We start from the raw sequence: 110447 nt of genomic DNA, 5'->3' as shown, positions 1-110447 counted from the left end.
CATCGTGCACTGGCCTATGCCGACATCGCCCTGCCCCTGGCCCACGGCGAATCGATGATGAAGCCTGTGGTCGAAGGCCGCGCGCTGCAGGCGCTGGCGCTGGAAGGTTCCGAGGACGTGCTCGAGATCGGCACTGGCAGCGGCTTCATGGCCGCGTGCTTGGGCCGGCTTGCACGCGCAGTGACCACGATCGAACGCCACGCCGACCTTGCCCGGGGCGCGCAGGCCGCGCTGCTGGCGCAGGGCGCCAGCAACGTCTCGGTGGTCCATGCCGACGCGTTCGCCTGGGAGCCGGGCCGCCAGTTCGACGCGATCTGCGTCAGCGCCGCGGCCGACATCGTGCCGGAGCGCTTCATCGGCTGGCTGCGCCCCGGCGGCCGCATGTTCATCGTGCGTGGCCGCGCGCCGGCCATGGAGGCGGTGCTCGTGCACCCCGACGTCAACGGCAACCGCATTGAATCGTTGTTTGAAACCGAAATCGCCTATCTCGCCGGCGCCGCGCCGGTGCCTGCATTCACGTTCTGACCGCCGGCCTGACGGCCGGCCCGACCAAGGACTTCCCCTGATGATCCGTCGCCCCCTCGCCCTTGCGCTCCTCCTCGCCATGCTGCCCGCCGCGGCATCGGCCGAAGACCTGCTGCAGACCTACGAGCTGGCGCGCGGCAGCGATCCGCAGCTGGCGATTTCCGAAGCCAACCGCGACATCAGCCGCGAGGGCCGCGTCCAGGCCCGCGCCAGCCTGCTGCCGCAGATCAACGGCAGCGCATCGATCAACCGCAGCTACGCCGCCGGCGTCGACGGCGATGCGCGTCGTCGCAGCGTCGGCGTGGACCTCAGCCAGACGGTGTTCGACCTCGGCGCGATCTCCAACCTGCGCGCGCAGCGCGACCTGGACGCAGCCGCCGGGCTTGACCTCGAGGCCGCCAACGACGAGTTGATCACGCGCACCTCGGCCAACTATTTCAACGTGCTGGTGGCGATCGAGACCCTGGCCGCCGCCGAGGCCGCGGAAGAAGCGCTGCAGAAGCAGTTCGACTTCGCCGACAAGCGCCTTGAAGTGGGCCTGGCACCGATCACCGACGTGCACGAAGCGCGCGCCCAGTACGACGCCGCGCGCGCCAACACCATCCTCGCGCGCAATGCCCTCGAGGACGCATACCAGGCACTGGCCGAGATCACCGGCCGGCCGGTGCGCACCCTGCGCGCGCTGCCCGAGGACTTCCAGCCCCAAGCGCCGGAAGGCAACGGCCTCGACCGCTGGCTCGCAAGCGCGCTGGAGAACAACCCCTCGCTGCGCGCCGCCGAGTACAACGTCAGCGCCGCCGAGCACAACGTCAACACCGCCCGTTCGGGCCACCTGCCGCGGCTCACCCTTGGCGCCGGCTATGACAACGGCGCGGCCTGGGGCGATCTCGGCACCGGCGGCGGCACCGGCACGTCCACTGGCGAAGGACACAGCATCGGCCTGACCCTGAGCGTGCCGATCTTCAGCGGTGGTGCCACCCAGTCGCAGGTCCGCCAGGCGCTGTCGCGCCGCGATATCTCCGGGCAGCAGCTCGAACAGGCCCGCCGCGCGCTCGACCGCAACACCCGCAACGCGTACCAGACGGTGGTCGCCGGCGTCAGCGAGATCGAGGCCCGCCGCCAGGCGCTGATCTCGGCGCGCAGTGCGTACGAGGCCTCCCAGGTTGGCCTGGAAGTGGGCACCCGCACCGTGGTCGACGTGCTGATCAACCAGCAGAACCTGTTCAACGCCGAACAGCAGTACGCGCTGGCGCGCTACAACTACCTGCAGAACCGGCTGCTCCTGGCCCAGGCCGCGGGCACGCTGGATATCGGCAACGTGCAGGAAATCAACCGCCTGCTCACGGTCGACGCGGCCACCCCGGACACCAGCGCCGGGGGCTGAGCAACGCCACGATGATCACGCCGGGGGCAGCTCAGGCGTGATCATCGCGATCGTCCGCGCCAGCGCGCCGCGGCCCTCCATCACCAGCCGCAGCCCCTGCGCCGACATCGCCGCGCGCGCATCGGCGTCGGCCAGCAGCGCTTCCACCGCATCACCCACGGCCTCGGCGTCCGCGCCGATGCGCACGGCGCCGGCAGCGTCCATCTGCCGCGCGATGTCGGCGAAATTGTGCAGGTGCGGCCCGGTGACCACGGCCACGCCAAGCGCCGCAGGCTCCAGCAGGTTGTGCCCGCCCACCGGCTGCAGGCTGCCGCCGACGAAGGCCACCTTCGCGCAGGCATAGAAATTCACCAGCTCGCCCAGGGTATCGATCACGAAGACATCGTCGTCGTGATCGGGCCATTGCGTGAGCTTGCGCGTGGCCACCCGCCAGCCGGCCTCGACGCAGGCCTGGGCCACCGGGCGGAAGCGTTCGGGATGGCGCGGCGCCCACAGCAGAACCAGGTCCGGCCAGCGCTCGCGCAGCCGACGGTGGATGGCGATCACCGCGGCCTCTTCGTCCGGGTGCGTGCTGGCGGCGATCCACGCCGCGCGGCCACCGCTGTGTCCGTCGAACGCGGCCGCGACCCGGCGCGCGGCGTCGTCCACCTTGACGTCGAACTTCAGGTTGCCGAGCACCGAGACCGCCGCCGGCTCCGCGCCCAGGCGCACGAAGCGCGCGCCGTCGGCGTCGGACTGCGCGGCCACGCAGGCCAGGGTGCGCAGCGCGCGGCCGATCAGTGGACGCAGCGCGCGGTAGCCGCGCAGCGAGCGCTCGGACAGGCGCGCGTTGACCAGGTAGGCGGGAATGCCGTGGTCGCGGCAGCAGAACAGCAGGTTCGGCCAGAGTTCGGTTTCCAGCACCAGCGCCAGCCGCGGGCGGAAATGCCCGAGGAAGCGGCGCACCGCGCCGGACAGGTCGTAGGGCAGGTAGACATGCTCGACGCGATCGCCCCACAGCGCGCGCACGCGCGCCGAACCGGTCGGGGTGATGGTGGTGACCAGCAGGCGCAGGTCGGGACGGCGCTCGAGCAGGGCGTTGACCAGCGGCGCGGCGGCGGTGACCTCGCCCACCGAGACCGCGTGCACCCACACGCAGCCCTCCAGCGGCGGCGTGCGGTAGGCAGCGTAGCGTTCGCCCCAGCGCTCCAGGTACTCGGGCTGGCGGAAACCGCGCCAGATCAGGTGGTAGACCGTGACCGGCACGAGCAGGTACAGCGCGGCCGAATACAGGCCGCGCAGCAGGCGTTCGACAGCGCGATCACGGGGGGCGGCCTCCATGCGCCAAGGATAGCGAAGCCGCGGCGTGCGCGGGCGCATGCCGCGGCGCAGCCCTTAGAATCAACGCATGGCCACACACCGGGACAGACCGCCGCTGGGACCACGCCACTGGCCCACATGGATGGGAATCGGCGCGATGGCGCTGCTGGCGCGTCTGCCGTGGCCGTTGCAGCGCGCACTCGGCCGCGCCATTGGCGGGCTGCTGCGGCGCGCGCTGCCCGCGCGCCGCCGCGTAGCCGCGCGCAACCTCGAACTGTGCCTCCCGGAGCTCGACGCCGTCGCCCGCGAGGCACTGCTGCGCCGGCACTTCGCCGCCATCGGCATCGGCCTGTTCGAATTCGCCCGTGCCTGGTGGGGCTCGGTGGAGCCGCTGCGCCGCGGGCTCGTGGTCGAGGGCCTGGAGCACATGGAGGCGGCGCGCGCCGGTGGCCGCGGGGTGATCGTGGTCAGCGGCCACTTCACCACGCTGGAGGTCTGCGGCCGGCTGATGTGCGACTACGTGCCGTTGGCCGGCATGTACCGCCCGCACGCGCAGCCGGCGATGGAATGGGCGGTGCGCCGGGGCCGCTTGCGCTACGCCGCGGCGATGTTCCCCAAGCAGGACCTGCGCGGCACCGTGCGCCACCTCAAGCGCGGCGGCCTGCTCTGGTACGCGCCCGACCAGGACCCGAGCCGCGGCGACAGCGTGTACGTGCCCTTCTTCGGCCAGCCGGCGCACAGCCTGACCTCGACCCACCAGCTGGCGCGCATGTCCGGCGCGGCGGTGCTGTTCTACCAGCACGCCCGGCGCGATGACGGCGGCTATACCCTGCGCCTGTTCCCGGCCAGCGAAGGCTATCCCTCGCGCGATGCGACCGCGGACACCGCCGAGGTGATGGCCGCGATCGAAACCATGGCGCGCGCGGCGCCGGAGCAGTACCTGTGGATCCACCGCCGCTTCAAGCGGCAGCCTGACGGCAGCTCGGCCTACTGAGACGCGGGTGCGGCGGCTGGAGGCGGGAGCGTCGCGTTCGTACCCTTCGCGCCCGCGTTGGCGCGGGCCAGCAGACTGCCGGCATACAGCGCGGCCAGCATCAGGGTCAGCGCGCCCCAGAAGGTCGAATAGAACGCCAGGTGGGTGTTGAGCGGGAACACCGTCACCAGCAGCGCAAGCATCGCCGGCCGTGCGCGTTCGCGCGCCGCCGTGCCCGCATAGCGCCAGGCGCGCACCGCCAGCGCCACGCCCGACAGCCACAGCAGCAGTCCGATGAGGCCGGTTTCGCTGAGTATCTCGAGCACGATCTGGTGCGCATGCAGGGCCGGTCCCTCACCCCAGGCGGCCACCGTCCCTGCGTCCGGATCGCAGTCCGGGAACGCTTCGCGGAAGCCGCGGGCACCGACGCCGTTGAACGGGTGTTCGCGCACCATGCACAGCGCGGCGCCCCAGATCCGGGTGCGGCCCGAAAGCGCGGTATCGACGCCATGCTCGCCGGCCTGGAAGGCGTGCGAGGTCCGCTCCAGGCGCAGGCGCACCTCCGGCGATGCCAGGCCCACGGCGACCGTCACCACGGCGCCGGCGGCGAACACCAGCAGCAGTTGCTTCCAGCCCAGCAGGCGCCAGCCGGAGAGCAGCAGCACCAGGCCGTAGGTCAGCCAGGAGGCGCGCGAACCTGCGAACACGATGGCGATGCCCACTGCCGCCGCCGCAAGCACCCAGCCCGCGGTCTTCCAGCGCCGTCCCGCGGCGTAGAGCAGGAATGGCGACAGGCTGGCCAGCACCAGGCCGAGCTTGAGGTTGCATGGACCCAGCACGCCGCCCAGGCGATCGGCGCGCGCGATTTGCTCGAGGTCGCACATCGGCCCACCGCTGATCAGCTGCTTGGCGATATCGATGCCCCAGAACAACGGGCTGGTGTCGAACGCCACCTCCACCAGCGCGTCCATGGTCCACACCGCGATGATCACGGCCAGGCCGCCGAACGTCAGCCGCCTGCCGCGGTCGTCGGCAACCGCGATCGCCACCAGCCACAGGAAGGGCAGGTAGCGCAGGTCGACCGCCGCCTCGCGCAGCGCACGCGCCGGGTCGACCGAGCCGACCGCCGACAGCAGCTCGGGCAGCCAGTAGGCGAAGAACAGCACGCTGGTCAGGGCCCAGGCCGGGCCGCTGAGCAGCGTCGCGCCACCGCGGAAGCGCGTGGCCGCGAGCTTGATGATGACCACCAGCGTACCCAGGGCCACGATGGCTTCGGCATAACCGGGCGCGGGCCACAGCGCGACGAAGACCAACACCCAGTGCGGCGCCCAGCGCCACCCGGCGGCGGTCGCATGCGGCGTTGCGGGGATGGTGTCAGCGGAGTTCGTCATAAACCGAGAGGGTGGCGTCCTGCATGGACCGGAGCGAATACCTGGCTGGAGCCGGTGGAATCGTAGCTGGAAGCCGCGTGTCGCGCGCAAGCATCCCGCGTGCGCCCTCGCCCAGCGCAGCTGAGTCGAAAACCGGTACCGCGCCATCCGGCTGCAGTTCGCGCAGCAGTTCACCGACGCCGCCGTGGTCCCAGCCAAGCACGGGCCGGCCCACGGACAGGGCTTCGATCACGGTGCGGCCAAAGGCTTCGGGCTTGCGCGAAAGTTGCAGCACCAGGTCGCAGGCGGCATAGGCTTCGGCGATCGCCGCGGTCGGTGGCGTGATCGCCACGGCAGCGGCGACGCCAAGGGCCTGCGCTTGCGCTTCAAGTTCGGAGACGTAGGCCGCGCGCGCGGGATCGCGTGCGCCGGGCATCCACAGCTTGGCGTCGAGGCCACCGGCGCGCAGGCCGGCAAGCAGTTCGAGCGCGTCGACATGGCCCTTCAGCCGGGTGCCGCGACCCGGCATCAACAGCAGCGGGCCGTCGCCATCCAGCTGCGGGTGCTCCGTGGCCGCCGCGGCCCGCGCTGCCGGATCCGGCAGCGCTGCGCGCGGGAAGGCCGCAGGATCGATGCCGCGGGGGATCACGCGCAGCCGACCGGGATCGGTCCCCGGATAGTGCCGCAGCACGTGTTCGCGCACGGTGGCCGAGACGCAGATGATGCGTTGGCCGCGGGCCATCACCTGGCTGTAGCGCGACGGCGAATTGAGGCCGTGGACCGTGGTGGCGAAGCGCGGCCGCGCCTCCGCGGACAGCCCTGCCAGCGCGCGCCAGCCGATCCAGGCCGGCAGCCGCGAACGCGCGTGCACGATATCCACGCCCTGCTCGACCATCAGCTGCCGCAGCGGACGCACCAGGCGCAGGGTGGCAAGCGATTTGCGGCCGATATCGAGGGCGACGTGCTCCGCTCCGCACGCGAGCAGCGCTGGCAGCAGCCGGCCACCGGCCGATGCCACGAGCGCGCGATGTCCCGCGGCAACCAGGGCCGCCGACACTTCGAGGGTGGAACGCTCGACGCCCCCCGCCTCCAGGGCCGGAAGCAGCTGCAGGACGGTCAGCGGCCGGGGCATGCGCCGGCGGCGCCGCGTGCCGGACTCAGTCGACCAGGACGAAGTGGGCGCCGCAGTAGGGGCAGTCGGACTGCCCGCCTTCGGTCTCGATCGGCAGGTACACGCGCGGGTGCGAGTTCCACAGCGCCATGGACGGCAGCGGGCAGCTCAGCGGAAGGTCGGCGCGACGCACCTCGTACTGCTTTTCGGCGTTGGCCTGGACGGGCTGCGACGTGGCGGTGGACATCGTGACGTGACCGGGGGCTGCGGGGACCCGCACAGTTTACCGCGCCGGCGCCCGCGTGGCCCGGATCAGGCGGGAAGCACGAACAGCAGCAGCCAGGCCGGACCCGTTCCGGTGGCGGTCAGCGCGGACGGCGCACAGGTGGTGCCGCCGGTCCAGCCGATGCCGTCGCCGGAAGCGAGCCGCGTGCAGGTGCCGCCAGCGTCGGCAGCCATCACGCCGCCGTCGAGCACCTCGAGCCAGCACCTGCCGCCGTCGCAGGCGGGCAGGTCGACGGCTTTGCCCGCGGCGACGCGCACCGCCATCAAACGCGCCCGCTGCCGCAGTGGCAACGGCGGCTCATGCTCCCGGGCACCGGTATGGCCATCACTGCCGTGGCCACGATCATCGGCCGCGAGCGTGACCCAGCACCCGTCCGCACCGGCACCGGCACCGGCACCCTGGCCGGCATCGCCGTGATCCGCAGCGCGCCGGGCGACCGCCGGGTCAGCGTTGACGCGACCGGGCTGCAGCCAGCACTCGACCAGGCGCAGCGGCGCGGTGGCCGATCCATTCCCGAGTCGTGACTGCAGGCCGTGCCCGGTGCCCATCCACAGCAGGTCGCCGGCCTCCAGCCGATGCTGGCCAAGGCTGCCGCAGTCGACCTCCAGGGCGCCCTCGATCACCAGCAGCAGCCGCTCCATGTTGGCTACGCGGCCATTGTCGCGCGAGGCGCCAGGACTCCAGTCCTGCCGGGAGAGCACGCGGAGCGCGCCCCATCCCATCCAGTCGCGGTCTATCGCATCGCCGCGGGAGAAGGCCTCGGTCGCGACGCTGCCGCAGCGTGGCTGCCAGCCGCGCTCATTCGATGCGCGCGGCCTCTTCGAAGGGCAGCCGCGGCGAGCGCGGGAAGAGCTGCGCCGGGTCGCCCTTGCCCAGGTTGACCAGGATGTTGGAGCGGACCGCGGTGCCCTTGAAGAATGCTTCGTCGACCATGGCGTTGTCGAAACCGCTCATCGGCCCGCAGTCCAGGCCGAGCGCGCGCGCGGCCATGATCAGGTAGGCGCCCTGCATGCTCGAGCCGCGCAGGCCCACCCGCTCCAGCCGCGCCTCGTCGGAGCCGGCGAACCACGAGCGCGCATCCGTGTGCGGGAACAGCACCGGCAGCTTGTCGTAGAAGGCCATGTCGTGGCCGACGATCACCGTCACCGGCGCCGCCAGGGTCTTGTCGCGGTTGCCGTCGCTCAGCGCCGGCGCCAGCCTGGCCTTGGCCTCGGGGGAACGCACGAACACGAAGCGCGCCGGACAGGAGTTGGCCTCGGTGGGTCCGAATTTCACCAGGTCGTAGAGCGTACGCAGGGTGGCGTCATCGACTTCGCCGCCGATGGCGTTGTGGGTGCGGCCCTCGCGGAACAGGCGGGCAAGCGTGGCATCGGGCAGCACATCGGACATCGGGTTCCCTCGTGGTCGGCAGGTGGAGGTCGCAGTGTAGAGTTTCGGCGATGACTCCACCGTCCCACGGCCGCAACGCATGGTCATGAGCACGATCGACGCACGCCCTACCGGCGTGGTCGCGCTGAGCGACGGGCGCGCGGGCAATGCGCGCCAGGCGCAGGCCCTTGCCTCGGCGCTTGCAGCACCGGCCGCGCCGCGGGAACTGGTGCTCGACCCGCGCGCACCCTGGCGCTGGCTGGCGCCGCGCCGGCTGCCGGCCGATGCGCGCGCGCTCGGGGATGCGTTCGCACGGGCGCTGGCGGCACCGCCTCCCTTGGCCGTCGGCTGCGGGCGCCAGGCGGCGCTGGCCACGCGCATCCTCCGCGCCCGCGGCACGCGCGTGGTCCAGGTCCTCGACCCACGCCTGCCGCCACGGCATTGGGACGTGGTGGTCGCGCCGCTGCACGACGGGCTGCGCGGCGACAACGTCGTGACCCTGCTTGGCAGCCTGCATGCGGTGGACGATGCCTGGTTGGCCCACGGCCGCGACGCCTTCGCCGCTTTCGCGGCGCTCCCCGCACCGCGGATCGCGGTGCTGGTCGGCGGGCCCAGCGCCCACGCCGGCTTCGACCCCGGCGATCTCGATGCCCTGATGGCCGCGGCCGAAGCCATGGCCGATCGCGCCGGCGGCAGCCTGCTGGTCACCGCGTCACGGCGCACGCCACCGGATGTGCGCGCCGCCCTGCGCGCCCGCCCAGGACGGGTGCCGACCGTGGCCTGGGTCGATGCCGCGGACGGCGCCAACCCCTACGCCGGCATGCTGGCCTGGGCCGACCGCATCGCCTGCAGCGCGGATTCGGTGAACATGCTGTCGGAAGCCTGTGCCACCGCGGCCCCGGTGTTCGTGCACCGGCCGGCGGCCGTGCGCGGCCGACCGCGGCGCTTCGTCGACGAACTGCTGGCGCGCGGCCGGGTGCGTCCGCTCGACGCCATGGCGATGCCGTTCGATGCCGACCCGCTGCGCGAGACCCCGCGGGTGGCCGCCGAAGTGCGCGCCCGCCTCGGCCTGCCCTGAGCGTCGATCGCGCGGCCGATCCCCGGCCGATTGCCCTATCCTCGGCGGACACGCGTCCAGGGGGTTCCACCATGGCAGGCAGCAGCCAAGCAGACCGTCCGATCGACCGCTGGTTCGCCAGTTACTCCGGCGACCATCGCAACGACACCAACCAGGCCATCCATTACTTCGCGGTGCCGGCGATCCTGTGGAGCGTGATCGCGCTGCTGTGGTGCATCCCGGCGCCAGGCACGCTGTTCAAGCCGGGGATCTGGGCGGCGCTGCCGATGTTCGCGGCCTGGCTGTTCTACCAGCGCAGCTCGCGGCCGCTGGGCGCCGGCATGGCGCTGGTGCTGCTGGCGATGGCGTCGCTGACCTGGTGGCTGCACGGGGCGCTGGGGACCCGCGGGCTGCTCACGCTCGCGATCGCGGTGTTCGTGGTGGCCTGGATCGCGCAGTTCGTCGGCCACCGGATCGAGGGTCGCAAGCCGAGCTTCCTCACCGACCTGGTCTACCTGCTGATCGGCCCGGCCTGGGTGCTGTCCAAGGCCTATCGCCGCCTCGGCTGGCACTGGTAGCAGCCGGCGCAACGCTGCGTGCCGTGAAGGCGGCGCGCGCGGCACCCCGCGGCCCCCGCCGGCGGGAGACAATGGCGCATGTCTCCCCGTGACCTCCTGCTGATCCTCACCATCTGCGCGGCCTGGGCGGGCAATTTCCTGTTCTCGGCCTATGCGCTGCTCGAGATGCCCGCCTTCCTGTACACCGCGCTGCGGATGGGAATCGTGGCCCTGGTGCTGCTGCCGTTCCTGAAGCCCGTGCGGCGCGAGCAGTGGCCGCGCTTCCTCGCCGTGGCGCTGTGCATGAACGTGTTCCACTTCGGGCTGAGCTTCTGGGCGCTGCGCCTGGCCGGCGAGCTTTCGGCGGTGGCGATCGTGATGCAGAGCTACGTGCCGATGTCGGCGCTGCTGGCCTGGGTGGTGCTGGGCGAGCGCTTCGCCTGGCGCACCGGCACCGCGATCGCGGCCAGCTTCATCGGCGTGCTGGTGATCGGCTTCGATCCCTCGATCGTGGAGAAGCCGGCGGCGATCGCGGCGATGCTGGTTTCGGCCGGCTTCCTGGCGCTGGGCACGGTGCTGATGCGCCGCCTGGGCGGCATCGGCATGCTCACCCAGCAGGGCTGGAGCGCGCTGATCGCGGTGCTGCCGCTCATGGCGCTCAGCCTGGTGTTCGAACCCGAGGGCATCGCGGCCCTGGCGACCGCCAGCCCGCGGGCGTGGATCGGCGTGTCCTACTCGGCGCTGGTGGCCTCGCTGCTCGGCCACGGCGTCTATTTCCTGCTGCTGCAGCGCCATCCGGTGGCGCAGCTCACGCCGTGGCTGATGCTGACCCCGCTGCTGGCGGTGCTGCTCGGCATCCTGGTCTGGGGCGACCGGCCCGGGCCACAGCTGTGGATCGGCGGTGCGCTGGTGCTGGGCGGGGTGGTGGCGATCGCGCTGCGCGCGCTGGCCAAGGCGCGGCCGCTGCCGCCCGCGCGCGAGATCTGAATCGACGCGCCTGAACCGACGCGACGCCAGGATCACTCCGCGCCGAGCATCGCCGCATCCGGCCGGAACGGCCGCGGCGCATGGCTCAGGGCGGCCGCGGCCGGGGCGATGTCGAACACCAGGTCTTCGCGCAGGCGGGCCTGTGCCTGCGCGCCGAAGCCCTGCAGCCCCCCGCCCGCGCGCAGCGCCGCGGCCAGCAACGCGAACAGCGGCGCAGGCAGCTCCACCAGCCGCGCCGGCGGCCGCAGCGCGGCCAGCACGCGCGCCACCATCTCGCGATAGGCCAGGGTTTCGCCACCGGGCAGCTCATAACCGCGCCCGCCCGCTCCGCGCGCATCCAGCGCGGCCATCGCGGTCGCGGCAAGGTCGTCGACGTGCACCGGCTGGCGCAGGCCCGTGGCCCCGCGCGGCAGCACGAACAGTCCGCGCCGCCTGGCCATCGTGGCGATGCGGCTCAGCGTCTGGTCGCGCCCGGCGCCGTAGACCAGGGTCGGGCGCAGCACGATGGCATCGCCATCGCGCGTGGCGGCCGCCGCGAACAGCACGTCCTCGGCGCCGGCAAGGCGCGCGGCAAGGTCGCGTTCGGCGGCGTCGAGCGACGCGCGCTTCACCGCCAGGCTGGTCGAGCCGAACGCGACCACCCGCGGCGACGCCGGGCCGCCCGCCGCGTACCAGCGCGCGAACCGGTCCAGCGGCCCGCAGCTCAGGATCGCGTCGTAGCCGGGTTCCAGCGCCGGCATGGCCTCGAAGCCGCCGCGCAGCCAGCGCAGCCCCGGCATCGGTTCGCGCGGGGCGCGCGAGAGCGCATCGACCGTCCACCCCGCATGCAGCAGTCGCGCGAGCACCGCGGCGCCGACCTGGCCGCTGCCACCGAGCAGCAGCGCACGCCCGTTCCCGGTGCTCATGCGCGTGGAATCCATGGCGGCGTGGCCGCGGCTGGGTGATGGAAAGTGCATCGGCTCAGGATAGGCGACGCATGGCAGGGAGCAATATCCGGCGCTGTTAGAATCCCCGGATGACCGTGCGGAGCGCGGTCTCCCCCATGCAAGACCAAGGACACCGATGCTCGAACTCATGCTGGCCCTGCCCTTCGTGCTGGCGCTGGTGCTCGCGATCCTGCGCGATGCACCGGCGCGCGCGGTCGCGTGGCTGGCAGGCCTGGCTCCGCTGCTCGCGCTGGCGGTGCTGGCCTGGCTGACCCCGGGGGTGATGGCCGGCGACATCCCGCGCGCCATGCACGAGTGGCTGCCGCAGGCCGGCCTCGCCTTCAGCCTGCGCCTGGACGGCCTGGGCTGGATGTTCTCGGCCATGGTGCTGGGCATCGGCGCGCTGGTGGTGCTGTACGCGCACTACTATCTCGGCCCGCAGGAAAAGACCCGGCGCTTCTTCTGCTTCCTGCTGCTGTTCATGGGCTCCATGCTCGGCATGGTGCTGTCGGGCAACCTGCTGCTGACCGTGGTGTTCTGGGAACTCACCTCGATCAGCTCCTTCCTGCTGATCGGCTTCTGGTTCCACCGCGACGACGCCCGCGAGGGCGCGCGCATGGCGCTGACCATCACCGCCGCCGGCGGCTTGGCGCTGCTCGGCGGCGTGGTGCTGATCGGCCGCGTGGTCGGCAGCTACGAACTCGACGCCGTGCTGGCCGCCGGCGACGCGATCCGGGCCCACGAGCTGTACCCGTGGATCCTGGGCCTGGTGCTGGCCGGCGTGTTCACCAAGAGCGCGCAGTTCCCGTTCCATTTCTGGCTGCCGCACGCGATGGCGGCGCCGACCCCGGTCTCGGCCTACCTGCACTCGGCGACCATGGTGAAGGCCGGCGTGTTCCTGCTGGCGCGGCTGCATCCGTCGCTGGCGGGCACCGACCTGTTCTTCTACACGGTCAGCATCGTCGGCGGGCTGACGCTGCTCATCGGCGCCTGGAACGCGATCTTCCAGCACGACATGAAGGGCGTGCTGGCGTACTCCACGATCTCCCACCTCGGCCTGATCACCCTGCTACTCGGGCTGTCGACGCCGATGGCGGTGGTGGCGGCGATGTTCCATATCCTCAATCACGCCACCTTCAAGGCCTCGCTGTTCATGGCCGCGGGCATCATCGACCACGAGACCGGGACCCGCGACATGCGCCGCCTGGGCGGGCTGCGCCGGCTGATGCCCTATACCAGCGCCTTGGCGATCATCGCCTCGCTGGCGATGGCCGGCATCCCGCTGCTCAACGGCTTCCTGTCCAAGGAAATGTTCTTCGCCCAGGCGCTGGAGATCGAGGGCCACGAGGAGATGCGGATCTTCATCACCGTGGCCGCCTTCCTGTTCGCGACCTTCGGCGTCGCCTACAGCCTGCGCTTCGTCTATGACATTTTCCTCGGACGCGGTCCGCGCGCGGTCGAGAACGAAGTCCACGAGCCGCCGCGCTTCATGCAGGTGCCGGTGGCGATCCTGGTGGTGGCCTGCGTCGCGGTGGGCATCGCCCCGCAGTGGACGATCGGGCCCTTCCTGCAGACCGCCGCGCGCGGCGTGCTCGGTGACGCACTGCCCGAATACAGCCTGGCCGTCTGGCATGGCATCAACACGCCGCTGCTGATGAGCCTGGGCGGCGTGGTCTGCGGCGTGCTGCTGTACCTGGGCCTGCGCCGGCTGCTGGACCTGCACGCGATCGTGCGCCAGTCGCAGGGGCGCAAGCTGTTCCACCTCAACATCGAGGCGCTGTTCCGGCTCGGGCGCCGCTTCACCCACACCATCGCCAACGGCAGCATGCAGCGCAGCCTGCTGTGGCTGGTGCTGGTGGCCATCGCCGCGGGCGCGGCGCCGTTCGTTGCCGCCTGGGGCGAGCCCGGCGTACCCACGGTGTTCGTCGGCCAGCCGATGGTGCGCCTGGCCTGGGTACTGTGGCTTCTGCTGGTGTGCTGCGCGTTCGGCACCCTGGCGCTGTATCGCCACCGCCTGCTGGCGGTGCTGGTGATGGGCGGCTGCGGCCTGGCGGTGAGCATGACCTTCGTGGCGCTGTCGGCGCCGGACCTCGCGCTCACCCAACTGCTGGTGGAGCTGGTGACGGTGGCGCTGATGCTGCTGGGCCTGCACTACCTGCCCAAGGATTCACCACCCCTGCGCTCACTGCCGCGCCGCCTGCGCGATGGCGCGGTGGCCCTGGTCGCGGGCGTCGGCACCGGCGGCCTGGCCTGGGCGATGATGACCCGCCCGCCGTCGAACGGCGTCGCCGCGGAGATCACCGCCCGCTCGCTCCCCGAAGCCTGGGGCAGCAACATCGTCAACGTGATCCTGGTCGACTTCCGCGGCTTCGACACCCTGGGCGAGATCACCGTGTTCGGCATCGCCGGCCTGGTGGTGCACGCCATGCTGCGCCGCGCACGCATGGCGCCGGAAAAGGTGATGCCGGGGCCACCGGTCAAGCTGCCGGTACCCGCCGACCTTGCGCAGATGATGTTCCCGCTGACGCTCGTGGTGTCGATCTTCCTGTTCCTGCGCGGCCACAACTCGCCTGGCGGCGGCTTCATCGCCGGCCTGACCTTGGCGGTGCCCTTGCTGATCCAGTACGTGATCCAGGGCGCGGCGTCGGTGGAATCGCGCTTCGGCTTCGACTACATCCGCGCCATCGGCCTCGGCCTGCTGATCGCACTCTTCGGCGGCGCCGCTTCGATGGTGCTCGACCTGCCCTTCCTGTCCAGCGGCCACTACGACCTCGAGCTGCCGCTGCTGGGCACGATCCCGCTGGCCAGCGCCGCCGTCTTCGACCTCGGCGTCTACCTGGTCGTATTCGGAAGCACCATGCTGATCCTGTCGATGATGGGCACCGTCGAGTCCTCCAAGAAAATGATCGCCCACCGCGGCACGATTGATCCGGCCACACGCTCCGCCACCACCGGGGAGGCCGTCTGATGGAACTGGCCATTGCCAGCGGTATCGCCGTGCTGGTGTTCGCCGGCGTGTACCTGGTCTTGCGCGCGCGCAGCTTCGACGTGATCCTGGGCCTCACCCTGCTGTCCTACGGCACCAACCTGCTGATCTTCTCCAGCGGCCGGCTCACCATCGGCAAGCCGCCGGTGCTGCGGGAGGGGCTGGAGGCGACGCTCGCCAACCACACCGACCCGCTGCCGCAGGCGCTGGTGCTGACCGCGATCGTGATCTCGTTCGCGATGACGGCGGTCCTCATCGTGCTGGCCATGCGCAGCCGCGCCGACAACGACAGCGACCATGTCGACGCGGGCGACGTGCGCGACGACCGGGACAACCGCGGATGAGCCAGCTTCCCATCCTCCCGATCCTGCTGCCGCTGCTGGGCGGCGCGCTGTCGCTGTTCGTCGAGCACCGGCGCGTGGGCACGATCGTGCAGCGCTCGGTGGCATGGACCTTCATGCTGGCCACGGTGCTGGTCTCGGTCCTGCTCGTGGCCCGGGCCCACGAGGGCACGGTGGTGGTGTACCTGCTGGGCGACTGGCCGGCGCGCATCGGCATCGCGCTGATGGTCGACCGGCTCTCGGCACTGATGGTGCTCACCACGTCGCTGCTGGGCGTGGCCTGCCTGCTGCACGCCTGCTCGGGCTGGGACCGGCGCGCGCCGCACTTCCACGCCCTGTTCCAGCTGCAGCTGATGGGCATCAACGGCGCCTTCCTGACCGGCGACATCTTCAACCTGTTCGTGTTCTTCGAGGTCATGCTGATCGCGTCCTACGGCCTGCTGCTGTCCGGCGGCCGCGGCGTGCGCATGAGCGCGGGCCTGCACTACGTGGCCTTCAACATCGCCGCCTCGACCCTGTTCCTGGTGGCGCTGGGCCTGGTCTACGGCGTGTTCGGCACGCTCAACATGGCCGAACTCGCCGCGCGCGTAGCCACGGTCCCGCCCGGCGACCTGAAGCTGGCCAAGGCCACCATCGGCCTGCTGCTGGTCGTGTTCTGCTCCAAGGCCGCGCTGATGCCGCTGTACCTGTGGCTGCCCGAGGCCTATACCCGCGCCCCGGCCGCGGTCGCGGCGCTGTTTGCGATCATGACCAAGGTCGGCATCTACGCCGTGCTGCGCGTGGGCTCGCTGATGCTGGGCGAAGGCGCCGGGCCGATGGCCGGCTACGGCTGGGACTGGATGCTTCCCGCCGCGGTCGGCGGGCTCGCGCTGGCCACGCTCGGCGTGCTCGCGGCCTCGCGCCTGCGCGTGCTGGTGGCCTACGTGGTCCTGGTTTCGGCGACCACGCTGTTCATCGCCTTCGGCCTGCGCACCGCCGGCACCATCGGCGCCGGCCTCTACTACCTGGTGCACAGCACCTTCGTCGCCGCAGCGCTGTTCCTGGTGGCCGACCTGGTCCGCCGCGGGCGCGGTGACGCCGGCGACGCGCTGCGCGCCTTCGCCCCCGCGCCCGGCGTGCGGATCATGGCGGGCGCCATGTTCATGGTCGGCGCGATTTCCGTCGCGGGCCTGCCGCCGCTGTCCGGCTTCATCGGCAAGACCCTGCTGCTGCAGGCGGTGCCGGATGCCGACGTCCGCTGGGCGTGGCCGGCGATCCTCGGCAGCAGCATGCTGGTGATCGTGGGGCTGACCCGCGCCGGCACGCGCATCTTCTGGAAGCCGGCGGCGATCCAGGCATCGCCGCCCGGCGACGCGCCCCGCAACGCGCGCGGGCGGCTGCGCCTGCCGGAGACCATGGCCACCATGCTGCTGCTGTCCTACGGCGTGGCGATGGCCGTCGCCCCGGGGCCGGTGACGGCGTACACGCGCGCGGCCGCCGAGCAGCTGCTGGCACCGGCGACCTACGTCGACCAGGTGCGCGCCGCCCTGCCGCAGAGGAGGCTGCCATGAACCGCCGCCGCTGGCTGCCCTCGCTGCCGCTGACCCTGTCCATCACCGCGTTCTGGCTGCTGATGGTGTCCGAGGTCAACGCCGCGCAGTTCACCCTGGCGCTGGTGCTGGGCCTGGTGATCCCGCTGTACGCCACCCGCATCGACCGCGAGTTCGCGAATTTCGGCAGCCTGCGCCCGCTGCCCAAGCTGGTGGTGGTGCTGCTCTGGGACATCCTGATGTGCAACCTGCGCGTGGCGCGGCAGGTGCTGGGCCGGGAGTCGCGGATCCATTCCGGCTTCATCTGGTACCCGCTGGACATCGGCAACATCCACGGCATCACCGCGCTGGCGTGCTGCATCACCCTGACCCCGGGCACGGTCACCGCCGCACTGTCGGACGACCGCCGCTACCTGCTGGTGCACGTGCTCGACCTCGCCGACGAGGCCACGCTGGTGGCCGACATCAAGCGCCGCTACGAGTGCCCGTTGATGGAGATCTTCCCGTGAATCCCCCCGAGCTCGCCGGCATCCAGGTCTACGGCCACGGCCTGATCGACGTCGCCATCGGCGTGTCGATGTACGTGGTCGGCGCCGCCATGCTGCTCGCCCTGTGGCGGCTGCTGCGCGGCCCCACCGTGCCCGACCGCATCCTTGCCCTGGACACCCTCAACGTCACCGCCATCGCCGAGCTGATGCTACTGGGCATGCACCTGAAGACCGCGGTCTACTTCGAGGCGGCGCTGATCATCGCCATGCTCGGCTTCGTCAGCACGGTGGTGCTGAGCAAGTACGTGATGCGGAGGGACATCGTCGAATGAACGTGTTCTGGGAGCTGCTGCTGGTGGTGCTGCTGCTCGTGGGCAGCTTCTTCATCCTGATGGGCGGCATCGGCCTGGTGAAGCTGTCCGAATTCTTCCGCCGCCTGCACGCGCCGACCAAGGCCAGCACCCTGGGCGTCGGCTGCGTGCTGAGCGCCTCGGTCGGCTACCACATGTTCGTGGGCAGCGACCCGCAGCCGCGCGAACTGCTGATCATCGCCTTCCTGCTGATCACCGCGCCGATCAGCGCGCACCTGATGTCCAAGGCCGCGCTCTCCCTGCGCATGGACGAATGGCCGCAGCTGCCCGGCAAGTCCGACGAGGACACCCACGTGCCGCCGCGCCCGGACGGCAGCGACGACGAAGGCTTCTGAGTCCCGTCCCGGCGGAGCGACGCCGGCCGGGTCGACTCAGCCGAGCAGCGCTGCCTCCAATACGAGCCAGGCGGCCAGCGCGGCCAGCAGCAGCCCGCCTTCGCCCCGGCTGACCGTGGTGTTGCCGCGCAGCAGCGGCACCAGCAGCAGCGCGAACAGGAAGGCCACCGGCAGCTCGAGGCGCACGAACGAGGCCGGCACCGGGACGCTGCCGCCGATCGCCGCCATGCCGCCCAGCACCACCAGCAGGTTGAACAGGCTGGAGCCGATCACGTGGCCGGCGACGATGTCGCCCTGGCCCCGACGCGCCGCGGCGATCGCCGCGGCCGCCTCGGGCAGGGCGGTGCCGACCGCGACCAGGACCAGGCCGGCCACCAACGAATCCATGCCCAGCGCGTGGCCGATCACCGGCACGTGGGCCACGATCCAGCCCGCGCCGAACCACAGCAGCACGACGGCCAGCACGATCCGCACCAGGTGCAGGCCCAGGCCGCCGCGGGTGGCGGCGAACGCATCGATCTGCGCGCGCACGTCGGGCGACTCGTCATCGCCGCGCATCGCCACGAACGCCACCACGCCCACGAACACCAGCAGCAGGGCCACGCCCTCGAGGCGCGAAATCCCGCCGTCCAGGCCCAACCCGGCGACCACCAGCGTGGACAGCAGCAGCACCGCAAGGAGCGGTGAAAGCGCGCGCCAGCGCAGCACCAGCGGCGCCGCCAGCGCGGCCGCGCCCAGGGTCAGGCCGATGTTGGCGATGTTGCTGCCAACCGCGTTGCCCAGGGCCAGTGCACTGTCGCCCGCGGCCACCGCGCGGGCGTTGACCGCCAGCTCCGGCAGCGAGGTCGCCACAGCCACCAGCCCCAGCCCGACCGCGAAGCGGGGGATGCCCAGGCGCTCGCCCAGACCCGCCGCACCCTTGACCAGCGAGTCGCCACCCAGGGCCAGGAGCACCAGGCCCAGGACCGTGAAGCCTATTGCCTCGAACATCGCCTTGTCTCCGAGCCGCTCATTCCCGTTGGGGGGGCGGCCATGGCCGCGACTTCACAGCAGGTCGCGGCCGTTGGCCGCTCCCGTGTCCAGCGTCAGCTGCAGCCTTCGACGTAGCCGACCTGCGGCACCATGCCGACGCGCCAGCTGGTCACGACGCCGTCGGCACCGAGCTCGAAGAACAGCCGCGACGGCAGCGCGCCGCCGTCCTCGGGGCTCATCAGCACCCTGCCACCTTCGACGTACTTGTGCGGGGCCGATTGCAGCCGCTCGCCGTAGAGGCCCTGCAGGGTGGCCTCGTCCATGCCGACGCGGCCGCCGCCGGGTGCGGTGACCTCGGCCGACTCGACGCTGTAGCGCACGAACAGGTCGTTCTCGAACATGAAGGCCAGGTCGGACGGCGTCGCCTGGCCTGCCGGGACCAGGTGGTGGCAGGTGGAGCCGTCGGCCGGCTCGCCAAGGGATTCGAGCGGGTTGCCGCTCCAGCCCGTGCGCGCCTCGTCCGCGGTCATGCCGAACTCCAGGTCCGCGTAACCGTCCATGCGCGAATCGCCCGCGGCCGGGATCGCCGCGGCTGCCGCGGCAGGTTCGGTCACGGGTTCGATCGCCTCGATGGCGTTGGCGGCCGCGTCCACGCCGTTCTCGGCGCTGCGCTCGGCGTTGCAGGCGGCGAGCGCCAGGGTCAGGGACAGGGACAGGGACAGGGACAGCAGGACAACGTTGGGGGCACGACGCATGCGCTTGCTCCGGATGGCGGAAGTCCAAGGCTACGACAAAACCGTGCGCGGACGGCGTGGAGACTCCGCGACGCGGCGGCAGCGCGGCTGAGCGGCGCGCCGCCCGTCGCTCAGCCGCCGGCCTGGAAGTGCCTGCGCAGCCCCGCCCAGCAGGCCTGGTAGCCGCGCTGGCGGTGCGCGGCATCGAGCGCCTGCCGGGTCGGCCGGATCACCGCGCGGGTTTCGAACATGAAGGCCATGGTGTCGGTGATCACGTCGGGCTGCGACAGGTCGGCGGCCGAGGCCTTCTCGAAGGTCGCGGCGTCGGGTCCGTGGCCGGTCATGCAGTTGTGCAGGCTGCAGCCGCCGGGCGCGAAGCCTTCGGCCTTGGCGTCGTAGGCGCCGTGCACCAGGCCCATGAACTCGCTGGCGATGTTGCGGTGGAACCATGGCGGACGGAACGTGTCCTGCTGCACCAGCCAGCGCGGCGGGAAGATCGCGAAGTCCATGTTGCTGGTGCCGGGCGTGTCGCTGGGCGAATGCAGCACCAGGAAGATCGACGGGTCCGGATGGTCGAAGCTGATCGAGCCGATGGCGTTGAAGCGGCGCAGGTCGTACTTGTACGGCGCGTAGTTGCCGTGCCAGGCGACCACGTCCAGCGGCGAATGGCCGATGTCGGCGCGCCACAGGTGGCCCTGGAACTTCGCGATGAGCTCGAACGCGCCCTCCCCGTCCTCGTAGGCCGCGACCGGCGCGAGGAAGTCCCGCGGGTTGGCCAGGCCGTTGGAGCCGATCGGCCCGAGGTCGGGCAGCTGCAGCAGCGCGCCGTAGTTCTCGCAGACGTAGCCGCGCACCGTGCCGCCATCGCGGTCGGCGTCCGGAAGTTCGACCCGGAAGCGCACGCCGCGCGGGATGACCGCGATCTCCTGCGGCTCGACTTCAAGCACGCCGAGCTCGGTGGCGATGCGCAGGCGCCCCTGCTGGGGGACGACCAGCAGCTCGCCGTCGGCGCTGTAGAAGAAGCGGTCGCGCATCGAGGCGTTGGCGGCGTACATGTGGATGCCGACGCCGGTGCCGGCACGCGATCCGCCGTTGCCGGCCATGGTGAACAGGCCATCGACGAAGTCGACGCGGGTCCCGTCCGCCGGCATCGGCAGCGGATCCCAGCGCAGCTGGTCCGGCGTCACCGGCCCATCGCCGAAATCCTCGTGCAGCCGCGGCTGCGCGTACGGCTCGAAGCTGCCGTGCATCGCCGCCGGACGGATCCGGTACAGCCAGCTGCGGCGGTTGGCATGGCGCGGCGCGGTGAACGCCGTGCCGGTTAGCTGCTCGGCGTATAGCCCGTGCGCCACCCTCTGCGGCGAGTTCCGCCCCACCGGCAGCGCCCCGGCCACCGCCTCGGTGGCGAACTCGTTGCCAAACCCGGACATGTATCCGACCACGGTTGTCTCCCGGAAGATCAAGAACTTTTTGCCACGGATTTACGCTGAGAAGGCGCGGATTTACACGGATAGAGCAGAAAGCCCTTTCAGCCACGGATTTACGCGGATTACGCGGATCTGGCCGGAGGCAAGATTGTTGCCGAAGGCCCATCGGAAGAAAAAGCTGGTACGGGCGTGATGTTTACGCTGGCCTCGCCCTGATCCGCGTAATCCGCGCAAATCCGTGGCCAAACGCTCTTCGCTCTTTACGCCCTTCCCGCTCTATCCGTGTAAATCCGCGCCTTCTCAGCGTCGATCCGTAGCAAGGTTTTCTAGAGGACGCCGCGCTCCATCTGGTCGCGCTCGATCGACTCGAACAGGGCCTGGAAATTGCCCTCGCCAAAACCCTCGTTGCCCTTGCGCTGGATGATCTCGAAGAAGATCGGCCCGAACGCGTTCTTGCCGAAGATCTGCAGCAGCTTGCGCTGCTTGGTCTCCGGATCGGCATCGATGAGGATCGCGTTGCGACGCAGCCGCTCGACGTCCTCGCCATGATCCGGCACGCGCTGGTCGATGACGTCGAAATACGCCGCCGGCGTGTCGAGGAAGGCGATCCCCGCCTCGCGCATCTTCTCCACCGACTCGTAGATGTCATCGGTGAACAGCGCGATGTGCTGGATGCCCTCGCCCTTGTAGTCGCGCAGGTATTCGTTGATCTGGCTCTTCTCGTCGGAGGACTCGTTGAGCGGGATGCGCACCACGCCGTCGGGCGCGGTCATCGCCTTCGACAGCAGGCCGGTCTTCGAGCCCTTGATGTCGAAGTAGCGGATCTCGCGGAAGTTGAACAGCTTCTCGTAGTAGTCCGACCACTTCTGCATGTTGCCCAGGAACAGGTTGTGCGTCAGGTGGTCGATGAAGGTCAGGCCGAAGCCCTTGGGGTGCTGGTCGACGCCCGGCAGCGGCTCGTAGTCGGCGTAGACGTCGGCGCCGTCGTCGACGAGGTACAGCATGCAGTCGCCGATGCCCTTGATCGCCGGGAAGTCGACGGCGCCGGTGGCGGCCTTGTGGTCGGCCTTCTCGCCGCCGTTGGCGAGCACGTGCTCGAGCACCTCGCCCGCCGGACGCTTGAAGCGGATCGCGAAGCCGCAGGCCGAGGGGCCGTGGCTGGCGGCGAAGTCCGATGCGAAGGAGTCCGGCTCCTCGTTGAGCAGGAAGTTGATCGTGCCCTGGCGGAACAGCGTGATCGCGCGGCTGCGGTGCTTCGCGACCGCGGTGAAGCCGAGCTGCTGCAGGTAGGTGCGCATCGCGTCCGCGCGGCCGGCGGGGGCTGCGAATTCGACGAACTCGAAGCCGTTGATGCCCATCGGGTTTTCAAAGGTGGTGACCTGCATGCCGAGGTTCGGCCGGGTCTGGGTCTGGGCGCTCATGGCGGCTCCTGCAGTGGACGGGAGGGATGCGGTGTTATAGTTTCATATGAAACCAGTTGCAAGGCGCAGCGCAGCAATGTCCCAGCCTCCAGACAGGAAAGTCCACACCGGCGCCGCAATCGACGCCGCCCACGACGCGGTCCTCGACCTCGAGCGCTTCGTGCCCTACCAGCTCAGCCTGCTGTCCAACGTGGTCAGCCAGGAAATCGCCCAGGCCTACGGCGAACGCTTCGGCCTGGCGGTCACCGAGTGGCGGATCATCGCCGTGCTCGGCAGGTTCCCCGGGCTGTCAGCCGCGGGCGTGGCCGAACGCAGCGCCATGGACAAGGTGGCGGTGAGCCGCGCCGTGGCCCGCTTGCTCGAACGCGGCCTGCTGCACCGGGAAATGCACGACGACGACCGCCGGCGCTCGGTGCTGGAACTCAGCGAGGGCGGGCGCGAGGTGTATTCGCAGGTCGCACCGCTGGCGCTGGCCTACGAGCGCGAGCTGCTGGCGCCGCTGAGCGGGGACGAGCGCGTGCAGTTTTCGCGCATGCTGGACAGACTCGGCGAACGCTACGGGCTCTAGTAGATTGACCACGATGCAAGCAGACACCCGTCCGGACGCTGCCAGCCTGCCAGACGCCCGGGCCTGGCTGGAAGCCAACGCCCTCGCCGCGGCCTGCGACTGGGCCGGCGCCGCCGCTGCCTATGCGCGACTGGCCGAAGCGGCACCCGGCGATGCGGCGCCATGGCTCGGCCTGGCCAAGGCCCAGGCGCGCGCCGGCCACTACCGCGACATGCACGCGGCCACGATGCGGGCGCACGCTGCGGGTCCGCGCTCCTGGCCGCACGCGCTGGCGCTCGCGCGACTGCTGCGCGACCTGCACGAGCCGCACGCGCTGACCGAGCTGTCGCTTGCGCTGGCCGAACGGGCCGGCCAGGCCAGCGTCGACGACATGGTCGCGCTGGCGGACCTGCTCGGCGCCGAGGACCTGCACGACGCCGGACTGGCCTGGCTGGACCGCGCGGTGGACCGCGACCCCGGCCACGCTCCCGCGCGCTACGTGCGCGGCAGCACGCGCCTGTTCCTGGGCGACATGGCCGGCGCCCGCGAGGACCTGGACCGGGCGATCGCGGTGACGCCGCACTTCGCCCATGCCCACCGCCGGCTGTCGCAGCTGCGCGCGCACGACGTGGCCGGCACCCGGGCGCGCATCGCCCGCCTGCGCGACGAGCGCGCACGCGTCACGCCCGGCAGCGAGCACGACATCCATTTCAGCCACTCCCTGTTCGACGAGCTGCACGACCTCGGCGAACACGAGGCCGCCTGGCCCGAACTCGAGCGCGGCATGCGCGCCAAGCGCGCCGCCATGCGCTACGACGTCGCCGACGACCTGCGCCTGCTCGAGGCTATCCGCGACCGCTGCGACGCGGGATTCCTGGCCGGTCCGGGCCATGACCCGGGCACTGGCGCGCAGCAGCCCGTGTTCATCGTCGGCCTGTTCCGCTCGGGTTCCACCGTGCTCGAACGCATGCTCGGCGGCCATCCCGCGGTGGCCGAGGGCGGCGAAAGCATGGGCTTTGCCGCGGCGCTGCGGCTGGCCGCGGACCATCGCGGACAGGGCCTGGTCGACGCCGGCCTGCTCGAGCGCCTGGAAACGATCGACTGGCCGGCGCTGGGCCGGGCCTTCCTCGAGGCCAACGCATGGCGCGCGCGCGGCCGCGGCCTGTGGACGGAGAAGCTGCCCACCAACTCCCTGCTGCTGGGCTGCATCGCACGCGCACTGCCGCGGGCGCGGTTCATCCATACCGAGCGCGCGCCGATGGACGTGTGCTTCTCCAACCTGCGCATGCTCTATGGCGGCTCGGCGCGCTGGTCCTACGACCAGCGCGAGCTTGCCGCGTGGCACCAAGCGCACGCGGCATTGATGTCGCACTGGCGCGGGGTACTGGGCCCGAGGCTGCTCGATGTCCGCCACGACGACCTGCTGCGCGACCCCGACGCCACGATGCGTCGCGTACTCGGCCATCTCGGCTTGGCCTTCGATCCCTCGGTGCTGAAGCCCGAACGCAGCGGTGGCGCCGTGGCGACCGCCAGCGCAGCGCAGGTGCGCTCAGGCCTGCGGGCGCCGCGCGCGCCCGACTGGCTGCCCTACCGCGAGCACCTCGGCCCGCTAGCGGCGGGCCTCGGGGTCACGCTGGACTGAACTCCGCGCAAAAAAAAGCCGCGCCCCGGAGGGCGCGGCGTGTCACTCATGCCGGGAGTACGCGTGGGCGTCGCTCAGCGGCGCTCTTCGGTGACGTCGATCCCGGCAGCGGCCGGCTCGGCCAGCTCGTCCTGGCCAGCGAGGTCGTCGTCGCGCAGGGTGTCGAGGTGCATCAGCTTCTTCACCAGCGGTGCGATCACCAGCATCACCACGCCCACGCCCACCGCCAGCCAGCCGACGTTGGAGTAGACCTCCAGCACCTTCTCCGGGCCCGCGCCCTCGCCGCCGGTGGCGGCCGAGATCAGGCCCGCGGCGAAGTTGCCGGTGGCCGAGGCGAAGAACCAGGTGCCCATGATCAGGCTGGCCATGTGCGCCGGCGTCAGCCGGTTCATCGCCGACAGCCCGACCGGCGACAGGCACAGCTCGCCGAGGGTGTGGATCAGGTAGATCACGAAGATGAAGATCACCGGGGTCGCGCCCACGGTCGACGCGTTGGCGCCGGCGACCAGGGCCAGGAAGCCCGCGCCCACCAGCACCACGCCGATGGCGAACTTGGCCGGGGTCGAAGGCTCCCAGCCGCGCTTGGCCAGCCACAGCCACAGCATCGCGAACAGCGGCGCGAGGCAGACGATGTAGATCGAGTTCAGCGACTGGAACATCGACGCCGGCACTTCCCAGCCGAGGATGTTGCGGTCGACCGAGCGGTCGGTGAACAGGTTCAGCGACGCGCCGGCCTGCTCGAACAGCGCCCAGAACAGGATCGAGCCGATGATCAGGTACATCGCGGCGAAGATCCGGTTGCGCTCTTCGCGCTGCATCGAGAACACCGCCTTGTAGAGCACGTAGCCGACCAGGATCAGGCCCGCGCCACCCAGCAGGAAGCCGACCAGCTTCTGGTGCTGGATCATCCACCACACCAGGCCCACGGTCAGGAAGCTGAGGACGTACAGCAGCCACTCGAAGCGGATGCCGAACAGCGGCGCCGCAAGCCGCTGCGGATCACGCGGCTCGCCGCGCCCCATCAGCATCGGCTTGCCGATGATGAACACCACCAGGCCCAGCAGCATGCCGACGCCGGCGGCGCCGAAGCCGTACTTCCAGCCGTAGGTCTGGCCCAGGTAGCCGGCGATCAGCGAACCGAGCATCGCGCCCAGGTTGATGCCCATGTAGAAGATCGTGTACGCCGGGTCGCGCCGGATGTCGGTGCGCGGGTACAGCTGGCCGACCATCACCGAGATGTTGGCCTTGAGGAAGCCCGAGCCGACGATGATGAACGACAGCGCCAGCCAGAAGATGTTGATCTCGGCCGCGCCCTGGCCACCGGTGCCTTCGAACGCCATCAGGAAATGGCCGAAGGTCAGCAGCACCGCACCGAACAGCACCGCCTTGCGTTGCCCCAGGTAGCGGTCGGCGAGATAACCGCCCACCACCGGCGCGATGTACACCAGCGCGGTATAGGCACCGTAGATCACCGAGGCCTCGCCGTCGGAGAACATCCAGTGCTGGACGAGGTAGAAGATCAGCAGCGCGCGCATGCCGTAGTAGGAGAAGCGCTCCCACATCTCGGCGAAGAACAGCACGAACAGGCCGCGCGGATGGCCGAGGATGGTCTTCTTTTCCTCGGCTGCGTAGGGATTCGGGGTCACTCGCTACTCCTGGCTGGTTGGGTCCGGCCGCGCTGGCCGACCGGTTAACTTAGCGTGATGGCGCCGCCAAGGGGAAGTGCGGGGCCCGGCGCCGGCCTCCATCACCCGCTCAGTAGGTGCTGTCCGGCGCGCCGCCGATGCGCGTGCGCACCTCGAACAGCTCCGGGAAGAAGGTCAGGTCCAGCGCCTGCTTCAGGAAGCCCACGCCGCTGGAGCCGCCGGTGCCGCGCTTGAAGCCGATGATCCGCATCACCGTGCGCATGTGGCGGAAGCGCCACAGCTGGAACTCGGTTTCCAGGTCCACCAGGTCCTCGCAAAGGTGGTAGGCCTCCCAGTGCGAGGCGGTATCGCGGTAGATGCCCTCGAAGACCGGCATCAGCGCTTCGTCCATCACGTGCGGCCGGGTCCAGTCGCGCTCCAGGTGGCGCGCGGGGACGGCGTGCCCGCTGCGCGCCAGGTGGCGCAGGGCCTCGTCGTACAGGCTGGGCGCCTCGAGCGCGCCGCGCAGCATGGCCTCGGCCGCCGGGTCATGGGCGAAGACCTTGAGCATGCCGGCGTTCTTGTTGCCGAGCAGGAACTCCACGGTGCGGTACTGCGCGGACTGGAAGCCCGAGGACGGCCCCAGCAGGTCGCGGAACTCGGCGTATTCCGAGGGCGTGAGCGTTTCCAGCACCGACCACATCGCGGTCAGCTGGCGCAGCACGCTCTTGCAGCGCGCGAAGATCTTCTGGCACGGATCGAGCCGGCCCGCGCGCAGGTGGCCGACCGCCGCCTGCAGCTCGTGGACCAGCAGCTTCAGCCACAGTTCCGAGACCTGATGCTGGATGATGAACAGCATCTCGTCGTGGTGCGGCGGATCAGTCACCGGCTGCTGCGCCGACAGCAGCCGGTCCAGGTGCAGGTAGCCGCCGTAGGTCATGCGCCCGGACAGTTCGGTGTGGATGCCGGCCTCGAGGGCCCGTTCGTTCTTCTCGATGCTCATGCGTGAAAGGGTAGCGCAGGCCCGCCCCGTGGCGGGACCGGGATCCGGCAGGTCACACCGCTGCCGCATGACTGGTGCAGAATCACGGGGCTGCGGCGGGGGCCGCACCAGACATCTTCCGGGGGAACCACACCATGCAACCGACTCCGCGCCGCCTGGCGCTCGCTCTTGCCCTGTCCGCGGCCATCGGCGCCGCCCAGGCCGATTCCACGCCCCAGGGCCTGCCGTTCGCGCAGGACTGGACCGATACCGGGCTGATCACCAGCAACGACGACTGGTCGAACGTGCCCGGCATCGTCGGCTACCTCGGCGGCGACCTGACCTCGGCCAACGGGGTCGACCCGCGCACGGTGCTCGGCGCCGATGCCGCCGGCGTCGTCGACGTGATCGCCAACCAGACCAATACCAGCATCACCAACGGCGGCGTGGCCGAGTTCCACATCGGCAATCCGGTGGTGGGGCTGCAGGGCAGCGGGTCGGCGGATGCGCCCTATCTCAGGATCCACCTCGACACCCGCGGCGCGAGCGGCATCCAGGTGTCCTACCTCCTGCGCGACGTCGACGCTTCGGCGGACGACGCCGCCCAGCAGGTCGCGCTGCACTACCGCGTGGGCGGCATCGGCGACTTCACCAACGTGCCCGAAGCCTACGTGGCCGACGCCAGCAGTCCCGGCGGCACGCGCGACACGCCGGTGTCGGTGACCCTGCCCGCCGACGCCGACAACCAGGCGCTGGTCGAACTGCGGATCATGACCACGAACGCCGCCGGCAACGACGAATGGATCGGCATCGACGACATCAGCGTGGTCGCCGCTGGCGGCGGATCCGTCACGGTGATCAACGTCGGCAACGGCAGCGCGGCCGAGGGCGACTCGGGCACCAGCGAGATGTTCTTCCAGGTCAGCCTGACCCGGCCCGCCGGCCCCGGCGGCGTCAGCTTCGACTATGCGACCGTCGACGGCACGGCGCTGGCCGGCCAGGACTACGTCGCCAAGAGCGGCACCGCGTCCATCGACGAAGGCGACACCTCGGTCTCGCTCTCGGTCAGCGTGATCGGCGACACCGTGGCCGAGCCCGACGAGGCCTTCGGCCTTGCGTTGTCGAACATCTCCGGCGCGGAGGACGGCACCCTCGTTGGCACCGGGACCATCGTCAACGACGATTTCACGATCGTGCCGATCGCCGCCATCCAGGGCCCGGGCGCGACCTCGCCGCTCGCCGGCCAGTCGGTCGTGACCGAGGGCATCGTCACGGCGCGCAAGAACAATGGCTTCTTCATGCAGAGCGCCGACGGCGAGGACGATGGCGACGCCGCCACCTCCGAGGGCATCTTCGTGTTCACCGCGGGCGCGCCGCCGGCGGCGGCCTCGATCGGCCACCGCGTGCGCGTGCAGGCCATGGTGGAGGAATACATCCCCGCCGCCGATCCGTACCAGCTGCCGATGACCGAGCTCACCTTCGCCACCGTCACCCAGCTCGGCACCGGCCATGCGCTGCCGGCGCCGGTGGTGCTGGCGGCCGACAGCGTGCTGCCCGACGGCGACCTTGACCAGCTCGAGGCCTTCGAGGGCATGCGCGTCAGCATCCCCAGCGCCACGGTGGTCGCGCCCACCCGCGGCAACACCAGCGAAGCCAACGCCACGTCGACCGGCAACGGCCAGTTCGCGGTGGTGGTGACCGGCGTGCCGCGCCCGCTGCGCGAGGCCGGCATCCAGGTGCCCGACCCCGATCCGAGCGGCACCACCGCCACCGCCATCCCGCGCTGGGACTTCAACCCCGAAGTCATCGCGGTCGACAGCGACACCATCGGCGCGCCGCAGGCCGACCTGGCCGCCGGCTGCCGGATCGTCGACGGCACCCTGACCGGTCCGCTGGACTACACCTTCCGCCGCTACACGATCTATCCGGAAGGCCCGCTGGCGACGGCCTGTGACGGCCTCGACCAGCCGCGCGGCGCGGTGGTGCCCAGCGAGGACCACGCCACCTTCGCCACCTACAACCTGCAGCGCTTCTTCGACACGGTGAACGACCCCGCCACCAGCGAGCCGGTGCTCACCGCCGACGCGTTCGCGGCCCGGCTCAACAAGGCCTCGCTCGGCATCCGCGCCTACATGCATTCGCCCGACGTCATCGGCGTCAGCGAGGTCGAGAACCTCTCCGCGCTGCAGGCACTCGCCGACAAGATCAACGCCGACGCGGTGGTGCTGGGCGGGCCCGACCCGGGCTACGTCGCCTACCTCGAGGAAGGCAACGACGTCGGCGGCATCGACGTCGGCTTCCTGGTCAAGGCCGGCGACATCGCCGCCGCGCTGCCGCGCGTGGACGTGCTCTCGGTGGAGCAGGTCGGCGCCGACGTCAGCTGGACCTATGCCGGCACCGGCGCCGCCAGCCTGCTCAACGACCGTCCGCCGCTGGTGCTCGACGCGGTGGTGAACTTCGCCGACGGCCGCGCGCTGCCGGTCACCGTGGTCACCGTGCACCAACGCTCGCTCAACGGCGTCGACAGCGAGGAACCGGCCGGTACCGGCACCCTCGGCGACCGCGTGCGCCAGAAGCGCCAGCTGCAGGCGGAGTTCCTCGCCGGCCTGCTGCAGGACCTGCAGGCCGACGATCCCGGGCGCAGCCTGGTGGTGCTGGGCGACTTCAACGCCTTCGAGTTCAACGACGGCTATGCCGACATCATGGGCACCGTGGTCGGCATGCCCTCGGCCGACGACGCCACGGCGGTCAACGGCGACGGCGCCGACCTGGTCGAACCGGACCTGGTCAACGCGACCCACATGCTGGAGCCATCCGAGCGCTATTCGTTCGTGTTCGAGAGCAACGCGCAGTCGCTCGACCACATCCTGGTCAATCAGGCAGCACTGGGCTCGATGATCAACTCGTGGACGATCAGCCACGCCCGCCTCAACGCCGACTTCCCGGAAACCGCGCGCAACGACCCCGACAGCGCCGCGCGCCTGTCCGACCATGACCCCTCGGTGCTGATGCTGCGGCTGCAGGCGGTGCAGTTCGCCGACATGGCCACGGTGGTCGCGGCACCGCAGGCGGCGGTGGCCGTTGGTGGCACGATGACCTGGCAGGTCACCGCGGCCAACGAGGGCCCGGACGCGGCCACGTTCCCCGGACTGGGCCTGGCCGTGGATGCCCATCTGGGCGATTTCGCCATCGCCGCCCCGGCTGGCTGGATCTGCGAAGACCCCGCGCTCGCGGGCGGCGAAACCACCGCCACCTGCACCACGGACGCACTTGCCAACGGCGGCGATGCCGCATTCACCGTGACCGCCACGGCACCGGAAGCGGCGTCGGGGACCGGCATCACCCTGAGCGCTGCGGCCACTTCGCTGACCGACGACCCCGAGGCGGGCAACGACAGCGACAGCGCCACGGTCGCCGTCGATGCACAGGCCGACCTGGCGGTGACGATGGCGGCGGCCGAGCGGATCGTGAGGGGCGCCTGGGGGCACCATTCGATCCAGCTCCGCAACGATGGCCCGGTGGCCGCCAGCGACGTGGTGGTCCGTCTTTCGGCGGGGGTGAGTGAATCCCTCGTCTGGGTCGATAGCCGCCTCGAATGCGTCACCGAGTCGGCCAATCCCTTCCGCGCGCTTTGCGTCCTGGAGGGCCTGTTCGCGCCCGGCCAGACCCACAACCTGCAGTTCATGACCGGGACCGGCGGTCGCCTCACCCCGCCCAGGTACGACGTCACGGTCCAGGTGGAATCGGACGTCCACGATCCCGACACCGGCAACAACGAGGCCCGCGCGCGGATCCAGACCGTCCGCGGCGACTGACGCGCCACCGGAAGCGGCGTGCCCCGCACGCCGCTCCGCCTCCGGCCACGCCACGGACGGCGTTGCCGCAGCGCGCAACGAACCCGAAACGCCCTGCGGGTATCATGTCCGGCTCCCGTGGATGACCGAGCACGTGCCCGCATGAGCGTTGCCGCGACCTTTGAAATCGAATACCTCCAGTACCTTGGCCCGGACGGCACCCTGGTGGCCGACCTGCCCCCGGAGGCCCTTCCGGCGGCGGAAATCCTGCCGCTGTTCAAGCAGATGCTGATGGTGCGCACCTTCGACACCAAGGCCATCGCGCTGCAGCGCACCGGCAAGCTCGGCACCTACGCCGCCTGCCTGGGCCACGAGGCCACGCACATCGGCATCGGCGCCGCGATGCGTCCCGAAGACGTGTTCGCCCCCAGCTACCGTGAATACGGCGCGCAGTTCATGCGCGGCGTGAAGCCCCGCGACGTCCTGATGTACTGGGGCGGCGACGAGCGCGGCAACGATTTCTCCGGCCCGAAGCACGATTTCCCGTGGTGCGTGCCGATCGCCACCCAGTGCCTGCACGCCGCCGGCGCGGCGCTGTCATTCAAGCTCCGCGGCGAAGACCGCGTGGCCGTGACCTGTTGTGGCGACGGCGGCTCGTCGAAGACCGACACCTACGCCGCGATCAACTCGGCCGGCGCCTACGCCCTGCCCTTCATCCAGTGCATCATCAACAACGGCTGGGCGATCTCGGTGCCGCGCAAGTCGCAGACCGGCGCCAAAACGTTGGCGCAGAAGGGCCTGGCCGGCGGCCTGCACTGCCTGCAGGTGGACGGCAACGACCTGTTCGCCGTGCTCGAGGGCATGCGCCGCGCCATGGAGCGCGCGCGCTCGGGCGGCGGCGGCAGCGTGATCGAATTCATGACCTACCGCCTGCACGACCACACCACCGCCGACGACGCCCGCCGCTACCGCGACGAGGCCGAGGTCAAGGACGGCTGGACCCGCGAGCCGATGACCCGCCTGCGCACCTGGCTCAGCGCCCAGGGCGTGTGGGACGAGGCCCAGGAAAAGGCCTGGATCGAAGAGTGCGGCCGCATGGTCGACGTGGAAATCAACGCCTACCTGGAGTGCAAGGTGCAGCCCGTGGAAGCGATGTTCGACTATCTGTATGCCGATCCGCCCGCCGACCTGCTCGAGCAGCGCGCGGCCGCCATCGCCCTGGAGAAGCGCTCGTGAGCGCCGTGGCGAAGGACGCGGCACCCGCCGCCATCACCCTGATCGAAGCAGTGACCCAGGCCCTGGCCTATGAGATGCGCCACGACGACTCGGTCGTGGTGCTGGGCGAGGACGTGGGCGTCAACGGTGGCGTGTTCCGCGCCACCGCCGGCCTGCACGCCGAGTTCGGCGACCTGCGCGTGATCGACACCCCGTTGGACGAGACCACCATCGCCGGCCTGACCGTCGGCATGGCCGCGCAGGGCATGAAGCCGGTGGCCGAGGCCCAGTTCGACGGCTTCGTCTATCCGATGCTCGACCACGTGATCTGCCACGCCGCGCGCTTCCGTTACCGCACCCGCGGCCGGCTGACCTGCCCGATGGTGCTGCGCGTGCCGTGGGGCGGCGGCATCCGCGCGCCTGAGCACCACTCCGAGGCCAACGAGGCGCTGTTCACCAACGTTCCCGGCCTGCGCGTGGTCCTGCCCTCGTCGCCCGCACGTGCCTACGGCCTGCTGCTGGCCGCGATCCGCGAGCCGGATCCGGTGATCTTCTTCGAACCCAAGCGCATCTACCGCCAGTACAAGGAGATCGTGCCCGACGACGGCGAAGCGCTGCCGCTGGACGTGTGCTTCGTGCTGCGCGACGGCACCGACGTGACCCTGGTGACCTGGGGCGCGCAGGTGAAGGAGACGCTCGAGGCCGCCGATGCGCTGGCGAAGGACGGCATCAGCGCCGAGGTCATCGACGTTGCCACGCTCACGCCGCTGGACTTCGACACCATCGCCGAATCCGTGGCCAAGACCGGCCGCTGCGTGATCGTGCACGAGGCCCCCAAGACCGCGGGCTTCGGCGGCGAGATCGCCGCGCGCCTGGCCGAGGAGTGCATGTACGACCTGCTGGCACCGGTCGAGCGCGTCACCGGCTACGACACGCACATCCCGCTGTTCCGGCTTGAAATGAAGTACCTGCCGAGCGTCGAGAAGATCGTCGCCGCGGCGAAGCGGGCGATGGCCGCCGGCTGACCGCCCCGCCCTGCCGGACCGCTGCGCGACGCAGCAGGCGACACGAGCACACCGCAGTCCCTGGCACCGGGTCGGCGAACCGAACGCAACCGCTCCCGCTGGAGCACCAGATTTCCCGAGGACACCATGGCCGACAAAAAGACCTTTTACCTCCCCGACCTCGGCGAAGGCCTGCCCGACGCCACCATCGTCGAGTGGTTCATCAAGGAGGGCGACATCATCCGCCTGGACGAGAACCTGGTGTCGATGGAAACCGCCAAGGCCGTGGTCGACGTGCCTTCGCCGGTCTCGGGCAAGGTACTCAGGCTCGCCGGCGCCGCCGGCGACGTGGTGATCACCGGCGCGATGCTGGCCGAATTCGAGATCGATCCCGGCCTGCCGCAGCGCGCGGAGGGCCAGGACACCGGCCACCACCACGGCGGTGGTGGCGGGCACGGCGTGGGCAGCCAGGACCCGGCGCCCGACGACAAGGTCGTGGCCTCCGACGAGGGCGGCGCGATCAGCGACGCCGGCGAGTCCGCGCCCACGGGCGAGGCCGGCGGCGAGCGCAGCGACAGCGGCACCGTGGTCGGTGCCATGCAGTCGTCGGACGCGGTGCGCAGCGAACAGGCCGTGGCCGTGGGCGGCGTGCGCGCCATGCCCGCCGTGCGCGCGCAGGCGCGCAAGCTCAAGGTCGACATCAGCCGCGTCAACGGCACCGGTACCGACGGCACCGTGACCATGGCCGACGTGAAGCGCGCCGCAGCCGACGGCAGCGCGCCCATGGGCGCGGCCGGTCGCGCTCCTGTGGGAGCGGCTACAGCCGCGACTACCGCAGCGCCGATCGCGGCCATGGCCGCTCCCACAGGTGCAGCAGGAGGGGCCGCCGCCGGCCGCGACGCCGCCGACCGTACCCGCCTCTCCGCCTCCGGCAAGCCCATGCGCACCCAGCCGCCGGGCGTGGTCGCCAGCGGCCAGCCGGAGCAGCTCAAGGGCGTGCGCCGCAACATGGCGCGCGTCATGGCCGCCGCGCACGCGCAGGTCGTGCCGACCACCCTGGTGGACGATGCCGACCTGCACGCCTGGGCCGGCAAGCAGGACATCACCGCGCGCCTGATCCGCGCGATCTGCACCGCGGCCAAGGCCGTGCCCGCGCTCAACGCCTGGTTCGACGGTGACAACCTCACCCGCACCATGCACCCGCAGGTGGATATCGGCATCGCCGTGGACACCGACGACGGCCTGTTCGTGCCGGCGCTGCGCAACGCCGACGTGCTCGACGCCGCCGGCGTGCGTGCCGGAATCCAGCGCCTGCGCGCCCAGGTCGAGGACCGCAGCATCCCGGCCAGCGAGCTTTCGGGCTACACCATCAGCCTGTCGAACTTCGGCATGTTCGCCGGCCGCTACGCCACTCCGGTGGTGGTGCCGCCGTGCGTGGCCATCATCGGCGCCGGCAAGCTGAGTCAGGACGTGGTGGCGGTGATTGGCGGCATCGAGGTGCACCGCCGGATGCCGATCTCGCTGACCTTCGACCACCGCGCCGCGACCGGCGGCGAGGCCGCGCGCTTCCTCAAGGCGCTGCTGGACGACATGGCGCTGGCGAACTGACTCCACCTGCCGCGCCGTGACATCGCCACTCCCGCGAGGGAGTGGCCCGCGGCGTTCAGCCGCCCCGCGCGGCCTGCCTGCGCCCGCGCTCCAGCCACGCGGCCAAGCCCTGCGCGTTGAGTTCGATGTCCATCTCCAGCAGCGCGGGCACCAGCTGTTCTGGGGCGTCGACGCCGTGGATGCGCGCGCGGTCCACGTAGAGCGTCGTCAACGCCTGCTTCAGCGCGGCATGCGCGTCCGGCGCATCGGCCAGGAACTGTGCCAGCGCGACCATCGCGTCAACCTGCTCGACCAGGCGCAGGCCCACGCGCCGGACGTCGCGCACGGCGCCGAAGTGGGTGACGTAGCAGACCTCCGGCTCCGCCGCCAGCAGGCGTCGCACGGAGTCCTTCATCTGCACCGGATCAAACTGCACCGGTGACGTGGTCGGGATCGCGAACGGCCGACCGCCGACGTCGAACTCCCGATAGGAAATGCCGAAGACGTCGCCGGTGAACCAGGCGCGCGTGCGCGCGTCCCACACCGACAGGTGGTGCAGCGCATGCCCGGGCGTGTGCGCCAGCAGCAGCGGGCGGCCCGCCAGGTCCAGCACCTGGCCGTCCGCGGCCTCCAGCACGCGTTCCGCCGGCGCCGGCACCAGCCCGCCGTAGGCACGCTCGAACAGCGCATCGCCGTACACCTGCCGCGCGCTCGCGATCAGCCTGGCCGGATCGACCAGGTGCGGCGCACCGCGCGGATGCACCACCAGGCGCGCGGCGGGCAGTTCGCGCAGCAGCGCGCCGGCACCACCCGCATGGTCGAGGTGGACGTGGGTGGCGATGAGGTAGTCGACGGCATCGCGCGCCACCCCGGCGGCGTCCAGCGCGGCAAGCATGCGCGGCACGCTGTGCAGGGTGCCGCAGTCGATCAGCGCCGCGCGCCCGGCCTCCGCCACCAGGTAGGCGGCGCAGAAGTCCGGTCGCTCGCCGAAGCCGGTGTCGATGATGGTGATGCCGTCGCCCGGATCCACGCCCTGCCCTCCTCAGCGCCGGCGGAACAGCAGCATCCGCAGCACCACCGCGAACAGCATGGCCGCCAGGAACACCCCGTAGCCGAGCGCGGTGGCGAGGATCTGCCGCCACATGCGGCCGTGGGCCGGGTCTGCGATCTGATGCGACCAGTACAGGCTGGCCACGAACACCGCCAGCGCCGCCAGGAGCGCGACCACGTCGTACAGCCGCCGCATGACGCCCCGCGGCTGGCGCGGATAGATCCAGAACAGCGTGGCCAGGATCAGGAACCAGGGCAGGAACAGGATCAGGGTGAGGTTCACTTCGACCAGCGGGTTCATCCCTCGTCTTCCCCGAAGCGCTCAAGCGCCAGCACCAGCGCGGCTGCGTCCACGCCCTCGCCCAGCGCGCCCACGGTCGCGCCGTCGAGCAGGACCTGGCCGGCGTCGTCGATGCGGGGGGGCGCGGTTCCCGCCTTCAGCGCCGCCACCACGCGGCCGCAGTCGCGCGGCGACTCGAAGCCGGCGCCCTGCAGCAGCAGGCGCTCGCCGTCGACGAGCTTGAAGTGGAAGCGGCCATCGGCATCGCGGTACTGCTTGAACACCGGCGGCGCCGGCTTGGCGGCGCCTTCGCCTGCAGGCGAAGGCATCGCGATTCCACCACCGCCAGACGTGCCCAGGTCGCGCAGCCCGACCGCATCGCGCAGCCGCGCCAGCAGCGGCCGCGCGCGCTCGTCGCGCAGGCGTTCGCCGCCCAGGCGCAGCATGCGTTCGATGCCGGCCGGGTCGGCCACCAGTGCCTCGTAGCGCTCGCGCATCGGCGCAAGCTCGGTATCGATGCGCTCGACCAGCCGCTCCTTGGCCTCACCCCAGGAAATGCCATCGGCGAACGCACGGCGCATCGCCCCGGTGTCGTCGGCCCCGGCGAAAGCCTGGTAGAGCTGGAACACGGCCGAGCCCGCGGTGTCCTTCGGCTCGCCCGGCGCACGCGAGTCGGTCACGATCGAGAGCACCAGCTTGCGCAGCGTCTCGCGCGGCGCGAACAGCGGGATGACGTTGTCGTAGCTCTTCGACATCTTGCGGCCGTCCAGGCCCGGCAGGGTCGCGACCTGCTCCTCCACCACCGCCTCGGGCAGGGTGAAGTGCGCGCCATACAGATGGTTGAAGCGCTGCGCGAAGTCGCGCGCCATTTCGATGTGCTGCACCTGGTCGCGGCCCACCGGCACCTTGTGCGCGTTGAACAGCAGGATGTCGGCGGCCATCAGCACCGGGTACATGTAGAGCCCCGCGGTCACGCCGGCATCGTCGTCGCTGCCTTCGGCGCGGTTGCGGTCAACCGCGGCCTTGTAGGCATGGGCGCGGTTGAGCAGCCCCTTGCCCGCCACGCAGGTGAGCAGCCAGGTCAGCTCGGTAGTCTCGGGGATGTCCGACTGGCGATAGAACGCCACGCGCTCCGGATCCAGTCCGCAGGCAATCCAGCTGGCCGCGATCTCCAGCGTCGAACGCTGCACCCGCAGCGGATCCTGGGTGCTGATCAGGGCGTGGTAGTCGGCAAGGAAGAAAAAGCTTTCGACATCGGGTGCCACGCTGGCGACCACCGCGGGGCGGATGGCACCGACGTAGTTGCCCAGGTGCGGGATGCCGGTGGGCTTGATGCCGGTGAGGACGCGCAGGCTCATTCGGGGACCAGGAACGGGAAAACGCCATTCTAGTCCAGTGGCCCGCCGCGGCCCGCCGTTCGGAAGCGAGGTCGTCCCGCCGCAGCCGCCGGATCCCCGGGCAAAAAAAGACGGGCCGGCGAACCGGCCCGTCGATGCTACTCACCTGTTCGGTCAGCCCAGGCCCTTCTCGAAGTCGCGGACCTCGCGCTCGGCGCGGTCACGCTCCCAGCCGTACTGCTCCTGCAGCTTGCCCGCCAGGTATTCGCCATTACCTTCGGCGACATCGAACACATCGTCGGTGAGATCGCCCCACCGCGCCTGCGCCTGGCCCTTGAGCTGGGTCCACTTGCCGGAAATGATGTCCTTGTTCATATGCGTCACCTCGATTGATGGGGGAAAGATCACCGCTGCTGCGGTGGATCTGGATCCATCATGCGGGCCTCCACATGTCGGCAAGGTCAAGATTTTGTTGCCTGGCCTTCACTTGGATGACTGCGGATTCAGCGGGGATCGGTGGCGCCGGTGTCATCGGCCGCTTCTTCGACCTGCTCGCCGACCTTCTGCACGTCCTTGCCAGCACCGGCCATGGTGTTGCAAGCGGAAAGCATGCCGGCGGAAAACAGCGAGACAAAAACGAGGATTGCAATGCGCTTCATGGGAACTCTCCGTTGATGGACGATCACGGGGCGGCGGTGCCCCGTTGCCGCCATCAAACGCAGGTGCGGGTGAAATCCGCGTTGAGGCCGCCACGTCGCGCGTCAGCGTGATCGTCTCCCATTCATATTCGGGGGCTCAGTCGCGCATCAGCGTGGATTTTCCGAACAGGCTTTCCACCAGGTCCACCGCCAGGCGCGCAGTCCGGTTGCGGACGTCCAGCGCCGGGTTCACCTCGACCACGTCCAGCGAATCGGCACCGCCGGCATCGGCGATCATTTCCATCATCAGCTGCGCCTCGCGGTAGTCGAGGCCTCCCGGCACGCGGGTGCCGGTGCCGGGCGCGATGGTGGGATCGAGCACGTCGACGTCGAAGCTGACGTGGAGGTGGGTGTCGTCGCCCATGCCCGCCAGCGCCTCCTCCATCACCTGCTTCATGCCCACTTCGTCGACGTAGCGCATGTCGTAGATGTCCAGGCCGTGCTCTCGGACCAGGCGTTTTTCCTCCAGGTCCACCGAGCGGATGCCGATCTGGCGCACGTCGGCCGGCGAGATCATCGGCCCCTGCCCGCCGAGGTTGACGAGCGCGTCCGGGCCGAGCCCGCACAGGCAGGCGACGGGCATGCCGTGGACGTTGCCCGACGGCGTGATCGCCGAGGTGTTGAAGTCCGCATGGGCGTCGAGCCACAGCACGCGCAGGCGCTTCCCCTGCGCACGGCAATGGCGCGCAACGGCGGTGATCGAGCCCATCGCCAGGCAGTGGTCGCCGCCCAGCATCACCGGCATCCGGCCGGCCGCCAGTTCGGCGCCGGACATCTCCATCACCGCGCGGTTCCATGCCACCACCTCGTCGAGGTGGCGATAGCCGTCCACGGGCGCCTGCCAGGGATTGCGCGGCCCCTGGACGTCGCCGCGATCGACCGCGTCGATGCCGCGCGCGACCAGCGCTTCGACCAGGCCGGCGACGCGCAGCGCCTCGGGCCCCATGGACGCCCCGCGTCGCCCCGCACCGACGTCGGTGGGGACGCCGAACACGGATACGGGCAGCAGTTTCAAGGACATGGGTGCCTCCAGCGGGCGGAACGGGACTTTCCATGATCCTGCAGCGAAGGCGGCAGGTCCAGAATGTGCGCTGTGGCATCGGGCTGAAAATCCACGATGCATGGACGTGCATCGTGGTGCCGGCAGTCCGAATCGAACGGACGACCTACCGCTTACAAGGCGGTTGCTCTACCAGCTGAGCTATGCCGGCACGATGCGCCCGGTGGGGCGCGCGCATTCTAGCGCGCGACGCCCGCGGCGACGACGGGGGCGCAGTCGATGTCCTGCAGCCGCGGTGCCTTCGCGACACGCCGGGCCGCTGCGGCATCAAAGCCGGGACCGGCGGCGACGTCCAGCCAGTGGCTGACATTGGCGTCGCCCAAGGGCTGTGCCGACGCCGGGAAGCCCGCGGCACGCAGCGCGGCCTCGCGGCGGCGGGCGGCCGGCTCGCTGGCGTAACGCCCGAGTGCAATCCCGTTGGCGTCGGCGCCCGAGGGCACGACCAGGAGGTCGTCGAAGCCGGCCTCCCTGATCTTCACGGCCAGTGCGTTGGCCGTGTCGCGGTCGGATTGCGGTGCCATCGCCACGCTCCAACCTCGAGGTGCTTCGACCACGTCGCGCACGCGGGTCCGCGCAGCACCGAGCGGCTGCAGTGCGGCCCGTGCGGCCGCGACCTGGGCGGCATCGGCATATGGGCCGAAGCTCATGCAGCGAAGCGCCGTGGACACTGGCGGGGACACTGGCGGGGACACGGGAGCAGTGTCGGTCGGCGATTGCGCGGGTTCCGGCGATTCGTGCAATCCGCTGCCCTGGCCGTCGTCCTGCACCGCGTCCGGCGTTCCGGCCATCGCGGACTGCTCCGCTTCGCCACGCGGCTCGATTTCCACGGTCGCAGGCCCGTCCACGCGCGATGAGTCCCCGGCCTGCGCCTGTGCCGGCTCACCCAGCAGCAGAAGGCGCGACACGGCATCAGGCTGCACCCACGGCGCCGGCGCCGACGGCCCGGGACGCAGCAGCCACCAGGTGGCGACACCGAAGTTGAGCATGACCAGCAGGACCAGCAGCGCGCGCAGTGACATGCGCGGATTCTAGCCTGTGCCTGCGGGCTGCCGCGCCAGCCGCGCCAGGCCGTCGACGACCAGGGACGGGGCAAGCAGCGCACCCGGCACGTGCGGAAGCAGGTCGCCGGCGCCGCCGCCGTGAAGGAGCACGCCAACCGGCACGCCAGCACGCGCACAGGCCTCGCGACGGCTGCGCTCCACCAGCCCGAGTGCAGCACCCAGGCAGCCTGCGGCGAGCGCATCGGTGGTGTCGCTGGCGAAGACCATGGCGTCGCCGCCGGTCGCCGGAAGCTGCGGTGCGCGCGCATGCAGGGTTTCGCGCATCAGCGTCGGCGAGGGCGCGATGCTGCCGCCATGGTGTTGCCCGTCGGCCGCCAGCAGGTCGACGGTGAGCGCGGTACCGACGCCGATCACGAGCACCCAGCCAGGCTCCCGGGCACGGGCACCCACCAGGGCCAGCGCGCGGTCCACGCCAAGCCGCGCAGGTTCGGCGTAGCCGATCCGCACCCCGGCCATCTCACGCTCCACGCGCACTTCGACCACGCGCGCGGCCCGCGGCACCAGCACCTGAAGCAGCGACGCCCGCAGCGCCGCCGGACCCACGCTGGCCAGCCATGCGACGTCGATCCTGGATGGCAGTGTCGATGACCATGCAGGATCAAGCTCCTCGCCGCCGTGGCCGAAGGCCGCCACCGGGCCGGCGCCACCCGGGTCCAGCGGCGCGAGCTTGAGCCTGGTGTTGCCGAGGTCGAACAGCCAGTCGCTCACGACGTGGCCAGCCGCGTGCGCAGGCCGGCCTCGCCGGCATGGAAATGACGTTCGGTGCCGCCGACGTCCACGCGAAGCGCGCCGTCGGCCGCAAGCCCCAGCGCGTGACCCGCCTGCAGGCCGCTGCCCACGCGCACTTCGATTTCGCGCCCGGCCAGCGCATCCAGCGCCGCGTGTCGCGGCAGGAACGGCGCCAGGCCTTCGCGGTCGAACTGGTCCAGCGCCGGCACCAGGTGCGCAATCAGCGTTGCCGCAAGCGCGCTTCGCGAAGGCCGGCCAGAGTGTGCAAGGGTCGCAAGGTCGCACCAGGGCTGGTCGATCGCGGCCGCCGCCGCAGCGGGCATGCCCACGTTGAGCCCCAGGCCAAGCACCGCCCGCACCGGTCCGGCGTGCTCGCCGCCGCCTTCCACCAACAGGCCACCGAGCTTGCGCAGGGCAGCGCCCGCCGGATCGACGACCACCAGGTCGTTCGGCCACTTGAGTCGCACCATGCCGTATCCAGCCGCGTGCAGGGCCTCGGCGCTGGCAACGCCGGCGACAAGGCCCAGCCCGCCAAGCCGCGCAAGCCCGCCGTCGAACGCGCGCGCCAGCGACAGGTAGAGGTTTGCCGCCAACGGCGAGGTCCAGTCGCGGCCAAGCCGGCCGCGCCCGCCGAGCTGCCGCTCCGCCAGCAGCACGGCCACGCCGCTGTCCGGCGTGCGCCGGCGCAGGAGTTCGCTGTTGGTGGAGTCGATGGTCCAGGCGACTTCCGGCCCCTGCATTCCCGCGCGCAAGCCTGCGGGCAACGCGGCGGCGATTGCTTCGGCATCGAGGAGTTCCAGCGGCGCGTCCAGCGCATAACCATGGCCGCGACGCGCGCTGATCGCGATGCCCGCCGCGCGCAGTGCCTCGACCCGCTTCCACACTGCGGCCCGGGTCAGGCCGTATTCGCGCGCAAGGTCGTCACCGGGGACCGGCCCCGCGGCCAGGCGTAGCAGCAGCGCCTTTTCGACGGCGTCGGTTTCACTCGGCGCGGTGGCAGGGACATGGGCGGACATCCCCGGATTATCACCCCTGAACGCCCGACCTCATCGACACCCGCGTGCCCGTACGCGGGCGTTGTATGATCACGAGGATGCTACTGGTCACCGAACAGGCACCCGCCATGTCCGTCCGCGCCATCCTTGCCATTTCCCTGCTGTCCCTGGCCTGCCAGGCCGAGGCCCGTGAAGCACGCATGGCCGGGGCCGGAGTCGACGGCTCGGGCTGCAGCGCCGACTACCCGACCAGCGGCACCCCGGATGTCGATCCGGCGCGTGCAATCAGGCGCCCCGAGGCTGAAAAGCCGGTCACTCCCCGGGGCGCCGACCCCGACGCGGCGCGGCCGCCGCGCTGGCACAGCTTCCTGCCGGGGATGTTCCGCTAGGCATGGCGTGATCAGGCGCCTGTTCCGGCGCCAGCCCGCCGACGTCGATCCACGCACCTGGCAGGACGTGCGCGAACGCGTGCCATGGGTGGCCGCGCTCGACGATCCCCGCAGCGAACGCCTGCGCACCCTGGCGGCGCGCTTCCTGCACGACAAGACCATCACCCCGCTCGACGGGCTTGAGCTCGACCAGGTCGCCCGTACCACGCTGGCCGCGCTGTCCTGCCTGCCGCTGATGGAGTTCGGTGCCGAAGGCCTGCACGGCTGGTCGCAGCTGCTGGTGTACCCCGATGCGTTCCGGGTCGACCGCAGCCACGTCGATGCCGCCGGGGTGATGCACGAAGGCGAGGACGAACTCGCGGGCGAAGCCTGGGAATACGGCCCGCTGGTGCTCTCATGGGCCGACATCCTGGCCGACCTCGACAGTCCGCGCGACGGCTGCTGCGTGGCGGTGCACGAGATGGTGCACAAGCTCGACGCGCTCGACGGCCTGCTCGACGGCACCCCGCCGCTGCCGCGCGCCTGGCAGCGCGAGTGGGCGCGGGACTTCCAGCAGGCGTACGACGCGTTCGCGGCGCGCGTGGATCGCGGCCTGCACACTGCGCTCGATCCCTACGCGGCCGAGGCGCCGGAGGAGTTCTTCGCGGTCTGCAGCGAGTACCACTTCAGCGATCCGGCGCTGCTCGAACGCGAGCAGCCGGCCGTGGCGACGCACCTGCGCAGGCTGTACGGCCCCTCGCCGTTCGCCGCCGGCTGAGCGCTACAGCCCCGGCGGCAGCCGCACCAGGAAGCGCGCGCCGCCAAGCTCCCGGGACGCCGTGACCTCGAGCTCGCCCCGATAGCCACGAACGATGTCCTGCACGATCGACAGCCCGATGCCATGGCCCTGCACGCGCTCGTCGCCGCGCACGCCGCGCTGCAGCACGTGTGCGATGCGCTCGGCCGGGATGCCCGGGCCATCGTCGTCGACCGCCAGCACCAGGCCGGGGCGTCGCCGCGGCGCGCAGGCGCCCACCTCGACGGTCAGCAGCACCCGCGACTTCGACCACTTGAACGCGTTTTCCAGCAGGTTGCCGAGCAGCTCCTGCAGGTCGCCGGACTCGCCGTGGAAGCGGGCCGCCGGGTCGATCTCGAACTCGCACACGGTGCCCTTGCCGGCGTAGATCTTCTCCAGCCCGCGCACGATCTCCTCGGCGCAGGGCTCGACTTCCACCGGAGCGGCGAACAGCGCGTGGCCTGCCGAGGCCGCGCGGCCGAGCTGGTAGCCCACCAGCTCGTTCATGCGCCGCACCTGGGTTGCGACCTCGTCGCGGAGCTCGTCTTCGCTGGCATCGCTGTCCAGGCGCGTGCGCAGCACCGCCAGCGGCGTCTTCAGGCTGTGCGCAAGGTCGGCCATGGTATTGCGCTGGTGCTCCAGGTTCTGGCGTTCGCTTTCCACCAGCGCGTTGATGCTCTCGGTGAGCGGCTCGAGCTCGCGCGGATGCAGCTCGCTCATGCGGTTGGCCTGGCCCAGCTGCACGCGCTTGAGCTCGGCCTCCACGCGCCGCAGCGGCAGCAGGCTCCAGCGCAGCACCAGCGCCTGCAGCAGCAGCAGGACCAGGCCGGCGATGCCGAGGTACCCCCACAGCGCGGCGCGGAACACGCGCACCTGCTGCGGCAGGGTGCCGGCGTCTTCCATGATGTAGATGGTGTACGGGAATTCGGCCTCGGCGCGCTGCTCCATGTCCCAGATGAAGCCCTTGCCGTAGCGCAGCACTTCGCGCGGGCTGCCATCGGCGCCGGTCATCGGCAGCGGGCCCTCGAACTTCTCGACCCCGCCTTCAAGCAGCTCCGCGTCCGGCAGCTGCGGGCCACGCGTCGATTCCGAGCCCCAGCTGCCCTGCGGCAGCACGACCTCGGCATACAGGCCGCTGTCGGGCCGCTCGAAGCGCGGGTCGGCCTGGGTGTAAGGCGGGATCAGGTTGCCGCCGCGGTCGAACTCGATGTCGCGGGCGTAGGAGGTCGCGTAGTTGCGCAGCCGGTCACGCTGCAGCTGGCCGGCGACGTCGACGAAGGCGCGGTCGAGCGCGTAGCCCGCGGCGGCCAGGAAGGCGAGCAGGCCAAGGCTTGCGGCCAGCAGCTGGCGTGCCTGCAGCGAACGCGGGCGCCAGGCCAATCTCCGATCCTTGCGCGCCTGCGCCACGCCGCCCTCCCCTGCACGCCGGGCGCGCAGCGCGCGCCCGCCGGGCTCAGCCTTCGTTGCTGCGCGGGATCGCGAAGCGGTAGCCGCGGCCGCGCACGGTCTCGATCGGCTTCAGCGTGCCGTCCGGGTCCAGCTTCTTGCGCAGGCGGCCGATGAAGACCTCAAGCACGTTGGAGTCGCGGTCGAAGTCCTGCTGGTAGATGTGCTCGGTCAGGTCGGCCTTCGAGACCAGCTCACCGGCGTGCATCATCAGGTATTCCAGCACCTTGTACTCGTAGCTGGTGAGGTCGACGTTGGCGCCGTCGACGCTGACCGTCTGCGCGGCCAGGTCCAGCACCACCGCGCCGCATTCCAGCGTCGGCTTGCTCCAGCCCGCGGCGCGGCGCACCAGTGCGTTGATGCGCGCCAGCAGCTCCTCGACGTGGAAGGGCTTGACCAGGTAGTCGTCGGCGCCCTGCTTCAGGCCGTCGACCTTGTCCTGCCAGCTCGAGCGCGCGGTCAGGATCAGCACCGGGAACTGCTTGCCCTCGTCGCGCAGGGCCTTGATCAGCTCCATGCCCGACATCTTCGGCAGGCCGAGGTCGATGATGCCGACGTCGAACGGGACTTCGCGTCCCATGTACAGGCCCTCTTCGCCGTCCTGCGCGGCATCCACGGCATAGCCCTCGCGTTTCAGGCGCGCGGCCAGGGTCTCCCGCAGGGGAGCTTCGTCTTCGACCAGAAGGATGCGCATCGGTTTCTCCGGTATGTCCCGGCGCCGGGTTGTCGTCGCGGGGAGAGTTGCAGGCTAGGGTGCGAATTCAGTCGTCGTCGCCACGTGTAGGCGCGGGCCGCGGCATGCGGCGTGGGCGGGCGGATGGATCGTCCATGTAGACCCGGACCCGTCCGCCCTCATCCACCACCTTCACCCGGTTCAGGCTGCGGCCGTCGAACGAAATCGGCTCGGCGCTCAGCACCTGGCCACCGGTCCGCGCGCGCACGCGGCGAACCGAGTCGGCCAGCGCGTCCGGGCGGCCTCGCGACGATCGCGCAGACGGCGCCGGCCGGGCGGGCTGTTCAACGGCGCGCGGTGGCGCAGCGCGAGAGCCGCGCGCCTGTCGACGGCCGTCATCGGCATGCACCGCGCCGGCCAGCATGAATGCGGCGGCAAGGCACAGCGTCGGCGACAGATAACGAGCGGTCATGGAAACCATTTTCCAGAGAATACAGAAAGTTACGCACGCACACAGCGAGCCACGGCAGGAGCGTTCAGATGATTCTCGGAGTCGGGCGGTGAATTGCCACTTAACTTTTCCCATGGCCCGCAGGCCCCGTTCATATCGGGCCTGTTCCTGCCCCCGCGCCTCAGTAGATCTCCGCCACGCAGCAGCGCAGCGAGCCGCCGGCGGCCTCGATCGCATCAAGTGGAACCGCGCGGACCTCGAAGCCGGCGTCCGCGAGCGCGCGGCGGCTGGCCGGGTCCAGGGCATCGCAGGCCCGCCGGCTCATCCACACGACGTCATCGGTCAGGCTGATGGCATTGCCGGCGAACGCCGCCTGCGCGGCTGGTGGAAGCAGGATGGCGTGCGGTGCATACAGCGTGGCGATGGCGTCGACCACGCCCGGGTCGGCGAATCCGGCAGGGCAGATGATCGCCGCGCGCCCGGCCAGCACCGCGAGCACGACGTTGGTGTGGTATTCGCCGGGCGCGAGGTCGAACAGCAGCGTGGCGCGCAGCCCCAGGGCCTCGTGCATCAGGCGCGCGCCCTCTTCGTCGCAGCGCTCGGAGAGGCCGCACAGGCCGATTCCGCGGGCGCGGTCGATGACCATCGCGCCGGTCAGTTCGCCGGGATGCGGCTGCGTGGACAGGTCCCGCACCGCGTAGCCGAGGACATCGCGGAAGAAGCCGCGGATGTCGGCGCGACCCGCCTCGCGCCGTCGCACCGCGTGGCGCATGCGGCCAACCACCAGCGCACCGGGCACGGTGGCGAAGACATTGTTGGGGAACAGCGCATCCGGAGCCCCTGGGTCGCCCGGGAAGCACAGCGTCGGCAGCACCGACGACAGCGCGCGCTGCAGGTCGCGGTGCTGCGCCGAGGCACGCACCGCGTCGAAGCCTTCGGCCGTGGCCATGTAGCGATTGTCGGTGGCGGACTCGGCGGCATGGCCGAAGCCGTCGGGTGCGACCAGGAAGGCGGCGCGCGCGGTGGCCGGGCCGAAGTCCGGGGCGCAGTCGCGGGCGAAGGCGAGGAAGCGGGCGATGTCGCGGGTCGGCATGGACGTGCTCTCGGGAATCGGGGAGGGGACGCGGAGCGGAGTTTCAGGCCCCGGACCGGCCATCGTCGACGGTGACCGCGATCGCCTCCTCCACCAGCGACCAGTCGGCGCCGGGGCGGTGCGCCCCTTCGCTCAGCACCTGGCGGAACGCACGCCCGCCGCGCTGGCCGTGGAACAGGCCGAGCACGTGGCGGGTGATGTGCTTGAGCTGCGCGCCACGCGCGAGCTGCGCTTCGACGTAGGGTCGCATCGAGCGCAGCACGTCGGCGCGCGTCGACAGCGTACCGCCGTACCAGGCGACGTCCAGCCGGTGCAGCAGCCACGGATCGTGGTAGGCGGCGCGGCCGAGCATGGCGCCGTCCGCGTGCTCGAGGTGGGAGGTCGCCTCGCCTTCGTCGGCAATGCCGCCATTGACGATGACGGACAGCGCCGGCCGCTCGCGCTTGAGCGCATACGCCCAGTCATAGCGCAGCGGCGGCACTTCGCGGTTCTCCTTCGGCGACAGCCCCTTGAGCCACGCGTTGCGCGCGTGGACCACGAAGGTGCGGCAGCCGGCGGCGGCGACGGTGTCGATGAAGGCGAGGAAGCGCGCGTAGTCGTGGTCGTCATCCACGCCCAGCCGGCACTTCACGGTCACCGGCACGTCGCAGGCGGCGATCATCGCGGCGACGCCGTCGGCAACCAGCGCCGGCTCGCGCATCAGGCAGGCGCCGAAGCGCCCGGCCTGAACCCGGTCCGACGGACAGCCGCAGTTGAGGTTGACCTCGTCGAAGCCGTGCTCGGCGCCGATGCGCGCGGCCTGCGCCAGCAGCGCCGGCTCGCTGCCGCCGAGCTGCAGCGCGACGGGATGTTCGGCCGGGTCCATGGCCAGGAGTTTGGCCCGGTCGCCGTGGATCACGGCGTTGGCGTGCACCATCTCGGAGTACAGCCGCGCATGCGGCGCCAGCAGGCGATGGAAGACGCGGCAATGGCTGTCGGTCCAGTCCATCATCGGCGCGACGGACAGGCGGATGGAGGCGTCGTAGCGCGGATTTCCGCGCGATTCCGCGGCTGGATCCTGGGTTCCGGCGTGCCCGGTTGCGGTCATGGTCGTGGTCGGGCCAGGCGGCTTTCGCCGCGGCAGCGGTGGAGAAGCAGTACAGATTACAGGGCCATGGGCGATACAGGCCCGCGCGGCGCCGGCATCAATCGCCGCCTGGCAGTGGCCGGCCCCAATGCGCGTAGCTTTGTTCGATGCCCTGGCGCAGGCGCTTCGCGCGCTCGTCGCCGGGCTCGACCCCGAACCCGCGCGCGATCGCTTCCCAGCCGCCATCGCCACGGCCCTGCCAGGCTTCGATCACGCCGCGGCACGGACGCCCCGACACGCGGGCCAGGGCGCAGGCGTAATAGAGGTCGCCGGGCGCGCGCTCCTCACCGAGAAGCTTTTCCAGCAGCGGCCGCGGCGCGTCGAAATAACGCTCCAGCTCGTCGACGAAAGCCCCGGGGTAGCGCGCTGCATAGACGTTGATGTCCGCAAGGCGCGCGTCGACCACGGCATCGCCGGTACGCGGCGCCCAAGCGGCATCGGTATCGGCATCGGCATCGGCTGCCAGGTCGGCGGCATCGGCCGCAGCAGCGTCCTGCGCCTGGGCCGCACCCGCCAGCAGCAGGCAAAGGAGGCAGGAAAACAATAACGGCAGTCGATTGTTCACGATGTGGTCCTCTGTCAGGGATCGCGGCGGGCGGGCAACAGGATGTCGTGTTCGCGCCCCGGGAACACGCGGCCGCGGAGGTCGCGCACCTGCAGAACGCCGCCGTGCACCAGCGCATAGCGACGCAGGCCGCCTGTGCCCGGCTCGAGACTGAGCATCGATCGCTCAAGTTGCCATTCGCCGGTTTCCTCGAAGCTGACGCTGCCATCCAGGGCCACGTACACCTCGACCAGTTCGTACAGCTGCTGGCCGCCGCGGCGCTCCAGCACCAGCCGGGTATCGATGGCTTCGCAGTCCGCACAGGGCAGGCTGCCGCGCCACTCGACCGCGTCCTGTCCCGCACCCAGGCCGGGCAGGCTGGCGTGGCTGGCGGCATCATCCTCGCGCATGCAGGCGGACAGCAGGCCGGCAAGCAGTAGCGCGAGAGCGGAAGCGTGGGCGCGTGGCATGCGCTGATTGTGCAGCAGCCCGGCTGCGCACGCTGCGGCGCGCGGCCCAGGCGGCAGCGTCAGGCGGCCACGATCAGGCGCAGGGCGGCCGGCAGTGCGGCGGCGGATCCAAGCGTTCGCAGGCGTGCCGCGTGGGCCGTCGACACCTCGGCCTCGCGCTCGTGGACCCAGGTCAGGTGATAGGGCACATGCACGCCCCAGCCGCCGAGTTCGAGCACCGGTGCGATGTCGGAGCGCAGCGAATTGCCCACCATCACGAACTCCTCCGGCGCAATCGCGAATTCTTCAAGCAGCCGGCGATAGGTCGACACGTCCTTCTCGCTGACGATCTCGATGCGCCGGAACAGGCTCGACATCCCCGAATCGCGCACCTTGGCCTCCTGGTGGAACAGGTCGCCCTTGGTGATCAGTACGACCGGGAGGTCGGATGCCACCGCTTCGACCGCGTCGCGCACGCCGGGCAGCAGCTCCACCGGGTGGCGCAGCAGCGCCTTGGCCAGCGCGACGATGCGGTGCAGGTCGGCAGCGCTGATGCGGCCTTCGGTAATGTCGATCGCGGCCTCGATCATGGACAGGGCCATGCCCTTCACGCCGTAGCCGAACACCGCGAGATTGGCCTTCTCGACCGCGTACAGGCGCTCGCTGGTGCGCGCGTCGCCGTTGACGTAGCCGGCGATGATGGTTTCGAAGTCGTCCTGCGCGCGGTCGAAATAGTCCTGGCTGCGCCAGAGGGTGTCGTCGGCGTCGAAGCCGACCATCTTGATGTTGGCCATGGGCCGATTATCCGGGAAAGGCGTGGCGGCGGGCATCTCCGCCGCCACGCACCGGCTACGGCACGCCCCGGCAGGACGTGCCGCGCCGCACGCCGCTTACTCGCCGCCAGCCTTGGCGGCATGTTCGCGGTATTCGTCGGCGGTCAGCTCGCCGTCGGCGTCGGCATCGGCTTCGGCAAACACCGCGGCCAGGGCCGGCAACGCAGCGGATTCCTCGCGCGAGATCGTGCCGTTGCCATCCGCGTCGACGTCGGCCCAGCCAAGCTGGCGAGCCGCCGGCTGCGCGTCCTGCGCGCCGGTGGCCTGTGCATCCTGGGCAACGGCTGCTTCCTGGGCAACGGCCGCCTGCTCGGCATCCGCCGCTTCAGTGGCAGCCTTCTGGGCATCGCGGACCTCGGGGGTCACTGCGCTCTGGGCAAGGGCCATCGGCATGGCCAGCGCGGCGCCCAGGGCGAGGATGGCGGTGAGCTGCGTGCGTGCATTGTTCATCAGGGGGACTCTCCTTGCGGATGCGGGGGCATCCATATGTCTGTTGGGTACGTGGCGACCGGATACCCGGGACCACGGCGACATCCTGGCGCGGCCACCATTAACCCCGCGCCCCCCGCGATTCCCGCGTGGACACGTTCTTAACCACTTCGGGCGCGGCAGCGGCTATTGCGCGGCGTGCACGCGGACATCGCCTGTCCGATACTGGCAATCCGCCCCGACCGGAGATCAATGCGATGAAACTGCACCCCCTTGCCGGCGCCGCCGTGCTTGCCCTGGCCGTCACTGCCTGCAACGGCGAGGCACGGCAGGCCGCCGGTCCCGCGGACCTGGCTGCACGCGTCGCGGACTCCGCTGCCGCCACCGCCGAGCGCCCTTTCGAAGTCGACGTCATCGCCGTGTTCGACGAGCCCTGGGCAATGTCGTTCCTGCCCGACGGGCGCCTGCTGGTCACCGAGAAGCAGGGGCGCCTGCAGCTGGTCGATGTCGAGAGCGGTGCCACGCACGAGGTCACGGGCGTACCCGAGGTCGCCTATGGCGGCCAGGGCGGCTTCGGCGACGTGCTGCCGCATCCCGACTTCGCAGACAACGGCATCGTCTATCTCAGCTATGCCGAGGCCGGCCGCGGCGACACGCGCGGCGCGGCGCTGGCGCGAGCGAAGCTCATCCCCGACGACGCCGGTGGCGGGCGGCTTGAAGGCCTTGAAGTGATCTGGCGCCAGGTCCCCAAGGTGTCCGGCGAGGGCCACTACGGCCATCGCATCGCGATCGACGGCGAGGGCACGCTGTGGCTGAGTTCGAGCGAGCGGCAGAAGTTCGATCCCGCCCAGGACATGGCTTCCAACATGGGCAAGATCCTGCGCCTCGGGGAAGACGGCAAGCCGGCCGCCGGCAATCCATTCGCCGATGCCGGCGGCGTGGCCGCGGAGGTATGGTCGCTGGGCCATCGCAACGTGCTTGGAATCGCATTCGACGCTGGCGGCCAACTGTGGGACGTGGAGATGGGTCCCGCCGGCGGCGATGAGCTCAACCTCGTCGAACGCGGCGGCAACTATGGTTACCCGACTGTCTCCGACGGCGACCACTACGACGGCAGGCCGATTCCCGACCACGCCACCCGGCCCGACTTCAATGCGCCTGCGATCAGCTGGACGCCGGTGATCTCGCCATCGAGCCTGGTGTTCTACAGCGGAGAGGTATTCCCGGACTGGCAGGGCAGCGCCTTCATCGGCGGCCTGTCGTCGCAGTCACTGGTGCGGGTAGAGGTCGAAGGCACCCGGGCACGCGAGGCCGAGCGCTTCGACATGGGGCAGCGCATCCGCGAGGTCGAACAGGGCCCGGAAGGCGGCCTGTGGCTGCTTGAAGACGGCGCACAGGGTCGCCTGCTGAAGCTGCTCCCCGCCGCCGGCGGCTGATCAGGGAAGGACGACGCCGGAGGCGATTTCGCGGCCGTCTTCCAGCACGCGGAAACCGCGGCTGCCATCGTCCGGCAGCCGCACGGTCCGTGCACACAGCATGTGCACTTCGTTGCTGCTGCCCGGCTCGATGGCGGCGATGCCATCGCGTTTGATGCCGCAATGCGCGGCCGGGTCGCCGCCATCGAAATCCACTTCGCCGCGCCACGCTCCCGAGATCGCGACGGCACGGCCGCCATCGGCGGTGGCGCGCATGTCCAGCCGGACCGGGATCGGGCGCTTGGCCTGGTAGTCGAGGGGCGGCGGCGCCGGAGTGGCGACGGCAGGCACCTGCGTCGCGTCACCGCAGGCGGCGAGTGCAAGCGGCAACAGCAGCATCGGGACAAGACGCAAGAACGCCCCCGGCCGTGCCGCATCGACAGTCCCGCAGCCACCCGCCATGTTCATTGCACCTGCACGCATAGCTGCCATAGTACGGTGCCCCCGCTTGATCCGATACCGAATGACTGTCACTCCGTCCGCCGACCGTACCGATATCGATACCGACCTCGAGCAGGCGATCGTCGGGCTCGAGGACGAAATGGCCGATCTCCAGCTCCGCCACCGCGATCTGTTCGCCTACGCCAACGCCTGGGCGGAGCGCCACGATGCGGTCATGCAGCTGGCACCGCCGCACCTGCATGACCAAACCAGTGCGCGCCTGCGTCGCATCGCCATCCGCTGGGGACTGGCCGACGGCGTGCGCATGACCGCGCAGTTCCCGGCACTGCGCGAGGCCTGATCCGGACGGCCCGCGCGGCGCCGGGCGCAACGCTCAGAAATCGACCGCCTGCACGAAGTCGACCAGCAGCTGGCCGAAGATCTCGACCTGGCTCTGGATCTGCGCGGCGTGCTTGCCGTGCAACACCTCGAAGTCGTAACGCAGGAACGGATCCATCTCGTCATCCAGCGACATCCGCCCATAGCGGTAGCGGTTGTTGTAGACGTTGGCGACCTGCAGCGTGGTGCCGTTCTCCAGATCAAGGCCGACCTGGAGCTGCAGCGAACCGCAACGCCCGTCGTCGCAGTCGTAGAAATTGAGATAGGCGGTGAGATCGTTGATCTGGAACTTGATCATCGGATCGCCGGCTTCGTCGGTCCGCAGTTCCGGCTCCAGCTCCAGCTCCATGCCCTGCAGCGTCGCCATGGCTTCTTCGCCGGTGATACCGCGACCGGCATCGGCCAGCGCCGGCGCGGCGGCCAGTGCCAGCAGCGGTGCCAGCAGGCCCGCTCCCAATAGTCCCTTCATCGTGCTTCCTCTTGGATGGTGCCGAATCCTAGCCTGAACGGGGCTCGACGCGCGCGTGTCCGGAGCCATCCGGCGCGCGAAGCGCGTCATAGGCCCGGCGCACCGCCACCGCTCCGTGCAGCCGCTCCAGGCGGCGGATGGTGAAGTGGCCGCGCGCCACGGCCTGGAAGTGGCGCATGAACAGCGTGTTGAGCGCGGCACCGCTCGCCGCGCCGACCACGGGCACCGCCTGCAGCGCGATTTTCTGGCTGAGGTTGACCGAGAACCGCGAGGCGATGGCCGACAGCAGCTGCACGATCAGCGGCCCGCCCTTGCCGACCAGGCCGTGCACCGCCACGTACTCGGCCGCCGCCGCCACCTGCTGCGCCAGCACCGCGCGCGCGGCGAAGTAGCCCGACTCCGCGCCGTCGTCGGCGCTGGCACGACCACCCATGGTCAGCACTTCGAAACAGGCAAGCATGGTGGCCGGATCATCCAGCGGCTCGCCCTCGGCACGCGCGATCCCGGCGATCGAACGCAGGATCAGGGTGGTGGTCAGCGGCAGTTCGACCGCGAGCCCGGCGAAGCCGAAGGCACCGCCAACTGCGCCGCTGGTTGCCGCCGCAATGGTGTGACTGCGTGCGGACGACGTCGCGTCCTTGCCCAGTGTCGCCACCGCCATGCGCAGTGATTGCCGCAACGCCGTGCGCACCAGCGCGTTCACCAGCCGCGTCACCGACGCGGGCAGGCGCTTTTCCATCACGTACTCGAGTGGAGCGCCGACCAGGTTGGCGAGCTGTGCCGCCAGCCCCGGGTTTTCAAGCAGCACCCGGGCCTGCCGCAGTTCGGACAGGGCTGCGGCATCGAGCGCGGCGGGCGCCGCGGGCCCCGCGGGCGACGGGGCTGGGGTCGGCAGCGGCATGGTCATCGGCTCACGTTGCGGTACTCGGCCACCACGTCCTGCGCCGACGGGTTCGCGCGCGCGCGGCCATTGACGTAGACCACCGGAATCGGTCCGTTCATCACCGCCGTCACCCGTCGCGCCTCGTCGGCGCTGGCCAGGCTGCTGTAGTTGGCGCTGCTGGAGCGGCGGTGCGGGATGCCCTGCGCCTGCAGGTGGCTGACGATGGCATCGGCCCGCTGGCCGGCATCCTGAGGGCAGTTGGCCGGCGCGAAGACCACCACGCCGCGCGCCGGCAGGCCATCGGGCATCGGGATCTCGACGAAGCCCCGCGCGCTGGCGGTCCCGTCGGAGGCACCTCGCGACGCCACCGGGTCGACCACCGAGCCCAGGCCGCCCTCCGGCTTGAACGCATCCCAGAGCACGAAGGCGCCGGCGGCGGCGACCACCACCGCCAGCGTCCGGACCGCGTTCAAGCGGCCCGCCCCGGCCTCAGCCGCACTTGGAGTAGCCGCAGTTCAGGCAGGTGGCGCAGCCGTCCATGACCACCACGGCCTTGGTGCTGCACTTGTGGCACATGGTGGCCGACGGCGGGAAGCTGGTGCCGTCACCGGTGACCGCCACGTCTTCGCCGCTGCGGTCGCGGCCCTGGTCGGCCAGGAGCTCGCCAACCGGGCCGGCCTCGGCGGCGGCTACATCGGCGTCAGCGTTTTTTTTTGAGCGGGCCTCGTACTGGCGGCGCTTCTCTTCGATCAGCGCGCGCTGCTCCGGGCTCATATCGGGGTCATGGATCATGCCGATCGACTTCAGGTGGTCCTCGACGATCGCGCCGAGCTCGGCCACCAGCGAAGGCATGTACACGCCGCCGGCCTTGAAGTAGCCGCCGCGCGGATCGAACACGGCCTTCATCTCCTCCACCAGGAAGGTCACGTCGCCGCCCTTGCGGAACACCGCCGACATGATGCGGGTGAGCGCGACGATCCACTGGAAGTGCTCCATCGACTTCGAGTTCACGAAGATCTCGAACGGACGGCGCTGCTCGTGCTCGCTGCCGGCGTTGAGCACGATGTCGTTGATGGTCACGTACATGGCGTGCTCGACCAGCGGCGACTTGATCTTGTAGGTGCTGCCGATCAGCACTTCCGGGCGCTCGATGCGCTCGTGCATCTGGATGACTTCCGCCGACGGGCGCGCCGCGGCGGCCTCCGGCCCGGCTGCGGCGGGCAGCGCGGCTGCGGCCTTGCGCCCGTCATCGGCGGTGGCGACGGAGTATCCGGTGATTTTCTTCTCGATCCTGACTGCCATGACGCTGTTCCCTGGTATTCGTTGGTGCCCGCCTCCCTGCTGCTGCGGGGAGGCCCGGCGGGTTACTTGCTGGTGGCCTTCCGCGGCGCCGCCTTGCGGGCAGCGGCCTTCCTCACGGCGACCTTCTTGACAGCGACCTTCTTGACGGCGGCCTTCTTCGTGGCCGCCTTGCTGACGACGGCCTTCTTCGAAACCGTCTTCTTGGCCACCGAGGTCCTGGTCCCGGCCTTCTTCGCCACCGCCTTCTTCGCGGCGGCCTTCTTCACCGCCTTCTTCGCCGCCTTCTTGACCGAGCGCTTGCGCTTGAGGGCGGCGGCTTCGGCCTTTGCACCGGCACTGGTGGCGGCCAGCGACTGCTTGGCCCCCGCGACGCGCCTGGCCACGGCCTTTTTCGCCGTGCCCGCCGTCTTCGCCACCGCGGTCCTGGCCTTGCCGGCAGTCCTTGCCACGGCCTTCTCGGCCTTGCCCGCGGCCTGCTTCGCCTTCGTCACCGCCGTCGATGCGCGCTTGGAGACCGCACTGCGCACCGTCTTCGCCTTGTCGGCGACGACCTCGGCGGCCGTACCGATCGTCGTCGCGACCCCATTGCCGTTGCTCATCGTTGCTCCCTCGTCGTCATGGTCGCGGGCGGGCGCCCGCAGGACGGAATGTAGCGCGCCCGGAACCTGCCGTGAGCCTTCATCAGAATTTGCCGTAGTAGCCCTCTTTCAGGGCGTCGAACAGGTTGGCCGCGGTGTGGGTCTCGCCGTCGTACTCGATCTCCTCGTTGCCCTTCACCTCCACCGTGCTGCCGTCCTCGAGCTCGAAGCGGTAGGTGGTGCCGGCAAGATCGGACTCCTTGACCAGCACGCCCTGGAAGGCGGCCGGGTTGAAGCGGAAGGTCGTGCAGCCCTTCAGGCCCTGCGCGTGGGCGTACAGGTAGATGTCCTTGAAGTCCTCGTAGGGGAAGTCGGTCGGGACGTTGGCGGTCTTGGAGATCGACGAGTCGACCCACTTCTGCGCCGCGGCCTGGACGTCGACGTGCGCCTTCGGGCTGATGTCGTCGGCGGAGATGAAGTAGTCCGGCAGCTGCGTGGCGGGATCCTCGCTGAAAGGCATCGCGTCGGCGTTGACCAGGTGGCGATAGGCCAGCAGCTCGAAAGAGAACACGTCCACCTTCTCCTTCGACTTCTTGCCTTCGCGGATCACGTTGCGGCTGTAGTGGTGCGCGAACGAGGGCTCGATGCCGTTGGAGGCGTTGTTGGCCAGCGACAGGCTGATGGTGCCGGTGGGCGCGATCGAGCTGTGGTGGGTGAAGCGCGCGCCGCTCTCGGCCAGTTGCTCGACAAGCTCCGGCGCCACTTCCGCGACCCGCTGCATGTAGCGCGAGTAGCGCGCGTGCAGCACCTTGCCGGGAACCCGCTGGCCGGGCTTCCAGCCGTCGGCGACCATCTCCGGGCGCTTGCGCAGCATTTCCGCGGTGACCTCGAAGCGCTCCTCCATGATCGGCGCCGGGCCCTTTTCCTGCGCCAGCGCCAGGCCGGTTTCCCAGCCGGCCACGGCCATGTCGCGGGCAATGCGCTCGGTGAACTCGCAGCTCTCCTTCGAGCCGTACTTCATCTGCAACATGGTCACGGTCGAACCCAGGCCGAGGAAGCCCATGCCGTGGCGGCGCTTGCGCATGATCTCGTCGCGCTGCTGCTTCAGCGGCAGGCCGTTGACCTCGACCACGTTGTCGAGCATGCGGGTGAACACGCGCACGACCTCCTTGTATTCCTCCCAGTCGAACTCGGCCTGGTCGGTGAAGGGCTTGCGCACGAACCGGGTCAGGTTGACCGAGCCCAGCAGACAGGCGCCATACGGCGGCAGCGGCTGCTCGCCGCAGGGATTGGTCGCGCGGATGGTCTCGCACCACCAGTTGTTGTTCATTTCGTTGACGCGGTCGATCAGGATGAACCCCGGCTCGGCGTAGTCATACGTCGAGACCATGATCATGTCCCACAGGTGGCGGGCACGCACCTTGCCGTAGATCTTGCAGGCGACCAGGCCATCGTCACGGGTGATGTAGCCGTCGTGCTGCGGCCAGTCGCGCCAGACCACCTGGCCGGCGTCATCGACGTCGATGTCCCCGGCCTCCTTGGCGTTGATCGGGAACACCAGCGGCCAGTCGGCATCGGACTTCACCGCTTCGATGAAATCGTCCGTGACCAGCAGCGACAGGTTGAACTGGCGCAGACGGCCGTCCTCGCGCTTGGCGCGGATGAAGTCGCGCACGTCGGGATGCGACACGTCGAAGGTGCCCATCTGCGCGCCGCGACGGCCACCGGCCGACGACACCGTGAAACACATCTTGTCGTAGATATCCATGAAGGACATCGGGCCCGAGGTATAGGCGCCGGCGCCGGCGACGAACGCACCGCGCGGGCGCAGGGTCGAGAACTCGTAGCCGATGCCACAGCCGGCCTTGAGCGTCAGCCCGGCCTCGTGGACCTTCTCCAGGATGCCGTCCATCGAATCGACGATGGTGCCGGACACCGTGCAGTTGATGGTGCTGGTGGCGGGCTTGTGCTCGAGTGCCCCGGCATTCGAGGTGATGCGGCCGGCGGGGATCGCCCCGCGGCGCAGCGCCCACAGGAAGCGCTCGTTCCAGTGCTTGCGCTTCTCCGCGGTCGTCTCGGCCTCGGCCAGGGCGCGGGCGACGCGCTGGCAGGTGCCGTCGATATCGGCGTCCAGGGCATCGCCCTGCTTGGTCTTCAGCCGGTACTTCTTGTCCCAGATATCGACCGACGCCGGCTGCATCGGGATGTCCTGGTCGGTGCCAGCCATCGTGTTCCTCACAGCCTCCAGGCGAACCGTACTCATGCTGCTTCTGTCTCCTTCATCCTGCCCGGCCGCGCGCGAACCGGGTGTAGTCGTTCCATGGCGTCAATCGCGGGCCCGGTGTGCGGGACGCGCCGACGGCGAATCCGCAGGCGCGCACTGCGCGCCTTGCGTCGTCATTGTTTTCGTTGGCTGGTCTCGAGTCCGCGCATGCAAACCACCCCCTGGTTCCTGCGACCGCCTTGATCGCAAACAACTAGAACTGGGCCAAACCTGCCTGCCTGACCCCAACATGTTGTGGCGGCAGGGCATTGACCGTAAGGGCTGCCGGGGGGCGAAGTCAATCGCTCTTTGACGCTTGCGGCGGCAGCCCAGCAGTGTCGCGGTTCGCAGTCCAAGCTGAGACGCACCGCACATCCGTTCAGCCTCGACCCACGCGGTCCGCCGCGCCACACTTCACGGTCCAAAGACCCCCGAACCCGCATAACGACAGACCGATGCAAGCATCCACCCGCACCACGCTCCTCGCCCTCGTCGCCGCCGCCTTCGGTGGCGCCGCCGCGACCCTGATCCTCGATGACCTTCAGGCGCCGGCTCGCGCAGAGTCCCTGTCGCCGGTGTCGCCGGTGTCGCCGGTGTCGCCGGTGTCGCCGGTGTCCCCGGCCGCCGCCGTGCCGATGGCCATGGGCCTGCCGGCCACCGTTGAGGGCCAGGCCCTGCCGTCGCTGGCGCCGATGCTGCGCCGGGTCACCCCGGCCGTGGTCAGCGTGCACACCAAGCAGCGCGTGCGCATCAACAACCCGTTTGCCAACGACCCCTTCTTCCGGCGGATGTTCCCGGGCATCCCCGAGGAGCGGATCAACGAATCGCTGGGCTCGGGCGTGATCGTGGACGCCACCCACGGCTATGTGCTCACGAACCACCACGTGATCGAAGGCGCAGACGAAGTCTCGGTGACCCTTGCCGATGGCCGCACCCTGGCCGCCGAGTTCATCGGCTCCGATGTCGACACCGACGTGGCGCTGATGAAAATCCCCGTGTCGGGGAACGAAGGCGCGCTGCAGGCGATCGCCCTCGCCGACAGCAGCGCGCTGCAGGTGGGGGACTTCGTGGTCGCGGTCGGCAATCCTTTCGGCGTCGGCCAGACGGTGACCTCGGGCATCGTGTCCGCGGTCGGCCGCAGCAACGTGCCCGGCGTGGGCTACCAGAACTTCATCCAGACCGACGCCAGCATCAACCCGGGCAACTCCGGCGGCGCGCTGGTCAACCTGCGCGGGGAGCTGGTCGGTATCAACACCGCCAGCTTCAACCCCCGTGGCAGCATGGCCGGCAACATCGGGCTGGGCTTCGCCATCCCCGCCAACCTGGCGCGGGGCGTGATGCAGCAGCTCGCTGCCACCGGCGAGGTCCGCCGCGGCACGCTCGGCATCGACACCCAGGACCTCGACGACCGCCTGGCGGCAAGCCTCGGGCTGCCCGCCGGCAGCCGCGGCGCGGTGGTGACCCGCGTCCACGCCGACTCCGCCGGCGCGGCCGCGGGACTGCGTGCGGGCGACGTGATCGTGGCCGCCAATGGCGAGCGCATCGGCGATGGCGAGACCTTGCGCAACTTCCAGGGCCTGCAGGCTGCCGATGCCCGCGTCACCCTGGAGCTGCGCCGCGATGGCAAGGCCATGCAGCTGCAGGCCACACTGCGCGAGCAGCCGCGCGCGCTGTCCGGGCAGCAGCTCGACCCGCGCCTCTCCGGCGCCAGCTTCACCGAGCTGCCCGAGGCCCTGCGCCGCGGCGGCGTGTCCGGCGTGCTGGTCGAGGAGGTCGAACGCGGCAGCCGCGCTGCACGCAGCGGGCTGCGCACCGGCGACGTGGTGGTTGCCGCCGCCGGCGCCGAAGCCAGCGACCTGTCCGCGCTGCGCGCGGCGCTGTCGAATGCCCCGGCGCAGCTCGTGCTGGGCATCCAGCGCGGTCGCGCCTTGGGCAGCCTCGCGATGGAGTGACACCCAAAACACCCCCAAAACACCCCCGAAGGAGATCGTGATGAGCCCCACCCACACTGACAACCTGAAAACCAACCTGTCCCAGGCCGGCGGCCACTTGAAGCAGGCCGCCACCGACACCGCCGACGCTGTGCGCGGTGCCGCAGCCGCCGCGGGCGAGGAAGTGCGCCTGGGCAAGGCCAACCTGAAGTCCGACCTCGCCGACGGCGCGTTTGCCGGCCTGTCCGCGCTCGAGGATGTCGCCGGCGCCGGCAGCGAGCAGGTCGACGTGCTGCTCGACAAGGGCCGCGACCTGATCGACAGCGCCGCCGACCTGATCCGCGAGCGTCCGATCGCGTCCTTCGGCGCCGCGTTCGCCGCCGGCTGGATCATCGCCAAGCTGGCCCGCGGCAGCGGCAGGTAAGCATGGAGCAGCAGCCACCACCCGCTTCGGGACCCTCGCCCGGCCAAGCGCCGGGCAAGGGTGACGGCGCGTCGCCACCCGGCATCGCCGAGGCGGTCCGGGAGCTGCGCGACAGCGGCGTGGCCGGCATGGGCGCCGCGCGCGAGGCGGCCGGTGCGCTGCGTACCCTGGTCACCGCCGACGTCTCGCTGGCACGCAGCGCCGCAGGGCGCAGCGCGGTCTTTGCCGGCGTGGCGGTAGTGTTCGCCGTCTCGGCCTGGATGCTGCTGATGACCGCGCTGGTGGTGGCACTGAGCAACCAGGTCGGGCTGCCCTGGTGGCTGTCCCTGGCCTGCTGCGGAACCGCCAGCAGCCTGGCGGCATGGCTGGCGCTGCGCAAGGCCATGGCCTATTTCGAACATACCCGGATGAAGGCCACCCGCCGCCAGCTGGCGCGGCTGGGCATCGGCGAGCTGGCGGAGTTCATGCCAGACCCGGGCTCGGCGGAATGTGCCCACGATGCCGAGGACCGGGCCCGCCCGCGCAGCGGCGGCGTGCCGGGCGATTCCACGGCCGCGGGAGTCACCCCGCCATGAGGAGCCCGGCATGAGCTTCGAAGAACTGCAAGCGAAGGTGGAGCGCGCGGAAGCCGCGCTCGAGGCGCGCGAGCGCCAGACGGCCGCGGATTTCCGCGTGTTCGGCGGGATCTGGCGCTCGGGATGGACGCCGCCGCGCATCATCGTCGCCGGCCTCGCCAGTGGCCTGCTTGCCGGCTGGGTGCGGCCCGGCCAGGCCATCGCCGGGGCGCAGCCGGCGCGCTGGCTGCAGATGCTCGGCAGCGTGGCCGGGCTGATCGGATCGGTCCAGGCGGCCTTCGCCGCCGGCGCGGCGGAAGAGGCTGCCGAGGACGCGGGGGCCGCTGCGCGGGGCGCAGACGCACCGCCGGACGGCGGCGTCACCGTTGCGGAAAATCCCGCAGAGCGTGCAAGAAGGCCCGATCCCGCGTGGGAGACCCCGCCCCGCCCGGCCGAGGCCGCGACCGAACTCTCCGAATCGCGCTGAGGCGCACTCCCATGGCGACGCGTGACACCCCCGCTTCAAGCGAAGCGCCCGCCGCCGCGAACGCAATCCCTGTCGCCACCGGCGAAGCTGCGGCCCAGGGGCCGGCGCCGCGCCCGCGCGCGTCCACGCCGGTCCTGGTCCTTGCCCTGCTTGCCATCGGGTACACGCTCTGGGCGGCCCAGGGCGTGATCCTGCCGGTGCTGCTGGCCATGTTCCTTGCCCTGATCGGCAACCCGGTCATACGCGCCCTTCGCAGGATCTGCCTGCCGCGCTTCCTCGCCGCGCTGCTGGTGCTGTGCGGAGGCATCGCGGGCACCGCCCTCCTCGGCCAGCAGCTGCTGGCACCGGCGATCGACTGGATGCAGGAAGCCCCGCGGCAGATGCGCCAGCTCGGCAAGGAGCTCGGCGAGCTGGCCGAGCCCGTGCGGGAGGCCAACCGCGTCGCCGAGGACATCGCCCGCCAGGCCAGCGGCGACGGGCGCAAGGTCGAGGTGGTGCGCACCCAGGTCGACGACCCCTACTCCGCGCTGGCCAGGGCGCCGCGGATGGCGGGCAGCGTGCTTGCGGTGGTGCTGCTGACTTTCTTTTTCATGGTCTTCGGCGAAGACCTGCAGCGCCGCGCGATCGCCCTGCTGCCCACGCGCCAGCGGCAGCGGGTCACTGTGGAGATCATGCAATCGATCGAGCGCGACGTGTCGCGCTACGTCTTCACCATCACCCTGATCAACGCCGGCGTGGGCGTGCTGCTTGCAGCCGTGCTGCACTGGGGCCTGGGCGTAGACATGCAGGAGGCGCTGCTCTGGGGCACGATCGCCATGTTGCTCAACTTCGCGCCCTACGTGGGGCCGGCGATCGGTTTGGTGGCGATGCTGCTGATGGGCTTCGTGACCTGGGACGACGTCGGGGCCTCGCTGCTGCCGGCGGCGATCTACCTTGGCCTGCACACGTTGGAAGGGCAGCTGGTGACGCCGCTGGTGCTTGGCCAGCGCATGCAGCTGTCGCCACTCGTCCTGATGCTGGCGCTGCTGTTGTTCGGCTGGCTGTGGGGCATCGTCGGCCTGCTGCTGGCGGTGCCGCTGCTGGTCTGCGTGAAGCGCGTGCTGGCGCGCATCGATGGGCTGGAGGGGTGGGCGCGGCTGTTGGGGTAGGCCGCCGTACAATGGCGCCATGGCCTTCACTGTCCGCGCCATCAGCCTCGACCTTGACGACACCGTGTGGCCGTTCGCGCCCATCGGCGTGCGCATCGAACGCGTGCTTGACGAATGGATGCGGCGACACAGCCCGGCCACCGCGGAGATGTTCCCGGCGGAGGCGATGCGCACGCTGCGCGAGCGCGTGGGTGCGGAGAACCCGTCGCTGGCCCACGACATGTCGGCGCTGCGGCGGATGACGCTGGAGGCTGCGCTGCGCGAAAGCGGCGGCGACGTGGCCATGGCCGATGCCGCATACGACGCCTTCTTCGCCGAGCGCAACCGGGTCGAGTGCTATCCGGACGCGATCCACGCGCTGGAACGCATCAGCGCCAGGCTGCCGATCGCGGCGCTCAGCAACGGCAATGCCGACCTGGCGCGCATCGGCCTGGACCACCTCTTCAGCGTGCAGCTGAGCGCCTGCTCGTTCGGCCAAGCCAAGCCGGATCCCGCCATCTTCCTCGCCGCCTGCAAGCAGCTGGGCGTGCCGCCGGCCGAGGTGCTGCACGTCGGCGACCACCCCGAGGCCGACGTCGCCGGCGCCGCGCGCGCCGGGCTGCGCAGCTGCTGGATCAACCGCGCCGACGACCACGGCCGGCGCCTGCAATGGCGCCACGACGAGATCGAGCCCGACCTCCATTTCGATTCCCTGGCCGGACTGGCCGACTGGCTCGACGCGGCCCTGCCCGCGCCGGGCGACCGCATACGGAGTACCCACGCATGAACCTCCCCGCCTGCTACGCCCCCGCCGCCGACGCCGCGCAGGCGCGGCCGCTGCATATCGTCCACCGCGACGGACTCGCCACCTGGCGCGCGACGCAGCCGGCCGCGGTCGGCGCCTGGCTGGACGCGCACGCCTTCGACGGCTCCGCATGCAGCTGCCTGGTCCTTCCGGCGGCCGACGGCACGCCGGCCGCCGCGGTGATCGGCGTCGGCGACAGGCTCGACCCCTGCGCCTACGCCCACGCGCCACGCGCACTGCCCGCCGGCGACTGGGCGCCTGCCGGAGACATCGGCGCGGACGCCCTGCACGCGCTGCAGCTGGGTTGGGGACTGGGCAGCTACGCCTTCGACCGCTACCGCAAGCCGAGGCCGGTGCGCGCGCGGCTGGCGCTGGACGCAAGCGATGCCGAAGCACTGGACCTGCTCGCCGCGACCACGCGCGTGCGCGACCTGGTCAACACGCCGACGCAGGACATGGGCCCGGAGCAGCTGGAAGGCGTGGCCCGCGACATCGCCCTGGCGCACGGCGCGGACTTCAGCGCGATCACCGGCAACGCCCTGCTGGAACAGAACTTCCCCGCCATCCACGCCGTCGGCCGCGCCTCGCATCGCGCGCCACGGCTGCTGGCGCTGCGCTGGGGCGAGGCCTCGCATCCGCACGTGGCCATCGTCGGCAAGGGCGTGTGCTTCGACACCGGCGGCCTCGACATCAAGCCCGCCGACGGCATGCGCAACATGAAGAAGGACATGGGCGGCGCCGCGCACGCGATCGCCCTGGCCGAGCTGGTGATGGCGCGCAGGCTGCCGCTGCGCATCACGCTGCTGGTGCCGGCGGTGGAAAACGCGATCGGTCCCGACGCATTCCGCCCGGGCGAGGTCATCGCCACGCGCACCGGCGTCAGCGTCGAGATCGACAACACCGATGCCGAAGGGCGGGTGATCCTGGGCGACGCGCTGGCCTATGCCGGCGAGCAGAAGCCGGACCTGCTGCTCGACTTCGCCACCCTCACCGGCGCCGCGCGCATCGCGCTGGGTCCGGACCTGCCGGCGCTCTTCAGCAACGACGACGCACTGGCCCAGGCCTGGCTGGACGCGGGCATGCAGGTGCGTGATCCGCTGTGGCGCATGCCGCTGTGGCGCCCCTACCTGCGCTACCTGGCCAGCAAGGTCGCCGACATGGCCAATGCCGGTTCGAAGATGGCCGGCAGCGTGACCGCGGCGCTGTACCTGGAGCGCTTCGTGCCCAAGGGCATGCCTTGGGCCCACCTGGACACCTACGCCTGGAACGACAGCGACCGACCCGGCCGCCCCGCCGGCGGCGAAGCGCTGGGCCTGCGGGCGGCGTTCGAAATGCTGAAGACCCGCGCAGGCTAGCCGCGCAACATCGATCTTCGAGTCCTTGGGAGCGCCCTTGTGGGAGCGGCTACAGCCAGCCCTTCTGGCGAGCCAGCCGATACGCCTCGATGCGGTTGCCGACACCCAGCTTGCCGATGGCCTCCGAAAGATAGTTGCGCACCGTGCCCTGCGAGAGGTTCAACACGGCGGCGATCTCGCCCGCCGACTGTCCCTCGCCGGCAAGCCGCAGCACCTGGCGCTCGCGTTCGTTGAGGGGATCGGCTTCGGACCAGGCCTCGAGCGCCAGCTGCGGATCGATCGCGCGGCCGCCGTCGTGCACCTTGCGCAGCGCCGCTGCCAGCTCCTCCACGGGCGCGTCTTTGAGCAGGTAGCCCTGCACGCCGGCGTCGAGCGCGCGGCGCAGGTAGCCGCCGCGCGCGAAGGTGGTGACGATGACCACCTTCGTCGCCAGCCCGTGGCGCTGGATGCGCTGGGCCAGCTCCAGGCCGGTGAGTCCGGGCATCTCGATATCGGTCACCAGCATGTCGGGAGCCATGCGCTGCAGTTCGCGCCATGCCGCCTCGCCGTCGGCTGCGGTGCCGACAACCTCGATGTCCACCTCCATCGCCAGCAACGCGGCCAGCGCACCGCGCAGCATGGCCTGGTCCTCGGCGAGCACGATGCGGATCACCGGTCGTTCGCCGCCAGCGGCAACCACGCCTCGACCACCGTGCCGCGTCCGCGCTCCGAATCCACCTGCAGGCGCCCTCCCAATGCCTCGATCCGTTCGCGCATGCCGCCCAGGCCGTTGCCCGGCGTGATCGCGCCGCCGCGGCCGTCATCGCTGATCCGCAGCACCACGCCGTCGCCGGACGCGGCGCGCAGCGCGACCTCGGCGCTGCGCGCATGGGCATGGCGCTGGATGTTGGTCACCGCCTCGCGCACCACCAGCGCCAGTGCGTTCTCCATGCGCGCCGGCAGCGCGCCACCGGCCAGGCTGCGTTCGTCCCAGTCGTGGTGCAGAGCGACGCCATCGCATTCGAGCAGCAGCTTCGCCGAGGCCAGTTCGGCGGCCATGCCCGCCGAACGGATGCCGCTCACCGCCGAGCGCACCTGCGCCAACGCATCGCGCGCGACGCGGCTCACGGCATCGATCTCGGTGCGCGCCGCGGCGGGATCGCGCTCGACCAGGCGCGCGGCGAGGTCGGACTTCAGCGCCACCAGCGACAGCGTGTGCCCCAGCAGGTCGTGCAGGTCGCGGCCGATGCGCTCGCGCTCGGCGAGCGCGGCCAGGCGGCGGACCTCGTCGTGCGAGAGCCTCAGCGCGGCGTCCTTGCGCTGGCCGACGTGTTCGGCATGGATCAGCAGGCCGACGATCACCGTGACCAGCGGCAGCCAGACCAGGGCCTGCCAGGGATAGCCGACCGCCAGCGCAAGGCCGACGAACGCGGCATTGAGCACCGCGAGCAGCAGCAGGTAGCGGCGCAGCGAACCGGCGCGCCAGCCACGGAGCATCACGCAGCCGAACACGAAGTAGCTCATGCCCGAGGGATACCAGGGCAGCAGCACCAGGCTCAGCGCGACCATCCCGAGCGCGTAGCGCAGCGCTTCACGCCCGGGACGCAGCAGCACCGCCGCGTACAGCAGCAAGAACAGCGGATACGACAGCAGGGTCAGCGCCGCCCAGCGCAGGTCGTAGCCGCCGGGAGCGAACAGCGGGGTGATGAACACCCACACCGTCCACATCAGGTGCACCCACTCGATCCACGGCGGCCGGCCCTGGCGCAGCGTCGCCGCCATCAACGAGTCCGGCGCCGGCGACAGCCAGGCGCGCCAGCCCTTCAACGCCGGAGATGGAATGACCGCTTGCCGCATGCGGCGATGATGCCCCATGTCAGCGCAGCTCGACCCGGTCGATGTACAGCTCGAACGCACCGTCCGGCTGGCCGGCGGTGATCGCGATCGCGCGCAGCGTGGCCGCGTCCGCGCCCGCGAACGAGGACAGCGGCATCCGCACCTCCTGCCAGTCCGGCCCGGCGACGAAGGACTGCATGCTCGGCATCGCCTGCATCGACGGGCCGGAGAACAGCATCGCCTGGTAGCTGCGGCCGTCGCCGCGCGCCTGGAACACCAGCTCGCTGCGCGCCGAGGCGTCGACCGGCTGCATCGGCTGCGCGCCGGGATGGAACATGGTGCCGGCCCAGGGGAAGGCGAAGCCGGGACGGATCTCGCCGGTAACCCGCAGCGCGCCGCTGGAACCGTCGGCGCCGCCCGCAATCCAGGCCTGCTCCGCGACCGACGTGCCGCCGGCCATGGCGTCGGTGGTGATCTGCCAGCCGTGGCCGAAGCGCACGCCGGTACCGCCATCCTCGAAGTCGGCGACCAGGGCGCCCTCGGCGATCACGGGCGCCGCCGACGCCTGGTCGATGCGCTGACGGGCGACGGCGTGGCCGTTCTTCCAGATGCCGACGATGGCGCGCGTGGCTTCGATGTCGGCGGTCGGATCGCCCTCGACCAGCAGCAGGTCGGCGCGCAGGCCGGGCGCGATGCGGCCGCGGTCGTCGAGTCCGAAGCGGCGCGCGGGCAGGGAGGTCGCGGCGGCCAGCGCCGCGGCCGGCGACAGGCCGGCGCGCACCAGCAGCGCCAGTTCGCCGTGCATGCTGATGCCGTGCGAAGTGCCGGGATTGCCGGCGTCGGTGCCGGCGAGGATGTCGACACCGGCGGCGTGCAGCGCAGCCACGCTGCGCAGCGCCGCGTCGAGCTTCTGAGGGCGCGGCGGACCGGGGAAGGCGGCCGCGAGCGTGGCGCGCTGCTCCGCGCCCGTCCATGGCGACAGCCGCGCGTCGTCCGCGAGCGCGGCGCCGCTGCCGTCCTGGGCGAAGCCCGCGATCACCGACAGCGTCGGCACGACGAAGCTGCCGGCATCCTTCGCGGCGGCGACGAAGTCCGGCGACGCGGCCACGTCGTGGAAGACATGCACCAGGCCGTCGGCGCCCGACGCCACCGCGTGCAGCGCATCGGCCTGCGTGGCGGCGTGGACCACGGCCAGGCGCCCGTGCGCCTGCGCGGCCGCGATCGCCTCCGTCACCTGCACCGGCGTGATCGTCGGCAGGCGGCGTTCGTCGGAATGGGTGCTGAAGTCCTCGACGATCAGCTTGATGTAGTCCGATCCCTCGGCCACTCGCGCGGCGACGAAGGCCGCGGCGTCGCCATCGGCGGCGAGCGTCGGCACCGGGATGCCGAACTGCGTGCCGTGGCCGCCCTCGGCGGTGACGGTGGCGCCGGCGGTCCACAGGTCGGCCCCGTCGACGGCATCCAGCGATTCGCGCTGCGCGCGCAGCAGCGGGATGCGGTTCCAGTCGCCGAACATGTCCAGCTCGGTAGTGACCCCAAAGCGCAGGGCATCGCGCTGCGCGTCGCCCCAGCTGTGGGTATGCGCGTCGATGAGGCCCGGCAGCAGGGTCCTGCCGCCGCCGTCGACCACCTCGATGCCTGCGGGGATCGCGACATCGGCACCCACGGCCTCGATGCGACCGTCGCGGACGATGACATTGGCGGCGGGCAGCACGCGTTCGCCGTCGAAGATGCGCACGCCGGAGATGGCGAAGGCCTCACCCGAGCCTCCGGACGGCAGCGCGGCGCTGGCCGCGGCATCGGCAGCCGGACCGTCTGCGGCGGCCCGCGACTCGGCGGATGGCCCCTGGGCGAGGACGGCGCCGGCGATGGCGGCGGCAATGGCGCTTGCGGCGAGGATTTCGGGCCAGCGTTTCATGGCATCACTCCTTGCAGATGGGGAACGTTCGGACACAGCGGGGTGGAGACGCGGGATGGTCGCAATGGATGGTCGCGGTCCGACGGCACTCAGCCGCGACGCGCCAGGCGCGCGCGGGCCAGGACGAAGAAGCCGACCGTGACCGCCGCGAGCACGCCCAGGTGCAGCGCGAGCGGTTGGCCGGCATCCATGCCCACCACCTTCAGGGCGAGCTGCGCGTGGTGGTAGGACGGCCACGCGGGCGCCAACCGGGCAAGCGCAGCGGGCAGCATCGACAGCGGCAGCCACAGGCCGGACAGGAAGGCCATCGGCAGGTACAGCAGGTTGACCACGACCGGCGCGGCGGAACCGCCCACGAGCACGCCGATATAAAGTCCGATGGCACAGAACGGCAGCGCGCCGGCCACGTGCACGGCCCACAGCAGCAGCCATTGCGAAGGCGCCAGTGACACTCCTGCCAGCGTGGCCGCGATCACGGCCAGCAGCAACGAGACGATGGCCGAGAACAGCAGCGCCATCGCGATCTTCGCCAGCAGGTAGGCGCCTGGCGGCATCGGCAGCGCGCGCTTGAGGGCGAGCAGGCCCTCGGAGCGATCCATCGCCACGGTGACGCCGAAACCGAACAGGGCCGCGCCCATCACCCCGAACACGCCGTAGGTGGCGAGCAGGTACTGCGCGGCATCGCCGCCGCCGCGGTTCATGGCCACGCCGAACAGCAGGTAGAACATCGCCGGGAACAGCAGCGTGGGCAGCGCGAACATCGGAGTGCGCAGCAGGCGCAGGAACTCGTACTTCGCTTCCTGCGCATAGGCGCGCAACAGCGGGTGGCGATGGGCGGGGGACGGAACATGGGCGATGGCGTTCATCACGCAGCCTCCTTGAGCGCGGTGCCACGGGTGATTTCGAGGAAGGCCTCGGCGAGGCCTGCGCGGCTGACATCAAGCCCGGACAGAGCCGGGTCCACGGCGAGCAGGCGGCGGACCACGTCCTCGGCGGCGTCGGCCACCACCTCCAGGCGATCGCCGTCGCGCACTGCCGAACGCACGCGCGGCCAGCGCACGACGTCGGCGGCATCGACCGTGGTCACGCAGCGGATGCGGCGCTGGTCGACCCGCGCACGCACTTCGTCGAGGCTGCCGCTGGCCACCACGCGGCCGTCGGCCAGCATCACGACGCGATCGGCCAGCGCCTCGGCTTCCTCCAGGTAATGCGTGGTCAACAGCACCGCGGTGCCCTCGGCGACCAGTTCGCGCAGACCGCGCCAGAGTCCCTGGCGCGCTTCGATGTCGAGGCCCGTCGTGGGTTCGTCGAGGAACAGCAGCCGCGGCCGGCCGCAGACCGCGAGCGCGAACTGCACGCGCCGCTGCTGGCCGCCGGAGAGCCTGCCGTAGCGGCGCTTGAGCAGGCCATCCAGGCCGGCAATCGCGACGCAGTCGGCGACGCTGCGCGGATCCGGGTAGTAGCTGCGGACCAGGTCCAGGAGTTCGTCGACCCGCAGCGTGTCGGCGAGTGCGCCGGACTGCAGCATCACGCCGATGCCCTGCCGCGCCTGCAGCGCCTGCGGCGCATGGCCGAACAGGCGCACCTGGCCGGCGTCGGGCTCCAGCAGGCCCAGCAGCAGCGAGATCGCGGTGGTCTTGCCGGCGCCGTTCGCGCCCAGCAGGGCCAGCACCTGGCCGGCATGCAATTGCAGGTCGACGCCGTCCAGCGCGGCGACCTTGCCGTAGCACTTGCGGGCGCCTTCAAGGCTGGCCAGCGGTATCTCGAAGCGGTGGTCCATGGCACGTCTCCTTCTGGATGTGCCCAGACTGGGCGCTGGCCGCCGCCGGCTGCAGTCCCCGCGATCATCCATCGCACATGACAGGCGTCAGGTGACGGCGCCGGCCCGATGCCGTCACACTCGACCCCCTGCCACCGTCGGGGAATCCATGAACACGAAAGCAGACCTGCTGCGCGAGCTCCGCATCGACCGCCAGCCCACGCCGCCGCCCTCGCGCCGCGGGTTGTGGATCGGACTCGCCGTGGCCGCGGCCGTGCTGCTTGCCACGGGCCTGGCCTGGGCGCTGCTCGGCGGCGAGCGCGGCGTCGAGGTGGAGACGGCCACCGCGGTCGCCACCGGCGGCGGCAGCGGCGCCAACTCGGTGCTCGACGCCAGCGGCTACGTCGTCGCGCGGCGCATGGCCACGGTGTCGTCGAAGATCACCGGCCGCGTGCGCGAAGTGCTGATCGAGGAAGGCATGGCGGTCGAGGAAGGCCAGGTCATGGCCACCCTGGACCCGATCGACGCCGATGCGCAGAACGACCTCGCACGAGCGCAACTTGTCGCCGCGCGCAGCCAGGTGGAAGGCGTCCGGGCGCAACTGGTCGAAGCCGAGGCCCAGGCCGGGCGGCTGTCGTCGCTGGTGGAACAGCAGCTGGTTTCGCGCGCACAGCACGACCAGGCGGTGGCACAACGCGACACCCTGCGCGCACAGCTCGCCACCGCGCAGCGCAACACCCAGGTTGCCGGCGAGCAGCTGCGGATCAGCGACATCGGCGTCGACAACACCATCGTGCGCGCGCCGTTTGCCGGCGTGGTCATCGCCAAGGCCGCGCAGCCGGGCGAGATCGTGTCGCCGCTCTCGGCCGGCGGCGGCTTCACCCGCACCGGCATCGGCACCATCGTCGACATGGACTCGCTCGAGGTCGAGGTCGACGTCGGCGAGGCCTACATCGGCCGGGTGCAGGCGAAGATGCCGGTCGAGGCCACGCTCAACGCCTACCAGGACTGGAAAATCCCGGCGGAAGTGATCGCGATCATCCCCACCGCGGACCGCGGCAAGGCCACGGTCAAGGTGCGCGTGGCGCTGAAGGAGAAGGATCCGCGGATCGTCCCCGACATGGGCGTGACCGTGAGCTTCCTGGAGTCCGCGCCGGAGCCGGGCACCGACGAGCCGCGCGGCGTACGCGTGCCGGCGGCGGCAGTCGTGACGCGCGACGGCGATGACACCGTCTTCGTGGTCGCCGCGGACGACCTTGCCGAATTGCGCAAGGTCAGCACCGGTGGCGGCAGCGGTGCCCAGCGCACCGTGCTTTCCGGGCTCGCGCCCGGGGAAACCGTCGTGCTTGATCCGCCGGCCGGACTCGGCGACGGCGACAGGATCGTCATCGCCGAATAGGTCCCCGTCACGCGCACCCGCTTGACCGCATCAACGCATCAACGTTCCAGAATCCCGCATTCCACCGGAGGCAAGCCATGACCACCCTGGTATCGATCCGCAACCTCGGCAAGTCCTACCAGCGCGGCCCCGAAAAGGTCGAAGTGCTGCACGGCCTGGACCTGGACATCGCGTCCGGCGACTTCGTCGCGCTGATGGGGCCGTCCGGCTCCGGCAAGACCACCCTGCTCAACCTCATCGGCGGGCTGGACGCGCCCACGGGCGGCGAGATCGAAATCGCCGGCCAGCGCATCGACAGCATGGGCGCCGGGCAACTTGCCACCTGGCGCAGCCGGAACGTCGGCTACGTGTTCCAGTTCTACAACCTGATGCCGGCGCTCAGCGCCCAGAAAAACGTGGAGCTGCCGCTGCTGCTGACGAAGCTCAACGGCGCGCAGCGCAAGCGCAACGCGCAGATCGCGCTTGAACTGGTCGGCCTGTCCGACCGCGTGTCGCACAAGCCGGCGGAGCTGTCCGGCGGCCAGCAACAGCGCGTGGCGATCGCGCGCGCCATCGTCTCCGACCCGACGCTCTTGATCTGCGACGAGCCCACCGGCGACCTCGACCGCCAGTCGGCCGAGGAGATCCTGGGCCTGCTGCAGGAGCTCAACCGCGAGCACGGCAAGACCATCGTCATGGTGACGCACGACCCGAAGGCGGCGGAGTACGCCAGCCACACCCTGCACCTGGACAAGGGCGTGCTGGTCGAACAGCAGTCCCACGCAGCCTGATGCCGCGCAACCGGAGGAGGTCGACATGAAGTACTTCCACCTGGTCTGGGCGGCGCTGTTCCGGCGCAAGACCCGCACCTTTCTGACGCTGGCCTCGATCATGGCCGCGTTCCTGCTGTTCGGTCTGCTCGACGGCATCCGCTCCAGCTTCGCCCAGCTCGGACAGAACGCGGATGGTGCGCAGCGCCTGCAGACGGCCTCCAAGCTGTCGTTCATCGAGACACTGCCGCTGTCGCTGCAACCGCGGATCACCGCCATCGACAACATCGAGGCGGTGACCCACGCCAACTGGTTCGGCGGCACCTACCAGGGGCCGCGCAACCAGCTGTTCACGCTCGCCGTGGCGCAGAACTACCTCGAGCTCTATCCCGAAGTCGAGGTCGATCCGGCCCAGCTTGAGGCCTGGAAGCGCAACCGTACCGGCATGCTGGTCGGCGAGACCATGATGAAGCGCTTCGACTGGAAGGTCGGGCAGCGCATCCCGCTGCAGTCGGCGATCTACCCCAACAGCGACGGCACGCTCGACTGGGCGTTCGACATCGTCGGCGTGCTGCGCGCGAAGGAAGGCGAAAGCGCCGGCTTCACCGGGGCGATGATGCTGATGCACTACGACTACTTCGAGGAATCCACGCCCTACGTCGACGGCGACGTCGGCTGGTACATCAGCCGCGTCTCCGACGTGCGCCGCAGCGACGCCGCGGCGAAGGCCATCGACGCGCTGTCGGCCAACTCCCCGCACGAAACCAAGTCCATGAGCGAACAGGCGGCGATGGCCTCGCAGCTCAAGCAGATGGCCGACATCGGCCTGATAGTGGGTTCGATCATGGGCGCGGTGTTCTTCACCCTGCTGCTGCTCACCGGCAACACGATGGCGCAGGCGGTGCGCGAGCGGACCTCCGAACTCGCGGTGCTGAAGACGATCGGGTTTTCCAGCACCAGCGTGCTGGCGATGGTACTTGCCGAGTCGATGCTGATGGTGGTGATCGGCGGCACGCTCGGCCTGGGCCTGGCCGCGGTGGTCGGCAAGGTGGCGACCGCCGGCAGCGGCGGCATGATCAACCTCCCGCCCGTGGGCGCCGAGAGCTGGATCCTGGGGCTGGGACTGATGCTGGCCATCGGCCTGCTGGTCGGCGCGCTGCCGGCGATCCGCGCCATGCGCCTGAACATCGTCGACGCCCTCGCGGGCCGCTAGGAGCACGCCATGAAGAAGCTCAAGTCCCTCCTGCGCGGCACCGGCCTGGTGCTGCTGCTGGTCCCATTCCTCGCGGCCTGGATCTTCCTGCCATGGCCCGCGCTGCTCGCGATCGCCGTGGCATTCGCGCTGTGGATGCTGTTCACGCACAGCGGTCGCCAGGCGGCATCGGTGACCGGGGTCGGGATCAGCACCCTGTCGCAGCGCCTGGGCTCGTCGTCGGTGGTGATCATCGGCATCGCCGGCGTGGTCGGCGTGCTGGTGGCGCTGCTGGCGATGGCCGAGGGCTACCAGCACACGGTGTCGAGCAGCGGCGACGAAGAGACCGCGATCGTGCTGCGCGGCGGCTCGGCCGCCGAACTGATGTCGGTGCTCACGCGCGATGCGATCACCACCATCGAGCGCGCGCCGGAAATCGCCCGCGACGCCGAGGGCCGGCCGCTGGCATCGCCGGAGCTCGTGGTCGCGGCCAACCTGCCGATCCGCGGCGGCGAAGCCGATGTCGACGGCAGCGTGCAGCTGCGCGGCGTCGGCGACATGGCCTGGGCCGTGCGTCCCAACGTGCAGCTGGTCGAAGGCCGCCGCTTCGAGACCGGCAAGCGCGAGCTGGTGGTCGGGAGCGGCGCGCGCCGCCAGTTCCTCGGCCTCGACCCGGGCAGCGAGATCCGCCTGGGCAACCAATCCTGGACGGTGGTCGGCGTGTTCGAATCCGGTGACTCGATGGCATCCGAGATGTGGGCCGACGCCGAAGTCGTCGCCACCACCTATCGTCGCGGCAGCAGCCGGGCCTCGGTATTCGCGCGCCTCACCGATGCCTCGGCGTTCAACGCCTTCAAGGCCACGCTGGCAGCTGACCCGCGCCTGCAGGTCGAAGCCCAGACCACGCTGAAGTACTTCCAGGCACAGTCGGAAGGCATTTCGAAAGTGCTGCGCATCATCGGCATCGTGGTCGGCTCGATCATGGCCATCGGCGCGGTGTTCGGCGCGCTCAACACCATGTTCGCCAGCGTCGCCTCGCGCGCGAGCGAGATCGCGACCCTGCGCGCGATCGGCTTCCGCGGCATGCCGGTGGTGGTGGCGGTGATGCTTGAGACCATGCTGCTGGCCGCGCTCGGCGGCGCCCTCGGCGGGCTGCTGGCGTGGCTGGTGTTCAACGGCTACACAGCGTCGACCATGGCCGGTGGCATGTCCCAGCTCACCTTCGAGTTCAAGGTGTCACCGGAACTGCTGTGGCAGGGCTTGAAGTGGGCGCTCGCGATCGGCTTCATCGGCGGCTTGTTCCCCGCCCTGCGTGCGGCGACGATGCCTGTAACCGACGCCCTGCGCGCGGCCTGAGCAGGCGCGCGGTGCGCGGATCAGGCCTGCTGGGCCACGATCCGCCGCCGCGCGCGGATGAAGCCGTCGACCGCGAATACCGCCAGGCCCAGCCAGATGACGGAAAAGCCGATCGCGCGGTCGCGGCCGAACGGCTCGCCCAGCACCAGCACGCCGCACAGCAGCTGCAGCGTCGGCGCCAGGTACTGCAGCACGCCCACCGTGGTCAGCGACACCTGCCGCACCGCGTAGGCGAAGCCGATCAGCGGCAGCGCGGTCAGCGCACCGCCAAGCACCAGCAGCAGGTTGCTGCCAAGGCCCCAGTCCAGGGACACGAAGCCTCCGCTGCCCTGCGTTTCAAGCCACGCCAAGGCCAGCGCCGCGGGCACCAGCAGGTACAGGTTCTCCACGCCAAGCCCTGCCACCGCGTCGACCGCGGCATAGCGGCGGATCAGGCCATAGATCGCGAACGAACCAGCCAGCAGCAGTGCGATCCAAGGGAAACTGCCGTAGTTGAACGTCAACCAGAGCACGCCGCAGGCCGCCAGCGCCACCGCCACCCACTGCGCCGGCGCCAGGCGCTCGCGCAGGAACAGGACGCCAATCACCACGTTGAGCAGCGGATTGATGAAGTAGCCGAGGCTGGCTTCGACCACATGCCCGGCGTTGACCGCCCACACGTACAGGCTCCAGTTGAAGCCGATCAGCAGCCCCGAGGCGAGCAGCATGCCCGCCAGGCGCGGCTGCGACAGCACCGCGCGCAGCCAGCCGCGACCGCGGGTGAGCGTGAGGAACGCCGCCACCAGCACCGCCGACCACAGCGCGCGGTGCAGCACCACGTGCATCGACGGCACGGATTTGAGCAGGTGCCAGTACAGCGGCATCAGGCCCCAGATCACGAAGGCTCCGACCGCCATCCACAGGCCGCGGGTGTGCGCGCTGCCGCTCACGGATGCGTATCCGGCGCTGCATGCGACGCCACCGGAGCGGCGACGCCAGGCATCGGCGCATCCGGCAGCGGCGGTTCGGCGGCGAGCGCCAGCGCTGCAGCCACCACGGGCACTGTCGCCACGGCCTGGCGCGCGCTGCGCCTGCGCCTGCCGGCGCTGGCCAGGGTGATCGCCACCACGCCGGCCAGGATCACCGCCATCGCGCCAAGGTCGTGCGCGCTGAAGCGTTCACCGGCAAGCCACGCACCAAGCGCCACCGCGATCAGCGGATTGACGTAGGCATAACTGCTGGCGAGGCTCGCACGCACGTTCTGCAGCAGCCAGGCGTAGGCGGAGAAGGCGAGGATCGAGCCGAACACCGTCAGATAGGCCACCGCCAGCGTGCCACGAAGGGTCGGCGCTTCGGCAAAGCGCTCACCCAGCAGCCAGCCCGCGGCGACCATAAGCACCCCGCCGCAGAGCATCTGCCCGGCCGCGGTCATGAACGGCGAGGGCAGCGCGCGGCTGCGGCTCCAGACCGAGCCGAAGGCCCAGGCCAGTGGCGCCACCATTAGTGAGATCAAACCCTGGGGCGAAGCGGTGAGCGAGCTGCCGGCGTTGAGCCAGAGCACGCCGGCGAAGCCGACCGCGAGGCCGGCGAGCTCGATCCGCGTGGGCCGCTCGCCGCGCAGCGCCGCGAACAGGCCCATCCACAGCGGACACGAGGCCACCGCCACCGCCGCAAGCCCCGACGACACCGTCTGCTGCGCGATGCAGACCATGCCGTTGCCCAGGCCGAGCAGCAACGTGCCCATGATCGCGAGGTCGCGCCACTGCGCGCGGGTGGGCGCCGGCAGGCCGCGCAGGCGCAGCACGGCGTACAGCAGCGCGCCCGCGGCCACGAAACGCATCCCCGCCATCAGCAGCGGCGGATAGCCGCCCTCGAGCGCGAAGCGGATGCCGAGATAGGTCGACCCCCAGACGAGGTACACCGCGCCCAGGGCCATGACGACCGCCATCGCGCCGGGCGGCGTGCGGGCGGGAACGGAAAACGGCGAAGCAGCACCCATTGCGGCGTCCGGGCGGAAAAGTTGCGGAGTGGAAGAGCGGCGGTTTCGATCAATCCGCCGAGGCAGAGATTCTACGCCGCGCGAACGCCTCGCGGATCGCGGCTGTAGCCGCTCCTACAGGGGTGCGATTCGACGGATGCGGTCCGCCAGCGCGCAGTACGACGGTTACGGGCCGCTGCTCCCCTCAGCGCGCCCAGCGTCCCGGGCCGGTGGACTCGGGCAGCACCGCCGACGAAAGCTGGCGGTCGGCATCGAGCAGGCGCACGGCGTCGGCGAGGATCGCGGCGGACTCGCGCAGCAGCGGGTCCGGGCGCTTCTCGGCGGCCTCCTCGCGCGCGGTGTCGGCGGCGATGTCGCGCTCGTTCGCGGTCAGGCCGTCGTCGGCGGAGAGCTCGGCCAGCGGGTCCAGGTCCAGGCCCAGGCGCTTGCGCTCTTCCTGGCGGTCCTTGCGCTTGGCGGCCTGGCGGTCGCGCTCGGTGCGGCGTTCGGCCTCGTTGAGCGAGATGTAGTCCTTGTCGGCCTCGGCGCGGAACTCGGCCACGTCTTCCTTCCACCACTGGAACTCGCGATCGCTGGACACGCGCCCCGCATGGAGTTCATCCAGGCGCGGCAGCAGCGGCGCGAAGTTGCCGTAGCGGGTGTGCGGCACGGCGGAAATCCGGGTCCAGGGCAGTGCGTTGTCGTAGGTGCTTTCGCCGAACTCGGTGGCGTTGATCGTCGCCGGGAAGCGGATGTCGGGCACCACGCCCTTGTTCTGGGTGCTGCTGCCGCCGGGCAGGAAGAACTGCGCGATGGTCATCTTGACCTGGCCATGGCGCTTGCCCTCGTTGGCCGGCCAGCGGTCGAGGTCGAACAGGTTCTGCACCGTGCCCTTGCCGAAGGTGGTCTCGCCGATCACCAGGCCGCGGCCGTAGTCCTGGATGGCACCGGCGACGATCTCCGACGCCGAGGCGGATGCGCGGTTGACCAGCACCGCCAGCGGTCCGTCCCAGGAGACGCCGGCCTTGCGGTCGGATTCCACCGCAACCCGTCCGCCGGATTCGCGCACCTGCACCACCGGGCCGGTATCGATGAAGAGGCCGGTGAGCTCGACCGCCTCGTTGAGCGAGCCGCCGCCGTTGTTGCGCAGGTCGAGCACGATGCCGTCGATGCCCTGCTCGCGGAACTCGCCTAGGATCCGGGCCACGTCGCGCGTGGCCGAGGCGTAGTCGCCATTGCGGCTGCGCCGGCCCTCGAAGTCCTGGTAGAACGCCGGCAGCTCGATCACGCCGATGCGCTTGGCGTCGCCGGTCGGACCTGCGGGGATCTCGATCAGCTTGGACTTGGCGGCCTGTTCCTCCAGGCGGATCTTGGCGCGGGTCAGGGTGATGCGCACCGGCGCGCTGTCGAGCAGCGCCTCCACCGGCACTACGTCAAGGCGCACCTGGGTGCCCGCACTGCCCTTGATCTTCTCGACCACGTCGTCGATGCGCCAGCCGATCACGTCGTCCATCGGCCCGCTCGTGCCCTGCCCCACGCCGACGATGCGATCGCCGGGGGTGAACTTGTCGCTGGCCGCCGCCGGACCGCCGGGGATCAGTTCGCGGATCACCACCACGTCGTCCTGCTTCTGCAGCTGCGCGCCGATGCCTTCCAGCGACAGCGACATGCTCTGGTTGAACAGGCCGGCGGTGCGCGGATTGAAATAGTCGGTATGCGGATCGATGGACGCGGTGTAGGCGTTGAGGAAGGTCTGGAACGCGTCCTCGCTGTTCAGCTGTTCGATGCTGGTCGCGATGTTGGCGTAGCGCTTGTCCAGCGTCGCTCGCATCTCGGCGGGCTCCTTGCCGGCAAGCTTCAGCCGCAGCCAGTCGTTGCGCACCGATTTCTTCCACAGTGCGTCGAGCTCGGCGCGGTCGGCAGCCCAGGGCGCGTCCTCGCGATCGTAATACCAGCGTTCCTCGCCCTCGAAATCGAAGATGTCCTGCTCCAGCAGCCCGCGCGCGTACTCCACCCGCTCGGCCACGCGCTGCTTGTAGATCGCGTACATCTCCATCGCCGGGCCGGTGTCGCCCTGGCGGACGGCGTCGCCCATCTGCGCCTCGTAGCGCTGGAAGCGCGCAACGTCGTCCGCATCGAGGAACAGCTTGTTGCCGTCCAGCGCCTCGAGGTAACGCTTGAAGATGTCCTGCGACAGGGTGGCGTCGAGACCGCGCGGGCGATAGGCGTAGCGACTGTCGGACAGCAGCCCGTAGACCAGTTTGGAGGTGGTCTCGTGATCCGTGGTCGGCGCCGCGATCGCGTCGCCGTCGGCGCGCGCCATCAACGCCAGGGGCATGGCCAGCGCAAGGGCGACGACGGTTGCGGACAGGGCTTGGCGTGCTTTCATGCGGTCGGCTCGATGCTCACGTGGGGAGGTGCGTCGCTACCCTGCACCGTGCCGGCCCGAACATAGGCCGTACAGTGCTGGAAGTCGCGTATTGACGCCCGAAACCACTCTAACCGCGGCCGCGGGGCTGGGTGTGAACAATTCGCCACGCGGCACCAGGCGGAATGACGCGGCCGCTCAGGTGGCGAAGCCCGCGTCCGCTGCCTGGCGGTCGGCGTGATACGACGAACGCACCAGCGGGCCCGACGCGACGTGGGTGAAGCCCAGCGCCATGCCGTAGTCCTCGAAGGCCTTGAATTCCTCCGGCGTCCAGTAGCGCAGCACCGGGTGGTGGTGCGCGCTGGGCTGCAGGTACTGGCCGATGGTGATCATCTCGACGTCGTGCGCACGCAGGTCGCGGAGCGTGGCTTCGACCTGCTCCCGGGTCTCGCCGAGGCCGAGCATGATCCCGGACTTGGAGGCGACCTCCGGGTGCTGGGCCTTGAAGCGCTGCAGCAGGGTCAGCGACCACTGGTAGTCGGCGCCCGGGCGCACGTTGCGGTACAGGTCCGGGACGGTTTCAACGTTGTGGTTGAAGACGTCCGGCGGATTGACAGCAAGGATCTCCAGCGCGCGGTCCATGCGGCCCTTGCCACGGAAGTCCGGGGTCAGGATCTCGATTTTCGTGCCGGGCGTGGCGGCACGGATGGCTGCGATGCAGTCGACGAAGTGCTGGGCCCCACCGTCGCGCAGGTCGTCGCGGTCGACCGAGGTCACCACGACGTACTTCAGCCCCATGTCGGCGACGGTCTCGGCCAGGCGACGCGGCTCGTCGGCGTCCGGCGGCTTTGGCCGGCCGTGGGCGACGTCGCAGAAGCTGCAGCGGCGGGTGCAGACCTCGCCCAGGATCATGAAGGTCGCGGTGCCGTGCCCGAAGCATTCATGGATGTTCGGGCAGCTCGCGTCCTCGCACACCGTGACCAGGCGGTTCTTGCGCAGCTTCGACTTCAGCGCCGCGACCGCGCCGTTGGACGGGATCCGCACCCGGATCCACGACGGCTTGCGCAACACCGGCGCGTCCACGAACTCCACCGGCGAACGCCCGATCTTGTCCCCCGCCACCTGCTTCACCCCCGGCACCAGCGACGGCGGCGCGTCGCTGCTGACGACTGCGAGCGGGATGGACTTGGCGGCGGAGGTGTTGGTCATGTTTTTTGCCACGGATTTGCGCGGATAAGAGCGGATTTACACAGGTAGAGCAGAAAGGCAGAAAAAGCAGGGGCAGGAGCTTTGGCCACGGATCTGCGCGGATTTACGCGGATAGAGCAAAACCACTGAAAAAGCTCTTCGCTTCATCCGCGTAAATCCGCTCTTATCCGCGTAAATCCGTGGCAAAAGCTCTTTCTTCCGCCGCCTCCACAGCCGCCAAACCAAATTGCGCGGCAAGCGCCGCGACCAGCGCGGGCCGGGCGGCGTCGAGGCTTGCGGGACCGCCGCATTCTACCACCGAGGTCGTTTCCAGCCCGGCGTAGCCGCAGGGGTTGATGCGGTGGAACGGCTCGGGATCCATCGCGATGTTGAAGGCCAGGCCGTGGAAGGTGCAGCCGCGGCGGACGCGGATGCCGAGCGCGGCGATCTTGGCGCCGCTGTCCACGTACACGCCCGGCGCGCCCTCGCGGCGCTGCGCATGGATGCCCCAACCGGCCAAGGTATCGATGAGTGCCTGTTCGATGCGGCAGACGTAATCGCGCACGCCGATGCCCAGGCGCCGGAGGTCGAGCAGCGGATACGCGACCAGCTGGCCGGGCCCGTGGTAGGTCACCTGACCACCGCGGTCGACCTTGAGTACCGGAATATCGCCCGCCGCCAGCACATGTTCGGGCTTGCCGGCCTGGCCGAGGGTGAACACCGGCTCGTGCTCGACCAGCCACAGCTCGTCGGGCGTGTCGTCGTCGCGGGCATCGGTGAAGGCCTGCATCGCGCGCCAGACCGGCTCGTAGGCGCGCCGGCCGAGGTCGTGGACCAGCAGCGCGCGCGTGGCGGCTACAGCGTCCACTTCACCTCGGGATGCTCGCGCAGCGCGGCGTGCGCGCTGTCGTACTCCTCTCGCGAGTTGGCGCGGAAGCTGATCCGCACCGAGACGAAGCGGCCGCCGCTGGACGGCCGGGCCGTAAGCGTCTCGTGGACCACGGTCAGGCCGGCGGCGCGCAGCAGGTTGGGGACTTCGACTTCCAGTCCGGCGGAGGCCGGGCCCATGGCGGTGATCTCGAAATCACCCGGGAACTGGAAGCCGTGCTCAGGGTTGTCGGACTTGATTTCCATGCACCCGATTATGGGGCCGGGACCCGGGGATCCCAACGCCATCACTGCAACGCCGTGGCCCGCTTCCGGAACCCGCGGCGTCCGCCTGCGCTCAGAGCGACTGCCACCACATCAGCAGCTCGTGCCACAGGCGCTTGAAGAACCCGGCTTCCGGAACCTCTTGCAAAGCCACCAGCGGCGCCTCGGCCACCAGCTTGCCATCAAGCATCACCCGCACCTTGCCCACGGCCTGGCCAAGCTCGATCGGCGCCACCAGCGTGCGCGGCACGTCCATGCTCGGCTGCAGCTTCGCGTACTGGCCGCGCTGCATGCTGACCAGCAGCGGCTCGGCCACGCCCAGGTCGAGCTCCCTGGCCTCGCCCTTCCAGACCTTCTGCGTCGCCACCGGCTCACCGGCGGGATAGAGCTCGTGGGTCTCGAAGAAACGGAAGCCCCAGTTCAGCAGCGCCTGCGAATCGGTGGCGCGCTGGGCTTCGCTGGTGGAACCCATCACCACCGAGATCAGGCGCTGGTCACCGCGCTTGGCCGAGGCCATCAGGCAGTAGCCTGCCCCGGAGTGATGGCCGGTCTTGATCCCGTCCACGCTCTGGTCGCGCCACAGCAGGATGTTGCGGTTGCGCTGGGTGATCGGCCCGACCGTGAATTCCTTGATCGCGTTGAACGCGTAGTGCTCGGGGAAATCACGCGCCAGCGCACGGCCCAGCAGCGCCAGGTCGCGCGCGGTCGAATAGTGCTCCGGCGCCGACAGGCCATGGGAATTGACGAAGTGCGAGTTCTTCATGCCGATGCGCGCGGCATAGGCGTTCATCAGCGAGGCGAAGGCGTCCTCGGAACCGGCGATGTGCTCGGCCAGGGCGATCGCGGCGTCGTTGCCCGACTGCACCGTCATGCCCTTTTCCATGTCGAGCAGCTTGGCGGTCTTGTTGACCTCGAAGCCGCTGTAGCTGCCGTCGGTGCCGGCGCCGCCGGTGCGCCAGGCATTGACGCTCATCATCACGTCGTCGTCGGCGCCAACCTTGCCCGCGGCCATCTCGGCCGCGATCACATAGCTGGTCATCACCTTGGTGATGCTGGCCGGCTCGACGCGCTCATCGACCTTGTCGCCGGCGAGGACCTGCCCGGTCGCGAAATCCATCAGCGCCCACGCCGTGCCGGTGATGGCAGGCGCGTCGGGCACCGGCAGTTCCTCGCTCAGCGCGGCGGGCGCTGCGGGAGCGGGTGCAGCGGGCGCGGGGTCCTGGGCAAAGGCGAGGCCGAGCGTGGCGACGGAAACAGCGGCGAGCAGCGCGACGCGGACGGCGTGGGCTTTCATCAGGCGTGGGACTCCGGGAATTTCGGGCCATCCGCGGGCGGACGGCGGGGACAGACGCTCATTTTAACCGTGCGCGTCAGCCATGCGCGTTAACGTTCTGCATCACTCGCGCACGGGATGCGGCGCACCGAAGCCCAGGCTGGCGACGCGCGCGCCGAGCTCGGCGACGCCCGCGGGCGCCACCGGGCCCACGCGCAGGCGCCACACCGGCTTGCCCGCGGCAGTGCCGTCATGCAGCCGTGCGTCGCCGATCCCGGCACCGCGCAGCAGGGCGAGCGCACGCTCGGCGTTGTCGCGGGAACCGAAGGCTGCGACCTGGAGCAGGACGCCGGCAACCGATGTGGCCGGCGAAGGATCGCCCGCCGCGACAGCAGCCGCGGCGACCTTCACCGGTGCGCTGGCGGCCGGGGCCACAGTGCCGGTGCCGGCGTCCGCCGTGGAGGACGCCGCCACGGCCGCACCGACGGCGGCCGAGCCATAGGGATCGGGCTTTCCCGGCCGTCCGGTCGCGACGCGCGCGCGGCGGGACTTCATCCAGGCGTCGAACTCGTCGGCGGTCATCGCGCGGCCGTCCTGGTGCATGTCGAAACGCCAGTCGCCATTTGCTGAACCGGGCGCAGCGACTGGCGCGGCCACCGCGGCTGCAGGCGTCACTGCCTGCGCATCCGCGGCGGCCGGCCCGGGGGCCGCCGCCTGCGGTGCCGGCAGCGCGGCGACCAGCCCATCCAGCCCGCTCGGCGGTGCGGGCTGCGGGCGGCCGGTGGCCACGCGCACCCCGGGCGGCAGCCCGGTGGCCGGGTCGATCGCGGCGAGGCGGGCATCGGGTTCGTGGCGTGCGTTCTCGCCGGCACTCAGCGCGCGCACCTCGACCCTCGCGGTGCCGCGCGGATGCACGCCGATCTTGACCGCGGCGGCGTAGCTCAGGTCGACCACGCGGCCTTCGTGGAAGGGGCCGCGGTCGTTCACGCGCACTACCACCGACTGGCCGTTGTCGAGGTTGGTCACCCGCGCGAAGCTGGGCAGCGGCAGCGACTTGTGGGCCGCGGTGAACGCGTACATGTCGTAGACCTCCTGGTTGGAGGTCCGGCGGCCGTGGAACTTCTGGCCGTAATAGGACGCCTGCCCGGTCTCGACGAAGCCCTTGGCATCGTCAAGCACCCGGTAGGACCTGCCCTGCACCTTGTACGGAGAGCGGTTGCCGTAGCGCGAGCGCTCCAGGGCCACGATGTCCGGCTCCGGGATCGCATCCACGTCGGGGACGTAGTCCGGCGTCGTGTCCGCGACGCCGGGCTTGTACAGGCCGCCGGCCACGTAGTCGCCGCGCGTCGACGGGTCTTCCTGCGCCGGGGCATAGGGCGAGACCCGGGGGCCCTTGCCATCAACCGTGCGCGGAACCTGGTCTTCGGGAGGCGCGTCCTTGCTGGGCGAACCCGCGCAGCCGGCCAGCAGTGCAGCAGCCGCGGCGGCGGTCCACCAGCACGCGAGCCTGGCCCGCCGGTTGCTCATTGCGGTTCGCGCCCCGCGATCGCCTGCGCCAGCTGGTGCACGGCCAGCGAATACATCGGTGAACGGTTGTATCGGCTGATGACGTAGAAGTTGCGATAGCCGAGCCAGTATTCGCGGCCGTTGGCGCCATCGAACGAAAGCAGCGTGGCACCCTCGGCCACGGGCTGCCCGGGCAGCGGGCGATAGCCGCGTTCGGCGAGCTCGGACAGGCGATGCGCCGGGTCCAGGCCCTCGGGCTTGAAGTCGGCCGCACCGGCATCGCGACCGGCGCGCGCCACCACCGGCGCATCGCGCTCCCAACCGTGGATCACGAAGTAGTTGGCGATGGAGGCGAACACGTCGGGCTTGTGCGTGAGCAGGTCGCGGCGGCCATCGCCGTCACCGTCCTTCGCCCACAGGCGATAGCTGGAGGGCATGAACTGGCCCATGCCCATGGCGCCGGCATAGCTGCCCTTGAGCGCGGCGATGTCGAGCTGCGGCTCTTCGGCGTTGAGCGCGAACAGCTGCGCCAGCTCGCCGGCGAAAAACGGCGCGCGCTTGGGGAAGCCGAAGGCCAGCGTGTACAGCGCATCGACCACGCGATGGTTGCCGGTGATGCGGCCATAGCTGGTCTCGACGCCGATGATCGCGACGATGTACTCGGCCGGGACGCCGGTCTCCGCGGCAACCCGGTCGAGCGCGGCCCGGTTCTCGGCGTAGAAGGCCTTGCCGCCGCTGATGCGGGCATCGTTGATGAAGATCGGGCGGTAGTCGCTCCAGGGGCGCACGGCCTCGGCCGGACGCGACATCGCATCGATGATCGACTGCTTGTGCGCGGCGCCGGCAAGCACGTCGCGGATGCGCTGGCGATCGACGCCATACGTGTCCGCGGTGTAGTCGACGAAGGCGGCGATGCGCTGCGCTTCGGGGATCGCCGGGTCGGTCACCGACGGCGGCGCCACCGGGCGTTCCGGCGGCTGCGGCACCGCGGGCAGCGGCGCAGGTCCGGCTGCTGCGGGCGGCGATGCCGCGTCCACGGACGTGGCGTTGTGGGCGGTCTCGGCCGGAGTCGCGCAGGCGAACAGCGCGAGCGACACCAGGGAGGCGGATACGAGTGCTAGGGGGCGTTTGACCATCGGTCGCGAGGTTATCACGCGACACGACGGGCATGGCCTGGCGCCAGGTGAACGGCAGTGGGCACGACAATCCGTGACGGAGCGCACGCCATCTGGAAGGCCTGCCTGGCGTCCGCATGACGATCCGCACATCCGCGGGGATCACGCGGCATCCACCCTGCCGGAAAGGATACCCACCAGCAAAGGAAGGACTGACCATGACCCGTGCGGAACGCTTGCTCACCCTGTACTCCGGCGTGCTGACGCTCGCCGTCGCCACGGCACTGCTGACCGGCGCCACTTCGGGCAACAAGACCTCGTTCGAGGAAATCGACGTGCAGCGGCTCAACCTTCGTGAACCCGACGGTACGCTGCGCTACGTACTGTCGAGCTCCGCCCGTTTCCCGGGCGCGATCATCAAGGACAGGGAATACGCGCACCCGCGGCCCCAGGCGGGCATGTTGTTCTACAACGATGAAGGCTCGGAGGTCGGTGGGCTGATCTTCGCAGGCAGCCGCGACGCCAACGGCAAGATCCGCTCAGGTGGCAGCCTGACGTTCGACCGATACGAGCAGGACCAGATCGTGCAGATCATGGGCCTCGACCAGGGCGGCGACCGGACCCTGGCCGGCATGCAGGTCTCCGACCGCCCGTCACGCTCTATCGCGATCGACTTCGAGGAGAACGCGGAGATCGAAGCGATGCCCGAGGGTGAGCGCAAGGCGCTGATGGCAGGCCGCCGTGCCGGGAACCACTACGGCGCGGATCGCCTGTTCGTGGGCCGCAACGGCGGCGGCGACGCGACCCTGGTCATGAGCGACGCCAAGGGCAACCCGCGTATGCAGCTGAAAGTTGCAGCTGATGGCGGTGCCTCGATCGATTTCCTGGATGACCAGGGCACGGTCGTGGGCAGCCTGACTCCGGACTCCGTACCTGCCGCTACGACGCAGGCGGACTGAGTCCCGAGAGCGCCGACGCCACCGCGCCAGCCGACCGCGCCGGCCGCTGCGGTGGCCTCAGCGCTTGCGCACCGGGCGGTGCGCACCCACCGCCATCACCACGCCCATGCCGGCCAGCAGCGACACCGCGGCGGTGCCGCCGAAGCTCAGCAGCGGCATCGGCACGCCGACCACCGGCAGCAGCCCGGAAATCATGCCGCCGTTGACCAGCACGTAGACGAACAGCGACAGGCCGAGCGCGCCGACCAGCAGGCGCCCGAAGCCGTCGCGCGACTCCGCCGCGATCCACAGGCAGCGGCCCACCACCACCATGTACAGCGAGAGGACGGTAACCACGCCGACCCAGCCGAATTCCTCCGACAGCACCGCGAAGATGAAGTCGGTGGTGTGCTCGGGCACATAGTTCAGGTGCGACTGCGAACCCTCGCCCCAGCCCTGGCCGCGCAGGCCGCCGGAACCGATGGCGATCTTCGACTGGATGATGTTCCAGCCCGCGCCCAGGGGATCCGACTCGGGGTCGAGGAAGGTGAGGATGCGGTCCTTCTGGTAGGGCCGCAGCATCCAGAACCAGGCCGCCGGCGCCGCCGCCGCCGCCGCCGCGCCCGCGGCCACGAACCACCACCACGACATGCCGGCCAGGTAGAGCGCGAACACGCCGCTGGCGGCCACCAGCATCGCGGTGCCGAAGTCCGGCTGCAGCAGGATCAGCCCCGTGGGCAGTGCCACCAGCAGCATCGCCACCACCGTGACCGCGAAACCGGCCGGCTGCGGGCGCGCGTTGAGGTACCAGGCCACCATCATCGGCAGGCTGAGCTTGAGCAGCTCCGCCGGCTGGAAATAGAACACGCCGAGGTCGAGCCAGTGCGCGCCGCTGCGCCCGGTGCCGAGGAACAGCACCGCCACCAGCGGCAGCAGCGACAGCAGGTACACGGCCGGCGATGCATCGCGCAGGCGCAGCGGCGGCACCCGCGACAGCAGCCACAGCACCCCCAACCCGACGCCGTAGCGCGCACCCTGCGACGTCACCAGGGCGGGGTTCTGGCCCCCGGCGCTGTGCAGCACCGCCAGGCCGATGCCCATCAGCGCCAGCAGGGCGCCCAGCAGCATCCAGTCCAGGGTGCGCACGAAGCGCAGCACCAGGTCCAGCAGGAAGCGGAGGATCTCGTTCATGGCTGCGGCTCCACGGGCACGCCCGGGCGTGCGTCGTGGACTGCCGGGGGATCGACTGCCGCCGGTTCCAGCAGCTGCGCCCCCGGGCCCGGGAACACGGCACCGACCACGTCTTCAAACAAGTCGACCGGCGGCACGGCCACGCCATCGGCCACGGCGGTGGGCTCCGGCACCTCGCCCAGCAGCCAGGCATCGAAGATCTTCCGCGCGATCGGCGCCGCGGTGGCGCCGCCGTAGCCGCCGTGCTCGACCACCACCACCAGCGCGATGGTCGGCTGCTCAGCCGGCGCGTAGCCCGCGAACAGCGCCTGGTGGCGGAGGTGGTAGGGCAAGCTGCGGGGGTCCAGGCTGACGCTGCCGCGACGACTGACGCGCTGCGCGGTGCCGGTCTTGCCGGCCATCCGGTACGGCGCGCCGCGGGCCATGGCCGTCGCCGTGCCGCGGCCGTGGATGGTCGCCTCCATGCCCTCCTGCACCGCGCGCACGTGCGCCGGGCTATCGCTGATGCGCGCCGCGGGCGCGGCCGCCAGCGGCGCCCAGGGCAGGTCGTAGCCGCTGCGCCGCTCGGCCGCCAGGCGCAGCGGATGCAGCATGCCGCCGTTGGCGATGGCCGCGGTGCCGCGCGCCATCTGCAGCGCCGTGGCGACCCAGTAGCCCTGGCCGATGCCGGCGATCACCGTCTCGCCCGGATACCAGGGCTCGCGGCTGTTGCCCAGTTTCCATTCGCGCGAAGGCACGATCCCCGACGTCTCCCCGGTCAGGTCGATGCCGGTGGGTTCGCCGAAGCCGTAGCGGTGCATGTACTCCGCCAGGCGGTCGATGCCCATGTCGTAGGCGAGCTTGTAGTAGTAATAATTGATCGAACGCGAGATCGAGTCGCGCAGGTCGACCCAGCCGGCGCCACGCCCGGCGTCGCGGTAGCCGCGGCTCTGCCCGGGGATGAAGAACTCGCCGGTGGAGAACACCCGGCTTTCCGGCGTGCGCAGGCCGCTGTCGAGGCCGGCCAGGGCCATGAAGGGCTTCACGATCGAGCCCAGCGGCCCGCCGCCCAGCACGTTGCGGTTGAACAGCGGCCGCGCCGGGTCGTCCATCAGCCCGCGGTAATCGGTGGTGGAAATTCCGTTGACGAACAGGTTGGGGTCGTAGCTGGGCAGGCTGACCATCGCCAGCACCTGGCCCGTGGCCGGGTCCACCGCCACCGCCGAGCCCTGCATCTCGCCGAAGGCCACCACCATCGCTCGCTGCAGCTCGACGTCCAGCGACAGCTTCAGGTCGGCGCCCGCGGTGGCCGGCATCAGGCCGACCCTGCGCAGTGCCCGGCCCTCGACGTTGGTTTCGACCTGCTCATAGCCGACCACGCCGCGCAGGGCTTCGTCGTAATACCGCTCCAGGCCGGCGCGCCCGGTATGGGTGAACACCGCATGGGCTTCACCGAAGCGCTCGATGTCGCTGTCATCGGTGCGCCCGACGTAGCCGACCACGTGCGCCAGCAGATCGCCATAGGGGTAGCGGCGGTTGAGGTAGGGCACCAGCTCGACGCCCGGGAAGCGCCAGCGTTCGACCGCGAAGCGCGCGGCCTCCTCGTCGCTGATGCGCAGCTTCAGCGGAATCGCACGGAAGGAACGAGTGGACTTGCGCGCGACCTCGAAACGCTCGATGTCCTCGGGCGCGAGCTCCACCAGCTCCGACAGCGCATCCACCAGCGCGGGGATGTCGCCGGCCTCCTCGGGGGTCACGTCGAGGCGGTAGGCGGGCACGTTGTCGGCCAGGATCCGGCCTTCGCGGTCCAGGATCAGGCCGCGCCCCGGCACCACCGGCCGCGGCTTGATGCGGTTGGCGTGCGAACGCTTGGCGTAGTCGTCGTGATCGAGCACCTGCAGCTTGAAATACCAGCCGGCCAAGCCCCCCAGCGCCAGCACGACCACGGCAAAGCCGATCAGGGCACGCCCGCGGAACAGGCGCGCCTCGGCCTCGGCGTTGCGAAGCCGACGGCCCCGCGGACCCGACATCACCGGTGCGCGCCGCGGCGGATCCGCAGCGCGTCAAGCAGCACGAACAGCGGTGCCCACAGCAGCATGCCTGGCAGCGGCGCCCACCAGTACGCCAGCGGCAGCACCGGCTCGCCCAGGCCGAAATGGATCACAGTGCTGATCACGCGGTCGTTGAGCAGCAGGCCACCGATCGCCAGCGCCTGCTGCGGCATCGGGAAAAAGCGCAGCTGGGTGCGGAAGCGCTGCAGGATGAAGGTCATCACCACCAGCCGCAGCGCCTGTTCGCCGAGCAGGCCGCCGAAGGCGAGGTCGGCCACCAGGCCCGCGCCGAAGGCGAAGCCCAGGCCGACGCGTTCGCTGTCCTCGATCACCCAGTAGGCCAGCACCAGGGCCAGCCAGTACGGGCGCAGCGGCTGCAGCAGGGCGGGCATGGGCAGCAGGCCGAGCAGCAGGGCCAGCAGTACGCTGACCGGCAGCAACCAGCCGCGGTCGCGGGCGCTCATGGCACGACTCCTGGCGCTGGCGTCGCCGCATCCACCACGTCCGCAGCCGCTTGCCCGGCACCGGGCACGGCATCGGCTGCCGCGGCCGGCGGCGCCTCGTCCCGCGCCATCGGTTGCTCGCGCAGCAGCAGCACGTCGCGACCGCGGTCGAGCTGGGCCGCGGCGTTGACGTCGCCGAGCAGGAACGCGCGACTGTCATCGGGGCGCAGGGCCGCGATCGTGCCCACCGGAAAGCCCGGCGGGAAGCGGCCACCAAGCCCGGAGGTGATCAGCACGTCGCCGGCGCGCACGTCGCTTGACAGCGGCACGTTGCGCAGTTCCAGCACGTCGCTGCGGCCGGTGCCGTATACGATCAGGCGCACGCCGGTGCGCGCCACCGCCACCGGCACGGCGTGGTCGGGGTCGGTCAGCAGCAGCACCACGGCCGTGGTCGGCGTGGCCTCGATCACCTGCCCGACCAGGCCGCCGGCATCGATCACCGCCTGCCCGCGACGCACCCCGGTGCGGGTGCCGGCGTTGAGCATCAAGCGCTGGCGGGTGGGGTCGAGGTCGACATCGAGGATCGGCGCCAGCTGCACGTCCTGGCTGCCGCGTTCGGCGGCACCAAGCAGGCCGCGCAGGCGCGCGCTCTCCTCGGCTTCGACCTGCAGCCGCGCCTGCCGGGCGGCACCGAGCAGGAGCTCGTTGCGCAGGTGGCGGTTCTCTTCGGACAGCCGGGTCCGGCTGGCGGCGTCGTCGCGGACGCTCTCGCCCAGGCGCGCGGGCAATCCGGCCAGCCACCACACCGGCTGCATGGCCACGCTGGCGTGGCCGCGCGCCTGGGCCAGCCAGTCACCGCGGTGATCAAGCACAAGCAGCGTCACCGACAGCGCGAGGTAGGCCAGCAGCTTCAGCGTGCCGGTGACGTCACTGGATCGGGGTGCGGCGGGACCGGCGTAGTTGGGCACGGTGTTGGCGGGGGTCGGTCAGGTCACTCCGAGGCGAAGAACTCGTTGCCGTGCATGTCCAGCAGCTCCAGCGCACGGCCACCGCCGCGGGCCACGCAGGTCAACGGGTCCTCGGCCACCTGTACATGCAGGCCGGTCTCCTCGCTCAGCAGGCGGTCGATGTCGCGCAAGAGGGCGCCGCCGCCGGTGAGCACGATGCCGCGCTCGGCGACGTCGGCGCTGAGCTCCGGCGGGGTCTGTTCCAGCGCCTGGCGCACCGCGGCCACGATGCCCATCAGCGGTTCGCGCAGCGCATCGAGCACCTCGTTCGAGTTGATCTTGACCATCTTCGGCACGCCCTCGGCCAGGTGACGGCCGGAGATCTCGGTTTCCAGGACCTTTTCCTGCGGGTAGGCGCAGCCGAGTTCGATCTTGACCCGCTCGGCCGTGGCCTCGCCGATCAGCATGCCGTGGTTGCGGCGCACGTAGTTGATGATCGACTCGTCGAAGCGGTCGCCGCCGATGCGCGCGGACTGCGAATAGACGATGCCGTTGAGCGCGATCACCGCGACTTCCGTGGTGCCGCCGCCGATGTCGACCACCATCGAGCCGCGCGCCTCGGTGACCGGCATGCCGGCACCGATCGCGGCGGCCATGGGCTCTTCGATCAGGGAGACATCGCGGGCACCGGCCTCCATCGCCGAGTCCTTGATGGCGCGCTTCTCCACCTGGGTGGACCCGGCCGGGACGCAGATCAGCACCCGCGGGCTGGGCCGCAGGAAGCGGCCCTTGTGCACCTTGCGGATGAAGTACTTGAGCATTTCCTCGGTATAGGTGAAGTCGGCGATCACGCCGTCCTTCATCGGCCGGTGGGTGGTGAGGTGGCCTGGCGTGCGGCCGAGCATCTGCTTGGCCTCGCTGCCCACCGCGGCGACCGCCCTTGGGCCGCCGTTGCGGTCCTGGCGGATGGCCACCACCGACGGCTCGTTGAGCACGATGCCCTGGCCGCGGACGAAAATAAGGGTGTTGGCCGTGCCCAGGTCGATGGACAGGTCATTGGAGAACATGCCGCGGAACTTCTTGAACATCGGGGGCGCGCGTCCGTCAGGAGGGGGGCGGGAACGGGGGAATTCCCGGAGAAAACCGGATCATCAAGCGTAGCAACCACCCCCTGCCCCGGCAAGGAAAAACGCCCCGGCGCACGCCGTGCGGCTTGGCCCGGCGCGACGGCGGGGCTAACCTGTGCGGCGGTCTGGCCCCGAAGGGGCCGCGCCAACATCGCCGCCGGTCCGCGGCATTGCACGATATCCCCGAAAAACGCCGTCCCACCGGGCCGGCACCAGCCCCCGGAGCACTTTCCCGATGCCTGCACTGATCTGCGGTTCCCTGGCCTACGACACCATCATGGTGTTCCCCGACCAGTTCAAGAACCACATCCTGCCGGACAAGGTGCACATCCTGAACGTGTCGTTCCTGGTGCCGCGGATGCGCCGCGAATTCGGCGGCTGCGCCGGCAACATCGCCTACAACCTGAAGCTGCTGGGTGGCGACCCGATCCCGATGGCGACCGTCGGCCAGGACTTCGGACCCTATCGCGACTACTTCGCCGAGCTCGGGATCCCGCTCGCCCACGTCAAGGAAATCCCGGAGCTGTTCACGCCGCAGGCGTTCATCACCACCGACCTCGACAACAACCAGATCACCGCCTTCCACCCCGGCGCGATGATGCGCTCGTACGAAAACCACGTGCGCGACGTGCCCGGCGTGAGCATCGGCATCGTCAGCCCGGACGGCTACGAAGGCATGATCCAGAATTCGAAGGAGTTCGCCGAGGCCGGCATTCCCTTCATCTTCGACCCGGGCCAGGCGATGCCGCTGTTCAACGGCGCGGAGCTGCGCGCCTTCATCGAGCAGGCCGACTACGTCACAGTCAACGACTACGAGTCGAACCTGCTGCAGGAGCGCACCGGCTGGGACGAAGCCACCATCGCCGGCAAGGTCAAGGCCTACATCACCACGCGCGGTCCCAGGGGCGTGGTGATCTACGCCGACGGCAAGACCTACGACGTGCCGCCTGCGCACGAGACCCGCGTCACCGACCCGACCGGCTGCGGCGACGCGTTCCGCGCCGGCCTGCTGTTCGGCATCGAGAAAGGGTACGACTGGGAAACCATCGGCCGCATCGGCAACCTGATGGGCGCACTGAAGGTCGAGCACCCGGGCACGCAGAACCAGCGATTCGACTACGACGAGTTCGCGGCGCAGTTCAGGCAGCAGTTCGGCTACGCGCTGTAATCCGCCGCGTGCGCGGGCGGTCCCTGCGCTTGACTCAGTTCCAGGCCGGCAACTGCTTGCGGTCCAGGCCAGCGACTTCGAACTCGACGGTACGCGTGCCGCCGGCCTTGACCGGATACTCCACCACCAGCCGCTTCGCGCCGTCGATCATCCGCCACAGCGCCTTTTCATCATCGATGAACATGGCGATGGCTTCGTCGGTGTCGGGACGGTTGGCGGCCATCTTCTTCGGCGTCGCATCGTCCACCGTGACCGTGACCCGGCAGGCCCCGTAGCAGTCGAAGTCGCCGGCCTGCATCACCAGGTAGCTGCTGCGGCCCCAGTCCGGATGGTCGCGGAAGATCAGGCGCACGGGCTTTTCGCCGCTGCCGTCGCTGTCGACGCCCTGGCGTGAAAAAATCGCCGCTGAAAGCTGGTTGCCGCCCTTCACCGGCTCGCTGTTGTAGGCCCAGAGCGCTTCCACGCGGGCCTCCTCGCGGACCTGGTTGCCCTTGGCCCGCGCCTCTTCGTGCAGCGGGCGGATGCGTTCGGCCGCGGCCGTGTCCGGGTAGCGCGCCAGCAGCACGTCGCCCTGGGCGCCGGCCAGCACCCAGTTTTCCGCGGCGTAGGCGGTGTCGAAGTCGGCTGCGGCCTGCTCGGCCGCGGCTTCGTTGGCCTGCGCCTGCGAAGCGGCCTGGGCTTCGGCCTGCGCGGCCGGGTCCTGGCAGGCGGCCAGCGCCAGCAGCGCGGCGGAAAGAGCTACCGCGACCATGGTGGGGCGTCGTGCGCTGTCAGAGCGTGGCGTGTTCATGCGGAACCTCGTCTTGCGGTGAACGTTTTGACCAACGGTGCCGGAAACGACCGTGCGCGGGTGATCGCCAGCGCCCGCGGCCTGGTCAGCGACCGGTGGGCGCCGGGCGCGTGGGGTCGCCGTCCGCGGCCGGCATCGCCGGTTCCGTCGCGGCCGGCGGCGGCACGGGCTCGGCGGGCTCGACCGCCGCCGGCGCCACCGGCGTGCCGGTGCCCGGCGCCGGCTTCGCTTCGGCGATGACCTTCTCCACCGAACCGGTGGTGATCGGGTGGTAGCCCGGGCGCGCGGCGGCCAGCTGCTCCTTGGCGAACGCCAGGCCGGCCTCGGTGGCGACCAGCGCCTGGTAGGTCGGCATGATCAGCTTGCGGCGGCCGATGGTGCGCAGGAAGTCGGCGATCGCCGGGTAGGCCTGCACGTAGCCGCTGCGCACCGCCAGTGGGTACCAGCGCTGCGCGATCTCGCCGTTGGGCGTGCCGGTGAAGGCGTAGGCGGTGTCGAGCTGCGACAGCTGCTCGGCCGAAAGCGTCTCCGGCATGCCTTCGAGGAAATGCACCCATTCCTGCGTGCTCCACTCGTCGGTGATCACCGCCGGCGGCACCGTGCCGCTGCCCAGCCAGCCCAGGCGCGCGCTGTCGACCACGCCGAAGTTGCGCGACAGCACCTGCGGCGCGGTGGCCGGAATCCCGGGCTCGTACAGCCAGGCGTCGAACTCTTCGCGGCTCACCTTGCCGGGGTACTTGCCCAGCAGGTGCTCGTTGGCGTACTCGACGAAGCGCGACGTGGGGATCGACTGGAACGCGAAATGATCGAAATAGCCGCGCAGGAAGGCGTCGAACTCGGCACGGCCGAAGCGCTCTTCAAGGAACTGCAGGAACCACGCGCCCTTGTCGTAGGACACGGCGCTGAGCGAGTCGTCCGGATCCTTGACCACGCCCGGGCGCACCGCCAGCGCCTGCTCCTCCGGACTCATGTTCGCGATCTCGGCCTTCAGGCCGTTGCGCGAGATCACGTATTCCATGTCGGCGCGTTCCTTGCCGAACAGCGCCTCGATGATGCGGTTCTCGACGTAGCTGGTGAAGCCTTCGTTGAGCCAGCCGTCCTTGGCGCTGGAGTTGGTCACCAGGTTGCCCGACCAGCTGTGCGCCAGCTCGTGCGCGATCAGCGCCACCAGCGACTTGTCGCCGACGATCACGGTGGGCGTGGCGAAGGTCAGGCGCGGGTTTTCCATGCCGCCATAGGGGAACGACGGCGGCAGCACCAGGATGTCGTAGCGCTCCCAGCGGTAGGGGCCGTAGAGCGACTCGGCGGTGGCGATCATCTTCTCGGTGTCTTCGAACTCGGCCACCGCGCGATCAACCGCGGCCGGCTCCGCCCAGACGCCGGAGCGCGCCGAGATCGGCTTGAACACCAGGTCGCCGGCGGCGATCGCCATCAGGTACGAGGGAATGCGCTGCGGCATGCTGAAGCTGTAGTCGCCATCGCGTGCGGCCGCCGGATCATTGTCGGCGCTCATCAGCACCATCACGTCAGCCGGCGCGGTCACGTGCGCGCTGTAGGTGTAGCGCACGCGCGGCGTGTCCTGCAGCGGCACCCACGAGCGCGCGTGGATCGCCTGCGACTGGCTGAACATGAAGGGCGTGGCCTTGCCCTCGGTCATCGCAGCATCGAGCCACTGCAGGCCCGAGGCCTCGGGCACCGTGCGGTAGGCCACGCGGATGTGCGCGTTGCGCTCCGGCGCCTGGATGGTGAGCTTGCTGCCGAGCAGGTCGTCGCGCCCGGCCAGCGCGTATTCCAGCGGTTGCCAGGCGCCGCCCTCGCCCTCGCCTTCCACGCGTTCGATCTTGAGGTCGCGGGTGTCGAGCACGAGCTCGGTAGCCGCGTCATCGCGCCAGTCGAGGGTGTAGGTGGCGGTGCCGCTGATGGTGCGGGCGTCGAAATCAAGCGCCAGGTCGAGCGCCAGGTCGTCGATGGCGACCTTGTCGGGGTCTGCGTAGGAGTGCTCGTCGTAGTCGTCGCCGCTGGCGGCGGCCTGCGGCTTGGGCGCCGGCGGCGCATCGGTGGGGGTCGGCTCGCGCTTGCAGGCGACAGCGGCGAACAGGACCAGCGCCGCGATGGCGGCCAGGCGAAGGGTGCGGCTCAGGGTCATGGACGGGGGTCCGGTGATTGGAACAGCCCCCGATTCTAGCCGGTGGTCGCCGCCGGATGCGCCCGCGCGGCGATTCGTGCGGCGATTTGCGCCGCGCTCAGGCCTTGTAGCCGTCGTGGATGGCGACGATCCCGCCCGACAGGTTGCGGTAACGGCAGCGCGCGAAGCCCGCGGCCTCCATCATCGACTTGAGCTCTTCCTGCGGCGGATGCTTGCGGATGGATTCGGCCAAATACTGGTAGCTGTCGGCGTCGCTGGCGAACAGCCGGCCCAGGCGCGGCAACACCTTGAAGGAGTGGAAGTCGTACGCGGGCTTGAACCAGTCCGGCACCTCGGAGAACTCCAGCACGCGTGCCTGCCCGCCGACCTTGAGCACGCGCAGCATCTCGCGCAGGCCGGCGTCCTTGTCGGTCACGTTGCGCAGCCCGAAGGCGATCGTGACCAGGTCGAAGCTGGCGTCCGGGAACGGCAGCGACTGCGCGTTGCACTGCACATAGCTGAAGCCGCGCACGTGGCCGCGGTCGACCATGCGGTCGCGGCCCACGCGCAGCATGTTGCCGTTGATGTCGCCCAGCACCAGTTCCCCGGTCTCGCCCACGCGCGGGCGCAGCAGCGCGGCCACGTCGCCGGTGCCGCCGGCGAGATCGAGCACGCGGTCGCCGCGGCTGACCTGCGCGGTGGCGGTGAAGTAGCGCTTCCACAGCCGGTGGATGCCGAACGACATCAGGTCGTTCATCAGGTCGTAGCTGCCGGCCACCGACGAGAACACCTCGCCCACCAGCTTCTGCTTCTCGCCCACCGGCACGTCGCGGAAGCCGAAGTGGGTGGTGTCGGGGCGGGGGTCGCGGTCGGTCATGGCGGCGATTATCGCACCGTGGCGGCAGCGGCGCGCGCGCATCGCGGACCGCAGGCCCCGCGGCATGGCACGATGCCGGCCCTCCCCCGCCCGCCTGGAGCGCCCGCCATGATCGCCACCCCGGACTACCGCGCCCTGCTCGACACCGCCATCGACGAGGCCCGCCAGGGCCTGGCCGAGGGCGGGATCCCGATCGGCGCCGCCCTGTACCACGCCGACGGCCGCCTGCTCGGCTGCGGCCACAACCGCCGCGTGCAGGAGGACGACCCGTCCATCCACGGCGAGACCGACGCCTTCCGCAAGGCCGGCCGCCAGCGCTCCTACCGCGACACGATCATGGTCACCACGCTGGCGCCCTGCTGGTACTGCAGCGGGCTGGTGCGGCAGTTCAACATCGGCACGGTGGTGGTGGGCGAGGCGGTGAACTTCGCCGGCGGGGTTGAATGGCTGCGGGAGAGCGGCACCGAGGTGGTGGTGCTGGATGACGAACGCTGCGTCACGATGATGGGCGAGTGGATCGAGGCCAATCCGGGGCTTTGGAACGAGGATATCGGGGAGGAGTGAGGCCGCGGTGCGGCTTTCTCACCGCCCCTCGATCGTGAACGCCCCGAATGCCACGCCCAGATCCACGCCCTCGCCGGTGCCGGCCAGGGCGAGCGAGACTTCGCCCTTGGTCATCACCTGGGCCTTGCTGGACTTCACCACGCCGGCGTGGGCTTCGCCCGAGACGTAGGTGCCAAGCACCTCGCTGATCGAGTCCACGCCGGAGAACTGGCCGCGGCCGCCGCGGATCTCGGACTTGCCGACGGTCAGGCCACCGCCGCGGGCTTCGATGGTCACGGCGCGCGACTGGCCGTTGTCGCAGCTGACCCGGCCGCTGCCCGAGCCGGTCTTGTAGAACACGGACCAGCCGGACATGTCGAAATCCAGGCGGCAGGACACGTCGCCGGCGGCGGCGGGCGCGGCGGCCAGCAGCAGCACGAGCGCGGCGCCGGTGATCGAAAGGGGACGGTGCATGGTGGCCTCGCGGAAGCGGTCCGGGGGACCAGTCTGCCAGCCGGACATGCCCGGATGCGCGCCGCCTGCTGAATGCCGGCCCTCCCCCGCCCCCGCGCGGTCGCGGGAGCGGGAGCGGGATGCGTCCTGCCGGCGCGCTTACAGGATGTAGCGGCTCAGGTCCTGGTCCTGCACCAGCTCGCCCAGCTGTGCATCGACATAGGCGCGGTCGATGCTGACGACGCCGCCGCGGTCGGGCGCCTCGAAGCTCAGGCTGTCCAGCAGCCGCTCGAGCACGGTGTGCAGGCGGCGCGCGCCGATGTTTTCCTGGCGCTCGTTGACCTCGGCGGCGATCTCGGCCAGGCGGTCGATGGCGTCGTCGGTGAAGTCGAGCTCCAGGCCTTCGGTCTTCATCAGCTCGACGTACTGCTTGGTCAACGCGGCCTTGGGCTCGGTCAGGATGCGCACGAAGTCGTCCTTCAGCAGCGCCGTGAGCTCGACCCGGATCGGGAACCGGCCCTGCATCTCCGGGATCAGGTCGCTGGGCTTGGCCAGGTGGAAGGCGCCGGATGCGATGAACAGGATGTGGTCGGTCTTCACCGGGCCGTACTTGGTGCTGACGGTGCTGCCTTCGACCAGCGGCAGCAGGTCGCGCTGCACGCCCTCGCGGCTGACGTCGGCGCCCATGCCCTCGCTGCGCTTGGCGACCTTGTCGATCTCGTCGATGAAGACGATGCCGTGCTGTTCGCAGGCCTCGATCGCGGCCGCGCGCACTTCGTCCTCGTTGACCAGCTTGCCGGCCTCTTCCTCGATGAGCAGCGGACGCGCGGCGTGGATCGGCATGCTGCGCTTGTTGGTCTTGCCACTGCCGAGGTTGGCGAACATCTGCCGCAGCTGCTGGCCCATTTCCTCCATGCCCGGCGGGGTCATGATGTCGACGCCACCGCCGGCGGCAAGGTCGAGTTCGATCTCGCGCCCGTCGAGCTCGCCGGAGCGCAGCTGGCGGCGCAGCTTCTGGCGGGTCTCCGACTCCTGCGACGACGGCTCGGCACCGATGTCGACGGTGGTGCTGCCCTGCGCCGCGGCGCCGAAGCCGAAGCCGGGCGACTGGGACTGCTCGCGCTTGGGCAGCAGTGCGTCGAGGATCCGGTCCTCGGCGCGCTCCTCGGCCTGGGTGCGCATCTTCTGCTTGGCCTGCTCGCGGTAGAGCTTGACCGCGGTGTCGGCGAGGTCGCGGATGATCTGCTCGACGTCCTTGCCGACGTAGCCGACCTCGGTGAAGCGCGTGGCCTCCACCTTCACGAACGGCGCGTTGGCCAGCGTCGCCAGGCGGCGCGCGATCTCGGTCTTGCCGACGCCGGTGGGGCCGATCATCAGGATGTTCTTGGGCATGACCTCGTTGCGCAGCTCGTCGCCGAGCTGGGCGCGGCGCCAGCGGTTGCGCAGCGCGATCGCGACCGCGCGCTTGGCCTCCTGCTGGCCGACGATGTGGCGGTCAAGCTCCTGCACGATCTCGCGCGGGGTCATGGTGGCGTGGGAGGTGTCGATCTTCATGGCCATGCTCAGAGCTCCTCGACCACGACGTTGCGGTTGGTGTAGATGCAGATGTCGCCGGCGATGTTGAGCGACTCGGTGGCGACCATGCGCGCGTCCATCTGCGTGTGCGCGAGCAGCGCGCGCGCCGCGGACAGCGCGAACGGGCCGCCGGAGCCGATCGCGATCAGCCCGTCCTCGGGCTCGATCACGTCGCCGGTGCCGCTGATGATCAGCGAGGTGTCCCTGTCGGCCACCGCGAGCAGCGCTTCGAGCTTCCCAAAGCGGCGCTCGGTGCGCCAGTCCTTCGCAAGCTCCACCGCGGCGCGGGTGAGCTGGCCGTGCTTCTCGAGCTTGGATTCGAAGAGTTCGAACAGAGTGAAGGCATCGGCGGCCGCGCCGGCGAAGCCCGCGAGGATCTGGCCGTCCTTGCCGAGGCGGCGCACCTTGCGCGCGTTCGACTTCATCACCGTGTTGCCGAGGGTCACCTGGCCGTCGCCGGCGATGGCGACGCGGCCCTCGCGGCGCACCGACACGATGGTCGTGGCGTGGAATACGTGGGGATTCTGGCTGGGGTCCATGCGGCCTCCGTGGGCTGAATCCTCTGGATGGGGTTGGTCGCGGAGGGATGCAAGGGTCCCGTCGGCGCGCCGCGCCTCTGTAGGAGCAGCTATAGCTGCGACCCGGGCCGGGTCAGTCCTTGCGGCGCTTGGCCCGCGGATGCGCGTCGTCGTAGACCTTCGCCAGGTGCTGGAAATCCAGGTGCGTGTAGATCTGCGTGGTCGCGATGTCCGCGTGTCCCAGCAGCTCCTGCACGCCGCGCAGGTCACCGGACGATTCCAGCATGTGGCTGGCGAATGAATGCCGCAGCAGATGGGGATGCACGCGCTTGAACAGACCCTGCCGCCGCGCCAGCTCGCGCAGCCGGAGCTGCACTGCACGCGCACTGATCGGTGCACCGCCGCGGCCGGGAAAGACCGGCGTGTCAGGGCCCGGCAGCGAACCCGCATCCGAGCCGCGCGCACTCCCGCTCGCGCTACCTTCCGCGCGCCAGTTTGCAAGCGCCTTGCAGGCGTGCGAGCCCACCGGCACGGTGCGCTGGCGGCTGCCCTTGCCGAGTACCGTCACCAGGCCCTGGTCCATGTCCAGGTCGCGCCAGCGCAGCAGGCGCAGCTCGGTCAGGCGCAGGCCCGAGGAATAGAACAGCTCCAGCAAAGCGCGGTCGCGCAGGCCCAGCGGCGCGTCGGTCGGCACCTCCACCAGGGCCATGGCTTCGTCGACATCCAGCACCTGCGGCAGCTTGCGCGGCGCGCGCGGGGCGCGCACGCCGGTGGCGGGATTGGCGGCGATGCGACCGTGCTTCAGCAGCCACTGGTAGAAGCTGCGACAGCCCGACAGCCGACGCTGCAGGCTCTTGGGCGCCAGCCCGCGGCGATGCTCTGCGGCGACAAAGGCGCGCAGCGCGGCGCTGTCGAGCGCCAGCAGGTCGTCATGGCCCGCGCCTGCAGACCACCCCGCCAGCGCGGCCAGGTCGCGGCGGTAGGCGTCCAGGGTGTGCGCCGACATCCGGCGCTCGAACTCGATGTGGGCGAGGAAGTCGACGACCGCCGGATGCGTGCCAGCGACCGCCGTGCCTCCCGCGTTCTTCGCGCCCACAAGCCGACCTCCCTCGCGTCTTCGCGCTTTCGCAGGGCTCAATCCCGATGCCGCAACAGCGCCACCGCGAAGGCCTCGGCCATCATGCGCAGGAACAGCGTGCCCATGCCCGGATAGAAGCGGTTGGGGTCGCTGCTGCCGACCGCCACCACGCCCACGCCGTCGATCGGCAGCAGCGCCGTGGACGCGACCTCGTCGACGCGTGCGGCGTACAGCAGCGCCTGCTTGTCCGGGTGCAGCCGGCCGCACAGCGGTTCGCCGTCGCGGAGGCAGTCGGCGAAGGGCTGCAGGCTGCGGTCGTCGCGGGCGATGACCTGCAGCCATTCCTCGTCCTGCAGGCCGGGCAGCGGCTCGAACAGCACCACGCGCACCAGGTCGCCGTTGAAGTCCTCGGCAAGCGTCGCAACCATGGCCCGGACCACGCCGGCGGCGCTGCGGGGGCGCATCAGCGCCAGGGTCAGCTGATGGGTGCGCACCGCCAGCCGCTCGTTCTCCTGCGATACCGCGTACAGGTCCTGCAGGCGGCGCGAGAGTTCGCGGTTCTTGTCGCGCAGCACTTCCAGCTGGTAGCTGGCCAGCGAGGCGGCGGGCCCGTCCTCGCGCGGGACCACCATGCTGATCGCAAGGTCCGGGAACTGCTGCAGGAACCTGGGATGCCGGCGCAGCCAGGCCGCGACCTCGTGGGCGCCGAGCTTCTCGACGGTGTCGTTCATGCGTTGAATACCCCTTCGTAGACGAATGCCGCCGGTCCGGCCATGCGCAGGCCGCCGTCGGCACCATGGTAAATGCGAAGCGTGCCGCCGGGCAGCACGACATCCACCCCCGCCGCCGCGTCCACGCGGCCGCGGCGCGCCAGCACCGCCACCGCGGCGCAGGCGCCGCTGCCGCAGGCCAGCGTTTCGCCGACGCCGCGTTCGAACACGCGCAGGCGGATGCGGTTGCGGTCGATGACCTCGGCGAAGCCGACGTTGCACGACTCCGGGAACGCCGCGTGCCGCTGCAGCGCCGGGCCCAGCTCCGCCACCGGCGCGGCGTCAACGTCGTCGACCTCGAGCACGGCGTGCGGGTTGCCCATCGAGACCGCGCCGACGCGCAGCGCGAGGCCGTCGACCTCGATCGCGTACGCATCAGCCGCGGCGGCGAAGCCGGCCAGGGGGATCGCCTGGGGCGCGAACACCGGCGCGCCCATCGCGATGTCGAACATGCCCTCGCCCAGCGCACGCGCGCGATGGCTGGCCACCGGGCTGTCGAGGATGAAGTCGGCGGCCGCGGCGCCGTCGCGCACCAGCCAGGCGGCCACGCAGCGCGCGCCGTTGCCGCACTGCTGCGAAGGCGAGCCGTCGGCGTTCCAGATGGCGTAGGACGCCAGCGCGTCCGCGCTGCGCGGCGCGGCGATGGTCAGGATCTGGTCGCAGCCCGCGCCGCGGTGGCGGTCGGCGAGCAGCCGGCACAGCGCGGCATCGGGCGACGGCCGGCCGTCGCGCAGGTCCAGGACCACGAAGTCGTTGCCGGCCCCGTGCATCTTGCTGAAGCGCAGTGCGGCCGGAGCGGCCGCGGCCATCGCGGGATCAGGCGACGCCATCACCCTCGTCGCCCGCAGCAGCCGCGGCCGGGTCGTCGCCCTCGCCGTCGACGCCGGCTTCGGGATCGACGTCCGTATCGGCGTCGATATCGGCGTCGATATCGGCGTCGATATCGGCGTCGATATCGGTGTCGATATCGGTGTCGATATCGGTGTCGATATCGGTGTCGATATCGGTGTCGATATCGGTGTCCACGTCGGCGTCCGCATCGTCGTCCACCGGCACGCCGTCGAGGCCTGCATCGGCATCATCGTCGGCTTCGTCAGCGGATCCGGCCGGCCAATCCTCGTCGTCCGGCGCCGGTGGCGGCAGCAGCGGGCCCTTGTTGCCGCAGGCGGACAGCGCGAGCACGGACGACAGCAGGGCGAGTGGCAGCAAGGCGCGGATATTCATGGCCGCAGTCTAGCGCGGCGGCTCCGGCCGCATCCACAGCCACGCACACACCGCGACCATGCAGGCGATCGGCAGCGCGATGGCCCACCAGCGCGCGTAGCCGGTCATCCAGGCCACGGCGAGCAGGATCAGCGCCGAGGCCGCCATGGCCCCCGTGGCCATCCACTTGGAGCGCCGGGTAACGGCGCCATGCTCGTGCCAGTCCCGGATCATCGGCCCGAAACCCGGGTGCGCCAGCAGCCAGCGATGCAGCCGCTCGGAGCCCTGGGCCGCCGCCCAGGCGGAGAGCAGGATGAATGGCACCGTGGGCAGCCCGGGCAGTAGTACGCCGAGCAGCCCGAGGCCGAGCGCGGCGTAGGCCAGCAGCCACCACGCCCAGCGGAAGCGCACGGGCCGTGCGTCGGGCGGCGCGGCCCGGGGCGGCTTTGGCGTGCGGGAATGCTCATCCATCCCGCCATCATGCCTTTGGCAGCGCCGGGGCGCCCGCTGTTGCAGGAGCGGCCGTTGCAGGAGCTGCTTTTGTGGGAGCGGCTTTTGTGGGAGCGGCTATAGCCGCGACGCCCTTTGGCCGCCAGCCCATTTCGCGGCTATAGCCGCTCCCACAAAAAGCAGGGATGGCGTCGCCGCGGCCATGCCCCACAAAAAAGCAGGGATGGCGTCGCCGCGGCATGCCACACGAAAGCACGTGTGGGCGGTCGCAGCTGTAGCTGCTCCTACAGTGCCGGGGCGGGGTTCGCGGGGGGCGCCGGAGCCGGAGCCGCGGGTGCGTCGGCGGCGACGCCAAGCTGGTCGAGCATGAAGGCATACATCTCCGCCAGCTCGCGGTAGCGGCGGAAGCGGCCCGACTTGCCGCCATGACCGGCGTCCATGTTGGTGCGGAACAGCACCGGCGCGCCCGAGGTGTTGAGGTCGCGCAGGCGGGCAACGTACTTCGCCGGCTCCCAGTACTGCACCTGCGAATCCCACAGGCCGGTGCCGATGAACATCGCCGGATAGGCCCTGGCCTCCAGATTGTCGTAGGGCGAGTACGTGACCATGTAGTCGTAGTCGGCCTTGCGCTCGGGATTGCCCCACTCGTCGTACTCGTTGGTGGTCAGCGGAATGCTGCGATCGAGCATCGTGGTGACCACGTCGACGAAGGGCACCTGCGACAGGATCAGCCGGTATTTTTCCGGCGCCATGTTCGAGATCGCGCCCATCAGCAGGCCGCCGGCACTGCCGCCGTAGGCGGCCACGCGGTTCTTCGACGCCCAGCCTTCGGCCACCAGATGGTCGGTGACGTCGATGAAGTCGGTGAAGGTATTGATCTTGTTCTGCAGCTTGCCGTCGTCGTACCACTTCCGGCCCATCTCCTGGCCGCCGCGGATGTGGGCGATGGCGTAGACCATGCCGCGGTCCAGCAGGCTGGTCGTGGTCAGGCTGTAACCCGGGTCCATCGACATGCCGTAGCTGCCGTAGGCGTACTGCAGCAGCGCCGCGGTGCCGTCCTTTTCGAAGCCCTTGCGGTAGACCAGCGACACCGGGATGCGGGTGCCGTCGCGGGCGGTGGCCCAGCTGCGCTCGGTGACGTACTTCGAGGGGTCGTAGCCGATCACCGGCTGCTGCTTCAACAGGCGACGCTCGCCGGTCCGCACGTTGAGCTCGTAGGTGGTGCCCGGCGTGGTCATCGAGGTATAGCCGTAGCGCAGCCACTCGGTGTCGGGTTCGGCGTTGACCGACAGGCCCATCGAGTACGCCGGTTCGTCCGCGGCGACGTACTCGTCGCCACCACCGGCCTTCAGCACGCGCACCCGCTCCAGGGCGTTGGAGCGCTCGGCGATCGCGGTGAAGCCGTCGAACAGCTCGTAGCCTTCCAGCAGCACGTCGTCGCGGTGCGCGATCCACTCCTTCCACTCCGCGCGCGAAGTGGCGGCGGTGGGCGCGGTGGCGATGCGGTAGTTCGGCGCCTTGTCGCCGTCGGCGCCGGGGGCATTGGTGAGGATCACCCAGCGGCCGTCGAAATGGTCGGCGTCGTACTCGACGTCACGCTCGCGCGGCGCAAGCACGGTGAATTCGCCCGGGTCGGAGGCCGGGGTGCAGCGCAGCTCGCTGGACACCGTGCTCTCCACGCCGATGCAGATGAAGCGTTCGTCGCGGGTGCGCGACAGCCCCATGTAGAAGCTGTCGTCTTCCTCTTCGTACACCAGCACGTCGTCGGCCACCGGGGTGCCGAGCACGTGCTTCTTCACGCGCACGGTCAGCAGCGTATCGGGGTCGTTCTCGACGTAGAACAGGGTCCTGTTGTCATCCGCCCAGGCCATGTCGGCGGACAGGCCGGGAATGGATTCCGGGTAATCCTTGCCGGTCTCCAGGTCGCGGAAGCGGATCGTGTACTGGCGGCGGCCGATGCTGTCGTCGGCCCAGGCCAGGATGCGGTTGTCCGGGCTGACCTCGTACACGCCGACGCTGAAGTACTCCTTGCCCTCGGCCATGGCGTTGACGTCGAGCAGCACCTGCTCGGCGGCGAAATCGCCGGCTTCGTTCAGGCGCATGATCGCGGCGGCATCCAGGCCCTCGGCGTCCTTGCGGCGCGCGTGCACCGGGTAGTCCTTGCCGGCCTCGTAGCGCGAGTAGTACCACCAGCCATGCTCGCGGAAGGGCACGCTGGCATCGTCCTGCTTGATGCGGGCGATGAACTCGTCGTACAGCGCGTCCTCGACCGGCTTCAGCGGCGCCACCACCTGGTCGACGTAGGCGTTCTCGGCTTCGAGGTAGGCCAGCATGGCCTTGTCTTCGCGCGCGTCGTCACGCAGCCAGTAGTACTCGTCCTGGCGCACCGCGCCGTGCGGGGCACGGACCTCGTGGGCGCGCTTCTCGACGTCGGGCGGCGTGGGCGTGGCGGCGTGGCTGGTGAGGGTCATGAGCAGGAGGCCGGCAAGTGCGATGGGCTTCATTGGATGGGGTCCACGGGTGGCGGATGCAACCGGGGCGCCTTGCGGCGCCCCGGGGTCGTTGCTGGCGAGGTCAGTCGGCGTCGCGGCCGATCTGCTGCCAGAGGAAGGTCAGGTACAGCGCGTCCATGTGCGCGGCCTGCCTGTTGTTGGCCGCGCCGCCATGGCCACCTTCGATGTTCTCGTAGTAGCGCACGTCCTTGCCCGCTTCCGACATCAGCGCGTGCATCTTGCGGGCGTGGCCCGGGTGGACGCGGTCGTCGCGGGTCGAGGTCAGGATCAGGGTCGGCGGATAGTCCTTCGCTTCATCGAACAGATGGTAGGGCGAGAAGGTCTTGATGAACTCCCACTCCTCCGGGATGTCCGGGTTGCCGTACTCGGCCATCCACGAGGCGCCGGCCAGCAGCTTGTGGTAGCGCTGCATGTCGAGCAGCGGCACCTGGATCACGACCGCGCCGAACAGCTCCGGGTACTGCGTCAGCATGTTGCCGGTGAGGAGCCCGCCGTTGCTGCCGCCGCGGATGCCGAGGTGCGCGGGCGAGGTGATCTTGCGTTCGATCATGTCGCGCGCCACCGCGGCGAAGTCCTCGTAGGCCTTGTGGCGGTTGGCCTTGAGCGCGGCCTGGTGCCAGCGCGGTCCGTACTCGCCGCCGCCGCGGATGTTGGCGACCGCGTACGTGCCGCCCTTCTCCAGCCAGCCCTTGCCGACGCCGCCGGAGTAGCCCGGGGTCAGCGAGATCTCGAAGCCGCCGTAGCCGTACAGCAGCGTCGGGTTGCTGCCATCCAGCGCCATGCCCTTGGGATGCACCAGGAAGTACGGGACCTTGGTACCGTCCTTGGAGGTGGCGAAGTGCTGTTCGATCACATGCTTCGATGCGTCGAAGAACGCCGGCATGGTCTTGAGCACTTCCGGCTTTCCGCCCACTTCCACCAGCGACAGCGTACTGGGCGTGAGGTAGTCGGTGACGGTCATCCACAGCGCGTCGGACTCGTCGCTGTCTACCGCCGAGACACCCACCGTGCCGATTTCGGGCGCGCCGGCGAACTCGCTGCGGGTCCAGCCGTCGGCGCCCGGCGTGAGCACGTGCAGCCGGTTCTTGACGTCGTCGAGCACGTTCAGCACCAGATGGCTCTTCGTGAACGTGGCGCCGGCCAGCGAGGTGGTGTCGGTGGGCTCGAACAACACGTCGAACTCGCGCTTGCCGGCCATGTAGTCGTCGAACTTCGCCGCCAGCAGCGAGCCCGCCTTGTAGGTCTTGCCGCCAATCTCCCAGGGTTCGCGCAGCTCGAGGCCGAGCCATTCGCGCTGCACCGACTTCTGCGCCGAGTTCGGCACGTCAACCTTCGTCAGGCTGCCGTCGTCTTCGCGCAGGTAGAGCTCGTCGTTGTAGAAAGCGATGGTGCGGATGACGAAGTCGCGCTCGAAGCCCGGCGTGTGGTCGTGCCCGGCGGAGATGTACATGTCATCGGCCTGGCCTTCGTAAACCACCGTGGCCGCATCCATCGGTGTGCCGCGCTTCCATTCCTTGGCGATACGCGGGTAGCCGGAGCTGGTCAGCGTGCCGTCGCCGAAATCGGTGAAGACATAGACCGTGTCGCGGTCGATCCACTGCAGCGCGCCCTTGGCCTCGTCGCGGAAGAAACCGTCCTCGACCCAGGTCTGCGTGGACAGGTCGAACTCGCGGGTGACGTCGGCGTCCGCGCCGCCGCGCGACAGCGCGACCAGGCAGCGCTCGTATTCAGGACGCAGGCAGTTGGCGCCGTGCCAGACCCAGTTCTCGCCCTCGGCCTTGTTGAGCGCGTCGAGATCGAGCACGGTCTCCCACTTGGGCTGCGGCTTGCGATACTCGTCCAGCGTGGTGCGGCGCCAGATGCCGCGCTCGTGCCTGCTGTCTTTCCAGAAGTTGTAGTACCAGTCGCCCTGCTTGTAGACGCCGGGGATCTTGTCGTCGGAGTCATAGACGGCGAGCAGGTCGGCCTCGAGCGCCTTGAAACCAGGCGTGTCGACCAGTTCGGCCTCCGCCTTCGCGTTCTGTTCGCGGACCCAGGCGAGCTGCTTTTCGCCCTCTACGTCCTCGAGCCACTGGTATGGATCGGTCACTTCGGCGTCCTCCTGCGCGGTCGCGCCGAAGGAGGCAACGGCAAGCGCGGCAAACAGGCAGGCATAAGGCAGCTTGGACATGCGGCAGGCTCCGGCGGGTGGGCCGGCAACGCTAGCACAGGCCGCGAAGCGCGGACCCGGGCCGAATGTCTTGATCAGCCGCCGGCGCGCCGGCGGGCCACGGCCAGTGCCAGCCAGGCAGTGACGGGAAGGCCGGCCAGCCACAGCGGCACCCAGCCGAAGCTGGCGCTGTCGCCGCGCGCCTGCGGCAGCGAGAGCATGGCCACCAGGGCCAGGAACATCAGCGCCAGCACTCCGCGCGCCACCCAGTCCGGGCTGGCAGGCCCAGCGGCGGCGGCAAGGCGGACGGGGTGGAACCGGTGGCTTGTGCGTGGTGTCATGATGGCTCTCCAGAATGTGGAGCCCAGCCTGCAACCGCCCCATCTCAAGGACTGCGACCCTGGCATTGACGCCTCCTTCGCCGGCCCGCTGGCAGCCTGCCGCGGCACCACGGAATACGTGATGACCCAGCATTCCAGACGAGTTCCCTTCCAACGTCCTTCTGCCATCCGCGCTCTGTGCGCGCTTGTGCTGTGCCTGCTGCTGGCCGCCTGTGCCAGCGGGCGCGACGGCACCGCGGCCGGCGGCCGCGACGCCCGCATGCCGCCACTCGAAGTCCTGATGGGCGACTGGTACGTCGTGGCGCGGGTGCCGTGGTTCGGCGAACGCGGACAGGTCGCTTCCACCACCCATCTGGCGATGGCCGACGACGACCGGATCGAACTCGGCCGCCACTGGCGCGAGGGCTTCGGCCAGCCGCTGGAGTCCGCCAGCTCCACCGCCCGCCGCGACGGCCAGGGCGATCGCACCTGGAAAGTGCGCGCCTATGGCGTCGTGCCCACGCGGCTGCGCATGCTGGAAATGGCCACCGACGGCAGCTGGCTTCTGATCGACTCGCCCGGGCGCGACCACGCCTGGATCCTCACCCGGGCACAGCAGGTCGAAGACGAGGCCTATCTCGAACTCGAGCGGCGCATCCGCAGCCATGGCGTCAATACCGACCGGCTGCGCCGCGTGCCCCAGGTCCCGGAACAGGAGGGGCGGCTCGGCTTCGAGCCTGCCGCCAGCCCCACACCCGGCAGCTGAGGCGGCGGACGCGCCTCAGCGCTCGTAGTTCGACAGCGCCAGCTCGAGCAGCGACTTGGCCTGTTCGCGCAGCGACGGCGGCTCGAGGATCTCGGCGTCGCTGCCGTAGTGCAGCACGTCCATCAGCAGCTCGCGCGCGGCGCTGTAAGGCACCTTCAATTCGTAACGGCCGTCGGCGAGGTGGCGGCCCTGCTGCTGCGAGTGCCAGTGCTCGTCGGCCACCCAGCGCGCGGCCTTGGCGCTGAAGAGGATGGTCGCCACGCCCTTGGGCGCACCCGAGAAAATGCCGTAGCTGCCGCCGAGATGGCGGTCGAGCTCGCCCTCGTCGACGTCGATCGCGGCGTCTTCCAGCCCGCGCGCGTGGGTGACGCGGTCGACCGAAAAGCTGCGCAGGCCGTCGCGTTCGTGGTCCCAGGCATCGAGGTACCAGTTGTCGCGGTAGTGGGTGATGCGCTGCGGCGACACGGTGCGCCGGGTTTTCTCATCGGTCGAGCGCGCACGGTATTCGAAGGCCAGGCGCTTGCGCCCGAGCACCGCCGAACACACCGCGCGGAAGGCCTGTTCATCCAGGCGCCGGGTGCGGTGCGGGATCACGCGCACGCGCTCCATCGGCCACTGCTTGCCGCTGGCGTGCTCGCTCAGCAGCTTCTCGATGCGCGACTGCAGCGGCGCCAGCGCCGAGGACAGGACGCCACCGCTGCTGCGCGACAGGAGCTGCTTCGCGGCCAGCAGCGCGTGCAGTTCTTCGGAACTCAGCCACAGGCCCGGCAGTTCGAAGCGGCCGCTCTCTTCAGCGTCGTAGCGGATGCCGGCATCGTCGCCCACGATCGGCGCCATCAGCGCGTCGCGCAGGAAGGCCACGTCGCGGTAGACGGTGGCACGCGAGCAGTCCAGCTCCTCCTGCAGGCGCGCGACCGTGACCGGATAGCGCGCAGAGCCGAGGATGCGGTGCAGCGAGAGGATGCGTTCGTAGCGGTCCATGGCCCGATTATGGCCCGGTCGCGTCGAGATGGGCGCGCACCGCGCCGGCGA

The 110447-nt window shown here is 70.4% G+C and carries 108 protein-coding genes, 1 tRNA gene and 2 pseudogenes (2 of these 111 running past the window's edge); 37 read left to right on the top strand and 74 right to left on the bottom strand.

The genetic code is table 11. From position 1 onward, the window contains the following. Nucleotides 1-525 carry the 3' portion of a protein-L-isoaspartate O-methyltransferase family protein gene (locus ACW7G5_RS11705; RefSeq protein WP_457004699.1) on the top strand. It extends 129 nt beyond the left edge of the window, so only the last 525 of its 654 coding nucleotides appear in the window; its start codon lies beyond the left edge, outside the window; the stop codon is at nt 523-525. A gap of 40 nt (nt 526-565) precedes the next feature. Beyond that, nucleotides 566-1909, top strand: coding sequence for a TolC family outer membrane protein (locus ACW7G5_RS11700; protein WP_457004697.1), 1344 nt, complete (start codon nt 566-568; stop codon nt 1907-1909). A 15-nt stretch (nt 1910-1924) separates the two neighbouring features. Here ACW7G5_RS11700 and waaA read toward each other — a convergent pair whose 3' ends face one another. Beyond that, the gene (waaA, locus tag ACW7G5_RS11695; RefSeq protein WP_457004695.1) at nt 1925-3229 is read right to left on the bottom strand and encodes a lipid IV(A) 3-deoxy-D-manno-octulosonic acid transferase; all 1305 of its coding nucleotides are present in this window, start codon (nt 3227-3229) and stop codon (nt 1925-1927) included. Nucleotides 3230-3296: 67 nt separating this feature from the next. On the opposite strand from waaA, the gene lpxL reads away from it, so the two are divergent. Further along, complete coding sequence (gene lpxL, locus ACW7G5_RS11690; protein WP_457004693.1) at nt 3297-4202, top strand: LpxL/LpxP family Kdo(2)-lipid IV(A) lauroyl/palmitoleoyl acyltransferase; 906 nt, start codon at nt 3297-3299, stop codon at nt 4200-4202. On the opposite strand, the gene ACW7G5_RS11685 is transcribed toward lpxL, so the two are convergent. From ACW7G5_RS11685 to ACW7G5_RS11665, 5 genes are all read right to left on the bottom strand, one after another. Continuing rightward, nucleotides 4196-5572, bottom strand: coding sequence for an O-antigen ligase family protein (locus tag ACW7G5_RS11685; protein ID WP_457004691.1), 1377 nt, complete (start codon nt 5570-5572; stop codon nt 4196-4198). The two genes, lpxL and ACW7G5_RS11685, sit on opposite strands and share 7 nt — an antisense overlap. Beyond that, nucleotides 5556-6683: a glycosyltransferase gene (locus tag ACW7G5_RS11680; protein WP_457004689.1), complete on the bottom strand. Its 1128-nt coding sequence runs from the start codon at nt 6681-6683 to the stop codon at nt 5556-5558. The genes ACW7G5_RS11685 and ACW7G5_RS11680 overlap by 17 nt, the downstream gene beginning before the upstream one ends. A gap of 25 nt (nt 6684-6708) precedes the next feature. After that, a complete protein-coding gene (locus ACW7G5_RS11675; protein ID WP_457004687.1) occupies nt 6709-6909 on the bottom strand; it encodes a zinc-finger domain-containing protein in 201 nt (66 codons plus the stop codon). Between the two features lie 65 nt (nt 6910-6974). Beyond that, complete coding sequence (locus tag ACW7G5_RS11670) at nt 6975-7649, bottom strand: pirin family protein (protein WP_457004685.1); 675 nt, start codon at nt 7647-7649, stop codon at nt 6975-6977. A 97-nt stretch (nt 7650-7746) separates the two neighbouring features. After that, nucleotides 7747-8337 carry a malonic semialdehyde reductase gene (locus ACW7G5_RS11665; RefSeq protein WP_457004683.1) on the bottom strand — a complete coding sequence of 197 codons (591 nt, stop codon included), beginning with the start codon at nt 8335-8337 and terminating at the stop codon, nt 7747-7749. An 85-nt stretch (nt 8338-8422) separates the two neighbouring features. On the opposite strand from ACW7G5_RS11665, the gene ACW7G5_RS11660 reads away from it, so the two are divergent. From ACW7G5_RS11660 to ACW7G5_RS11650, 3 genes are all read left to right on the top strand, one after another. Beyond that, complete coding sequence (locus ACW7G5_RS11660; RefSeq protein WP_457004681.1) at nt 8423-9394, top strand: mitochondrial fission ELM1 family protein; 972 nt, start codon at nt 8423-8425, stop codon at nt 9392-9394. Nucleotides 9395-9465: 71 nt separating this feature from the next. Further along, nucleotides 9466-9951, top strand: a complete 486-nt coding sequence (locus ACW7G5_RS11655) for an Mpo1 family 2-hydroxy fatty acid dioxygenase (protein WP_457004679.1) — start codon at nt 9466-9468, stop codon at nt 9949-9951. A gap of 78 nt (nt 9952-10029) precedes the next feature. Beyond that, a complete protein-coding gene (locus ACW7G5_RS11650; protein ID WP_457004677.1) occupies nt 10030-10917 on the top strand; it encodes a DMT family transporter in 888 nt (295 codons plus the stop codon). Nucleotides 10918-10949: 32 nt separating this feature from the next. On the opposite strand, the gene ACW7G5_RS11645 is transcribed toward ACW7G5_RS11650, so the two are convergent. Continuing rightward, nucleotides 10950-11822, bottom strand: coding sequence for an NAD-dependent epimerase/dehydratase family protein (locus ACW7G5_RS11645; protein ID WP_457004675.1), 873 nt, complete (start codon nt 11820-11822; stop codon nt 10950-10952). Nucleotides 11823-11979: 157 nt separating this feature from the next. On the opposite strand from ACW7G5_RS11645, the gene ACW7G5_RS11640 reads away from it, so the two are divergent. From ACW7G5_RS11640 to ACW7G5_RS11615, 6 genes are all read left to right on the top strand, one after another. Continuing rightward, nucleotides 11980-14811 (top strand): monovalent cation/H+ antiporter subunit A, encoded by a 2832-nt coding sequence (locus ACW7G5_RS11640; protein ID WP_457004672.1) that lies wholly within the window; start codon nt 11980-11982, stop codon nt 14809-14811. Beyond that, nucleotides 14811-15173 carry a Na+/H+ antiporter subunit C gene (locus tag ACW7G5_RS11635; RefSeq protein WP_457004670.1) on the top strand — a complete coding sequence of 121 codons (363 nt, stop codon included), beginning with the start codon at nt 14811-14813 and terminating at the stop codon, nt 15171-15173. Before ACW7G5_RS11640 ends, ACW7G5_RS11635 begins: the two co-directional genes overlap by 1 nt. Next, nucleotides 15170-16720 carry a monovalent cation/H+ antiporter subunit D gene (locus ACW7G5_RS11630; protein ID WP_457004668.1) on the top strand — a complete coding sequence of 517 codons (1551 nt, stop codon included), beginning with the start codon at nt 15170-15172 and terminating at the stop codon, nt 16718-16720. The genes ACW7G5_RS11635 and ACW7G5_RS11630 overlap by 4 nt, the downstream gene beginning before the upstream one ends. Further along, entirely contained in the window at nt 16717-17208 is a 492-nt protein-coding gene (locus ACW7G5_RS11625; RefSeq protein WP_457004667.1) for a Na+/H+ antiporter subunit E, read from the top strand. Before ACW7G5_RS11630 ends, ACW7G5_RS11625 begins: the two co-directional genes overlap by 4 nt. A gap of 68 nt (nt 17209-17276) precedes the next feature. Further along, a complete protein-coding gene (locus ACW7G5_RS11620; protein WP_457004762.1) occupies nt 17277-17519 on the top strand; it encodes a K+/H+ antiporter subunit F in 243 nt (80 codons plus the stop codon). Next, nucleotides 17516-17893, top strand: a complete 378-nt coding sequence (locus ACW7G5_RS11615; protein ID WP_457004665.1) for a Na+/H+ antiporter subunit G — start codon at nt 17516-17518, stop codon at nt 17891-17893. The genes ACW7G5_RS11620 and ACW7G5_RS11615 overlap by 4 nt, the downstream gene beginning before the upstream one ends. Nucleotides 17894-17929: 36 nt before the next feature. Here ACW7G5_RS11615 and ACW7G5_RS11610 read toward each other — a convergent pair whose 3' ends face one another. The 4 genes from ACW7G5_RS11610 to hppD all read right to left on the bottom strand — a co-directional run bounded on the left by ACW7G5_RS11610 (nt 17930) and on the right by hppD (nt 22447). Further along, entirely contained in the window at nt 17930-18883 is a 954-nt protein-coding gene (locus ACW7G5_RS11610) for a sodium:calcium antiporter (RefSeq protein WP_457004663.1), read from the bottom strand. Between the two features lie 95 nt (nt 18884-18978). Then, nucleotides 18979-19620 (bottom strand): lectin, encoded by a 642-nt coding sequence (locus tag ACW7G5_RS11605; protein ID WP_457004661.1) that lies wholly within the window; start codon nt 19618-19620, stop codon nt 18979-18981. Between the two features lie 110 nt (nt 19621-19730). After that, nucleotides 19731-21029, bottom strand: coding sequence for a homogentisate 1,2-dioxygenase (hmgA, locus tag ACW7G5_RS11600; RefSeq protein ID WP_457004760.1), 1299 nt, complete (start codon nt 21027-21029; stop codon nt 19731-19733). Between the two features lie 323 nt (nt 21030-21352). Further along, nucleotides 21353-22447 (bottom strand): 4-hydroxyphenylpyruvate dioxygenase, encoded by a 1095-nt coding sequence (hppD, locus tag ACW7G5_RS11595; protein ID WP_457004659.1) that lies wholly within the window; start codon nt 22445-22447, stop codon nt 21353-21355. A gap of 76 nt (nt 22448-22523) precedes the next feature. On the opposite strand from hppD, the gene ACW7G5_RS11590 reads away from it, so the two are divergent. Both ACW7G5_RS11590 and ACW7G5_RS11585 read left to right on the top strand, forming a co-directional pair. Further along, nucleotides 22524-23015, top strand: a complete 492-nt coding sequence (locus tag ACW7G5_RS11590) for a MarR family winged helix-turn-helix transcriptional regulator (protein WP_457004657.1) — start codon at nt 22524-22526, stop codon at nt 23013-23015. A gap of 13 nt (nt 23016-23028) precedes the next feature. Continuing rightward, a complete protein-coding gene (locus tag ACW7G5_RS11585) occupies nt 23029-24636 on the top strand; it encodes a tetratricopeptide repeat-containing sulfotransferase family protein (RefSeq protein WP_457004655.1) in 1608 nt (535 codons plus the stop codon). A 74-nt stretch (nt 24637-24710) separates the two neighbouring features. Here ACW7G5_RS11585 and ACW7G5_RS11580 read toward each other — a convergent pair whose 3' ends face one another. Further along, entirely contained in the window at nt 24711-26282 is a 1572-nt protein-coding gene (locus ACW7G5_RS11580) for a peptide MFS transporter (protein ID WP_457004653.1), read from the bottom strand. A gap of 109 nt (nt 26283-26391) precedes the next feature. Then, on the bottom strand, nt 26392-27264 hold the full coding sequence (locus ACW7G5_RS11575) for a tryptophan 2,3-dioxygenase (protein ID WP_457004651.1): 873 nt from the start codon (nt 27262-27264) through the stop codon (nt 26392-26394). A 134-nt stretch (nt 27265-27398) separates the two neighbouring features. On the opposite strand from ACW7G5_RS11575, the gene ACW7G5_RS11570 reads away from it, so the two are divergent. The 4 genes from ACW7G5_RS11570 (at nt 27399) to ACW7G5_RS11555 (ending at nt 34864) form a co-directional block, all read left to right on the top strand. Continuing rightward, the gene (locus ACW7G5_RS11570) at nt 27399-31058 is read left to right on the top strand and encodes a Calx-beta domain-containing protein (RefSeq protein ID WP_457004649.1); all 3660 of its coding nucleotides are present in this window, start codon (nt 27399-27401) and stop codon (nt 31056-31058) included. A 141-nt stretch (nt 31059-31199) separates the two neighbouring features. Further along, nucleotides 31200-32273 (top strand): pyruvate dehydrogenase (acetyl-transferring) E1 component subunit alpha, encoded by a 1074-nt coding sequence (gene pdhA, locus ACW7G5_RS11565; protein ID WP_457004647.1) that lies wholly within the window; start codon nt 31200-31202, stop codon nt 32271-32273. Further along, complete coding sequence (locus tag ACW7G5_RS11560; protein ID WP_457004645.1) at nt 32270-33277, top strand: alpha-ketoacid dehydrogenase subunit beta; 1008 nt, start codon at nt 32270-32272, stop codon at nt 33275-33277. Before pdhA ends, ACW7G5_RS11560 begins: the two co-directional genes overlap by 4 nt. Nucleotides 33278-33403: 126 nt before the next feature. Further along, nucleotides 33404-34864, top strand: coding sequence for a dihydrolipoamide acetyltransferase family protein (locus tag ACW7G5_RS11555; RefSeq protein WP_457004643.1), 1461 nt, complete (start codon nt 33404-33406; stop codon nt 34862-34864). A 55-nt stretch (nt 34865-34919) separates the two neighbouring features. On the opposite strand, the gene ACW7G5_RS11550 is transcribed toward ACW7G5_RS11555, so the two are convergent. The 10 genes and pseudogenes from ACW7G5_RS11550 to ACW7G5_RS11505 all read right to left on the bottom strand — a co-directional run bounded on the left by ACW7G5_RS11550 (nt 34920) and on the right by ACW7G5_RS11505 (nt 42074). Continuing rightward, nucleotides 34920-35873, bottom strand: coding sequence for an MBL fold metallo-hydrolase (locus ACW7G5_RS11550; RefSeq protein ID WP_457004641.1), 954 nt, complete (start codon nt 35871-35873; stop codon nt 34920-34922). 12 nt (nt 35874-35885) lie between these two features. Further along, nucleotides 35886-36194, bottom strand: a complete 309-nt coding sequence (locus tag ACW7G5_RS11545; RefSeq protein WP_457004639.1) for a hypothetical protein — start codon at nt 36192-36194, stop codon at nt 35886-35888. A gap of 134 nt (nt 36195-36328) precedes the next feature. Further along, nucleotides 36329-37531: pseudogene (locus ACW7G5_RS11540) on the bottom strand (tryptophan--tRNA ligase); the annotation flags it as partial. Between the two features lie 153 nt (nt 37532-37684). Beyond that, on the bottom strand, nt 37685-37885 hold the full coding sequence (locus tag ACW7G5_RS11535; protein ID WP_457004637.1) for a CsbD family protein: 201 nt from the start codon (nt 37883-37885) through the stop codon (nt 37685-37687). A 128-nt stretch (nt 37886-38013) separates the two neighbouring features. Next, nucleotides 38014-38169: an entericidin A/B family lipoprotein gene (locus tag ACW7G5_RS11530; protein ID WP_457004635.1), complete on the bottom strand. Its 156-nt coding sequence runs from the start codon at nt 38167-38169 to the stop codon at nt 38014-38016. Between the two features lie 136 nt (nt 38170-38305). After that, nucleotides 38306-39229: an arginase gene (gene rocF, locus ACW7G5_RS11525; protein WP_457004633.1), complete on the bottom strand. Its 924-nt coding sequence runs from the start codon at nt 39227-39229 to the stop codon at nt 38306-38308. Nucleotides 39230-39343: 114 nt separating this feature from the next. Then, a tRNA-Thr gene (locus ACW7G5_RS11520) sits at nt 39344-39419 on the bottom strand. 28 nt (nt 39420-39447) lie between these two features. After that, nucleotides 39448-40287: an SPOR domain-containing protein gene (locus ACW7G5_RS11515; protein WP_457004631.1), complete on the bottom strand. Its 840-nt coding sequence runs from the start codon at nt 40285-40287 to the stop codon at nt 39448-39450. 9 nt (nt 40288-40296) lie between these two features. Beyond that, nucleotides 40297-41037 carry a type III pantothenate kinase gene (locus tag ACW7G5_RS11510; RefSeq protein ID WP_457004629.1) on the bottom strand — a complete coding sequence of 247 codons (741 nt, stop codon included), beginning with the start codon at nt 41035-41037 and terminating at the stop codon, nt 40297-40299. Further along, on the bottom strand, nt 41034-42074 hold the full coding sequence (locus ACW7G5_RS11505; protein ID WP_457004627.1) for a biotin--[acetyl-CoA-carboxylase] ligase: 1041 nt from the start codon (nt 42072-42074) through the stop codon (nt 41034-41036). The genes ACW7G5_RS11510 and ACW7G5_RS11505 overlap by 4 nt, the downstream gene beginning before the upstream one ends. Nucleotides 42075-42181: 107 nt before the next feature. On the opposite strand from ACW7G5_RS11505, the gene ACW7G5_RS11500 reads away from it, so the two are divergent. Both ACW7G5_RS11500 and ACW7G5_RS11495 read left to right on the top strand, forming a co-directional pair. Further along, complete coding sequence (locus tag ACW7G5_RS11500) at nt 42182-42442, top strand: hypothetical protein (protein ID WP_457004625.1); 261 nt, start codon at nt 42182-42184, stop codon at nt 42440-42442. Nucleotides 42443-42449: 7 nt separating this feature from the next. After that, a complete protein-coding gene (locus tag ACW7G5_RS11495) occupies nt 42450-43199 on the top strand; it encodes a M90 family metallopeptidase (protein ID WP_457004624.1) in 750 nt (249 codons plus the stop codon). A 3-nt stretch (nt 43200-43202) separates the two neighbouring features. Here the strand turns inward: ACW7G5_RS11495 and ACW7G5_RS11490 are convergent, their stop codons facing one another. From ACW7G5_RS11490 to ACW7G5_RS11450, 9 genes are all read right to left on the bottom strand, one after another. Further along, nucleotides 43203-44597 carry an ATP-binding protein gene (locus ACW7G5_RS11490; RefSeq protein ID WP_457004622.1) on the bottom strand — a complete coding sequence of 465 codons (1395 nt, stop codon included), beginning with the start codon at nt 44595-44597 and terminating at the stop codon, nt 43203-43205. 73 nt (nt 44598-44670) lie between these two features. After that, nucleotides 44671-45357 carry a response regulator transcription factor gene (locus tag ACW7G5_RS11485; RefSeq protein WP_457004620.1) on the bottom strand — a complete coding sequence of 229 codons (687 nt, stop codon included), beginning with the start codon at nt 45355-45357 and terminating at the stop codon, nt 44671-44673. A 67-nt stretch (nt 45358-45424) separates the two neighbouring features. Next, a complete protein-coding gene (locus ACW7G5_RS11480) occupies nt 45425-45808 on the bottom strand; it encodes a hypothetical protein (RefSeq protein WP_457004618.1) in 384 nt (127 codons plus the stop codon). A gap of 160 nt (nt 45809-45968) precedes the next feature. Next, nucleotides 45969-46880, bottom strand: a complete 912-nt coding sequence (locus ACW7G5_RS11475) for an arginine deiminase-related protein (protein WP_457004617.1) — start codon at nt 46878-46880, stop codon at nt 45969-45971. Between the two features lie 43 nt (nt 46881-46923). Next, on the bottom strand, nt 46924-47967 hold the full coding sequence (gene dusA, locus ACW7G5_RS11470) for a tRNA dihydrouridine(20/20a) synthase DusA (RefSeq protein ID WP_457004616.1): 1044 nt from the start codon (nt 47965-47967) through the stop codon (nt 46924-46926). A 97-nt stretch (nt 47968-48064) separates the two neighbouring features. Then, nucleotides 48065-48571 carry a hypothetical protein gene (locus ACW7G5_RS11465; protein WP_457004615.1) on the bottom strand — a complete coding sequence of 169 codons (507 nt, stop codon included), beginning with the start codon at nt 48569-48571 and terminating at the stop codon, nt 48065-48067. Between the two features lie 14 nt (nt 48572-48585). Then, entirely contained in the window at nt 48586-49020 is a 435-nt protein-coding gene (locus ACW7G5_RS11460) for a copper resistance protein NlpE N-terminal domain-containing protein (protein WP_457004614.1), read from the bottom strand. A gap of 59 nt (nt 49021-49079) precedes the next feature. Then, nucleotides 49080-49793 carry an HAD family hydrolase gene (locus ACW7G5_RS11455; RefSeq protein ID WP_457004612.1) on the bottom strand — a complete coding sequence of 238 codons (714 nt, stop codon included), beginning with the start codon at nt 49791-49793 and terminating at the stop codon, nt 49080-49082. Nucleotides 49794-49889: 96 nt separating this feature from the next. Then, entirely contained in the window at nt 49890-50282 is a 393-nt protein-coding gene (locus ACW7G5_RS11450; protein ID WP_457004610.1) for an EF-hand domain-containing protein, read from the bottom strand. A 236-nt stretch (nt 50283-50518) separates the two neighbouring features. Here ACW7G5_RS11450 and ACW7G5_RS11445 point away from each other — a divergent pair, with 236 nt between their 5' ends. Next, entirely contained in the window at nt 50519-51697 is a 1179-nt protein-coding gene (locus ACW7G5_RS11445; RefSeq protein WP_457004608.1) for a PQQ-dependent sugar dehydrogenase, read from the top strand. On the opposite strand, the gene ACW7G5_RS11440 is transcribed toward ACW7G5_RS11445, so the two are convergent. Beyond that, nucleotides 51698-52066 (bottom strand): hypothetical protein, encoded by a 369-nt coding sequence (locus ACW7G5_RS11440; protein WP_457004606.1) that lies wholly within the window; start codon nt 52064-52066, stop codon nt 51698-51700. 133 nt (nt 52067-52199) lie between these two features. Here ACW7G5_RS11440 and ACW7G5_RS11435 point away from each other — a divergent pair, with 133 nt between their 5' ends. Beyond that, complete coding sequence (locus ACW7G5_RS11435; RefSeq protein ID WP_457004604.1) at nt 52200-52478, top strand: hypothetical protein; 279 nt, start codon at nt 52200-52202, stop codon at nt 52476-52478. Nucleotides 52479-52511: 33 nt separating this feature from the next. Here ACW7G5_RS11435 and ACW7G5_RS11430 read toward each other — a convergent pair whose 3' ends face one another. The 6 genes from ACW7G5_RS11430 to ACW7G5_RS11405 form a co-directional block, all read right to left on the bottom strand. Next, nucleotides 52512-52985, bottom strand: coding sequence for a YbjN domain-containing protein (locus tag ACW7G5_RS11430; RefSeq protein WP_457004602.1), 474 nt, complete (start codon nt 52983-52985; stop codon nt 52512-52514). A gap of 28 nt (nt 52986-53013) precedes the next feature. Continuing rightward, on the bottom strand, nt 53014-53892 hold the full coding sequence (locus ACW7G5_RS11425) for an EcsC family protein (protein WP_457004600.1): 879 nt from the start codon (nt 53890-53892) through the stop codon (nt 53014-53016). Further along, a complete protein-coding gene (locus ACW7G5_RS11420; protein ID WP_457004598.1) occupies nt 53889-54341 on the bottom strand; it encodes a hypothetical protein in 453 nt (150 codons plus the stop codon). The genes ACW7G5_RS11425 and ACW7G5_RS11420 overlap by 4 nt, the downstream gene beginning before the upstream one ends. 16 nt (nt 54342-54357) lie before the next feature. Next, a complete protein-coding gene (locus tag ACW7G5_RS11415) occupies nt 54358-55170 on the bottom strand; it encodes a TSCPD domain-containing protein (protein ID WP_457004596.1) in 813 nt (270 codons plus the stop codon). Nucleotides 55171-55232: 62 nt separating this feature from the next. Next, a complete protein-coding gene (locus ACW7G5_RS11410) occupies nt 55233-55769 on the bottom strand; it encodes a hypothetical protein (RefSeq protein ID WP_457004595.1) in 537 nt (178 codons plus the stop codon). 82 nt (nt 55770-55851) lie between these two features. Next, complete coding sequence (locus ACW7G5_RS11405; protein ID WP_457004593.1) at nt 55852-58011, bottom strand: adenosylcobalamin-dependent ribonucleoside-diphosphate reductase; 2160 nt, start codon at nt 58009-58011, stop codon at nt 55852-55854. 455 nt (nt 58012-58466) lie between these two features. Here ACW7G5_RS11405 and ACW7G5_RS11400 point away from each other — a divergent pair, with 455 nt between their 5' ends. Genes ACW7G5_RS11400 through ACW7G5_RS11370 form a run of 7 tightly spaced genes read left to right on the top strand, consistent with a single transcriptional unit; the run spans nt 58467 to nt 64694 of the window. Further along, a complete protein-coding gene (locus ACW7G5_RS11400; protein WP_457004591.1) occupies nt 58467-59963 on the top strand; it encodes a Do family serine endopeptidase in 1497 nt (498 codons plus the stop codon). Nucleotides 59964-60003: 40 nt separating this feature from the next. Next, nucleotides 60004-60366: a hypothetical protein gene (locus tag ACW7G5_RS11395; RefSeq protein ID WP_457004590.1), complete on the top strand. Its 363-nt coding sequence runs from the start codon at nt 60004-60006 to the stop codon at nt 60364-60366. 2 nt (nt 60367-60368) lie between these two features. Beyond that, entirely contained in the window at nt 60369-60941 is a 573-nt protein-coding gene (locus ACW7G5_RS11390; RefSeq protein WP_457004588.1) for a phage holin family protein, read from the top strand. 10 nt (nt 60942-60951) lie between these two features. Beyond that, entirely contained in the window at nt 60952-61407 is a 456-nt protein-coding gene (locus ACW7G5_RS11385) for a protein sip-5 (RefSeq protein ID WP_457004587.1), read from the top strand. Between the two features lie 11 nt (nt 61408-61418). After that, nucleotides 61419-62555 carry an AI-2E family transporter gene (locus ACW7G5_RS11380; protein WP_457004585.1) on the top strand — a complete coding sequence of 379 codons (1137 nt, stop codon included), beginning with the start codon at nt 61419-61421 and terminating at the stop codon, nt 62553-62555. 19 nt (nt 62556-62574) lie between these two features. Further along, nucleotides 62575-63321, top strand: a complete 747-nt coding sequence (locus tag ACW7G5_RS11375; protein ID WP_457004583.1) for an HAD family hydrolase — start codon at nt 62575-62577, stop codon at nt 63319-63321. Then, nucleotides 63318-64694, top strand: coding sequence for a leucyl aminopeptidase family protein (locus ACW7G5_RS11370; RefSeq protein ID WP_457004581.1), 1377 nt, complete (start codon nt 63318-63320; stop codon nt 64692-64694). Before ACW7G5_RS11375 ends, ACW7G5_RS11370 begins: the two co-directional genes overlap by 4 nt. Nucleotides 64695-64743: 49 nt before the next feature. Here ACW7G5_RS11370 and ACW7G5_RS11365 read toward each other — a convergent pair whose 3' ends face one another. The 5 genes from ACW7G5_RS11365 to ACW7G5_RS11345 form a co-directional block, all read right to left on the bottom strand. Next, entirely contained in the window at nt 64744-65346 is a 603-nt protein-coding gene (locus tag ACW7G5_RS11365; RefSeq protein ID WP_457004758.1) for a response regulator, read from the bottom strand. Next, nucleotides 65343-66530 (bottom strand): sensor histidine kinase, encoded by a 1188-nt coding sequence (locus tag ACW7G5_RS11360; RefSeq protein ID WP_457004580.1) that lies wholly within the window; start codon nt 66528-66530, stop codon nt 65343-65345. Before ACW7G5_RS11360 ends, ACW7G5_RS11365 begins: the two co-directional genes overlap by 4 nt. Nucleotides 66531-66549: 19 nt before the next feature. Next, complete coding sequence (locus ACW7G5_RS11355; RefSeq protein WP_457004578.1) at nt 66550-68427, bottom strand: CIA30 family protein; 1878 nt, start codon at nt 68425-68427, stop codon at nt 66550-66552. Nucleotides 68428-68516: 89 nt separating this feature from the next. Beyond that, entirely contained in the window at nt 68517-69293 is a 777-nt protein-coding gene (locus tag ACW7G5_RS11350; protein WP_457004576.1) for an ABC transporter permease, read from the bottom strand. Further along, a complete protein-coding gene (locus ACW7G5_RS11345) occupies nt 69293-70207 on the bottom strand; it encodes an ABC transporter ATP-binding protein (protein WP_457004575.1) in 915 nt (304 codons plus the stop codon). Before ACW7G5_RS11345 ends, ACW7G5_RS11350 begins: the two co-directional genes overlap by 1 nt. 148 nt (nt 70208-70355) lie before the next feature. Between ACW7G5_RS11345 and ACW7G5_RS11340 the strand changes: the two genes are divergently transcribed. From ACW7G5_RS11340 to ACW7G5_RS11325, 4 genes are all read left to right on the top strand, one after another. Continuing rightward, the gene (locus ACW7G5_RS11340; protein WP_457004574.1) at nt 70356-71585 is read left to right on the top strand and encodes an efflux RND transporter periplasmic adaptor subunit; all 1230 of its coding nucleotides are present in this window, start codon (nt 70356-70358) and stop codon (nt 71583-71585) included. Nucleotides 71586-71662: 77 nt separating this feature from the next. Beyond that, complete coding sequence (locus tag ACW7G5_RS11335) at nt 71663-72355, top strand: ABC transporter ATP-binding protein (RefSeq protein ID WP_457004572.1); 693 nt, start codon at nt 71663-71665, stop codon at nt 72353-72355. 25 nt (nt 72356-72380) lie between these two features. Beyond that, the gene (locus ACW7G5_RS11330; RefSeq protein WP_457004570.1) at nt 72381-73547 is read left to right on the top strand and encodes an ABC transporter permease; all 1167 of its coding nucleotides are present in this window, start codon (nt 72381-72383) and stop codon (nt 73545-73547) included. 9 nt (nt 73548-73556) lie between these two features. Next, on the top strand, nt 73557-74882 hold the full coding sequence (locus ACW7G5_RS11325; RefSeq protein ID WP_457004568.1) for an ABC transporter permease: 1326 nt from the start codon (nt 73557-73559) through the stop codon (nt 74880-74882). A 20-nt stretch (nt 74883-74902) separates the two neighbouring features. Here ACW7G5_RS11325 and rarD read toward each other — a convergent pair whose 3' ends face one another. The 9 genes and pseudogenes from rarD to mltB form a co-directional block, all read right to left on the bottom strand. Further along, nucleotides 74903-75778, bottom strand: a complete 876-nt coding sequence (rarD, locus tag ACW7G5_RS11320; RefSeq protein ID WP_457004755.1) for an EamA family transporter RarD — start codon at nt 75776-75778, stop codon at nt 74903-74905. Between the two features lie 179 nt (nt 75779-75957). After that, nucleotides 75958-76860, bottom strand: a pseudogene (yedA, locus tag ACW7G5_RS11315) (drug/metabolite exporter YedA); the annotation flags it as partial. Nucleotides 76861-77044: 184 nt separating this feature from the next. Next, nucleotides 77045-79228: a carboxy terminal-processing peptidase gene (locus ACW7G5_RS11310; RefSeq protein ID WP_457004567.1), complete on the bottom strand. Its 2184-nt coding sequence runs from the start codon at nt 79226-79228 to the stop codon at nt 77045-77047. A 177-nt stretch (nt 79229-79405) separates the two neighbouring features. Further along, nucleotides 79406-80416 carry a lipoyl synthase gene (gene lipA, locus ACW7G5_RS11305; protein ID WP_457004565.1) on the bottom strand — a complete coding sequence of 337 codons (1011 nt, stop codon included), beginning with the start codon at nt 80414-80416 and terminating at the stop codon, nt 79406-79408. A 163-nt stretch (nt 80417-80579) separates the two neighbouring features. Beyond that, nucleotides 80580-81263 (bottom strand): lipoyl(octanoyl) transferase LipB, encoded by a 684-nt coding sequence (gene lipB / locus ACW7G5_RS11300; protein WP_457004563.1) that lies wholly within the window; start codon nt 81261-81263, stop codon nt 80580-80582. Beyond that, nucleotides 81251-81529 (bottom strand): DUF493 family protein, encoded by a 279-nt coding sequence (locus tag ACW7G5_RS11295; RefSeq protein ID WP_457004561.1) that lies wholly within the window; start codon nt 81527-81529, stop codon nt 81251-81253. Before ACW7G5_RS11295 ends, lipB begins: the two co-directional genes overlap by 13 nt. A 91-nt stretch (nt 81530-81620) precedes the next feature. Further along, entirely contained in the window at nt 81621-82841 is a 1221-nt protein-coding gene (locus ACW7G5_RS11290) for a D-alanyl-D-alanine carboxypeptidase family protein (RefSeq protein ID WP_457004559.1), read from the bottom strand. A 102-nt stretch (nt 82842-82943) separates the two neighbouring features. After that, complete coding sequence (locus tag ACW7G5_RS11285) at nt 82944-84347, bottom strand: septal ring lytic transglycosylase RlpA family protein (protein WP_457004557.1); 1404 nt, start codon at nt 84345-84347, stop codon at nt 82944-82946. Continuing rightward, on the bottom strand, nt 84344-85462 hold the full coding sequence (gene mltB / locus ACW7G5_RS11280; RefSeq protein ID WP_457004555.1) for a lytic murein transglycosylase B: 1119 nt from the start codon (nt 85460-85462) through the stop codon (nt 84344-84346). Before mltB ends, ACW7G5_RS11285 begins: the two co-directional genes overlap by 4 nt. Before the next feature lie 197 nt (nt 85463-85659). Between mltB and ACW7G5_RS11275 the strand changes: the two genes are divergently transcribed. Continuing rightward, on the top strand, nt 85660-86400 hold the full coding sequence (locus ACW7G5_RS11275) for a hypothetical protein (protein WP_457004553.1): 741 nt from the start codon (nt 85660-85662) through the stop codon (nt 86398-86400). A gap of 57 nt (nt 86401-86457) precedes the next feature. Here ACW7G5_RS11275 and rodA read toward each other — a convergent pair whose 3' ends face one another. Genes rodA through ACW7G5_RS11250 form a run of 5 tightly spaced genes read right to left on the bottom strand, consistent with a single transcriptional unit; the run spans nt 86458 to nt 92078 of the window. Beyond that, nucleotides 86458-87570 carry a rod shape-determining protein RodA gene (rodA, locus tag ACW7G5_RS11270; RefSeq protein WP_457004551.1) on the bottom strand — a complete coding sequence of 371 codons (1113 nt, stop codon included), beginning with the start codon at nt 87568-87570 and terminating at the stop codon, nt 86458-86460. Further along, nucleotides 87567-89579: a penicillin-binding protein 2 gene (gene mrdA, locus ACW7G5_RS11265; RefSeq protein ID WP_457004549.1), complete on the bottom strand. Its 2013-nt coding sequence runs from the start codon at nt 89577-89579 to the stop codon at nt 87567-87569. Before mrdA ends, rodA begins: the two co-directional genes overlap by 4 nt. Beyond that, a complete protein-coding gene (mreD, locus tag ACW7G5_RS11260; RefSeq protein ID WP_457004547.1) occupies nt 89579-90064 on the bottom strand; it encodes a rod shape-determining protein MreD in 486 nt (161 codons plus the stop codon). Before mreD ends, mrdA begins: the two co-directional genes overlap by 1 nt. Continuing rightward, nucleotides 90061-91011 (bottom strand): rod shape-determining protein MreC, encoded by a 951-nt coding sequence (mreC, locus tag ACW7G5_RS11255; RefSeq protein WP_457004545.1) that lies wholly within the window; start codon nt 91009-91011, stop codon nt 90061-90063. The genes mreD and mreC overlap by 4 nt, the downstream gene beginning before the upstream one ends. 23 nt (nt 91012-91034) lie before the next feature. Continuing rightward, nucleotides 91035-92078 (bottom strand): rod shape-determining protein, encoded by a 1044-nt coding sequence (locus ACW7G5_RS11250; protein WP_457004543.1) that lies wholly within the window; start codon nt 92076-92078, stop codon nt 91035-91037. A gap of 274 nt (nt 92079-92352) precedes the next feature. On the opposite strand from ACW7G5_RS11250, the gene ACW7G5_RS11245 reads away from it, so the two are divergent. Continuing rightward, a complete protein-coding gene (locus ACW7G5_RS11245) occupies nt 92353-93285 on the top strand; it encodes a carbohydrate kinase family protein (RefSeq protein WP_457004541.1) in 933 nt (310 codons plus the stop codon). A 34-nt stretch (nt 93286-93319) separates the two neighbouring features. Here the strand turns inward: ACW7G5_RS11245 and ACW7G5_RS11240 are convergent, their stop codons facing one another. The 3 genes from ACW7G5_RS11240 to ubiE form a co-directional block, all read right to left on the bottom strand. Then, the gene (locus ACW7G5_RS11240; protein WP_457004754.1) at nt 93320-94036 is read right to left on the bottom strand and encodes a hypothetical protein; all 717 of its coding nucleotides are present in this window, start codon (nt 94034-94036) and stop codon (nt 93320-93322) included. Between the two features lie 124 nt (nt 94037-94160). Further along, nucleotides 94161-96221 carry a M1 family metallopeptidase gene (locus ACW7G5_RS11235; RefSeq protein ID WP_457004539.1) on the bottom strand — a complete coding sequence of 687 codons (2061 nt, stop codon included), beginning with the start codon at nt 96219-96221 and terminating at the stop codon, nt 94161-94163. Between the two features lie 97 nt (nt 96222-96318). Continuing rightward, nucleotides 96319-97077, bottom strand: coding sequence for a bifunctional demethylmenaquinone methyltransferase/2-methoxy-6-polyprenyl-1,4-benzoquinol methylase UbiE (gene ubiE, locus ACW7G5_RS11230; protein ID WP_457004537.1), 759 nt, complete (start codon nt 97075-97077; stop codon nt 96319-96321). 108 nt (nt 97078-97185) lie between these two features. Between ubiE and ACW7G5_RS11225 the strand changes: the two genes are divergently transcribed. Next, nucleotides 97186-97641, top strand: a complete 456-nt coding sequence (locus ACW7G5_RS11225; RefSeq protein ID WP_457004535.1) for a nucleoside deaminase — start codon at nt 97186-97188, stop codon at nt 97639-97641. 18 nt (nt 97642-97659) lie between these two features. On the opposite strand, the gene ACW7G5_RS11220 is transcribed toward ACW7G5_RS11225, so the two are convergent. From ACW7G5_RS11220 to ACW7G5_RS11170, 11 genes are all read right to left on the bottom strand, one after another. Continuing rightward, complete coding sequence (locus tag ACW7G5_RS11220; protein WP_457004533.1) at nt 97660-98094, bottom strand: hypothetical protein; 435 nt, start codon at nt 98092-98094, stop codon at nt 97660-97662. Nucleotides 98095-98232: 138 nt separating this feature from the next. Then, a complete protein-coding gene (hslU, locus tag ACW7G5_RS11215) occupies nt 98233-99627 on the bottom strand; it encodes an ATP-dependent protease ATPase subunit HslU (protein ID WP_457004752.1) in 1395 nt (464 codons plus the stop codon). 8 nt (nt 99628-99635) lie between these two features. Continuing rightward, nucleotides 99636-100187 carry an ATP-dependent protease subunit HslV gene (gene hslV, locus ACW7G5_RS11210; RefSeq protein ID WP_457004532.1) on the bottom strand — a complete coding sequence of 184 codons (552 nt, stop codon included), beginning with the start codon at nt 100185-100187 and terminating at the stop codon, nt 99636-99638. A 112-nt stretch (nt 100188-100299) separates the two neighbouring features. Continuing rightward, nucleotides 100300-101262 carry a tyrosine recombinase XerC gene (xerC, locus tag ACW7G5_RS11205; RefSeq protein WP_457004530.1) on the bottom strand — a complete coding sequence of 321 codons (963 nt, stop codon included), beginning with the start codon at nt 101260-101262 and terminating at the stop codon, nt 100300-100302. Between the two features lie 38 nt (nt 101263-101300). Further along, on the bottom strand, nt 101301-101975 hold the full coding sequence (locus ACW7G5_RS11200; RefSeq protein WP_457004529.1) for a DUF484 family protein: 675 nt from the start codon (nt 101973-101975) through the stop codon (nt 101301-101303). Next, the gene (gene dapF, locus ACW7G5_RS11195; protein ID WP_457004528.1) at nt 101972-102844 is read right to left on the bottom strand and encodes a diaminopimelate epimerase; all 873 of its coding nucleotides are present in this window, start codon (nt 102842-102844) and stop codon (nt 101972-101974) included. The genes ACW7G5_RS11200 and dapF overlap by 4 nt, the downstream gene beginning before the upstream one ends. Beyond that, entirely contained in the window at nt 102831-103238 is a 408-nt protein-coding gene (gene lptM / locus ACW7G5_RS11190) for an LPS translocon maturation chaperone LptM (RefSeq protein ID WP_457004526.1), read from the bottom strand. Before lptM ends, dapF begins: the two co-directional genes overlap by 14 nt. Nucleotides 103239-103247: 9 nt before the next feature. Next, nucleotides 103248-103688, bottom strand: a complete 441-nt coding sequence (locus tag ACW7G5_RS11185; RefSeq protein ID WP_457004524.1) for a YbaN family protein — start codon at nt 103686-103688, stop codon at nt 103248-103250. 263 nt (nt 103689-103951) lie between these two features. Further along, on the bottom strand, nt 103952-106171 hold the full coding sequence (locus ACW7G5_RS11180; RefSeq protein WP_457004522.1) for a S9 family peptidase: 2220 nt from the start codon (nt 106169-106171) through the stop codon (nt 103952-103954). A gap of 70 nt (nt 106172-106241) precedes the next feature. After that, nucleotides 106242-108350: a prolyl oligopeptidase family serine peptidase gene (locus ACW7G5_RS11175; RefSeq protein WP_457004521.1), complete on the bottom strand. Its 2109-nt coding sequence runs from the start codon at nt 108348-108350 to the stop codon at nt 106242-106244. A 74-nt stretch (nt 108351-108424) separates the two neighbouring features. Then, nucleotides 108425-108670 (bottom strand): hypothetical protein, encoded by a 246-nt coding sequence (locus ACW7G5_RS11170; protein WP_457004519.1) that lies wholly within the window; start codon nt 108668-108670, stop codon nt 108425-108427. Between the two features lies 1 nt (nt 108671). On the opposite strand from ACW7G5_RS11170, the gene ACW7G5_RS11165 reads away from it, so the two are divergent. Next, a complete protein-coding gene (locus ACW7G5_RS11165; RefSeq protein WP_457004518.1) occupies nt 108672-109415 on the top strand; it encodes a lipocalin family protein in 744 nt (247 codons plus the stop codon). 15 nt (nt 109416-109430) lie between these two features. Here ACW7G5_RS11165 and ACW7G5_RS11160 read toward each other — a convergent pair whose 3' ends face one another. Together ACW7G5_RS11160 and ACW7G5_RS11155 are read right to left on the bottom strand one after the other, a co-directional pair. Then, nucleotides 109431-110396 carry a helix-turn-helix transcriptional regulator gene (locus tag ACW7G5_RS11160; RefSeq protein WP_457004516.1) on the bottom strand — a complete coding sequence of 322 codons (966 nt, stop codon included), beginning with the start codon at nt 110394-110396 and terminating at the stop codon, nt 109431-109433. Nucleotides 110397-110403: 7 nt separating this feature from the next. Next, a protein-coding gene (locus tag ACW7G5_RS11155) for an FAD/NAD(P)-binding protein (protein WP_457004514.1) crosses the window boundary here: on the bottom strand, nt 110404-110447 show its end. 1351 nt of this gene lie beyond the right edge of the window; only the last 44 of its 1395 coding nucleotides appear in the window; the start codon falls outside the window, past its right edge; its stop codon occupies nt 110404-110406.

Source organism: Luteimonas sp. A501 (genome assembly GCF_054052085.1).
The sequence above is the reverse complement of the archived record's forward strand: the minus strand, read 5'-3'. Positions and strand labels throughout refer to the sequence as shown.

Excerpts from the sequence above, each read along its gene's own strand:
- ACW7G5_RS11545 (WP_457004639.1), bottom strand. The coding sequence starts at position 36,194 with ATGAACCCGCTGGTCGAAGTGAACCTCACCCTGATCCTGTTCCTGCCC.
- ACW7G5_RS11290 (WP_457004559.1), bottom strand. The coding sequence starts at position 82,841 with ATGAAAGCCCACGCCGTCCGCGTCGCGCTGCTCGCCGCTGTTTCCGTC.
- ACW7G5_RS11605 (WP_457004661.1), bottom strand. The coding sequence starts at position 19,620 with ATGCGTCGTGCCCCCAACGTTGTCCTGCTGTCCCTGTCCCTGTCCCTG.
- ACW7G5_RS11575 (WP_457004651.1), bottom strand. The coding sequence starts at position 27,264 with ATGAGCATCGAGAAGAACGAACGGGCCCTCGAGGCCGGCATCCACACC.
- ACW7G5_RS11450 (WP_457004610.1), bottom strand. The coding sequence starts at position 50,282 with ATGAACAATGCACGCACGCAGCTCACCGCCATCCTCGCCCTGGGCGCC.
- ACW7G5_RS11675 (WP_457004687.1), bottom strand. The coding sequence starts at position 6,909 with ATGTCCACCGCCACGTCGCAGCCCGTCCAGGCCAACGCCGAAAAGCAG.
- ACW7G5_RS11335 (WP_457004572.1), top strand. The coding sequence starts at position 71,663 with ATGACCACCCTGGTATCGATCCGCAACCTCGGCAAGTCCTACCAGCGC.
- ACW7G5_RS11610 (WP_457004663.1), bottom strand. The coding sequence starts at position 18,883 with ATGTTCGAGGCAATAGGCTTCACGGTCCTGGGCCTGGTGCTCCTGGCC.
- ACW7G5_RS11165 (WP_457004518.1), top strand. The coding sequence starts at position 108,672 with ATGGCTCTCCAGAATGTGGAGCCCAGCCTGCAACCGCCCCATCTCAAG.
- ACW7G5_RS11570 (WP_457004649.1), top strand. The coding sequence starts at position 27,399 with ATGCAACCGACTCCGCGCCGCCTGGCGCTCGCTCTTGCCCTGTCCGCG.
- ACW7G5_RS11380 (WP_457004585.1), top strand. The coding sequence starts at position 61,419 with ATGGCGACGCGTGACACCCCCGCTTCAAGCGAAGCGCCCGCCGCCGCG.
- ACW7G5_RS11330 (WP_457004570.1), top strand. The coding sequence starts at position 72,381 with ATGAAGTACTTCCACCTGGTCTGGGCGGCGCTGTTCCGGCGCAAGACC.
- ACW7G5_RS11400 (WP_457004591.1), top strand. The coding sequence starts at position 58,467 with ATGCAAGCATCCACCCGCACCACGCTCCTCGCCCTCGTCGCCGCCGCC.
- ACW7G5_RS11360 (WP_457004580.1), bottom strand. The coding sequence starts at position 66,530 with ATGCGGCAAGCGGTCATTCCATCTCCGGCGTTGAAGGGCTGGCGCGCC.
- ACW7G5_RS11385 (WP_457004587.1), top strand. The coding sequence starts at position 60,952 with ATGAGCTTCGAAGAACTGCAAGCGAAGGTGGAGCGCGCGGAAGCCGCG.
- ubiE (WP_457004537.1), bottom strand. The coding sequence starts at position 97,077 with ATGACCGACCGCGACCCCCGCCCCGACACCACCCACTTCGGCTTCCGC.
- ACW7G5_RS11475 (WP_457004617.1), bottom strand. The coding sequence starts at position 46,880 with ATGCCGACCCGCGACATCGCCCGCTTCCTCGCCTTCGCCCGCGACTGC.
- ACW7G5_RS11295 (WP_457004561.1), bottom strand. The coding sequence starts at position 81,529 with ATGGAAATCAAGTCCGACAACCCTGAGCACGGCTTCCAGTTCCCGGGT.
- ACW7G5_RS11275 (WP_457004553.1), top strand. The coding sequence starts at position 85,660 with ATGACCCGTGCGGAACGCTTGCTCACCCTGTACTCCGGCGTGCTGACG.
- ACW7G5_RS11185 (WP_457004524.1), bottom strand. The coding sequence starts at position 103,688 with ATGGATGAGCATTCCCGCACGCCAAAGCCGCCCCGGGCCGCGCCGCCC.
- ACW7G5_RS11415 (WP_457004596.1), bottom strand. The coding sequence starts at position 55,170 with ATGGCAGTCAGGATCGAGAAGAAAATCACCGGATACTCCGTCGCCACC.
- ACW7G5_RS11410 (WP_457004595.1), bottom strand. The coding sequence starts at position 55,769 with ATGAGCAACGGCAATGGGGTCGCGACGACGATCGGTACGGCCGCCGAG.
- ACW7G5_RS11615 (WP_457004665.1), top strand. The coding sequence starts at position 17,516 with ATGAACGTGTTCTGGGAGCTGCTGCTGGTGGTGCTGCTGCTCGTGGGC.
- hslU (WP_457004752.1), bottom strand. The coding sequence starts at position 99,627 with ATGAAGATCGACACCTCCCACGCCACCATGACCCCGCGCGAGATCGTG.
- ACW7G5_RS11355 (WP_457004578.1), bottom strand. The coding sequence starts at position 68,427 with ATGAAACGCTGGCCCGAAATCCTCGCCGCAAGCGCCATTGCCGCCGCC.
- ACW7G5_RS11660 (WP_457004681.1), top strand. The coding sequence starts at position 8,423 with ATGAGCACGATCGACGCACGCCCTACCGGCGTGGTCGCGCTGAGCGAC.
- hslV (WP_457004532.1), bottom strand. The coding sequence starts at position 100,187 with ATGGACCCCAGCCAGAATCCCCACGTATTCCACGCCACGACCATCGTG.
- lptM (WP_457004526.1), bottom strand. The coding sequence starts at position 103,238 with ATGAATATCCGCGCCTTGCTGCCACTCGCCCTGCTGTCGTCCGTGCTC.
- ACW7G5_RS11220 (WP_457004533.1), bottom strand. The coding sequence starts at position 98,094 with ATGCACCGTCCCCTTTCGATCACCGGCGCCGCGCTCGTGCTGCTGCTG.
- ACW7G5_RS11530 (WP_457004635.1), bottom strand. The coding sequence starts at position 38,169 with ATGAAGCGCATTGCAATCCTCGTTTTTGTCTCGCTGTTTTCCGCCGGC.
- ACW7G5_RS11515 (WP_457004631.1), bottom strand. The coding sequence starts at position 40,287 with ATGTCACTGCGCGCGCTGCTGGTCCTGCTGGTCATGCTCAACTTCGGT.
- ACW7G5_RS11325 (WP_457004568.1), top strand. The coding sequence starts at position 73,557 with ATGAAGAAGCTCAAGTCCCTCCTGCGCGGCACCGGCCTGGTGCTGCTG.
- rodA (WP_457004551.1), bottom strand. The coding sequence starts at position 87,570 with ATGAACGAGATCCTCCGCTTCCTGCTGGACCTGGTGCTGCGCTTCGTG.
- ACW7G5_RS11480 (WP_457004618.1), bottom strand. The coding sequence starts at position 45,808 with ATGACCGCTCGTTATCTGTCGCCGACGCTGTGCCTTGCCGCCGCATTC.
- ACW7G5_RS11620 (WP_457004762.1), top strand. The coding sequence starts at position 17,277 with ATGTACGTGGTCGGCGCCGCCATGCTGCTCGCCCTGTGGCGGCTGCTG.
- ACW7G5_RS11535 (WP_457004637.1), bottom strand. The coding sequence starts at position 37,885 with ATGAACAAGGACATCATTTCCGGCAAGTGGACCCAGCTCAAGGGCCAG.
- ACW7G5_RS11425 (WP_457004600.1), bottom strand. The coding sequence starts at position 53,892 with ATGACCATGCCGCTGCCGACCCCAGCCCCGTCGCCCGCGGGGCCCGCG.
- ACW7G5_RS11505 (WP_457004627.1), bottom strand. The coding sequence starts at position 42,074 with ATGTCCGCCCATGTCCCTGCCACCGCGCCGAGTGAAACCGACGCCGTC.
- mltB (WP_457004555.1), bottom strand. The coding sequence starts at position 85,462 with ATGGTCAAACGCCCCCTAGCACTCGTATCCGCCTCCCTGGTGTCGCTC.
- ACW7G5_RS11345 (WP_457004575.1), bottom strand. The coding sequence starts at position 70,207 with ATGGACCACCGCTTCGAGATACCGCTGGCCAGCCTTGAAGGCGCCCGC.
- mreD (WP_457004547.1), bottom strand. The coding sequence starts at position 90,064 with ATGAGCGCCCGCGACCGCGGCTGGTTGCTGCCGGTCAGCGTACTGCTG.
- hmgA (WP_457004760.1), bottom strand. The coding sequence starts at position 21,029 with ATGTCCGGGTTTGGCAACGAGTTCGCCACCGAGGCGGTGGCCGGGGCG.
- ACW7G5_RS11250 (WP_457004543.1), bottom strand. The coding sequence starts at position 92,078 with ATGTTCAAGAAGTTCCGCGGCATGTTCTCCAATGACCTGTCCATCGAC.
- dapF (WP_457004528.1), bottom strand. The coding sequence starts at position 102,844 with ATGGCGTCGCCTGATCCCGCGATGGCCGCGGCCGCTCCGGCCGCACTG.
- ACW7G5_RS11640 (WP_457004672.1), top strand. The coding sequence starts at position 11,980 with ATGCTCGAACTCATGCTGGCCCTGCCCTTCGTGCTGGCGCTGGTGCTC.
- ACW7G5_RS11235 (WP_457004539.1), bottom strand. The coding sequence starts at position 96,221 with ATGACCCTGAGCCGCACCCTTCGCCTGGCCGCCATCGCGGCGCTGGTC.
- ACW7G5_RS11460 (WP_457004614.1), bottom strand. The coding sequence starts at position 49,020 with ATGCCACGCGCCCACGCTTCCGCTCTCGCGCTACTGCTTGCCGGCCTG.
- ACW7G5_RS11590 (WP_457004657.1), top strand. The coding sequence starts at position 22,524 with ATGTCCCAGCCTCCAGACAGGAAAGTCCACACCGGCGCCGCAATCGAC.
- ACW7G5_RS11160 (WP_457004516.1), bottom strand. The coding sequence starts at position 110,396 with ATGGACCGCTACGAACGCATCCTCTCGCTGCACCGCATCCTCGGCTCT.
- ACW7G5_RS11405 (WP_457004593.1), bottom strand. The coding sequence starts at position 58,011 with ATGAGTACGGTTCGCCTGGAGGCTGTGAGGAACACGATGGCTGGCACC.
- ACW7G5_RS11485 (WP_457004620.1), bottom strand. The coding sequence starts at position 45,357 with ATGCGCATCCTTCTGGTCGAAGACGAAGCTCCCCTGCGGGAGACCCTG.
- mrdA (WP_457004549.1), bottom strand. The coding sequence starts at position 89,579 with ATGTCGGGTCCGCGGGGCCGTCGGCTTCGCAACGCCGAGGCCGAGGCG.
- ACW7G5_RS11555 (WP_457004643.1), top strand. The coding sequence starts at position 33,404 with ATGGCCGACAAAAAGACCTTTTACCTCCCCGACCTCGGCGAAGGCCTG.
- ACW7G5_RS11455 (WP_457004612.1), bottom strand. The coding sequence starts at position 49,793 with ATGGCCAACATCAAGATGGTCGGCTTCGACGCCGACGACACCCTCTGG.
- ACW7G5_RS11375 (WP_457004583.1), top strand. The coding sequence starts at position 62,575 with ATGGCCTTCACTGTCCGCGCCATCAGCCTCGACCTTGACGACACCGTG.
- ACW7G5_RS11625 (WP_457004667.1), top strand. The coding sequence starts at position 16,717 with ATGAACCGCCGCCGCTGGCTGCCCTCGCTGCCGCTGACCCTGTCCATC.
- ACW7G5_RS11500 (WP_457004625.1), top strand. The coding sequence starts at position 42,182 with ATGTCCGTCCGCGCCATCCTTGCCATTTCCCTGCTGTCCCTGGCCTGC.
- ACW7G5_RS11170 (WP_457004519.1), bottom strand. The coding sequence starts at position 108,670 with ATGACACCACGCACAAGCCACCGGTTCCACCCCGTCCGCCTTGCCGCC.
- ACW7G5_RS11240 (WP_457004754.1), bottom strand. The coding sequence starts at position 94,036 with ATGGTCGCGGTAGCTCTTTCCGCCGCGCTGCTGGCGCTGGCCGCCTGC.
- pdhA (WP_457004647.1), top strand. The coding sequence starts at position 31,200 with ATGAGCGTTGCCGCGACCTTTGAAATCGAATACCTCCAGTACCTTGGC.
- rocF (WP_457004633.1), bottom strand. The coding sequence starts at position 39,229 with ATGTCCTTGAAACTGCTGCCCGTATCCGTGTTCGGCGTCCCCACCGAC.
- hppD (WP_457004659.1), bottom strand. The coding sequence starts at position 22,447 with ATGAGCGCCCAGACCCAGACCCGGCCGAACCTCGGCATGCAGGTCACC.
- ACW7G5_RS11370 (WP_457004581.1), top strand. The coding sequence starts at position 63,318 with ATGAACCTCCCCGCCTGCTACGCCCCCGCCGCCGACGCCGCGCAGGCG.
- ACW7G5_RS11225 (WP_457004535.1), top strand. The coding sequence starts at position 97,186 with ATGATCGCCACCCCGGACTACCGCGCCCTGCTCGACACCGCCATCGAC.
- ACW7G5_RS11435 (WP_457004604.1), top strand. The coding sequence starts at position 52,200 with ATGACTGTCACTCCGTCCGCCGACCGTACCGATATCGATACCGACCTC.
- ACW7G5_RS11700 (WP_457004697.1), top strand. The coding sequence starts at position 566 with ATGATCCGTCGCCCCCTCGCCCTTGCGCTCCTCCTCGCCATGCTGCCC.
- ACW7G5_RS11395 (WP_457004590.1), top strand. The coding sequence starts at position 60,004 with ATGAGCCCCACCCACACTGACAACCTGAAAACCAACCTGTCCCAGGCC.
- ACW7G5_RS11245 (WP_457004541.1), top strand. The coding sequence starts at position 92,353 with ATGCCTGCACTGATCTGCGGTTCCCTGGCCTACGACACCATCATGGTG.
- ACW7G5_RS11180 (WP_457004522.1), bottom strand. The coding sequence starts at position 106,171 with ATGAAGCCCATCGCACTTGCCGGCCTCCTGCTCATGACCCTCACCAGC.
- waaA (WP_457004695.1), bottom strand. The coding sequence starts at position 3,229 with ATGGAGGCCGCCCCCCGTGATCGCGCTGTCGAACGCCTGCTGCGCGGC.
- ACW7G5_RS11390 (WP_457004588.1), top strand. The coding sequence starts at position 60,369 with ATGGAGCAGCAGCCACCACCCGCTTCGGGACCCTCGCCCGGCCAAGCG.
- lpxL (WP_457004693.1), top strand. The coding sequence starts at position 3,297 with ATGGCCACACACCGGGACAGACCGCCGCTGGGACCACGCCACTGGCCC.
- ACW7G5_RS11650 (WP_457004677.1), top strand. The coding sequence starts at position 10,030 with ATGTCTCCCCGTGACCTCCTGCTGATCCTCACCATCTGCGCGGCCTGG.
- ACW7G5_RS11635 (WP_457004670.1), top strand. The coding sequence starts at position 14,811 with ATGGAACTGGCCATTGCCAGCGGTATCGCCGTGCTGGTGTTCGCCGGC.
- ACW7G5_RS11685 (WP_457004691.1), bottom strand. The coding sequence starts at position 5,572 with ATGACGAACTCCGCTGACACCATCCCCGCAACGCCGCATGCGACCGCC.
- ACW7G5_RS11665 (WP_457004683.1), bottom strand. The coding sequence starts at position 8,337 with ATGTCCGATGTGCTGCCCGATGCCACGCTTGCCCGCCTGTTCCGCGAG.
- ACW7G5_RS11200 (WP_457004529.1), bottom strand. The coding sequence starts at position 101,975 with ATGAACGACACCGTCGAGAAGCTCGGCGCCCACGAGGTCGCGGCCTGG.
- ACW7G5_RS11585 (WP_457004655.1), top strand. The coding sequence starts at position 23,029 with ATGCAAGCAGACACCCGTCCGGACGCTGCCAGCCTGCCAGACGCCCGG.
- ACW7G5_RS11630 (WP_457004668.1), top strand. The coding sequence starts at position 15,170 with ATGAGCCAGCTTCCCATCCTCCCGATCCTGCTGCCGCTGCTGGGCGGC.
- ACW7G5_RS11285 (WP_457004557.1), bottom strand. The coding sequence starts at position 84,347 with ATGAGCAACCGGCGGGCCAGGCTCGCGTGCTGGTGGACCGCCGCCGCG.
- ACW7G5_RS11430 (WP_457004602.1), bottom strand. The coding sequence starts at position 52,985 with ATGAAGGGACTATTGGGAGCGGGCCTGCTGGCACCGCTGCTGGCACTG.
- ACW7G5_RS11445 (WP_457004608.1), top strand. The coding sequence starts at position 50,519 with ATGAAACTGCACCCCCTTGCCGGCGCCGCCGTGCTTGCCCTGGCCGTC.
- ACW7G5_RS11645 (WP_457004675.1), bottom strand. The coding sequence starts at position 11,822 with ATGAGCACCGGGAACGGGCGTGCGCTGCTGCTCGGTGGCAGCGGCCAG.
- ACW7G5_RS11655 (WP_457004679.1), top strand. The coding sequence starts at position 9,466 with ATGGCAGGCAGCAGCCAAGCAGACCGTCCGATCGACCGCTGGTTCGCC.
- dusA (WP_457004616.1), bottom strand. The coding sequence starts at position 47,967 with ATGACCGCAACCGGGCACGCCGGAACCCAGGATCCAGCCGCGGAATCG.
- ACW7G5_RS11350 (WP_457004576.1), bottom strand. The coding sequence starts at position 69,293 with ATGAACGCCATCGCCCATGTTCCGTCCCCCGCCCATCGCCACCCGCTG.
- ACW7G5_RS11175 (WP_457004521.1), bottom strand. The coding sequence starts at position 108,350 with ATGTCCAAGCTGCCTTATGCCTGCCTGTTTGCCGCGCTTGCCGTTGCC.
- lipA (WP_457004565.1), bottom strand. The coding sequence starts at position 80,416 with ATGACCAACACCTCCGCCGCCAAGTCCATCCCGCTCGCAGTCGTCAGC.
- ACW7G5_RS11680 (WP_457004689.1), bottom strand. The coding sequence starts at position 6,683 with ATGCCCCGGCCGCTGACCGTCCTGCAGCTGCTTCCGGCCCTGGAGGCG.
- ACW7G5_RS11340 (WP_457004574.1), top strand. The coding sequence starts at position 70,356 with ATGAACACGAAAGCAGACCTGCTGCGCGAGCTCCGCATCGACCGCCAG.
- rarD (WP_457004755.1), bottom strand. The coding sequence starts at position 75,778 with ATGGCGGTCGGAGCCTTCGTGATCTGGGGCCTGATGCCGCTGTACTGG.
- ACW7G5_RS11310 (WP_457004567.1), bottom strand. The coding sequence starts at position 79,228 with ATGAAAGCACGCCAAGCCCTGTCCGCAACCGTCGTCGCCCTTGCGCTG.